This window comes from Xanthobacter oligotrophicus, from assembly GCF_008364685.1.
Lineage (GTDB): Bacteria > Pseudomonadota > Alphaproteobacteria > Rhizobiales > Xanthobacteraceae > Xanthobacter > Xanthobacter oligotrophicus.
In genome coordinates this window covers 55,675-166,894 of the sequence record NZ_VTTL01000004.1, presented here as the reverse complement: position 1 = coordinate 166,894, position 111,220 = coordinate 55,675, and the positions used below count along the sequence as shown (strand labels likewise).

At 69.0% G+C, this 111,220-nt stretch carries 110 protein-coding genes and 1 other RNA gene (1 of these 111 cut by a window edge); 61 read left to right on the top strand and 50 right to left on the bottom strand.

Annotated features, from left to right (window positions below; all coding sequences use genetic code 11):
• The first annotated feature begins 84 nt into the window (after positions 1-84).
• The 6 genes from FZ033_RS07775 to FZ033_RS07750 all read left to right on the top strand — a co-directional run bounded on the left by FZ033_RS07775 (position 85) and on the right by FZ033_RS07750 (position 4,802).
• The gene (locus FZ033_RS07775; RefSeq protein ID WP_149575586.1) at positions 85-840 is read left to right on the top strand and encodes a LamB/YcsF family protein; all 756 of its coding nucleotides are present in this window, start codon (positions 85-87) and stop codon (positions 838-840) included.
• On the top strand, positions 824-1,579 hold the full coding sequence (locus FZ033_RS07770; RefSeq protein ID WP_149575585.1) for a 5-oxoprolinase subunit B family protein: 756 nt from the start codon (positions 824-826) through the stop codon (positions 1,577-1,579). The genes FZ033_RS07775 and FZ033_RS07770 overlap by 17 nt, the downstream gene beginning before the upstream one ends.
• Positions 1,576-2,610, top strand: a complete 1,035-nt coding sequence (locus FZ033_RS07765; protein ID WP_149575584.1) for a 5-oxoprolinase subunit C family protein — start codon at positions 1,576-1,578, stop codon at positions 2,608-2,610. The genes FZ033_RS07770 and FZ033_RS07765 overlap by 4 nt, the downstream gene beginning before the upstream one ends.
• 218 nt (positions 2,611-2,828) lie before the next feature.
• Positions 2,829-3,584 carry an alpha/beta hydrolase gene (locus FZ033_RS07760; RefSeq protein ID WP_149575583.1) on the top strand — a complete coding sequence of 252 codons (756 nt, stop codon included), beginning with the start codon at positions 2,829-2,831 and terminating at the stop codon, positions 3,582-3,584.
• A 21-nt stretch (positions 3,585-3,605) separates the two neighbouring features.
• On the top strand, positions 3,606-4,217 hold the full coding sequence (locus FZ033_RS07755; protein WP_149575582.1) for a cysteine dioxygenase family protein: 612 nt from the start codon (positions 3,606-3,608) through the stop codon (positions 4,215-4,217).
• A gap of 87 nt (positions 4,218-4,304) precedes the next feature.
• Positions 4,305-4,802 carry a YybH family protein gene (locus tag FZ033_RS07750; RefSeq protein WP_149575581.1) on the top strand — a complete coding sequence of 166 codons (498 nt, stop codon included), beginning with the start codon at positions 4,305-4,307 and terminating at the stop codon, positions 4,800-4,802.
• A 112-nt stretch (positions 4,803-4,914) separates the two neighbouring features.
• On the opposite strand, the gene FZ033_RS07745 is transcribed toward FZ033_RS07750, so the two are convergent.
• The 5 genes from FZ033_RS07745 to FZ033_RS07725 all read right to left on the bottom strand — a co-directional run bounded on the left by FZ033_RS07745 (position 4,915) and on the right by FZ033_RS07725 (position 9,220).
• Positions 4,915-5,052: a hypothetical protein gene (locus FZ033_RS07745; protein ID WP_210247869.1), complete on the bottom strand. Its 138-nt coding sequence runs from the start codon at positions 5,050-5,052 to the stop codon at positions 4,915-4,917.
• Between the two features lie 40 nt (positions 5,053-5,092).
• Entirely contained in the window at positions 5,093-5,386 is a 294-nt protein-coding gene (locus FZ033_RS07740) for a BrnT family toxin (protein ID WP_149575579.1), read from the bottom strand.
• A 119-nt stretch (positions 5,387-5,505) separates the two neighbouring features.
• Positions 5,506-6,525: a ketol-acid reductoisomerase gene (gene ilvC / locus FZ033_RS07735; protein ID WP_138399247.1), complete on the bottom strand. Its 1,020-nt coding sequence runs from the start codon at positions 6,523-6,525 to the stop codon at positions 5,506-5,508.
• Between the two features lie 167 nt (positions 6,526-6,692).
• Positions 6,693-7,208: an acetolactate synthase small subunit gene (gene ilvN / locus FZ033_RS07730; RefSeq protein ID WP_149575578.1), complete on the bottom strand. Its 516-nt coding sequence runs from the start codon at positions 7,206-7,208 to the stop codon at positions 6,693-6,695.
• A gap of 251 nt (positions 7,209-7,459) precedes the next feature.
• Positions 7,460-9,220 carry an acetolactate synthase 3 large subunit gene (locus FZ033_RS07725; RefSeq protein WP_149575577.1) on the bottom strand — a complete coding sequence of 587 codons (1,761 nt, stop codon included), beginning with the start codon at positions 9,218-9,220 and terminating at the stop codon, positions 7,460-7,462.
• Positions 9,221-9,692: 472 nt separating this feature from the next.
• Here FZ033_RS07725 and FZ033_RS07720 point away from each other — a divergent pair, with 472 nt between their 5' ends.
• From FZ033_RS07720 to lpxK, 7 genes are all read left to right on the top strand, one after another.
• Positions 9,693-10,181, top strand: a complete 489-nt coding sequence (locus FZ033_RS07720; RefSeq protein ID WP_149575576.1) for a hypothetical protein — start codon at positions 9,693-9,695, stop codon at positions 10,179-10,181.
• Between the two features lie 37 nt (positions 10,182-10,218).
• Positions 10,219-11,163, top strand: coding sequence for a 4-hydroxybenzoate octaprenyltransferase (gene ubiA / locus FZ033_RS07715; protein ID WP_149575575.1), 945 nt, complete (start codon positions 10,219-10,221; stop codon positions 11,161-11,163).
• Positions 11,164-11,338: 175 nt separating this feature from the next.
• A complete protein-coding gene (locus FZ033_RS07710) occupies positions 11,339-12,175 on the top strand; it encodes a 3'(2'),5'-bisphosphate nucleotidase CysQ (protein ID WP_149575574.1) in 837 nt (278 codons plus the stop codon).
• Positions 12,176-12,187: 12 nt separating this feature from the next.
• Positions 12,188-12,433: a DUF4170 domain-containing protein gene (locus FZ033_RS07705; RefSeq protein WP_149575573.1), complete on the top strand. Its 246-nt coding sequence runs from the start codon at positions 12,188-12,190 to the stop codon at positions 12,431-12,433.
• A 163-nt stretch (positions 12,434-12,596) separates the two neighbouring features.
• Complete coding sequence (locus tag FZ033_RS07700) at positions 12,597-13,310, top strand: lysophospholipid acyltransferase family protein (RefSeq protein ID WP_149575572.1); 714 nt, start codon at positions 12,597-12,599, stop codon at positions 13,308-13,310.
• Complete coding sequence (locus FZ033_RS07695; protein ID WP_149575571.1) at positions 13,307-14,602, top strand: 3-deoxy-D-manno-octulosonic acid transferase; 1,296 nt, start codon at positions 13,307-13,309, stop codon at positions 14,600-14,602. The genes FZ033_RS07700 and FZ033_RS07695 overlap by 4 nt, the downstream gene beginning before the upstream one ends.
• Before the next feature lie 2 nt (positions 14,603-14,604).
• Positions 14,605-15,636 carry a tetraacyldisaccharide 4'-kinase gene (gene lpxK, locus FZ033_RS07690; RefSeq protein WP_149575570.1) on the top strand — a complete coding sequence of 344 codons (1,032 nt, stop codon included), beginning with the start codon at positions 14,605-14,607 and terminating at the stop codon, positions 15,634-15,636.
• A gap of 10 nt (positions 15,637-15,646) precedes the next feature.
• Here lpxK and FZ033_RS07685 read toward each other — a convergent pair whose 3' ends face one another.
• On the bottom strand, positions 15,647-16,018 hold the full coding sequence (locus FZ033_RS07685) for a DUF423 domain-containing protein (RefSeq protein ID WP_149575569.1): 372 nt from the start codon (positions 16,016-16,018) through the stop codon (positions 15,647-15,649).
• Positions 16,019-16,458: 440 nt separating this feature from the next.
• Here FZ033_RS07685 and acs point away from each other — a divergent pair, with 440 nt between their 5' ends.
• Positions 16,459-18,414 carry an acetate--CoA ligase gene (gene acs, locus FZ033_RS07680; RefSeq protein ID WP_149575568.1) on the top strand — a complete coding sequence of 652 codons (1,956 nt, stop codon included), beginning with the start codon at positions 16,459-16,461 and terminating at the stop codon, positions 18,412-18,414.
• A 363-nt stretch (positions 18,415-18,777) separates the two neighbouring features.
• On the opposite strand, the gene FZ033_RS07675 is transcribed toward acs, so the two are convergent.
• The 3 genes from FZ033_RS07675 to FZ033_RS07665 all read right to left on the bottom strand — a co-directional run bounded on the left by FZ033_RS07675 (position 18,778) and on the right by FZ033_RS07665 (position 20,060).
• Positions 18,778-19,050, bottom strand: a complete 273-nt coding sequence (locus tag FZ033_RS07675) for a hypothetical protein (RefSeq protein WP_149575567.1) — start codon at positions 19,048-19,050, stop codon at positions 18,778-18,780.
• 105 nt (positions 19,051-19,155) lie between these two features.
• Positions 19,156-19,545 (bottom strand): TIGR02301 family protein, encoded by a 390-nt coding sequence (locus tag FZ033_RS07670; protein ID WP_232847377.1) that lies wholly within the window; start codon positions 19,543-19,545, stop codon positions 19,156-19,158.
• 47 nt (positions 19,546-19,592) lie between these two features.
• The gene (locus FZ033_RS07665; protein ID WP_149575565.1) at positions 19,593-20,060 is read right to left on the bottom strand and encodes an NUDIX hydrolase; all 468 of its coding nucleotides are present in this window, start codon (positions 20,058-20,060) and stop codon (positions 19,593-19,595) included.
• Positions 20,061-20,312: 252 nt separating this feature from the next.
• Between FZ033_RS07665 and FZ033_RS07660 the strand changes: the two genes are divergently transcribed.
• The 3 genes from FZ033_RS07660 (at position 20,313) to FZ033_RS07650 (ending at position 22,847) form a co-directional block, all read left to right on the top strand.
• Positions 20,313-20,876 carry an HD domain-containing protein gene (locus FZ033_RS07660; RefSeq protein ID WP_149575800.1) on the top strand — a complete coding sequence of 188 codons (564 nt, stop codon included), beginning with the start codon at positions 20,313-20,315 and terminating at the stop codon, positions 20,874-20,876.
• Positions 20,873-21,379: a tyrosine phosphatase family protein gene (locus tag FZ033_RS07655; protein WP_149575564.1), complete on the top strand. Its 507-nt coding sequence runs from the start codon at positions 20,873-20,875 to the stop codon at positions 21,377-21,379. The genes FZ033_RS07660 and FZ033_RS07655 overlap by 4 nt, the downstream gene beginning before the upstream one ends.
• Positions 21,380-21,677: 298 nt before the next feature.
• Positions 21,678-22,847 carry an MFS transporter gene (locus FZ033_RS07650; protein WP_149575563.1) on the top strand — a complete coding sequence of 390 codons (1,170 nt, stop codon included), beginning with the start codon at positions 21,678-21,680 and terminating at the stop codon, positions 22,845-22,847.
• A gap of 103 nt (positions 22,848-22,950) precedes the next feature.
• Here FZ033_RS07650 and FZ033_RS07645 read toward each other — a convergent pair whose 3' ends face one another.
• The gene (locus tag FZ033_RS07645) at positions 22,951-23,877 is read right to left on the bottom strand and encodes a methyltransferase domain-containing protein (protein WP_149575562.1); all 927 of its coding nucleotides are present in this window, start codon (positions 23,875-23,877) and stop codon (positions 22,951-22,953) included.
• 65 nt (positions 23,878-23,942) lie between these two features.
• Here FZ033_RS07645 and FZ033_RS07640 point away from each other — a divergent pair, with 65 nt between their 5' ends.
• Together FZ033_RS07640 and FZ033_RS07635 are read left to right on the top strand one after the other, a co-directional pair.
• Positions 23,943-24,989 (top strand): ligase-associated DNA damage response exonuclease, encoded by a 1,047-nt coding sequence (locus FZ033_RS07640; RefSeq protein WP_149575561.1) that lies wholly within the window; start codon positions 23,943-23,945, stop codon positions 24,987-24,989.
• Positions 24,986-26,614 (top strand): cisplatin damage response ATP-dependent DNA ligase, encoded by a 1,629-nt coding sequence (locus tag FZ033_RS07635; RefSeq protein ID WP_149575560.1) that lies wholly within the window; start codon positions 24,986-24,988, stop codon positions 26,612-26,614. The genes FZ033_RS07640 and FZ033_RS07635 overlap by 4 nt, the downstream gene beginning before the upstream one ends.
• A gap of 24 nt (positions 26,615-26,638) precedes the next feature.
• Here the strand turns inward: FZ033_RS07635 and FZ033_RS07630 are convergent, their stop codons facing one another.
• The gene (locus FZ033_RS07630) at positions 26,639-27,316 is read right to left on the bottom strand and encodes a S24 family peptidase (protein ID WP_149575559.1); all 678 of its coding nucleotides are present in this window, start codon (positions 27,314-27,316) and stop codon (positions 26,639-26,641) included.
• A gap of 159 nt (positions 27,317-27,475) precedes the next feature.
• Between FZ033_RS07630 and FZ033_RS07625 the strand changes: the two genes are divergently transcribed.
• Positions 27,476-27,838, top strand: coding sequence for a DUF952 domain-containing protein (locus tag FZ033_RS07625; RefSeq protein WP_149575558.1), 363 nt, complete (start codon positions 27,476-27,478; stop codon positions 27,836-27,838).
• Here FZ033_RS07625 and FZ033_RS07620 read toward each other — a convergent pair whose 3' ends face one another.
• Together FZ033_RS07620 and FZ033_RS07615 are read right to left on the bottom strand one after the other, a co-directional pair.
• Complete coding sequence (locus FZ033_RS07620; RefSeq protein ID WP_149575557.1) at positions 27,839-29,164, bottom strand: MATE family efflux transporter; 1,326 nt, start codon at positions 29,162-29,164, stop codon at positions 27,839-27,841.
• A 6-nt stretch (positions 29,165-29,170) separates the two neighbouring features.
• Positions 29,171-29,440, bottom strand: a complete 270-nt coding sequence (locus FZ033_RS07615; protein ID WP_149575556.1) for a DUF6460 domain-containing protein — start codon at positions 29,438-29,440, stop codon at positions 29,171-29,173.
• A gap of 191 nt (positions 29,441-29,631) precedes the next feature.
• Here FZ033_RS07615 and FZ033_RS07610 point away from each other — a divergent pair, with 191 nt between their 5' ends.
• Positions 29,632-30,201: a LysE family translocator gene (locus FZ033_RS07610; protein ID WP_232847376.1), complete on the top strand. Its 570-nt coding sequence runs from the start codon at positions 29,632-29,634 to the stop codon at positions 30,199-30,201.
• 38 nt (positions 30,202-30,239) lie between these two features.
• Here the strand turns inward: FZ033_RS07610 and FZ033_RS07605 are convergent, their stop codons facing one another.
• Entirely contained in the window at positions 30,240-31,145 is a 906-nt protein-coding gene (locus FZ033_RS07605) for an alpha/beta fold hydrolase (RefSeq protein ID WP_149575554.1), read from the bottom strand.
• 365 nt (positions 31,146-31,510) lie between these two features.
• Here FZ033_RS07605 and ffh point away from each other — a divergent pair, with 365 nt between their 5' ends.
• From ffh to FZ033_RS07590, 3 genes are all read left to right on the top strand, one after another.
• Positions 31,511-33,049 (top strand): signal recognition particle protein, encoded by a 1,539-nt coding sequence (gene ffh, locus FZ033_RS07600; protein ID WP_149575553.1) that lies wholly within the window; start codon positions 31,511-31,513, stop codon positions 33,047-33,049.
• 125 nt (positions 33,050-33,174) lie between these two features.
• Positions 33,175-33,540, top strand: coding sequence for a 30S ribosomal protein S16 (gene rpsP, locus FZ033_RS07595; RefSeq protein WP_149575552.1), 366 nt, complete (start codon positions 33,175-33,177; stop codon positions 33,538-33,540).
• A 300-nt stretch (positions 33,541-33,840) separates the two neighbouring features.
• Entirely contained in the window at positions 33,841-35,337 is a 1,497-nt protein-coding gene (locus FZ033_RS07590; RefSeq protein ID WP_149575551.1) for a leucyl aminopeptidase, read from the top strand.
• A gap of 371 nt (positions 35,338-35,708) precedes the next feature.
• Here FZ033_RS07590 and FZ033_RS07585 read toward each other — a convergent pair whose 3' ends face one another.
• A complete protein-coding gene (locus FZ033_RS07585) occupies positions 35,709-35,966 on the bottom strand; it encodes a hypothetical protein (protein ID WP_149575550.1) in 258 nt (85 codons plus the stop codon).
• Between the two features lie 112 nt (positions 35,967-36,078).
• Here FZ033_RS07585 and FZ033_RS07580 point away from each other — a divergent pair, with 112 nt between their 5' ends.
• Entirely contained in the window at positions 36,079-36,540 is a 462-nt protein-coding gene (locus FZ033_RS07580) for a DNA polymerase III subunit chi (protein ID WP_149575549.1), read from the top strand.
• A gap of 73 nt (positions 36,541-36,613) precedes the next feature.
• On the opposite strand, the gene FZ033_RS07575 is transcribed toward FZ033_RS07580, so the two are convergent.
• Together FZ033_RS07575 and FZ033_RS07570 are read right to left on the bottom strand one after the other, a co-directional pair.
• Entirely contained in the window at positions 36,614-37,060 is a 447-nt protein-coding gene (locus FZ033_RS07575; RefSeq protein ID WP_149575548.1) for a phage holin family protein, read from the bottom strand.
• On the bottom strand, positions 37,057-37,350 hold the full coding sequence (locus FZ033_RS07570) for a hypothetical protein (RefSeq protein ID WP_149575547.1): 294 nt from the start codon (positions 37,348-37,350) through the stop codon (positions 37,057-37,059). The genes FZ033_RS07575 and FZ033_RS07570 overlap by 4 nt, the downstream gene beginning before the upstream one ends.
• Before the next feature lie 102 nt (positions 37,351-37,452).
• Here FZ033_RS07570 and FZ033_RS07565 point away from each other — a divergent pair, with 102 nt between their 5' ends.
• From FZ033_RS07565 to FZ033_RS07550, 4 genes are all read left to right on the top strand, one after another.
• Positions 37,453-38,112 carry a 2-hydroxychromene-2-carboxylate isomerase gene (locus tag FZ033_RS07565; protein ID WP_149575546.1) on the top strand — a complete coding sequence of 220 codons (660 nt, stop codon included), beginning with the start codon at positions 37,453-37,455 and terminating at the stop codon, positions 38,110-38,112.
• A 153-nt stretch (positions 38,113-38,265) separates the two neighbouring features.
• On the top strand, positions 38,266-39,486 hold the full coding sequence (sorA, locus tag FZ033_RS07560; protein ID WP_149575545.1) for a SorA family sulfite dehydrogenase catalytic subunit: 1,221 nt from the start codon (positions 38,266-38,268) through the stop codon (positions 39,484-39,486).
• A gap of 11 nt (positions 39,487-39,497) precedes the next feature.
• Entirely contained in the window at positions 39,498-39,821 is a 324-nt protein-coding gene (gene sorB, locus FZ033_RS07555) for a SorB family sulfite dehydrogenase c-type cytochrome subunit (RefSeq protein WP_149575544.1), read from the top strand.
• 245 nt (positions 39,822-40,066) lie between these two features.
• Positions 40,067-40,564 carry a hypothetical protein gene (locus FZ033_RS07550; RefSeq protein ID WP_149575543.1) on the top strand — a complete coding sequence of 166 codons (498 nt, stop codon included), beginning with the start codon at positions 40,067-40,069 and terminating at the stop codon, positions 40,562-40,564.
• Positions 40,565-40,571: 7 nt separating this feature from the next.
• Here FZ033_RS07550 and FZ033_RS07545 read toward each other — a convergent pair whose 3' ends face one another.
• Positions 40,572-41,528: an alpha/beta hydrolase gene (locus FZ033_RS07545; RefSeq protein ID WP_149575542.1), complete on the bottom strand. Its 957-nt coding sequence runs from the start codon at positions 41,526-41,528 to the stop codon at positions 40,572-40,574.
• 178 nt (positions 41,529-41,706) lie between these two features.
• Between FZ033_RS07545 and FZ033_RS07540 the strand changes: the two genes are divergently transcribed.
• The 3 genes from FZ033_RS07540 (at position 41,707) to FZ033_RS07530 (ending at position 44,457) form a co-directional block, all read left to right on the top strand.
• Entirely contained in the window at positions 41,707-42,180 is a 474-nt protein-coding gene (locus tag FZ033_RS07540; RefSeq protein ID WP_149575541.1) for a secondary thiamine-phosphate synthase enzyme YjbQ, read from the top strand.
• A 106-nt stretch (positions 42,181-42,286) separates the two neighbouring features.
• Positions 42,287-42,961 (top strand): response regulator, encoded by a 675-nt coding sequence (locus FZ033_RS07535; RefSeq protein WP_149575540.1) that lies wholly within the window; start codon positions 42,287-42,289, stop codon positions 42,959-42,961.
• A gap of 134 nt (positions 42,962-43,095) precedes the next feature.
• A complete protein-coding gene (locus tag FZ033_RS07530; RefSeq protein ID WP_188079370.1) occupies positions 43,096-44,457 on the top strand; it encodes an AmpG family muropeptide MFS transporter in 1,362 nt (453 codons plus the stop codon).
• A gap of 10 nt (positions 44,458-44,467) precedes the next feature.
• On the opposite strand, the gene holA is transcribed toward FZ033_RS07530, so the two are convergent.
• Genes holA through leuS form a run of 3 tightly spaced genes read right to left on the bottom strand, consistent with a single transcriptional unit; the run spans position 44,468 to position 48,797 of the window.
• Complete coding sequence (gene holA, locus FZ033_RS07525) at positions 44,468-45,496, bottom strand: DNA polymerase III subunit delta (RefSeq protein ID WP_149575539.1); 1,029 nt, start codon at positions 45,494-45,496, stop codon at positions 44,468-44,470.
• 3 nt (positions 45,497-45,499) lie between these two features.
• A complete protein-coding gene (gene lptE / locus FZ033_RS07520; protein ID WP_149575538.1) occupies positions 45,500-46,126 on the bottom strand; it encodes an LPS assembly lipoprotein LptE in 627 nt (208 codons plus the stop codon).
• Entirely contained in the window at positions 46,113-48,797 is a 2,685-nt protein-coding gene (gene leuS / locus FZ033_RS07515; protein WP_149575537.1) for a leucine--tRNA ligase, read from the bottom strand. Before leuS ends, lptE begins: the two co-directional genes overlap by 14 nt.
• 222 nt (positions 48,798-49,019) lie before the next feature.
• On the opposite strand from leuS, the gene FZ033_RS07510 reads away from it, so the two are divergent.
• Positions 49,020-50,486, top strand: coding sequence for a sodium:proton antiporter (locus FZ033_RS07510; RefSeq protein ID WP_149575536.1), 1,467 nt, complete (start codon positions 49,020-49,022; stop codon positions 50,484-50,486).
• Between the two features lie 50 nt (positions 50,487-50,536).
• Here the strand turns inward: FZ033_RS07510 and FZ033_RS24270 are convergent, their stop codons facing one another.
• A complete protein-coding gene (locus tag FZ033_RS24270; RefSeq protein WP_269149856.1) occupies positions 50,537-50,953 on the bottom strand; it encodes a L,D-transpeptidase in 417 nt (138 codons plus the stop codon).
• Positions 50,954-51,375: 422 nt separating this feature from the next.
• Between FZ033_RS24270 and FZ033_RS07500 the strand changes: the two genes are divergently transcribed.
• The 4 genes from FZ033_RS07500 (at position 51,376) to FZ033_RS07485 (ending at position 54,882) form a co-directional block, all read left to right on the top strand.
• Entirely contained in the window at positions 51,376-51,942 is a 567-nt protein-coding gene (locus FZ033_RS07500; RefSeq protein WP_149575534.1) for an NnrU family protein, read from the top strand.
• Between the two features lie 33 nt (positions 51,943-51,975).
• Positions 51,976-52,818: a 3-methyl-2-oxobutanoate hydroxymethyltransferase gene (gene panB / locus FZ033_RS07495; protein ID WP_149575533.1), complete on the top strand. Its 843-nt coding sequence runs from the start codon at positions 51,976-51,978 to the stop codon at positions 52,816-52,818.
• The gene (locus tag FZ033_RS07490; RefSeq protein WP_149575532.1) at positions 52,818-53,675 is read left to right on the top strand and encodes a class D beta-lactamase; all 858 of its coding nucleotides are present in this window, start codon (positions 52,818-52,820) and stop codon (positions 53,673-53,675) included. Before panB ends, FZ033_RS07490 begins: the two co-directional genes overlap by 1 nt.
• 61 nt (positions 53,676-53,736) lie before the next feature.
• Positions 53,737-54,882 (top strand): benzoate/H(+) symporter BenE family transporter, encoded by a 1,146-nt coding sequence (locus FZ033_RS07485; RefSeq protein WP_149575531.1) that lies wholly within the window; start codon positions 53,737-53,739, stop codon positions 54,880-54,882.
• Between the two features lie 115 nt (positions 54,883-54,997).
• Here FZ033_RS07485 and FZ033_RS07480 read toward each other — a convergent pair whose 3' ends face one another.
• The 7 genes from FZ033_RS07480 to FZ033_RS07450 form a co-directional block, all read right to left on the bottom strand.
• Positions 54,998-55,990, bottom strand: a complete 993-nt coding sequence (locus tag FZ033_RS07480) for a branched-chain amino acid ABC transporter permease (protein WP_149575530.1) — start codon at positions 55,988-55,990, stop codon at positions 54,998-55,000.
• Positions 55,991-56,000: 10 nt separating this feature from the next.
• Complete coding sequence (locus FZ033_RS07475; protein WP_012113459.1) at positions 56,001-56,882, bottom strand: branched-chain amino acid ABC transporter permease; 882 nt, start codon at positions 56,880-56,882, stop codon at positions 56,001-56,003.
• Positions 56,883-56,947: 65 nt separating this feature from the next.
• Positions 56,948-58,153: an ABC transporter substrate-binding protein gene (locus FZ033_RS07470; RefSeq protein ID WP_149575529.1), complete on the bottom strand. Its 1,206-nt coding sequence runs from the start codon at positions 58,151-58,153 to the stop codon at positions 56,948-56,950.
• Positions 58,154-58,204: 51 nt separating this feature from the next.
• Positions 58,205-58,918, bottom strand: coding sequence for an ABC transporter ATP-binding protein (locus tag FZ033_RS07465; RefSeq protein WP_149575528.1), 714 nt, complete (start codon positions 58,916-58,918; stop codon positions 58,205-58,207).
• A gap of 1 nt (position 58,919) precedes the next feature.
• Entirely contained in the window at positions 58,920-59,693 is a 774-nt protein-coding gene (locus FZ033_RS07460; protein WP_149575527.1) for an ABC transporter ATP-binding protein, read from the bottom strand.
• A 207-nt stretch (positions 59,694-59,900) separates the two neighbouring features.
• Entirely contained in the window at positions 59,901-60,488 is a 588-nt protein-coding gene (locus FZ033_RS07455) for a hypothetical protein (RefSeq protein WP_149575526.1), read from the bottom strand.
• A 115-nt stretch (positions 60,489-60,603) separates the two neighbouring features.
• Entirely contained in the window at positions 60,604-61,275 is a 672-nt protein-coding gene (locus FZ033_RS07450; RefSeq protein WP_149575525.1) for a peroxidase-related enzyme, read from the bottom strand.
• A 204-nt stretch (positions 61,276-61,479) separates the two neighbouring features.
• On the opposite strand from FZ033_RS07450, the gene FZ033_RS07445 reads away from it, so the two are divergent.
• Positions 61,480-66,315 carry an NAD-glutamate dehydrogenase gene (locus FZ033_RS07445; protein ID WP_149575524.1) on the top strand — a complete coding sequence of 1,612 codons (4,836 nt, stop codon included), beginning with the start codon at positions 61,480-61,482 and terminating at the stop codon, positions 66,313-66,315.
• Positions 66,316-66,441: 126 nt separating this feature from the next.
• On the opposite strand, the gene FZ033_RS07440 is transcribed toward FZ033_RS07445, so the two are convergent.
• Positions 66,442-68,262 carry an AI-2E family transporter gene (locus FZ033_RS07440; protein WP_188079369.1) on the bottom strand — a complete coding sequence of 607 codons (1,821 nt, stop codon included), beginning with the start codon at positions 68,260-68,262 and terminating at the stop codon, positions 66,442-66,444.
• 164 nt (positions 68,263-68,426) lie between these two features.
• Here FZ033_RS07440 and FZ033_RS07435 point away from each other — a divergent pair, with 164 nt between their 5' ends.
• The 6 genes from FZ033_RS07435 to FZ033_RS07410 all read left to right on the top strand — a co-directional run bounded on the left by FZ033_RS07435 (position 68,427) and on the right by FZ033_RS07410 (position 75,525).
• Positions 68,427-68,726 carry a hypothetical protein gene (locus tag FZ033_RS07435; protein ID WP_149575522.1) on the top strand — a complete coding sequence of 100 codons (300 nt, stop codon included), beginning with the start codon at positions 68,427-68,429 and terminating at the stop codon, positions 68,724-68,726.
• 98 nt (positions 68,727-68,824) lie between these two features.
• Positions 68,825-70,240 carry an MFS transporter gene (locus tag FZ033_RS07430; protein WP_149575521.1) on the top strand — a complete coding sequence of 472 codons (1,416 nt, stop codon included), beginning with the start codon at positions 68,825-68,827 and terminating at the stop codon, positions 70,238-70,240.
• A complete protein-coding gene (locus FZ033_RS07425; protein WP_149575520.1) occupies positions 70,237-70,590 on the top strand; it encodes a cupin domain-containing protein in 354 nt (117 codons plus the stop codon). The genes FZ033_RS07430 and FZ033_RS07425 overlap by 4 nt, the downstream gene beginning before the upstream one ends.
• A gap of 130 nt (positions 70,591-70,720) precedes the next feature.
• Positions 70,721-73,171, top strand: coding sequence for an ATP-dependent helicase (locus FZ033_RS07420; RefSeq protein ID WP_149575798.1), 2,451 nt, complete (start codon positions 70,721-70,723; stop codon positions 73,169-73,171).
• Positions 73,172-73,327: 156 nt separating this feature from the next.
• A complete protein-coding gene (locus tag FZ033_RS07415) occupies positions 73,328-74,602 on the top strand; it encodes a GGDEF domain-containing protein (RefSeq protein ID WP_149575519.1) in 1,275 nt (424 codons plus the stop codon).
• Positions 74,599-75,525 carry a 50S ribosomal protein L11 methyltransferase gene (locus FZ033_RS07410; protein WP_232847375.1) on the top strand — a complete coding sequence of 309 codons (927 nt, stop codon included), beginning with the start codon at positions 74,599-74,601 and terminating at the stop codon, positions 75,523-75,525. Before FZ033_RS07415 ends, FZ033_RS07410 begins: the two co-directional genes overlap by 4 nt.
• A 214-nt stretch (positions 75,526-75,739) precedes the next feature.
• Here FZ033_RS07410 and FZ033_RS23990 read toward each other — a convergent pair whose 3' ends face one another.
• Positions 75,740-75,913 (bottom strand): hypothetical protein, encoded by a 174-nt coding sequence (locus FZ033_RS23990; RefSeq protein ID WP_188079368.1) that lies wholly within the window; start codon positions 75,911-75,913, stop codon positions 75,740-75,742.
• A 170-nt stretch (positions 75,914-76,083) separates the two neighbouring features.
• Positions 76,084-76,593: a thioesterase family protein gene (locus tag FZ033_RS07405; protein ID WP_012113444.1), complete on the bottom strand. Its 510-nt coding sequence runs from the start codon at positions 76,591-76,593 to the stop codon at positions 76,084-76,086.
• Positions 76,594-76,807: 214 nt separating this feature from the next.
• Here FZ033_RS07405 and FZ033_RS07400 point away from each other — a divergent pair, with 214 nt between their 5' ends.
• Both FZ033_RS07400 and FZ033_RS07395 read left to right on the top strand, forming a co-directional pair.
• Complete coding sequence (locus FZ033_RS07400) at positions 76,808-78,220, top strand: FAD-binding oxidoreductase (RefSeq protein WP_149575518.1); 1,413 nt, start codon at positions 76,808-76,810, stop codon at positions 78,218-78,220.
• A 63-nt stretch (positions 78,221-78,283) separates the two neighbouring features.
• Positions 78,284-82,321, top strand: coding sequence for an AsmA family protein (locus FZ033_RS07395; RefSeq protein ID WP_188079367.1), 4,038 nt, complete (start codon positions 78,284-78,286; stop codon positions 82,319-82,321).
• 124 nt (positions 82,322-82,445) lie between these two features.
• Here FZ033_RS07395 and FZ033_RS07390 read toward each other — a convergent pair whose 3' ends face one another.
• From FZ033_RS07390 to ygfZ, 6 genes are all read right to left on the bottom strand, one after another.
• Positions 82,446-83,012, bottom strand: coding sequence for a dihydrofolate reductase (locus FZ033_RS07390; protein ID WP_232847374.1), 567 nt, complete (start codon positions 83,010-83,012; stop codon positions 82,446-82,448).
• Complete coding sequence (locus FZ033_RS07385; RefSeq protein ID WP_232847373.1) at positions 83,009-84,268, bottom strand: flavin monoamine oxidase family protein; 1,260 nt, start codon at positions 84,266-84,268, stop codon at positions 83,009-83,011. Before FZ033_RS07385 ends, FZ033_RS07390 begins: the two co-directional genes overlap by 4 nt.
• 22 nt (positions 84,269-84,290) lie before the next feature.
• Positions 84,291-84,887, bottom strand: a complete 597-nt coding sequence (locus FZ033_RS07380) for an SspB family protein (protein ID WP_149575515.1) — start codon at positions 84,885-84,887, stop codon at positions 84,291-84,293.
• Between the two features lie 139 nt (positions 84,888-85,026).
• Positions 85,027-85,392: a transfer-messenger RNA gene (ssrA, locus tag FZ033_RS07375) on the bottom strand.
• Positions 85,393-85,541: 149 nt separating this feature from the next.
• Entirely contained in the window at positions 85,542-86,213 is a 672-nt protein-coding gene (locus tag FZ033_RS07370; RefSeq protein ID WP_149575514.1) for a DNA-3-methyladenine glycosylase I, read from the bottom strand.
• Between the two features lie 35 nt (positions 86,214-86,248).
• The gene (gene ygfZ / locus FZ033_RS07365; protein ID WP_149575513.1) at positions 86,249-87,127 is read right to left on the bottom strand and encodes a CAF17-like 4Fe-4S cluster assembly/insertion protein YgfZ; all 879 of its coding nucleotides are present in this window, start codon (positions 87,125-87,127) and stop codon (positions 86,249-86,251) included.
• A gap of 78 nt (positions 87,128-87,205) precedes the next feature.
• Here ygfZ and FZ033_RS07360 point away from each other — a divergent pair, with 78 nt between their 5' ends.
• Positions 87,206-88,546 (top strand): dihydroorotase, encoded by a 1,341-nt coding sequence (locus FZ033_RS07360; RefSeq protein ID WP_149575512.1) that lies wholly within the window; start codon positions 87,206-87,208, stop codon positions 88,544-88,546.
• A gap of 87 nt (positions 88,547-88,633) precedes the next feature.
• Here the strand turns inward: FZ033_RS07360 and FZ033_RS07355 are convergent, their stop codons facing one another.
• Both FZ033_RS07355 and xseA read right to left on the bottom strand, forming a co-directional pair.
• A complete protein-coding gene (locus FZ033_RS07355) occupies positions 88,634-88,855 on the bottom strand; it encodes a DUF2093 domain-containing protein (RefSeq protein ID WP_149575511.1) in 222 nt (73 codons plus the stop codon).
• A gap of 73 nt (positions 88,856-88,928) precedes the next feature.
• The gene (gene xseA / locus FZ033_RS07350) at positions 88,929-90,383 is read right to left on the bottom strand and encodes an exodeoxyribonuclease VII large subunit (protein WP_149575510.1); all 1,455 of its coding nucleotides are present in this window, start codon (positions 90,381-90,383) and stop codon (positions 88,929-88,931) included.
• A gap of 187 nt (positions 90,384-90,570) precedes the next feature.
• Here xseA and purD point away from each other — a divergent pair, with 187 nt between their 5' ends.
• From purD to FZ033_RS07330, 4 genes are all read left to right on the top strand, one after another.
• Positions 90,571-91,854: a phosphoribosylamine--glycine ligase gene (gene purD, locus FZ033_RS07345; protein ID WP_149575509.1), complete on the top strand. Its 1,284-nt coding sequence runs from the start codon at positions 90,571-90,573 to the stop codon at positions 91,852-91,854.
• Positions 91,851-92,288, top strand: coding sequence for an acyl-CoA thioesterase (locus FZ033_RS07340; RefSeq protein WP_149575508.1), 438 nt, complete (start codon positions 91,851-91,853; stop codon positions 92,286-92,288). The genes purD and FZ033_RS07340 overlap by 4 nt, the downstream gene beginning before the upstream one ends.
• Positions 92,289-92,366: 78 nt before the next feature.
• Complete coding sequence (locus FZ033_RS07335; protein WP_012113431.1) at positions 92,367-92,942, top strand: DUF1214 domain-containing protein; 576 nt, start codon at positions 92,367-92,369, stop codon at positions 92,940-92,942.
• 143 nt (positions 92,943-93,085) lie between these two features.
• Positions 93,086-93,619: a DUF1254 domain-containing protein gene (locus FZ033_RS07330; protein WP_012113430.1), complete on the top strand. Its 534-nt coding sequence runs from the start codon at positions 93,086-93,088 to the stop codon at positions 93,617-93,619.
• Between the two features lie 104 nt (positions 93,620-93,723).
• On the opposite strand, the gene FZ033_RS07325 is transcribed toward FZ033_RS07330, so the two are convergent.
• The 4 genes from FZ033_RS07325 to FZ033_RS07310 form a co-directional block, all read right to left on the bottom strand.
• Positions 93,724-93,918, bottom strand: a complete 195-nt coding sequence (locus FZ033_RS07325) for a hypothetical protein (protein WP_149575507.1) — start codon at positions 93,916-93,918, stop codon at positions 93,724-93,726.
• Between the two features lie 136 nt (positions 93,919-94,054).
• Positions 94,055-94,399, bottom strand: a complete 345-nt coding sequence (locus tag FZ033_RS07320; RefSeq protein ID WP_149575506.1) for a DUF1491 family protein — start codon at positions 94,397-94,399, stop codon at positions 94,055-94,057.
• A complete protein-coding gene (locus FZ033_RS24525) occupies positions 94,400-95,119 on the bottom strand; it encodes a peptidoglycan-binding domain-containing protein (RefSeq protein ID WP_149575505.1) in 720 nt (239 codons plus the stop codon). It lies immediately after the preceding gene.
• A complete protein-coding gene (locus FZ033_RS07310) occupies positions 95,116-96,570 on the bottom strand; it encodes a sensor histidine kinase (RefSeq protein ID WP_149575504.1) in 1,455 nt (484 codons plus the stop codon). The genes FZ033_RS24525 and FZ033_RS07310 overlap by 4 nt, the downstream gene beginning before the upstream one ends.
• 259 nt (positions 96,571-96,829) lie before the next feature.
• On the opposite strand from FZ033_RS07310, the gene FZ033_RS07305 reads away from it, so the two are divergent.
• Both FZ033_RS07305 and FZ033_RS07300 read left to right on the top strand, forming a co-directional pair.
• Complete coding sequence (locus tag FZ033_RS07305; protein WP_149575503.1) at positions 96,830-97,282, top strand: DUF5330 domain-containing protein; 453 nt, start codon at positions 96,830-96,832, stop codon at positions 97,280-97,282.
• Positions 97,283-97,415: 133 nt separating this feature from the next.
• The gene (locus FZ033_RS07300; RefSeq protein ID WP_138399321.1) at positions 97,416-97,838 is read left to right on the top strand and encodes a SufE family protein; all 423 of its coding nucleotides are present in this window, start codon (positions 97,416-97,418) and stop codon (positions 97,836-97,838) included.
• Positions 97,839-97,942: 104 nt separating this feature from the next.
• Here the strand turns inward: FZ033_RS07300 and FZ033_RS07295 are convergent, their stop codons facing one another.
• The 6 genes from FZ033_RS07295 to cysD form a co-directional block, all read right to left on the bottom strand.
• Positions 97,943-98,482 (bottom strand): hypothetical protein, encoded by a 540-nt coding sequence (locus FZ033_RS07295; protein WP_149575502.1) that lies wholly within the window; start codon positions 98,480-98,482, stop codon positions 97,943-97,945.
• 184 nt (positions 98,483-98,666) lie between these two features.
• Complete coding sequence (locus FZ033_RS24520) at positions 98,667-98,795, bottom strand: hypothetical protein (protein WP_269149855.1); 129 nt, start codon at positions 98,793-98,795, stop codon at positions 98,667-98,669.
• A gap of 317 nt (positions 98,796-99,112) precedes the next feature.
• The gene (locus tag FZ033_RS07290) at positions 99,113-100,138 is read right to left on the bottom strand and encodes a GntR family transcriptional regulator (protein WP_149575501.1); all 1,026 of its coding nucleotides are present in this window, start codon (positions 100,136-100,138) and stop codon (positions 99,113-99,115) included.
• A 444-nt stretch (positions 100,139-100,582) separates the two neighbouring features.
• Entirely contained in the window at positions 100,583-101,395 is an 813-nt protein-coding gene (locus FZ033_RS07285) for an enoyl-CoA hydratase/isomerase family protein (RefSeq protein WP_188079366.1), read from the bottom strand.
• Positions 101,396-101,564: 169 nt separating this feature from the next.
• A complete protein-coding gene (gene cysC / locus FZ033_RS07280; protein ID WP_232847371.1) occupies positions 101,565-103,508 on the bottom strand; it encodes an adenylyl-sulfate kinase in 1,944 nt (647 codons plus the stop codon).
• A gap of 41 nt (positions 103,509-103,549) precedes the next feature.
• The gene (cysD, locus tag FZ033_RS07275; protein ID WP_149575500.1) at positions 103,550-104,344 is read right to left on the bottom strand and encodes a sulfate adenylyltransferase subunit CysD; all 795 of its coding nucleotides are present in this window, start codon (positions 104,342-104,344) and stop codon (positions 103,550-103,552) included.
• A 322-nt stretch (positions 104,345-104,666) separates the two neighbouring features.
• Here cysD and FZ033_RS07270 point away from each other — a divergent pair, with 322 nt between their 5' ends.
• From FZ033_RS07270 to FZ033_RS07235, 8 genes are all read left to right on the top strand, one after another.
• Positions 104,667-104,981 carry a DUF2849 domain-containing protein gene (locus FZ033_RS07270; RefSeq protein ID WP_149575499.1) on the top strand — a complete coding sequence of 105 codons (315 nt, stop codon included), beginning with the start codon at positions 104,667-104,669 and terminating at the stop codon, positions 104,979-104,981.
• A 40-nt stretch (positions 104,982-105,021) separates the two neighbouring features.
• Positions 105,022-106,677 carry a nitrite/sulfite reductase gene (locus FZ033_RS07265; RefSeq protein WP_149575498.1) on the top strand — a complete coding sequence of 552 codons (1,656 nt, stop codon included), beginning with the start codon at positions 105,022-105,024 and terminating at the stop codon, positions 106,675-106,677.
• A complete protein-coding gene (locus FZ033_RS07260) occupies positions 106,664-107,167 on the top strand; it encodes a DUF934 domain-containing protein (RefSeq protein ID WP_149575497.1) in 504 nt (167 codons plus the stop codon). Before FZ033_RS07265 ends, FZ033_RS07260 begins: the two co-directional genes overlap by 14 nt.
• A gap of 4 nt (positions 107,168-107,171) precedes the next feature.
• Positions 107,172-107,936, top strand: a complete 765-nt coding sequence (locus FZ033_RS07255; protein ID WP_149575496.1) for a phosphoadenylyl-sulfate reductase — start codon at positions 107,172-107,174, stop codon at positions 107,934-107,936.
• Positions 107,937-108,051: 115 nt separating this feature from the next.
• A complete protein-coding gene (locus FZ033_RS07250) occupies positions 108,052-109,068 on the top strand; it encodes a sulfate ABC transporter substrate-binding protein (protein WP_149575495.1) in 1,017 nt (338 codons plus the stop codon).
• Between the two features lie 99 nt (positions 109,069-109,167).
• Complete coding sequence (gene cysT, locus FZ033_RS07245) at positions 109,168-110,022, top strand: sulfate ABC transporter permease subunit CysT (RefSeq protein ID WP_149575494.1); 855 nt, start codon at positions 109,168-109,170, stop codon at positions 110,020-110,022.
• Positions 110,019-110,942 carry a sulfate ABC transporter permease subunit CysW gene (cysW, locus tag FZ033_RS07240; RefSeq protein WP_149575493.1) on the top strand — a complete coding sequence of 308 codons (924 nt, stop codon included), beginning with the start codon at positions 110,019-110,021 and terminating at the stop codon, positions 110,940-110,942. The genes cysT and cysW overlap by 4 nt, the downstream gene beginning before the upstream one ends.
• On the top strand, positions 110,939-111,220 hold the start of the coding sequence (locus FZ033_RS07235; RefSeq protein WP_149575492.1) for a sulfate/molybdate ABC transporter ATP-binding protein. It continues 771 nt past the right edge of the window; only the first 282 of its 1,053 coding nucleotides appear in the window; it begins with the start codon at positions 110,939-110,941; its stop codon lies off the right edge, out of view. Before cysW ends, FZ033_RS07235 begins: the two co-directional genes overlap by 4 nt.

The following is a 111,220-nucleotide window of genomic DNA, read 5'->3' as shown; positions in this document are numbered from 1 at the left end:
GCCCGATGCAAGCCCGGGCCTGACGCCGGGATCGCGGCACGCCATATTCGGTCAGTCTCAAGCCATTCCTGAGGGGACAGCACCATGCAGGTGGACCTCAATTCCGACCTGGGCGAGGGCTTCGGCGCCTACGCCATCACCGACGACGCGGCGCTGCTCGACATCGTCTCCTCGGCGAACCTTGCCTGCGGCCTGCATGCGGGGGACCCCGAGATCATGGCCCGGGTGTTCGCTCTGGCGAAGCAGAAGGGCGTCAGCGTCGGCGCCCATCCCGGCTTTCCCGACCTGTGGGGCTTTGGCCGCCGCCGCATCCCCTTCTCGACGGGAGAGATCGAGCGGCTGGTCGCCTATCAGGTCGGCGCCGCCCAGGGGCTGGCGGCCTATGCGGGCCACCGCGTGTCTTACGTGAAAGCCCACGGCGCCCTCTCCAACATGGCGGAAGAGAGCGCGGAAGTCGCCGCCGCCATCGCCCGCGCGGTGAAGGCGGTGGATGCGCGCCTGCCCATCCTTGCCGGCCCCCTCGGCGCGCAGGCTGAAGCCACCCGCGCGGCGGGGCTCACCCCCATCGCCGAGATCTTCGCCGATCGCGCCTATACGGAGGCCGGCCTGCTGGTGCCGCGCGGCCAGCCCGGCGCGGTCATCACCGATCCGGACGAGGCATCCGCGCGCGTCGTCGCCATGGTGAAGGCCGGCTCCATCATCACCGCATCCGGCACGCCGCTGCCGACCGAGATCGGCTCCATCTGCGTGCACGGCGACAGTGCCCATGCTGTGGAGACCGCCCGGCGCGTGCGGGCGCGGCTCGAAGACGAGGGCATTTCCATTGTCCCCTTCGCCTGAAAGTCCTTCGCCAGAACGTTGTCGCCTGCGCCTGCTGGATGCCGGGGAAACCGCCCTCGTCGCCGAGTTCGGCAACGAGGTGGACCCAGCGATCAGCGACCGTGTGCTTGCCCTCGATGCGGCTGTCACCGCGCGGGCCCTGCCCGGCGTGCGCGAGAGCGTGCCCACCTATCGCTCGCTCATGATCCATTACGACCCGCTGGTGATCGACCGCGCGACGCTGGCCGCCGAGGTGACGGCGCTGGCGCAGGCCGCTCCTGCCGAAGCTCGGCGCGGCGCGCTCTGGACCATCCCCTGCTGCTATGATCCCGAATTCGGCGAGGACATCGCCACCATCGCCGCCACCACCGGCCTCACTCCCGATGAGGTGGTGGCATTGCATTCCGGCGCGCGCTACCGGCTCTACATGTACGGCTTCGCGCCCGGATTCTGCTATCTGGGCGGCCTGCCGGAGGCGTTCGCCAAGGTCTCGCGCCGGCTCAAGCCTCGCCCGCCCCATCCGCCCAACGTGGTGATGATGGCGGGCGGGCTCGCCAGCATCGCCACCGTCTCCATGCCCACCGGCTGGTTCCTCGTCGGCCGCACGCCAGAGCGCATGTTTTCCCTCACCCGCACCCCGACGGTACTGCTGGACGTGGGTGACGAACTCATGTTCGAGCCCATCGACCGCGCCACCTTCGACGCGCTGGAAGCCCGCGCCGCGGCGGGCGAAGTGGTCGCACGGCGGGGGCAGCCATGAGCGCCCCCGCCCTGCGCATCGTCGCCGCCGGTCCCGGCACCACCATCCAGGACAGCGGGCGGCACGGCTACCTGCGCTTCGGCGTCACCGGGGCCGGCCCCATGGACGCCCTCGCCCACGCCACCGCCAACCTCGCCGTGGGCAACACGCCCGGCGCCAGCGCCATCGAGGTGGGGCTCGGCGGCCTGTCGCTCGCGGCGGAAGAGGGGCCGGTGACGCTGGCCATCGCCGGCGCGCCCTTCACCGTGACGCTGGACGGCCAGAAGCTGGAAACCCCGCTGGTGCTGACGCTGGAGTCCGGCGCCGCCCTCTCCCTGCGCGCCGGCGCCACGGGCGCCTGGTGCTATGTGGCGGCGGCGGGGAGCTTTGCCCTTGCGCCGGTGCTGGGCTCCACCGCCACCCACACCCGCTCCGGCCTCGGCGGGCTCGACGGCGGGCCGCTGAAGGCGGGCGACCGCCTGCCCCTGGGCGCGACGGCGGAGCTGGGCCATACCGCCCCCTCCCGCCTCATCGCCCCGTGGCTGGAGCGCTCGCGCGACGTGGTCCGCGTGGTGCTCGGCCCGCAGGACGATTTCTTCGCGCCCGAGGTGGTGGAGCGCTTCCTCACCCAGCCGTGGACCCTTTCTGGCCGCAGCGACCGCATGGGCTACCTGCTGGAGGGCGAGCCGCTGACCCACGCCGGCGGCTTCAACATCGTCTCCGACGGCATCGCCCATGGCGCCATCCAGGTGCCGGGCGAGGGCCTGCCCATCGTGCAGATGGCGGACCGCGCGCCCACCGGCGGCTATCCCAAGATCGCCACCGTCATCGGCGCCGATCTCGGCAGCTTCGCCCAGTTGCGCCCCGGGGCGAGCTTCTGCTTCGCGGCGGTGGATATCGCGGCGGCGGTGGCGGCGCGGCGCGCCCAGGCCGAGGCGCTGGCCCGGCCGGTGGAGCGCGTGCCCCTCATCCGCACCGAGCTGCCGTCCGAGTTCCTGCTGGGGCTCAACCTGGTGGGCGGCGTGGTGAGCGCCAAGGCGCCCATCGCCTGACGCCCATCACCGGCCCATTTCTTGCCAGACCAGTACCGTGAAGCCCCCGCAGCGGGGGCGCGATGGCAAGTGGGGCCGGCCATGGCCTTGGCGACGAAGGCAGATTCGACCCCGCGCGCGGCCTGCCCGCTCGCGTGCGGAACCCGACATGGGTGTGACAACGGCCGCCCGGCTCTCCTCCGGCGCGCCTTGCGCCGGTCCTGCACGGGCGCGCGCGGATGACCACGCACGTCTCCCCCGCTCCCACCTCGGACGCCGAACTGCCCATCGTCGCGGGACCGAAGATCGCCGCCCTGTCCTGCGGCAAGCCGGCGTGGCTCGTGGTGCTGCTGCACGAGGAGGGCGCCGACGGGCAGAAGGTGATCGACCTCGCCCTCAACTGGGCACCCGAAATGCCCAAGGCCGACTTCCTCGCCGCCGAAGCCCCCTTCCCCGCCCCCGGCGGCGGCCGGCGCTGGTTCCCTTCGGACGACATGACGCCGGAAGCCATCTCGGAAGGCCTCGCCACCGCCGGGCCGTGGCTCGACGCCTTCCTCGACCGCATGCTGGCCGAGCGCCGGCTGCCGGACAACCACCTCGCTCTCGTGGGCTTCTCCCAGGGGGCCATGCTGGCGCTCCATGTGGGGCTGCGCCGCGCCGCATCCCCCGCCCTCGTCATCGGCTTCTGCGGCGCGCTGCCCGAGGCGGATGATCTCTCCGGCGAGATCCGCGCCCGGCCGCCGGTGCTGCTGATCCATGGCGAGGAGGACGCGGTGGTTCCCTTCGACCAGATGGTCGCCACCCGCGAGCGGCTGAAGGCGCTGGGCGTGCCGGCGAAGAGCATGCGCCGGCCGGGCCTCGGCCATGCCATCGACGACGACGGCATCCTCGCCGCCGGCACGGTGCTGGCCGCCACGCTAGTGAAGCCGCCCGCCGCAAAGACCGACCATGACCACGACGACCATGATCATGATGACCACGATCACGACCACTGAAGCCGCCGCGAGGATCCGCCCGTGACCGAACCCGTTCCGCCCGCCCTCAAGCGCTTCATCTGGGACATCCAGTCCATGGTGGAGCTGGCGGACGATCCCCGCGAGATCCTGATGATCGGCGCCGACCTCATGGGCCGCCTCGTCGCCACCGACGACTGGCTGCCGGGCGTGTTCGCCACGGCCGGGGAGGCGCCGTTCCGCCAGTACCAGCTTTATGCGGACGGCATGGAGCGCTTCAGCGTGGTTGCCACCGTTCTGTCGGGCGGCGCCGACCTGCCCCTGTGCCAGGAGCCGTTCTGGGAGATTCTCGGCGTGCTACGCGGCAGCATCCACCGCCAGCGCTTCGCCCTGCCCGACGGCGCCGCCCCCGAGCCCCGCGCACCGGTGAAGGCCTTGCCCGCCGGAGCGGTGGAGACCTTCTCCCCCAAGGGCGGCGACGGCCTGAAGATCGCCAATGCCTCGGAAGTAGGGGTGGCCATCGCCATCCAGGTCTATGGCGGGGAAATCGGCGGCCTCGCCCGCCGCGCCATCACGACGGACGGCGGCGCCTCGACCTTCACCAGCCTCTACGCCAACCCGCCCGAGGCGCCGGCCTACGACATCCTCACCATCCAGACCCAGATCGTGGATTGAGGCTGGCAGCGGCCGCGCTATCCTCGCCGCGACCTTGAGCCGGACGGGCGCGCGCCCACCGGGGATAAGGCCAGCTTGGAGAACCCCATGACGCGCCGCGCTGCCCTGCCTCTCGCTTCGGTGGCGCTTGCCGTGGTCCTGGCGCTGCCGGCTTCGCTCCGGCTCGCAGGAGCCGGCGAAGCTGCCCAGACGTCCGACCAGGCCGCGATCCGCGCCCGCCTCACGGGCTGGGCCGAGGCCTTCAATGCGGGGGACGCCGCCCGTGTCTGCGACCTCTTCGCCGACGACCTGCAGTCGGACGTGGAAACCGCCCCGGTGGGCGACAAGGCTTCGGTCTGCGGCCGCCTGAAGGCGGCGCTGGCAAAGCCGGACCGCAGGCTCACCTACACGGTGGCAATCCACGACATCCTGGTTTCAGGCGACATGGCCGCCGTGCGCCTCACCTGGACCTCCACGCTGAGCGCGGCGGGCAAAAGCACGCCAGACAAGAGCGAAAGCTGGGCGGAGCAGGGGCTGGACGTCTTCCGCCGCGATCCGGACGGCGTCTGGCGCATCGTCCGCTACATGGCGTATGGGACGCGGTAAGGCTGGAAAGCCAGGTGGGAGATCTGGGTGCGGGAGACTCTTGGCGAGAGGCCCGCCGCAAGGCAAGGCGGCCGTCGCCACGCACCCGCCAGGTGCGCAATGGCGCGCAAACCTATTCGGCTGCTTCCTTCGGCGGCTTGCGCCGGCTTTTCGCGGGGATGACGAGATCGAACTCGGCGAGTTCCTCGTCGGTGGGAAGCGAGGTGTCCGGATCTGCCTTTGCCGCCTCGATAATCTCAGCGTCAGACATGGCGTCCACCTTCGACCAGTCGAAGGTGCGCAAGAGACGTTCAGCTTCCTCGAGTTGCTTTTTCGTAGGCACGCCGTTCACTCCGATGCGCTGCCCGGACGGAGATGATGCGTCGTCTCGTGCCACGCCAGATATAGACGCAGTATAGCACGCGATCGGCCACTTCTGCCATGGCTTCCACGCGGGCCTCGCCGGCGACCTGCTTCGGAGAGAGACGTTCAAAGCGCGGCCGGCCATCAAAAATGACCGCCGCAAAGAAGAGCGGCAAACCGTGCTTCAAACGGTTCGCCGCATCCTTGTCATCGTGCCATTCGAGGTCGTCGGTCTCGCCCATCTCCGCCTCCGGGAAGCGCCTATGTCTTCGCGATCATGAGAGGGTTCAAAGCGCGTCAACCGACCCCTTGGGAGAAATTTACGGGGAGGCGACCGCCTCCCCGTAACCGACAAACAACCTCAGTTCTTGGTCTTGTCCACGAGAGCCTTGGCCTTGATCCAGGGCATCATGGCGCGCAGCTTCTCGCCCACTTCCTCGATGGGGTGGGCGTTGGCGCGGGCGCGGGTGGCCTTGAAGGAGGCCTGGTTCACCTTGTTCTCCAGCATCCAGTCGCGGGTGAATTTGCCGGTCTGGATGTCGGTGAGCACGCGCTTCATCTCCGCCTTGGTCTCGGGGGTGATGATGCGGGGGCCGGTGACGTATTCGCCATACTCGGCGGTGTTGGAGATGGAATAGTTCATGTTGGCGATGCCGCCCTCGTAGATGAGGTCGACGATGAGCTTCACCTCGTGGAGGCACTCGAAATAGGCCATCTCCGGGGCGTAGCCGGCTTCCACCAGGGTCTCGAAGCCGGCGCGGATCAGCTCCACGAGGCCGCCGCAGAGCACCACCTGCTCGCCGAACAGGTCGGTCTCGCACTCTTCCTTGAAGGTGGTCTCGATGACGCCGGCGCGGCCGCCACCGATGGCGGAAGCATAGGACAGGCCGAGGTCATGGGCATTGCCCGAGGCATCCTGGGCGATGGCGATGAGGGTCGGCACGCCGCCGCCGCGCTGGTATTCGGAGCGCACGGTGTGGCCGGGGCCCTTGGGGGCCACCATCAGCACGTCGAGGTCGGGGCGGGGCTCGATGAGGTTGAAGTGTACGTTGAGGCCGTGGGCGAACAGCAGCGCCGCGCCGTGCTTCATGTTGTCGGCGAGGCTCTCGCGATAGATGTCGCCCTGCAGCTCGTCGGGGGTGAGCATCATCACCACGTCGGCCCACTTGGCGGCGTCGGCGGGGCTCATCACCTTGAAGCCCTCGGCCTCGGCCTTCTTGGCGGTGGCGGAGCCGGGACGCAGGGCGACCACGACATCCTTCACGCCCGAGTCGCGCATGTTGAGCGCATGGGCATGGCCCTGGCTGCCATAGCCGACGACGGCGACCTTCTTGCCCTTGATCAGGTTCAGGTCGGCATCGCGATCGTAGTAAACGCGCATCGTTTTCTCCTTATGGGCGTTGTCTTGAATGTCGGTTTGATCCGCGCCGGGCGTCCCTTTGCACCGGATTGCGGGAAATGGGAACAGCCGTTCGCGCCGGAGGGCGGCTTTCCCGCCCTGCCCCGGCGCGAGGCGCTGCCTCAAATGATGAACGGGAACATCCTGTCCTACATGGCCTCCGGCCCGCGGGAGATGGCGACCACACCGGTGCGCGCCACTTCCACGAGGCCCAGCGGCTCCATGAGCCAGGCGAACTGGTCGATCTTGTCGGACTTGCCGGTGATCTCGAACACGAAGCTCTCGCGGGTGGCGTCGATGACGCGGGCGCGGAACGCCTCGGCAAGGCGCAGCGCCTCGCCGCGGGCCTCGCCGAGGCCGCGCACCTTCACCATGGCCAATTCCCGCTCCAGCGCGGTGCCCTCGACGGTGAGGTCGCGCACCTTGTGCACCGGCACCAGCCGGTCGAGCTGGTTCTTGATCTGCTCGATCACCATGGGGGTGCCGGTGGTGACGAGGGTGATGCGCGACAGCCGCCCCTCGTGGCTCACCTCGGACACGGTTAGGCTGTCGATATTATAGCCGCGGCCGGAGAACAGGCCGATGACGCGCGCAAGCACGCCCGGCTCGTTGTCGACGAGGACGGAGAGGGTGTGGCGCTCGATGGTCTCGGGGGGATGGGACATGGCGGGGCTCTGAAGGAAAGGTGTCGGCGGGATCCCTTCCCCCGCAAGCGGGAGAGGGTCAGGAGAGGGGGCTGTCAGCGGCCGGGACGGATGCAACCGGGTCGGCGGGGAGGACGGAGAGGCAAGGCACGGTGCCGAGCCACTTGCTGAAGCGGACAGGGCCTGCCCCCTCCCCAGCCCTCCCCCGCGCAAGCGGAAGAGGGGGTAAGGGCGGCGCGTGTCAGCGCATTCCGCCCCGGCCGCCTCGTGCCTCACACCAGCATCTTGCCCTCGTCGGTGATGGCCTCGTCGAGGTCGATGGCCATGTCGCCGAGGATCATCTCGTTGTGGGCGCGGCCCGACGGGATCATGGGGAAGCAGTTCTCCTGCTGGTCCACGATGCAGTCGAAGATCACCGGGCGCTTCACGTTGATCATCTCCTGGATCGCCGCGTCGAGGTCGCCGGGCTTCTCGCAGCGGATGCCCACGCCGCCGTAGGCGTCGGCCAGCTTCACGAAGTCGGGCAGCGCTTCCGAGTAGGAGTGCGAATAGCGCCCGCCGTGCAGCAGTTCCTGCCACTGGCGCACCATGCCCATGTAGCGGTTGTTGAGGATGAAGATCTTCACCGGCAGGTCGAACTGCACCGCCGTGGACATCTCCTGCATGTTCATGAGGATGGAGGCCTCGCCCGCGATGTCGATGCACAGCGCGCCGGGGTGGGCCTTCTGCGCGCCGATGGCGGCGGGCAGGCCGTAGCCCATGGTGCCGAGGCCGCCGGAGGTCATCCAGCGGTTCGGCTCCTCGAAGCGGAAGAACTGCGCCGCCCACATCTGGTGCTGGCCCACTTCCGTGGAGATGTAGACGTCCTTGTCCTTGGTGGCCGCATACAGGCGCTCGATGGCGAACTGCGGCTTGATGATCTCGTCCGACGGGCGATAGGCGAGGCAGTTGCGCGCGCGCCAGCGCTCGATCTGCGTCCACCAGGCGGCCATCGCCGGCTGGTCGATCTTCAGGGACCGGGCGTTCCAGGCCTCGACCATGTCGGCGAGCACGCGGGTGCAATCGCCGATGATGGGCAGGTCCACCTTCACGTTCTTGTTGATGGAGGACGGGTCGATGTCGATATGGATCTTCTTCGAGCCAGGCGCGAAGGCGTCGAGGCGGCCGGTGATGCGGTCGTCGAAGCGCGCGCCGATGCAGACCATCACGTCGCAATCGTGCATGGCCATGTTGGCTTCATAGGTGCCGTGCATGCCCAGCATGCCCAGCCACTGCCGGTTCGCCGCCGGGAAAGCGCCGAGGCCCATCAGCGTCGAGGTGACCGGCACGCCGGTGAGGCGCGCCAGCTCGCGCAAAAGGCGGCTCGCCTCCGGCCCGGAATTGATGACGCCGCCGCCGGTGTAGAAGATGGGCTTCTTCGCGCCCGCGATCATCTCCACCGCGGCGGAGATCTGCGCGTCCTCGGCCTTCAGCTTGGGGCGGTAGGTCTTGTGCTGGATGTTCTCGCGGCCGATGTAGGTGCCGGTGGCGAACTGCACGTCCTTGGGGATATCGACGACAACCGGGCCGGGCCGGCCGTTCTGCGCCACGTAGAAGGCCTCGTGCAGCACGCGCGCGAGGTCGTTCACGTCGCGCACCAGGTAATTGTGCTTGGTGCAGGGCCGGGTGATGCCCACCGTGTCGCATTCCTGGAACGCGTCATTGCCGATGAGGTGGGTCGCCACCTGCCCGGTGATGCAGACCAGCGGAATCGAATCCATCAACGCGTCGGTGAGGCCGGTGACCGCATTGGTGGCGCCGGGGCCGGAGGTGACCAGCACCACGCCGACCTTGCCGGAGGAGCGGGCATAGCCCTCCGCCGCATGGACCGCGGCCTGCTCGTGGCGCACCAGGATGTGCTCGATGGCGTTCTGCTGGAACAGCGCGTCATAGATCGGCAGCACCGCCCCGCCCGGATAGCCGAAGAAGTGCTCGACCCCCTGGTCGGCGAAGGCGCGCATCACCATTTCGGCGCCGGTCATCTGGATGCTCATGGTCTGCAACTCCATCAGGGGCGCCTTCGGCCCCGCCGGGCTCAAGCCGGCAAATCCTGCATCAACGCCGGCCTCGCCGGCATCTCGGTCACGAATGGCGGCCGGTGCCGGACGCCGAAGCCCTTCAGGGCCGAGGCCCTTCAGAAACGACGAAGGGGCCCGAAGGCCCCTCGTCACGCGCCACCTCGTCTGCCGCAGCCCTCAGGCTGGACAAAAAGTGGCGCGCCACCCTACGAGAAGAATAACGATCTTGCGCATGTGGGCGCTGTCCCTTTCAAAAGTTGCGCGAAGCTACCCATGCGCAGGCCGCACGTCAAGCGCTGCCACAGGACTTCCGACGCCGGATCGCAAAATTCCGTTAGGGAACGAATGATAGGCTCTCTTCGCCGTCCGCCCCGATATTGCCCCATCTTTGGGCTGTGTATATCACCACAAGGTTCCGCAGGGGTGGAATGAGGAGGGGCTCGGCCTCATGAAGAAACTGACGCTCGCATTCGCCACGTCGGCCATATTGGTCGGGACCGCGCTGTCGACAGGCGCCGCCCTGGCGGATTGCCAGAGCGATGTCGCCTCCGTGCGCTCGGAGCTGGAGGAGAAGGGCAAGGCCCTGCAGGCCGCCATCAAGAAGAAGGCCGACCCGCAGACCCTGTGCCCACTGTTCCGCGCCTACACCGCCTCCGAGGCCAAGTGGGTGAAGTTCCTGGGCGACAACAAGGACTGGTGCCAGATCCCGCCCCAGGCCATCGACAATGCCGCCGAAGGCGCCAAGAAGTCGGTGGGCATCCGCAACAAGATCTGCGAAGCCGCCGCCAACGGTGGCGCCGCCCCCGGCGGCGGTGCCGCCAAGCCGCCGCCGCAGGGCTCCATGTCGAGCGCGCTCGGCATCACCACCGGCTACAGCCTCGGCTCGCAGAAGAGCGGCGGCGTGTTCGACACGCTGAACGGCAACGCGCTGAAGTGAGGTTGCCGGATTGCGTTCCAGTTCCAACGAAGGGGCGATGACCCCTCCCGTCGCCGATGCCGTGAGTGGTAACTGGGTAGATCGTTTCGCGCCCCTGCGCGTGCGTCCCTACCTTCGGCTCGCCCGTCTCGACCGGCCCATCGGCTCCTGGCTGCTGCTGCTGCCGTGCTGGTGGTCCACCACGCTCGCCGCCATCGCCGACGACGCCCCCTATCCCGATCCCCGGCTGCTGGTGCTGTTCGCCATCGGCGCGGTGGCCATGCGCGGCGCCGGCTGCACCTGGAACGACATCCTCGACCGCAAGATCGACCGGCAGGTGGCCCGCACCCGCAACCGCCCCGTCGCCTCGGGCGCCGTGAGCGTGCCGGCGGCGTTCGCCTTCCTGGCGGCGCAGGCCTTAGTCGGCCTCGCGGTGCTGCTGTCCCTGCCCCATTTCGCCATCGTCACCGGCCTGGCGTCCCTGGGCGTGGTGGCTGTTTACCCGCTGATGAAGCGCGTCACCTCGGTGCCGCAGCTCATCCTGGGCATCGCCTTTTCGTGGGGCGCGCTCATGGGCTGGGCCAGCGTGATGCGCACCATCGCCGACCCGGCCCTGCTGCTGTTCGCCGGCTGCGTGCTGTGGGTGTTCGCCTACGACACCATCTATGCCCACCAGGACAAGGAGGACGACGCCATCGTGGGCGTGCGCTCCACCGCCCTGCTGTTCGGCCGCAGCACCGCACTCGTGGTCGCGCTTTGCTATACCCTGGTTGTGGTCCTGTTCGGCATCGCCCTCCTCTCGGTGCCCTCCGGCCCGTTCGCGGTGATGGGCCTGATCGGCTTTGCCCTGCATCTGGCCGGGCAGGTGCGCCGGCTCGACATCGACGACGGCGCCCGCTGCCTCGCGGTGTTCAAGTCCAACCGCGACGCCGGCCTGATCCTGTTCGCGGGCCTTGCCCTCGACACGCTCGTGCCCAACACCCTCGCGCCGCTCCTGCCCTAGTGGTTCGAGCGAAGTGGGCACCGGTTCGCGTGAAGAAAACGCGCAAACTCAATAATCCAGGGCGTTCGCCGTGCGCCTGTGCGAGCGGCAAGCGCTCTCGGCGGGGCGCGGCATTGACGCAGTGCAGCACAAGTCTTCTTGCCTCGGGACGCCGACGCCCCTATGTGGCAGGCCCATGAGCGTCGAGCCGACGAGCGGCCCCGACGGGCCTGACCCCGCCCCCCTGGCGCGCCAGCTCACCGAGACGGTGACGGCGGCGGGAGAGATCGCGCTCGCCATGTTCCAGGCCGGCGTGAAATCCTGGACCAAGGGCAACGATTCCCCCGTCACCGAGGCGGACATGGCGGTGGACGCCTTCCTCCACCGCCACCTCACCGCGCTGGATGCCGGCATCGGCTGGCTTTCCGAGGAATCCGCAGACGGCCCGGCGCGCCTCGGCACCCGCCGGCTGTGGGTGGTGGATCCCATCGACGGCACCCGCGGCTTCATGGCCGGCGGCCACGACTGGGCGGTCTCGGTGGCGCTGGTGGAAGAGGGCCGGCCGGTCCTCGCCGCCCTGTTCGCACCCGCGACCGGGGAGCTGTTCACCGCCGAGGCCGGCCGCGGCGCCCTGCTCAACGGCGCCCCCCTCAAGGTGGCGCCGCGCCACACCCTCGACGGCGCCAGGGTGGCCGGCCCCCCCGCCGACCTCGACGCCCTCGCCCGCCGCGCGCCGGTGGAGCGCCTGCCGCGCGTGCGCTCGCTGGCGCTGCGCCTCGCCCGCGTCGCCACCGGCGAGATCGATGTCGCCTTCGCCGCCGGCAACAGCAATGACTGGGACCTGGCCGCCGCCGACCTCATCGTGCACGAGGCCCACGGCCTCCTGACCACCCGCGACGGCACCCCGCTCACCTACAACGCGCCAGAGCCGCGCCACCCCGCGCTGCTCTGCGCCGGCCCCGCGCTTCACGCCGCCCTGGTGGAGCGTGCGCCGCAGCCCCCGTTTTTCAACGCCACTTTAGATCAGCGCTAGTTGGGACAAGCCATGACTGACACGCAGAAACAGTTGCCGCACCTCGTTTTCGGCGGTGAGCTCACCACCCTCGACGGCTCCGAGTTCAAGGATCTGTCCAAGCTCGACATCGTCGGCATCTTCCCCGACTATGCCAGCGCGGCCGCCGCCTGGAAGGCGAAGGCGCAGCAGACGGTGGACAACGCCCTGATGCGCTATTTCGTCGTGCACCTGCACCGCCTGCTCGATCCGCAGACCGGCAAGGTCCAGGGCAGCTGACGCATCTTCATGCCCGCCCCTGAGGGACGGGCGCCATGAGGGGGAAGCGGTCGGGCCACGCAGGCCCGGCCTGTTCTTTCGTCTCCAAGATCGAATAAGAAGGGGCGTCGGCTGGACCCGCGAGAAGCGGCCGGCCGCGCAGCCCGGAGCAAAAGACCAAAAGATGTGGCGGCGACTGAGGACAAACCACGCCTTCAAGGTGGCGGCGGGCACGACGTTCGCGTCCTATTTCAAGCTCGTGGCGCGCACCACGCGGTTCGTGATCGAGCCGCCGGACATCTTCGAGACCATCGACGAGCGCATGCCGGTGATCATCACCTTCTGGCATGGGCAGCATTTTCTCACGCCCTTCGCCATGAAGCCCCACCACAAGGCGAAGGTGCTCATCTCCCGCCACGCGGATGCGGAGATCAACGCCATCGCCGCCGAGAAGCTCGGGGTGGGCACCATCCGCGGCTCGGGGGCCACCTCCCGCAACGATTTCCACCGCAAGGGCGCGGTTTCCGCGACCTATGAGATGCTCGACACCCTGGAGCAGGGCATCAACGTGGCCATGACCGCCGACGTGCCGAAGATCGCCCGCCGGGCGGGTCTGGGCGTCGTGACCATTGCGCGGTATTCCGGACGCCCTATCATCCCGCTCGCCATGGCCACCCGCAACCGCATCACCCTGAAGAGCTGGGACCGCGCCAGCCTCAACCTGCCGTTCGGCCGGGGCGCCGCGGTGGTGGGCGAGCCCATCTTCGTGCCGCGCGACGCCGACGAGGCGACCATGAAGGCCGCCCGCGACCTGGTGCAGGCCCGGCTTGAAGCCGTCACCGCCCGCGCCGAGGCCCTCGTCCTCGAAACATTGGCCGCCGGAGCAGGCGCCGTATGAAGGGTCGCGCCCTGCCCTTGACCCTGCGCCTCTACCGGGGCGCGAGCGCCGCGGCCTCGCTTCTCGCGCCGGCCTGGCTCTCCTACCGGGTCCGCAAGGGCAAGGAAGACCCGACCCGCCTCGCCGAGCGGCGCGGGCACCCCAGCGCCGAGCGCCCGGACGGGCCGCTGGTGTGGGTGCACGGGGCCAGCGTCGGCGAGGTGATCTCGGTGCTGCCGCTGATCGAGCGGCTCGACGCACGCGGCTTCAAGGTGCTGTTGACCTCCGGCACCCTCACCTCCAGCCGGGTGGCCGCGACCCGCGCCCCGCCCGGGGTGATCCACCAGTTCGTGCCCCTGGACGCACGCGGCTTCATCGCCCGCTTCCTCGACTATTGGGCGCCCGACCTCGTTCTGCTGGCCGAATCGGAGCTGTGGCCCAACCTCATCGCGGAGCTGGGCCGGCGCGGCACCCCGGTGGTGCTGGTGAACGGCCGGCTGTCCGAGCGCTCGGCCAAGCGCTGGGCACGCCTGCCCAAGAGCGCCCGCGCCCTGCTCTCGCGCATCGACCTGTGCCTCGCCCAGAGCGAGGAGGATGCGGAGCGCTACCGCTCGCTGGGGACCCCGCGGGTCGAAATCTGCGGCAATCTCAAGTTCGACGTGCCTCCGCCCGGCGTCGATCCGGCAGAGCTGAAGCGCTTCGGCCTCGCCGTGGGCAAGCGCCCGGTGCTGCTGGCCGCCTCCACCCACGAGGGGGAGGAAGGCGCGATCATCGAGGCTCATCGCATCATCACCTCCCGGATTCCCGACCTGCTCACCATCATCGCCCCGCGCCATCCCGAGCGCGGCACCGAGGTGGCGGAGCTGGCCGAGGCCGCCGGCCTTGCCCCGCGCCAGCGCGGCTTCGACGAATGGCCCGACGCGGACACCGGCATCTATGTGGCCGACACCATCGGCGAGCTGGGCCTGTTCTACCGCCTCGCGCAGGTGGCCTTCATGGGCGGCTCGCTGGTGGAGCACGGCGGGCAGAACCCCATCGAGCCGGCCAAGCTCGGCACGGTGGTACTCCACGGCCCCCATGTGTGGAATTTCGCCGCCGTCTATGACGCCCTCGACACCAACGAGGGCGCGGCGGAAGTGGCCGACGCCATGGGCATCGCCCGCGCCGCCTATGCCCTGATGCAGGATAGCCAGCTCCAGGGCCACATGGCCGACGCCGCCTTCGCCACCGTCACCGGACTGGGTGGCGCGCTGGATCGCACGCTCTCGGCCATCGAACCCTATCTGATCCAGATCCGCCTCGAGGCCCGCTGAGGATGCGCGCGCCCGCCTTCTGGTGGCGCCGCCCGGGTCTTGCCTCCACCCTGCTCTCCCCCATCGGCGCCGTGGTGGGCGCCATCGCGCTGGCCCGCATGGGCAATGCCGGCGGGCGGGTGGAGGCCCCGGTGCTGTGCATCGGCAATCCTACCGTGGGCGGCGCCGGCAAAACGCCCACCGCCATCGCCCTGCTCCGGCGCCTCACCGCCCGTGGCGCGGCGCCCTTCGCCCTGCTGCGGGGCCATGGCGGCTCGGCGCGGATGCCGCTGCGGGTGGATCCGGCGATCCACGGCGCGGATGCGGTGGGTGATGAGGCCCTCCTGCTGGCCCGCCACGCGCCCACCATCGTCGCCGGCGGCGCGCGCCGGGCCGGCGCCGAGATGGCGGTGGCCGCTGGGGCGAGCCACGTCGTCATGGACGACGGCTTCCAGAATCCTTCCCTGCACAAGGATGTGTCGCTTCTGGTGGTGGATGGAATGGTGGGCGTCGGCAATGGCTGCGTGACCCCCGCCGGCCCGCTGCGGGCGCCGCTCCTGCCCCAACTGGCCCGCGCCGACGCAGTGCTGGTGGTGGGCGACGGCGGCGCGGGGGACGAGGTGGCGGCTGAGGCCGCCCAGGCGGGATGCACCGTGCTGCGCGGCCGGCTGGTGCCCGATCCGGCGGCGGTGGCCGCGTTGCGCGGAGTGCCGCTCATCGCCTTCGCCGGCATCGGCCGGCCGGAGAAATTCTTCGCGACGCTGGAAGGGGAAGGGCTGGCAATCCGTGCCCGGCACGCCTTCGCCGACCACCATCCGTTCCGCCCCGCCGAAATCGCCCGCCTTGCCGAAACCGCACGGGCGCACGGCGCGCTTCTGGTGACGACAGAAAAGGACAGGATCCGCCTTACCGGGCCAGCCTTCGCCGGGACGGAGTTCGCGGGTGTCCTCGACGCCATCGCCACCCTGCCGGTCGCCCTCGCCCTCGACGATCCCCATGGGCTCGACGCCCTTGTGGACCTCGCCGAAGCCCGCTTTCAGGCGCGCCGCACCTAGAAGGCGGGAATCAGGCGCGGCGTGCCACGAGCGCGGAGGCCCCGACCGTCAGCCAGCCAAGGATCATCAGCGAACCGCCGAAAGGTGCGCTGCCGCCCAGAAGCTTGACATCCATCAAGGCCCTCAACGCCAGATCGCCGGAAAACAGCAGGGCACCGAGCGCGATGGCGCTCGCGCCCAATTGCAGCACCACGCGGCCGCGCCCCAGCAAAAGGCTGAGGGCGCAAAGCCCCACCAGGGCCGCGGCGTGGAACAGGAGGAAGTGGGCGGCCGTCTCCAGGTTCGCCACGCCGCCCAAATGGGCCGCAGCGGCAGCGGACGCAACGCCCGCGGCCCCCATGAGGCCGGCAAGGACGAGAAGACTACGAGTCCAGGGGGTCATGAAGCGAAGTCCGGTAGGGGAAGGGGACGGCGAAGTCTCGCCGCAGGGCTTGGTATCTCGCACGTGCGACGGTTCAGCTCCTCTATAGGGCGGCGGCCGGGGCGGCGAAATGCCGGGATGCTGCGGCATCTGCGAACAGTTTCGGGAGAGTGCGGGGCAGCATTTTCGACGGGGTCCGCTGTAATCAGGTTGTAGCGGACCGAAGGGCGATTGCGTCCGCAAGCGCGTGGAAACACAACGCCTTGCCCGATCGGCTTGCGATGCAGGTCGGCCGGCGCGGGCTTTTGCGGAGGCGACGAAGGGCTATGCACCCAAAGTCGGCCTCGCCACCGCCTTGTGGAGCTTCCTGCGTCTCCCCATAATCCGGCCCAACCAAGGCGGAACAATCCGCCGCAAACGAAGGATCGCGGGAAACGCGCCCGCGCGAGGGAGGCAAGAGCATGTCCGACAAGATCTACGACGTTCCCTCCGAATGGGCCCAGAAGGCCTATGTGGACGATGCGCACTATCAGTCCATGTACGCCGCCTCGGTGAACGACCCGGATGCCTTCTGGGGCGAGCACGGCAAGCGCATCGACTGGTTCACGCCCTACACCAAGGTGAAGAACACCTCGTTCGATCCCGGCCACGTCTCCATCAAGTGGTTCGAGGACGGCATCACCAACGTCGCCTACAATTGCGTGGACCGCCACGTCGAGACCCGCGGCGACCAGGTGGCCATCATCTGGGAAGGCGACAGCCCGGACGAGAGCCGCAACATCACCTATCGCGAACTCTCCAGCGAGGTGAACAAGCTCGCCAACGTGCTGCGCAACCGCGGCGTGGAGAAGGGCGACCGCGTCACCATCTACCTCCCGATGATCCCCGAGGCGGCCTTCGCCATGCTCGCCTGCGCCCGGCTCGGCGCGGTGCATTCCATCGTCTTCGGTGGCTTCTCGCCGGACAGCCTCGCCGGCCGCGTGGCCGACTGCGGCTCCAAGTGCATCATCACCGCGGACGAAGGCCTGCGCGGCGGCCGCAAGGTGCCGCTGAAAGCCAATGTGGACGCGGCCATCGCCCAGATCGACGGCGGCGTGGACCATGTGATCGTGGTGCGCCGCACCGGCGGCAAGGTGGACATGCTGCCCGGCCGCGACGTCTATTACGACGAAGCGACCGCCATGGTCACCGATGAGTGCCCGGCTGCGCATGTGCACGCGGAAGATCCGCTGTTCATCCTCTACACCTCCGGCTCCACCGGCAAGCCGAAGGGCGTGCTGCACACCACCGGCGGCTATCTCGTCTATGCGTCCATGACGCATCAATACATTTTCGACTACCACCCCGGCGACATCTACTGGTGCACCGCCGACGTGGGCTGGGTGACCGGCCATTCCTACATCGTCTATGGCCCGCTCGCGAACGGCGCCACCACGCTGATGTTCGAGGGCATCCCCAACTACCCCAGCGTCTCGCGCTTCTGGGACGTGATCGACAAGCACCAGGTCAACATCTTCTACACCGCCCCCACCGCCATCCGCTCGCTGATGCAGGCGGGCGAGGAGCCGGTGAAGCGCACCTCGCGCTCGTCCCTGCGCCTGCTCGGCTCGGTGGGCGAGCCCATCAATCCGGAAGCCTGGGAGTGGTATTACCGCGTGGTGGGCGAGGAGCGCTGCCCCATCGTGGACACCTGGTGGCAGACCGAGACCGGCGGCATCCTCATCACCCCCCTGCCCGGCGCCACCAAGCTGAAGCCCGGCTCCGCCACCCGACCCTTCTTCGGCGTGCTGCCCGAGGTGGTGGACGCGGAAGGCAAGGTGCTTGAGGGCGCCTGCGAGGGCAACCTCGTGATCGCCGACAGCTGGCCGGGCCAGATGCGCACGGTCTACGGCGACCATGAGCGCTTCGAGCAGACCTACTTCTCCACCTATCCCGGCAAGTACTTCACCGGCGACGGCTGCCGCCGCGATGCGGATGGCTTCTACTGGATCACCGGCCGCGTGGACGACGTGATCAACGTTTCCGGCCACCGCATGGGTACGGCGGAGGTGGAAAGCGCCCTCGTCGCCCATCCCAAGGTCTCGGAAGCCGCCGTGGTGGGCTTCCCCCACGACATCAAGGGCCAGGGCATCTACGCCTATGTCACCCTGATGGACGGCCAGGAACCCACCGAGGAACTGCGCAAGGAACTGGTGAACTGGGTGCGCCGCGAGATCGGCCCCATCGCCTCCCCGGACCTGATCCAGTTCGCGCCGGGCCTGCCCAAGACCCGCTCGGGCAAGATCATGCGCCGCATCCTGCGCAAGATCGCCGAGGACCAGTTCGAGAGCCTGGGCGACACCTCGACCCTCGCCGATCCCGGCGTGGTGGAGGACCTCATCCACAACCGCCAGAACAAGCGCGACGCGGCGGCCTGAGCCGCAGCATCCGTGAAAACGAGACCGGCGCCCCTCGGGGCGCCGGTTTTGTTTTGGGCGATGGCTGGTGCGGCGAGTGTGGCAGGTGGACCAGCGAGTTGCGCAGGTACGTGCTCGGAAACGGCGCCCTCCGGCTCGTTCAACAACCACCGTCATGGCCGGCCGTGTGCCGGCCATCCACGCGGGGCGGCTGGGACGGATTTTCGCGCTCTTGCACCAGCGGTCCGGAATGGATGCCCGGAACCTGCTTGATTGCGAGTTCCGTTCACAGAGGCGGGAGTCGGCAACAGCCGACTTCCGGGACAAGCCCGGGCATGACGCTCCGGGCCTTGTCTCAGTCGTATCGAATATCGAAAGGCGCCCTCAGTGGGTCAGGCCGGCGATGGTGTATTCGCCCGCCGCCACGCGTTCGGCGACGCGGGCCATGTATTCGGCGCTCGCGGTCTCGCCATAGGTGGCGACAAGGCTGCGGAGGGCGGTGAACAGCGCCGCCTGCACCAGGCAGTCTTCGTCCAGCCCCTCGCGCACGGCTTCCACCCACGCATCGTTCAGATAGGTGAGCGCGGCGTGGCGGTCGTCCGCGGCCATGTCAGCGATCTCGGGAAGGGCGATGGCTGGGGTGGGCAAGGTCGACACGGCAAGGCCTCCGCGCCGCGAAAATCATGCGGCGCTCCGCACTCTCTAGCATGCCGCGCGCGGGCGTTCAGGCCAGTTCTGACCAAAAGGTTAACGCCGGAATTCTTAATTTCCGCCGTAGCGCACCACGATGTCGTGGGCGAGGCGCGAGCCCTCGTCGAGCTGGCGCTCCACCGCCACCCGCGCCGCCGGCGTGCAGGCGCGGTAGACCTCCGCATAGCTGGAATAGCCGCGGTTGAAGCTCGATATGATCTTCATCCGGCGCGCATCCGAGGGCTGCTCGGTATCGATGAGCGCCTGCATCTCGGTGCGCCAGCGCTGCCCCTCGGAGGTCACGCCGCACAGCGGACGCAGGTAATGCAGCGCGCCGAGGATCTCGGCGAGCCGCATGAGGTCCGAATCATAAGGCGGCGCGGCACCTTCCGTCGGGCCCGCGGCGAACGCGGGGGAGGAGAGCGCGAGCGCGCCGGCGGTGAGAAGAACGAGAATGCGCATGACCTTGCCGTTTCCGCGCCCACTCCTGCGGCGCGGCGCCCTTGCGGTCAAGGCTCGATCACCAGAAGGGCCGCCTGCGCGACCACCTCGGCCAGCCCCTCGGTGGTGGGCAGGGCGGCCACCTCATTGGGGCGGAACCAGCCCACCTCGGCGGCCTCCGCGCCCGTCTGCGGCTCGCCGGCGCGCCAGCGGGCGGCATGGGCGATCACCACGAAATGAGCGGCAAGCTCGCCTTCCTTGTCGCGGATGATGATGTCGCGCGCTGCGGCGAGCCCGACGATGTCGGCGCTGACGCCCACCTCCTCCATCACTTCGCGCACCGCGGCCTGCGCCAGGGTCTCGCCCGGCTCCACCCGGCCGCCGGGCAGGCTCCACAGGCCGGCGCCGGGGTTGGCGGCGCGGCGGGCGAGCAGCACCAGTGGGCCGCGAAACACGGCGGCGCTGGCCGCCAGCGTCGGGCGCACGGTTGGGCGCGGCGCGGCGGCGGGGGTCTGCGGCGAAAGGGTCTCGGTCATGGCAAAGCTCGTACTGGGAAGGCTCAGGCTGAAAGGCTCGGCCCGCCCGTGACGGGCGGCTTGTCGTGGGTGGGCGGGAGCTTACCCTTCCCGTCAACCTGGAGCACGCGATTCGTGACGGCCGAGACGAAGGACCCCTCCCCCCCGCCCAAGGAGACGCCGCAGGCCCCGCCCGAGGCGCTGCCGACGACCCCGCAGGCCCCTGCCCCCGCCCGCCGGAAAAAGCCGGCCCCGGCGCGGGCGTGGCAGCGCATGCTGTCCGGGCGGCGGCTCGATCTGCTCGATCCCTCCCCCCTCGACGTGGAGATCGAGGACATCGCCCACGGCCTTGCCCGTGTCGCCCGCTGGAACGGGCAGACTTCCGGCGCCAACATCTTTTCGGTGGCGCAGCATTCGCTGCTGGTGGAGCGCCTGTCGCGCCGCTCCCACCCGGACCTCGACCCGCGCTGGCGGCTGTGCGTGCTGCTGCACGACGCCCCCGAATATGTGATCGGCGACATGATCTCGCCGTTCAAGGCGGTGCTGGGGGGCGACTACAAGGCGGTGGAGGCCCGGCTCCTGGCCGCCATCTCGATCCGCTTCGGCCTGCCGACGGTCTGGCCGGCACCGCTGGTCAAGATCGTGAAGGCATCGGACCATGCCGCCGCCTATTTCGAGGCGACGCGCCTTGCCGGTTTCGCCGTCGAGGAGGCCAAGGCCTTCTTCGGCCGCCCGGCCCGCCTCGACGCTGCGGCGGAAAAGGACTATCTCACCCCATGGGAGGCAGAGACCGCAAAAACGCGGTTTCTGAAACGGTTCGAGGAGCTGAAGCCATGATCCATGTCTGCTCCCTCGCCAAGCTGCACGATACGGTCGAGACCACGGGCGCGCGGCACGTCATCACGCTCATCAACGGGAACACGGTTCTGACCCGTCCGAGCAATGTGGACCCCACCAACCATCTCTTCCTCGGCATCAACGACATCGTCGAGGAGATCGAGGGCATGGTGGCGCCGGACGAGACGCACATGCACGAGCTGTTCGAGTTCGTGCATGCCTGGCCGCGCGAGGCGCCCTTGGTGATCCATTGCTATGCCGGCATCTCGCGCTCCACCGCGGCGGCCTATGCCACCCTGTGCGCCTTGCTGCCGGACCGCGACGAGATGGAGCTGGCCCAGCGCCTGCGCCACGCCTCGCCCACGGCGACGCCCAATCCGCGCATCGTGGCGCTGGCCGATACGGTGCTGAAGCGGGACGGGCGGATGGTGGCCGCCATCCACGCCATCGGCCGTGGCGCCGACGCCTTCGAGGGTGAGCCCTTCAGCCTGCCGGTGCGCTGAGGCCGGACGGTCCGGCTGCACACTGCGGGATCGGCCCGCCGAAGCGGGAAGGTGCGGTCGCGAGCCCGGCACCAGTGCCTTTGCGTCATGGGCACCCGCAGCGAATGATAGGCGGCTGTCGCGACAGCGTGATCCGCGAAAGCGGCGCGGGGCAATCGCGCTGCGGCGCAGCATGCTCTAGGATCGTGCGCACATCGATCCCGGCCGGCCTCGCAAGCCGGGACCGCCCAGCCCCGCTTCCGACCCTGCCCGCCCGGCGCACCGCCCCTGCTGCGGCCCGCGCGGCCGGAGACTGCCCATGACCTCATCTTCCGCCAGCGCCGAAGGCGCCGGCTTCGGACGCATCTTCGCCATGGCCGCCGCCGCGGGCGTGGCGGTGGCCAACATCTATTACAACCAGCCCATGCTGGCTGTGATGGAGCGCGACCTGCCCGGTCCCCTCACCCCGCTGGTGCCCACGGTGACGCAGATCGGCTATGCCGCCGGCCTGTTCCTGCTGGTGCCGCTCGGTGATGTGGTGGAGCGGCGGCGCCTCATCGTGATCCAATTCGTGGCGGTGGCGGCGGCGCTGGCCTTCTCCGCGCTGGCGCAGGGGCCGCTGGCGTTGCTCGCCGCCTCGCTGCTCGTGGGCCTCGGCTCCACGGTGGCGCAGCAGATCGTACCGCTGGCGGCCCACCTCGCGGCACCGGAAAAGCGCGGCGCCACGGTGGGCATGGTGCTGTCGGGCATCCTCGCCGGCATCCTGCTCAGCCGCACCCTGTCGGGCTTCGTCGCCGCCCATGCCGGCTGGCGCGACATGTTCTGGCTGGGCGTGCCCATGGCGCTCCTCGCCGGAGGCCTGATGGCGCTGACCCTGCCCCGCAGCATGCCCGAGACCAGCCTGTCCTACGGCCGCCTCCTGGGATCGCTGGGCGCCCTGTGGCGCGAGTTTCCCACCCTGCGCCGGGCCGCCGTCACCCAGGCGCTGATCTTCGCCGCCTTCATCGCCTTCTGGACCATCCTGGCCTTCCGGCTGGAAGGACCGCCCTTCCACCTCGGCGCGCAGGCGGCGGGGCTGTTCGGCATTCTCGGCCTCGTGGGCATCTTCGCCGCGCCCCTGTCCGGGCGCTTCGCCGACCGCAGGGGACCCGGCAGCGTGGTGATCTGGGGCGCCGGCCTCGCCTTGGTCGCCTGGCTCATCTTCTTCGCTTGGCCCGGCATCGCCGGCATGGTGGTGGGCGTCATCGTGCTCGACTTCGCCATGCAGGGCGCGCTGGTGGCCAACCAGCACATCGTGTTCGCGCTGCGGCCCGCCGCCCGCGCGCGGCTCAACACCATCCTCATCGGCACCATGTTCGTGGGCGGGGCCTTGGGCTCGGCGGCGGCGACGCTCGCCTGGGGCTTCGGCGGCTGGCCGGCGGTGTGCACGGCGGGACTTGCCTGCGGTGCTCTTGCTCTCGCCATCCAGGCGCTGGGCCGCAGGGGCTGACTATACCATCGACCCCGGTCTTCGACCGGTGCCGAGTGGGTTCGCTCAAGCGCCGCGTGGGCTTGACCAAAGGCCCATGAGCCAAGCTCACCGGCCTTTGGTGCTACCCCAGCACGCAGACGAGGCCGGGCACCGCCACGCCCTTTTCCGCGCGGGTGGACGCGGCCTCCAGCAGCACCACGCCGAGCCCCGCCGTCTCCGCCAGCGCGCGGACATGATCTGCGGAATGGGCATAGCGCAGGGTATCGCGCAGGATCACGCCTTCGCCGTCATGGGTCTCCAGCGTGAAGGCGAAGAGGCCCTCGGGCCTCAGTGCCCGCCGCGCCGCGTGAAGGATGGGCGCAAGGTCCGCCACGTAGCACAGGGCATCGGCGGCGAGGATAAGGTCGAGGCCGGCCTCCGGCACGGCCTCCAGCGCCGCGCCCATCTCGCCGGCCTCAAGCCGGGCATAGAGACCCAGCGCTGCCGCCTTCTCCAGCATGGCGGGGGACAGGTCCACCCCGGAAAGCTGCTCCACCACCGTCGCGAACAGGACCCCGGCGAGCCCGGTTCCGCAGCCCAGATCCAGCCCCTCGGCGAAGGCGAGGGTGCGGCCCCGCGCTGCCGCCCCCCGCGCCACCGCCTCGAACAGCAGCTCCGGCCCGCGATAGGCGAGCTTGTCGCGCAGGGCGGTGTCGAAGCGGTCGGCATATTGATCGAACAAGGTGCGCACATAGGCCGCCGACATGGCCCCCGCCGCCGGCGCCACGCCGAGCCGGGCCAGATGCAGCCCCGCCCCCAGCGCGTCGTCGGGATCGAGCGCGCGCACCCGCTCGAAAGCCTCGGCCGCACCATCACGGTCGGAGAGCGCGGCGCGCGCCTCCCCCAGCAGGAACCAGGCGGCGGCGAAATGGGGGGCGTCCGCCACCGTCTCGGCCAGCAGCTCGGCGCAGGCGCCCGCATCGCCCTCGGCGAGGAAGGCGCGGGCCCAGTCGAGCCGCCGGTCGAGCACGGGATCGCCGGACAGGAGGGTGAAGGCGGAATGAGCCACTGGAACCAAACCTCGCGAAACCGCATTGCGCTTCCCATATAGGTGGCAAGCCGCTTCATAAAGACATGCGCCCGGAAGACCTGCTCTGCCCCTCGCCCAAGGGCCTTTATTCCCCCGCCGGCGACTTCTACGTGGACCCGACGCGCGCCGTGCCGCGGGCGCTGATCACCCACGGCCATTCGGACCATGCCCGCGCCGGCCACGCTTATGTGCTCGCCACCCGGGAGACGCTGGACCTCATGGCCATCCGCTACGGCGAAGGCTTCGCCGGCGCGTCCCAGGCGCTGGCCTATGGCGAGGCGGTGGTCATCAACGGCGTGCGCGTGAGCCTGCATCCCGCCGGCCACGTGCTCGGCTCGGCCCAGGTCCGGCTGGAGAAGGACGGGCTCGTGATCGTGGTGTCCGGCGACTACAAGGACGCCGCCGACCCCACCTGCGCCCCGTTCGAGCCGGTGCGCTGCCAGGTCTTCGTCAGCGAGGCGACCTTTGGCCTGCCGGTCTTCCGCCATCCCCCGGCAGCGGCCGAAACCGAGAAGCTGCTCGCCTCGGTGCGCATCTTCCCGGAGCGCACCCATATCGTCGGCGCCTATTCGCTGGGCAAGGCGCAGCGCATGATGGCGCTGATGCGCGCCGCCGGCCACGACGCGCCGATCTATGTGCACGGGGCGCTCACCGCCATCACCGACTATTACGAGGCTCATGGCATGGCCTTGGGCGACATCCGCCCGGTGAAGGGCACGGACAAGGCCGCCTTCGCGGGCGCTGTGGTGATCGCCCCGCCCTCGGCCATGACCGACATCTGGGCGCGGCGCTTCGCCGATCCCATCACCTGCTTTGCCTCCGGCTGGATGCGGGTGCGCGCCCGGGCCCGGCAGCGCGGCGTGGAGCTGCCGCTGGTGGTGTCCGACCATGCGGACTGGGACGGCCTCTGCGCCTCCATCCAGGCCACGGGCTGCGAGGAGCTGTGGGTGACCCACGGCGCCGAGGATGCGCTGGTCCACTGGGCCCAGACCCGGCAATTGCGCGCCCGCCCGCTCCACATGGTGGGCTATGGCGAAGAGGACGAGGAGGCGGCTCCCGCTGACGGCGCCGCGCCGGGGGCTGAGCCATGAACCGCTTCGCCGCCTTGCTCGACCGCATGTCCTATGAAGCCGGGCGCAACGCCAAGATCCGGCTGATGGCGGACTATTTCCGCACCACGCCGGACCCGGAGCGCGGCTTTGCGTTTGCGGCGCTCACCGGCGCGCTCTCCTTCGCCAATGCCAAGCCCGGCGTGGTGCGCGCGCTCATCATGGAGCGGGCCGACCCGGTGCTGTTCGAGATGTCCTACGATTATGTGGGCGACCTCTCGGAAACCGTCGCCCTCATGTGGCCGAAGCTGGAGGACGCCCCCGCCCACGCGCCGCTCCTGTCCGAGATCGTCCACGGCCTCTCCACCCTCTCCCGCTCCACCCTGCCCCGCCGCCTGGCCGACTGGCTCGACGGGCTGGACGAGACCGGCCGCTGGGCGCTGCTGAAGCTCATCACCGGCGCCATGCGGGTGGGCGCCTCCGCCCGCCTCGCCAAGACTGCGGTGGCAAGCCTTGGAAGCGTCACGCCGGACGAGGTGGAGCTGGTCTGGCCCGGCCTCGCGCCGCCCTATGAAGCGCTGTTCGCCTGGGTGGAGGGCCATGGGCTGCGGCCTGAGACCTCCAACCCCGCCCCGTTCCGCCCGGTGATGCTGGCCCACGCCATCGAGGAAGCCAATTTCGCCGACCTCGCTCCCGGCGACTTCAGCGCCGAATGGAAGTGGGACGGCATCCGCGTGCAGGCGGTGGCCGGCACCGGGCCGGACGGGGTGCGGGCGGTGCGGCTTTATTCCCGCACCGGTGAGGACATCTCCGAGGCCTTCCCCGACCTTGCCGATTCCATCGCCTTCGACGGCGCCATGGACGGGGAATTGCTGATCGTCCGCGCGGGGCGGGTGGAGCCGTTCAACGTGCTCCAGCAGCGGCTCAACCGCAAAACCGTCACGGTGAAGATGCTGGCGGAATTTCCCGCCCACATCCGCGCCTATGACCTGCTGGTGGAGGGCGGCGAGGACCTGCGCGCCCTGCCCTTCGCCGCCCGCCGGGCGCGGCTGGAGGCGCTGGTGGGGAAGCTGTCGTCGCCCCGCATCGACCTCTCCCCGCTGGTGCCGTTTGCCGGCTGGGATGACCTCACCCGTGCCCGCGCAGACCCTGCCTCTGCCGGCGCCGGGCCGGACGCCGGGGCGGTGGAAGGGGTGATGATCAAGCGTGCCGACAGCCCCTATCTGCCCGGCCGCCCCAAGGGGCCGTGGTGGAAATGGAAGCGCGATCCGCACACGGTGGACGCCGTGCTCATGTATGCCCAGCGCGGCCACGGCAAGCGCTCGTCCTTCTATTCGGACTACACTTTCGGGGTGTGGACGCAGGGCGAGGAGGGCGATGTGCTGGTGCCCGTGGGCAAGGCCTATTTCGGCTTCACCGACGAGGAGCTGAAGCTGATCGACGCCTTCGTGCGGCGCGCCACCATCAACCGCTTCGGCCCGGTGCGGGAGGTGGTGCACGAGAAGGACGAGGGGCTGGTGCTGGAAGTGGCCTTCGAGGGCCTCGCCCGCTCCACCCGCCACCGCTCCGGCATCGCCATGCGCTTCCCCCGCATCGCCCGCCTGCGATGGGACAAGCCGCCGGGCGAGGCCGACCGGCTGGAGACGCTGGAGGCGCTGCTGCGGTAGGCGTTGCTGCTGAAAGCGCTCTCCCTACTGGCTCGCCCAGATGATGCGCGCCATCCACTCCAGCTGGTCCAGCGGGATCTGCCGGTCCTCGTGGGCGGGGTTGAGGGAGCGCAGCTCCACGTGGCGGGTGGTTCTGCGCACCAGCTCCTTGGCCAGGACCTCGCCCTCGCGGGTCTTCACCACCACCCGGTCGCCGCGCCGCACCGGCGTGCCCGGCGAGACCACCACGATGTCGCCGTTGCGATAGACCGGCTGCATGGAATCCCCCGCAATCTCCAGCGCGTAGGCGTGCCGGTCCTCCACTTCGGGAAAGGCGATCTCGTCCCAGCCCGTGCCGACGGGAAAGCCGGCATCGTCGAAGAAGCCGCCCGAGCCCGCCTGGGCGAAGCCGATCTGCGGGATGGCGTGGATGGGACCCGTCAGCGGCTGGCTTTCCTCGGCGAAGCCGTGGGTCCCGCCATGGCGCTCATCGGCCGGCACCATCATGGCGAAGAACAACTCGGCGCTGGTGCCGGTGGCCGACAGGGCCTTGGCGATGCTCTCCGTGGAGGGCCAGCGCAGGCGGCCGTCGGTGGTGATGCGCTTGGAGCGGTTGAACGTGGTGGGGTCGAGCCCGGACCGCCGCGCCAGCCCCGACGTGGACAGCCCATGCTGTTCCGCGAGCTGGTCGATGGCACGCCAGACCTGGCCGTGAGTGAGCATCGAGCTTCCGTGTCCTGCTGCTTGAGTCCGGACAATAAGAATTTGTTCCCTGTTTGTACAGGACTTCTGTCCTGATGCAACCCTGAGACGCATAAGGTTGCCGTTTTGTTCGATCCCGCGTAAGGGAGCCGCTGAAGATCCCCGTCGCGGAGTTGCCCCGTGCCTGACACCTCCCCCACCCCTGCCATCATCTTCAAGATCTGCCCCGCCCCCCTGTGGGCGCAGGCGGAGGCCGAGGGCGTATTCTCCGGCGCGCCGGTGGACTACGCGGACGGCTATATCCATTTCTCTACCGCCGCGCAGGCGCGGGAAACGGCAGCGCGGCATTTCAAGGGCGCCGGCGACCTCAAGCTCGTCGCGGTGGCGGCCGAGCCGCTGGGCGCGGCCCTGCGCTGGGAGCCCTCGCGCGGCGGCGCCCTCTTCCCCCACCTCTACGGCCCCCTGCCGCTTGGCGCCGTGCTGTGGGTGAAGGACCTGCCGCTGGGGCCAGACGGCGCCCACGTCTTCCCGGACATGGCCTGATCACGCCCCGAAGGTGCGGCGCTCCAGCGCCGGCAGGCGCAGCGCCTGGAACGCCCCGCGGGCGATGAGGAAGGCGAGGAAGGCGAGCCATAGGCCGTGATTGCCGAGCCCCCGCAGCCCCCACCAGGCGGCGAGATAGACCGCGAGGGCACACAGCATCAGGTTACGCATGTCGCGCGACCACAGGGCGCCGATATAGACCCCATCGAAGGCATAGGCGGCAACGCCCGCCACCGGCAGCAGCGCGGCATAGATGAGGAAATCGCGCGCCGCCGCGCGCACCTCTTCGCTCGTGGTCATGGCATCCACGATGGCCGGGCCGATGGCGAGATACAGCGCGCAGGCCACCAGCGCGAACACCAGCCCCCAGATGAGGCACAGCCGCACCCCGGTGGAGAAATCCGCCCGCCGGCGCCCGCCCACCGCCGCGCCGCAGATCTGCTCGGCGGCGGTGGCGAAGCCGTCGAGGAAATAGGCGGCCACCATCACCATGTTCTGGAGCACGGCGTTGGCGGCCAGCGTCACATCCCCCGCCCGCGCGCCCTGCGCGGCGAAGAAGGAGAAGGCGAACATCAGCGCCGCCGTGCGGATCATGATGTCGCGATTGAGCAGGAACGATTCGGCGAGCCGCGCCCGGTTGAACAGTACCCCGCGCGGCAGGGCCACCGCGCCGCCCAGCATCCTCAGGCACAACAGCAGCCCCGCCGCGGTGCCGGCGATCTCCGCCATCAGCGTGCCGGCGGCCGCGCCCGTGACACCCCAGCCGCCGCCGAGCACGAGGCCGGCGGTGAGCACCATGTTGAGCAGGTTCATGCCCACCTGCAGCGCCAGCGCCCGGCCGGTGCGCCCGAGGCCCACCAGCCAGCCCAGCACCACGTAGTTGGCCAGGGTGAAGGGCGCGGCGAAGATGCGCACGGCATAATAGGCGCGCACCGCCGCGTTCACCTCCTCGCTCGCGCCGGCAAGGCCAAGGGCGGCGTAGGCGATGGGCGCCTGAAGGGCGATGAGCACCAGACCCAGCGCCCCGGCCAGCAGCAAGGCGCGGGCGAGCACGGCGCGCTCTTCCACGCCGTCGCGCCGGCCCACGGCCTGGGCGGCGAGGCCCACCGTGCCCATGCGCAGGAAGCCGAACACCCAGAACAGCATGTCGAAGATGACGGCGGCGAGCGCCACGCCGCCCAGCAGCGCCGCATCGCCCAGCCGCCCCACCACCGCTGCGTCCACGATGCCCAGCAGCGGCGTGGTCAGGTGCGCCACCGTCATGGGCAGCGCTATGGCGAGCACCCGCCGATGCGTGACCCGGCCGTCAGCCGCGGCGAGGGTCATGGGGGATCAGCCCCGGCCGAGGACGCGCAAAATGAGCCAGAGCGGGATGACCACCACGGCGCCGAGCAGGAAATAGCGCCACAGCCGCTCCACAGCCTCGAAGCTGAAGTTGAACAGGCTGCGCACCAGCCGTTCCAGGCTGGTGAGGATGTTCATGGGGTCGATGCCCAGCGCCGCGAGGATGACGCCCACCACCACCGAGAGGATGACGAGGCGCACCAGCACCCAGGCGGGCGACCCGCCGAAGAAACGGGTGATCTCGTTGGTCTCGGGCATGGGGTCCTCCTGTCGGAAGGCAGGTCTAGCACAGCTTCGCGCGCGCCGGGAATGCGGCCGCTCAGAGCGCGATCCGATCGGATCGGCGCGTGCGCTCCGGGAAATCCCCATGTGACACCAGCTTCCGTTGGCCGCCGGCGGGGCGCCCTCTAAAGTCCGCCTCGCCCATGGCGGCCGAACGGATGACACGCGTGCCCACAGCCGAGTTTCTCTTCGCCATCTGGGGCCTTCTGCTCACGCCCGGCCCCACCAACACGCTGCTGGCCCTGTCCGGCGCGTCGGCGGGCTTGCGCCGGTCCACGCGGCTGATGCCGGCGGAGCTTGCCGCCTACCTCCTCGTGGTAACGCCGCTGGCGCTGTTCGGGGCCGACCTCCTCGCTCGGCAGCCGCTCGCGGCCAGCGCGGTGAAGCTCGCGGCGGCGGGCTGGGTCGCCTTCCTCGCCGTGAAGCTCTGGCGGGTGGAAGCGGGCCGCGCCCAGGTGGAGGCCATCACCCCGCGCCGGGTGTTCGTGACGACGCTGCTCAATCCCAAGGGGCTGATCATCGGCCTCACGCTCCTGCCCCATGGGGCCGCGCCGGTCTTCCTGCTGCATCTCGGCCTGTTTGCCGCCTCGGTCCTGATGGTGGCGGCGATCTGGGCCGGCGCCGGCGGGATGATGAAGCGCGACACCGCCGAGCCGCCCCTCGTCTATCGACGCGCCGCCGCCTGCTGGCTCGCTCTCCTCGCCGCCGCGCTGGTCGGCGCCGCGCTGCGGGCCTGAGGGATCGCGCGGAAGGTCCGCGTTGCTGCGCCGGCAGATCATCCGGCGGCGAGGAAGGCCTTGACCAGCGCGACGGTCGCGGCCGGGTTCTCCTCCATGATCCAGTGCCCGCTGCCGGGGACGACGGCGCCCTGAACGTCCGTGGCGGCGAATTTCATCACCTCCGCCATGGTCAGGCCGAACGACATTTCGCCGCCCAGCGCCAGCACCGGCACAGTGAGCTTGCCGGCGGCGAGGAAGGCCTTGTTGTCGATCGCATCCTGGTCGAAGGCGGCAAACTGGGCGAAGCCGGCCCGCATGGCGCCCGGCAAGGCATAGAGCGCGGCGTAGTGCGCCCGTGCCGCCTCGCCGAAATGGCTGGGATGGGCGGAGAATTCGTTCCAGAAGCGGTCGAGGTAGATGCGTTCGCGCCCCGCCACCAGCCGCTCCATGTCCGGGCCACCGAAGCGGAAATGCCAGAGCAGCGGATTCTTGAGGATCTCCTCCCACGGCCCCACACCCGGCAACGGCGCGTCGATGAGGACAAACCGTGTCACCCGGTCGCGATGGAGGGCGGCGAAGGCGAAGCCCACCATGTTGCCGATGTCGTGGGTGACGAGGGCGGCCTTCTCGATGCCCAGCGCATCCAGCACGCCGGCGACATCGCCGGCCTGGGTCTTCTTGTCGAAGCCGCCATCCGGCTTTGCCGAAAGCCCCATGCCCCTCAGGTCCGGCACAACCACGGTATGGTCCGGCGCCAGCGCGGCAGCCATCGCGCCCCACATGTCGCCGGTTTCGCCATAGCCGTGCAGCAGGACGACCACCGGCCCGCTGCCGCCGAAGCGGACATGGATGGTCGTGCCGTTGGTTGCGATCTCCCGCGTGCGGAAATCCGCAGGGAAGGGAATGACCTGCGCAGGCGCGGCGCCGGTGGCGGCTGTGTCAGAGGTGGCGGTGTCAGGCATGGGACTTCCTCCGTCGCAGCAACCTCGAAGCGCGTGCGCGTCCGGAGGAGTATGGCCTCATACGGCCGCGGGCAGTAGTGTGGCGTGGCTGGTTTCCGCTCGCCGCAAACGGAACCCGCAACGAAGGCGATGATCGGGAATCCGGATCCGGAATTTGCCTCTCCGGCGCAAAGGTGCTAACCACCCGCACTTCACGAGGACGGCCATGCCGATCCCGCCGACCGGACCTTGAGTCCGGAGGTCACCGCCCGACAGCGCGTTGCGCCCTCGGGCGCGATCTGCGTTGTCTTGAGGCGTAGCCGTCTCGACACGTGCGCGGGGCCGGCACCGGCCCGTCTTATGTGAAACCCAAACCACGGACGGCCATGTTCGATACCCTTTCCGACCGCCTCGGCGGCATACTCGACAAGCTGAAGCGGCGCGGCGCCCTCACCGAGGCCGACGTGGGCGAGGCCATGCGCGAGGTGCGCCGGGCGCTGATCGAGGCGGACGTGGCCCTCGACGTGGTGCGCTCCTTCACCGACCGGGTGAAGAACCGCGCCGTGGGCGTGGAGGTCATCAAGTCGGTAACCCCCGGCCAGATGGTGGTCAAGATCGTCCATGACGAGCTGGTCGCCACCCTGGGCTCCGACGCCGACCCCATCGACCTCAACGCCCCCGCCCCCGTCCCCATCCTGATGGTCGGCCTGCAGGGCTCGGGCAAGACCACCTCCACGGCCAAGATCGCCAAGCGCCTCACCGAACGCGGCAAGCGCAAGGTGCTGATGGCGTCCCTAGACACCCGCCGCCCCGCCGCCATGGAGCAGCTCGCCACCCTCGGCAAGCAGGTGGACGTGGCCACCCTGCCCATCGTCGCCGGCCAGAGCGCGGTGCAGATCGCCAAGCGCGCCATCGAGGCGGCGAAGCTCGGCGGCTACGACGTGGTCATGCTCGACACCGCCGGCCGCGTGACGCTGGACGAGGCCCTCATGGCCGAGGTGGCCGAGGTGAAGGCCGCCACCAGCCCGCACGAAGTGCTGCTGGTGGCCGACAGCCTCACCGGCCAGGACGCGGTGAACACCGCCAAGGCCTTCGACGGCCGGGTCGGCCTTACCGGCATCGTGCTCACCCGCGCCGACGGCGACGGCCGCGGCGGCGCGGCGCTGTCCATGCGCGCGGTCACCGGCAAGCCCATCAAGCTGCTCGGCACCGGCGAGAAGATGGACGCCCTGGAGGATTTCGATCCCCATCGCGTGGCCGGCCGCATCCTCGGCATGGGCGACGTGGTCGCCTTGGTGGAGAAGGCCGCCGAGGCCATCGACATCGAGAAGGCGAAGGTCACCGCCGAGCGCATGCGCAAGGGCACCTTCGACCTTGACGACCTGCGCAGCCAGCTGGAGCAGATGGCGAAGATGGGTGGCTTAGGCGGCCTCATGGGCATGCTGCCCGGCGTCGCCAAGATGAAGAACCAGATCGCCTCCGCCAATCTCGACGACAAGGTGTTCAAGCGGCAGGTGGCCATCATCAATTCGATGACGCCGAAGGAGCGCCGCGCCCCCAAGCTCCTCGACGCCTCGCGCAAGCGCCGCATTGCGGCCGGCTCGGGCACCAAGGTGGAGGAAATCAACCGCCTCCTGAAGATGCATCGCCAGATGGCCGACGTGATGAAGTCCCTCGGCGGCGCCGCCGGCAAGCGCGGTCCCCTGGCGGGCCTTGCTGGCATGATGGGCTTCGGCGGCGGCGGGCCTTCGCCCGAGATGCTCAAGGACATGGCCGACAAGATGGGCGCCGGCGGTCCCGGCGGCGCGGGCGGACTGCCGCCCAACTTCCCCGGCCTGCCGGGGGGCCTGCCCTCCAAGTTCCCCGGCGGCCTGCCGGGCCTGCCGAAAGGCCTTCCTGGACTGGGAGGCTCGAAGAAGAAGTAACGCGGATTCCAACTCTCCATCATGGCCGGGCTCGGATGCCCGGCACAGGCCGGGTCTGACGACCCCGACCAGCACGATCACCTAATCGCACGATCACCTAATCGAACGACCAAAGGAAGAAACTCATGTCCCTGAAGATCCGTCTCGCCCGCGGCGGCGCCAAGAAGCGCCCCTACTACCGCATCGTCATCGCCGACGCCCGCTCGCCCCGCGACGGCCGCTTCATCGAGAAGATCGGCACCTTCAACCCGCTGCTGGCCAAGGATGCCGAGAACCGCGTGGTGCTCGACCTCGACAAGGCCAAGGCCTGGCTCGAGAAGGGTGCCCAGCCCACCGACCGCGTCGCCCGCTTCCTGGACGCCGCCGGCCTGCTGAAGCGCGATGCCAAGAACAACCCCAAGAAGGGCGAGCCCGGCGAGAAGGCCAAGGAGCGCGCCAAGGAGCGGGCCGAGAAGGCCGCCGCCGGCACCGAGGACGCCGCCGCCGAGTGAGGCCCACGGCCTCGTCTCTGACGGTTCAAAGGGGGGCGCCCGGCGCCCCCCTTTTCTTTTGCGCGGGAGGCTTGTGCGCCGAGGGGGGTGCGCCGAATGACGGCTTCCCTTCGGTCCGCGGCCGAAATCGCGGCGCCGGGTGCCGCTGCGCCCTTTCCATCCTCCGCCAACATCCCATCTAGACGGGAGCCTCGAAGCTCGGGCGCGGCGGCATGGGCGGTTCCACCCGCGCGCCAGCCGGTCTAGAGAAAGAGGCGACAGACCGATTCCTTGAAAAGCCTTTCCTGCCCGGAGCGTCGCATGTCCGAATCCGTCACCCTCTCGTTCGCACGGCTCACCGCCGCCCCCAAGGGCGTGCTGATCGTGCTGACCGACGAGACCCTCGCCTTCGGCGCGCAGACGCAGAAGCTGCTGAAGGGCGCCGATGCCGCCATCACCCGCGCCTTCGACGCCGAGCGCTACAAGGGCAAGGCCTGGAGCACCATCGACCTGCTCGCCCCCGCCGGCCTCGATGCGCCGCGCCTGGTGGTGATCTCCGTGGGCAAGGCCGGGGAGCTGAAGCCCTCCGATTTCCTCAAGCTCGGCGGCGTGGCGGCGGGCAAGATCCCCTCCTCCGCCCGCGAGGCGACCGTGGTGCTCGATCTGCCGGGCGCCAAGATCGGCCCCGAGTCGGCGTCCGAAGTGGCCCTCGGCATCCGCCTGCGCACCTACAGCTTCGACCGCTACAAGACCAAGAAGAAGGACGACACCGAGCGCGGCGCCCTCGCCGTGACCCTGCTGGTATCCGATGAGGCCGGCACCAAGCGCGCCGTCACCGCCGCCGATGCGGTGGGCGACGGCGTGCTGTTCGCCCGCGACCTGGTGAACGAGCCCGCCAACGTGCTCGACCCGCCCGAGTTCGCCCGCCGCGCCGAGGAGCACCTGTCGTCCGTGGGCGTCGAGATCGAGGTGCTGGACGACGCCGGCCTCGCCCGCGCCGGCATGCACGCCTTGCTTGGCGTCGGCCAGGGCTCCATCAAGGAGAGCCGCGTCGTCATCATGCGCTGGAACGGCGGGCCGGCCGGCGAGCCGCCCGTGGCGTTCATCGGCAAGGGCGTGACCTTCGACACCGGCGGCATCTCCATCAAGCCAGCCGCCGGCATGGAGGACATGAAGGGCGACATGGGCGGCGCCGCCTGCGTCACCGGCCTGCTCTATGCCCTCGCCGCCCGCAAGGCGAAGGTGAATGCGGTGGGCCTCATCGGCCTGGTGGAGAACATGCCCGATGGCGCTGCCCAGCGCCCCGGCGACATCGTCACCTCCCTGTCGGGCCAGACCATCGAGATCATCAACACCGATGCCGAGGGCCGGCTCGTGCTCTCCGACGTGCTCTGGTACGCCAAGGAGCAGTTCAAGCCCAAGTTCATGATCGACCTTGCCACCCTCACCGGCGCCATCCTGGTGGCGTTGGGGTCGGAATATGCCGGCCTGTTCTCCAACGACGACGCCTTGAGCGAGCGCCTCACCAAGTCCGGTCAGGAGACCGGGGAGCGGGTGTGGCGCATGCCGCTGGGCCCGGAATACGACAAGCTGGTGGATTCCAAGTTCGCCGACATGAAGAACACCGGCGGCCGCCATGCCGGCTCCATCACCGCCGCCCAGTTCCTCCAGCGCTTCGTGGACAAGACCCCCTGGGCGCACCTGGACATCGCCGGCACCGCCATGTCGTCGCCCGCCTCCGACATCAACAAGAGCTGGGGCTCGGGCTGGGGCGTGCGCCTGCTCAACCAGCTGGTGAAGGATCACTACGAGGGGTGAGGCGGCACGCCTCTCTTGTCGTCAAGCCTCTCCCACCGTCGCCCTCCGGCTTGACCGGAGGGCCCATCTCCCGGCAAGCGCAGGCGCCGAAGAGTTGGGACAAGCGGCGCCATGGATCCTCCGGTCAAGCCGGAGGATGACGGGGGGAGGCAGAACGCGGTGCGGCGACTTATTCCGCCGGACCGGCGTGCGGGGGATGCTTCGGCTCGGTCAGGCGCATGGCGGCGTAGCCCATAGCGATCACCACCACGGGCAGCACCACATATGCATAGAGCGGCCGATCATATCAGTCGTCCAAGCACGCTTCTCGCCATGACAGGCCCGCGTGCTTTCAGCTCGCTGGTGAAACGCCGTTGCACGAGATAAATGACCTATTGCGATGGCCTCGACCACGGCGCATCGCCGAGACTGATTTTCGTTCCATGGGAGACACAGTGAAATCCAGTCACTGTCTCTGTTGATTGCCTTTCGACACGACGCTCGAATTCCACTACGTCAATTTTCACGCGCTCCCAAAACACCTGCTCGCATTTATCCGTTTCCAAAAGCCCTGGAAAAAAGGCGCTTAAAAGTCTCAAAATAAAAATGAGGGGCTTTACTTTCGTAAAAATTTTTGCGATAATGTTCATAGAAAAATTCCTCGCTTTGTTGGCGCAAAACGAGGGGAGTATTGATGTAGAAGGCGCCCGAGGTCAAGAGGTTTCTTGGATCTTGGAGAGACGCCCTATATCGTAATCATCCATGACCGAAATCCTCTTCTACCACCTCGAACGCCGCCCGCTGGAGCAGGTGCTGCCGACGCTTCTGGAGAAGTCGCTGGAGCGCGGCTGGCGGTGCGTGGTGCAGTGCGGGTCGGCGGAGCGGCGCGATGCGCTCGATGCGCATCTGTGGACCTACAGCGAGGCCTCGTTCCTGCCCCACGGCACCGAGGCCCAGCCGGTGCCGGAGCGCCAGCCGGTGCTCATCTCCACCACCGAGGCCAACCCCAACGGCGCGCAGGTCCGCTTCCTGGTGGATGCCGTGCCGCTGGCCGATTCCACGCCCTATCTGCGCGTGGTGCATCTGTTTGACGGGCGCGACGATGAGCAGGTGGCCGCCGCCCGCGAGCGCTGGCGCGAGGCCAAGGCCGCCGCCACCGCGCAGGGCCACGACCTCACCTATTGGCAGCAGGACGAGAACGGCCGCTGGGTGCGCAAGGCGTGAACCCGAGCCCGCGCGGCGCTTGAGCGAAAACACGGCGTGAACCACCCCCGCGCGGCGTTTGAGCGAAACCCGCTCACGCCTTCGGGCGGCGGAAGGCCCTCAGCAGGAAGGTGAGCACCGGCACCACCAGCCCCGGCACCGCCGCGAAGGAGGCGAACTGGGACAGGCTGGACGAGGTGGCCTTCATCTCCGCCTGCACCGCGTCCATGGCGGCCTGGTTCACCTGGTTGGCGAGGCCGAGTTCCCGCGAGGGCTTCAGCGTCGCGCCCACCACCGCCACGATGAGGGCCAGCACCAGCCCCCCGGCGCCGACCACAACGGCCGCCCAGATCGCCCCCAGCGAGGCTTCCAGCGCGAGGAACAGCGCCACGCCGAGCATCACCACGCCGAAGCTCGCCACCAGCGCCGCGAAGGCGAACAGGCCCACCCGCGCCGCCACGTGGCGCAGGTGGATCTCGGCGATGATGGTGTTGGTGCGCAGCAGGATCTTGAGGTTCCGCGCCAGCTGATCGACATTCATCCCGCATTCCTTCCCGTGCGCACGATCGTCACCGGCCGCAGCAGCGCGCCGACCACCACTCCGGCCAGGAACGACACCGCCATCCAGGCCAGGGGATTGAGCCGCACCGCGCGCCGCGCGCGCCTTGATCCCGCATCCATGGCGGCATCAGGGGCCGCCGCGTCCGTCTCCATGGCCGCCTTCAGGGCAGCGCCCGAAAGCTCGCTCTGGAGCCCCATCAATTCCGTATGCCGCTCTTCGCCCAATGATGCCTCCCGGATCACCATGTGGGCCGCCTGAGAGGGGACCACCGGCGTTTCCCTGTCAAGCTGACCTGCGTGTACAACTGTCCGCGGCGGCGATTGATCCGTGCCGCCGGATCCTGCATCCAGAGCCCCCGGACCCGCCCTCCCATGACCGCGCCAAACCCGACCGCCCCAGACCACACGCCCCATCGCCAAATCGATTATTTCTTCTCCTGCGTCAGCCCGTGGAGCTTCCTTGGCCACGCGCCATTCATGGCGGTGGCGCGACGGCACCACGCCGCCGTCGCCTTCCATCCGGTGGAGCTGGGGCCTGTATTCGCGCAGACCGGCGGCCTGCCGCTGGCCAAAAGGGCGCCGGAGCGCCAGCGCTACCGGCTGGTGGAACTCCAGCGCTGGCGGGCCAAGCTCGGGGTGGACCTTCATCTGGCGCCGGCCTTCTGGCCCTTCGACGGCGCGCTGGCGGACCAGACCATCATCGCCGCCCTTCAGGCCGGCCTGCCGGTGGATGACCTCGTCGCCCGCATCTGTTCGGGCGTCTGGCAACGGCAGGAAAATCTCGCCCTGCCGGAGGTCATCGCCGGCCTCGCCGACGCCGTGGGCCTGCCCGGCGACAGCCTCGTCGCGGCGGCCCAGGGCGAGGCGGCGAAAGCGGCCTATCTGGACAACCGGGAGAAGGCCATGGCGGCGGACGTGTTCGGCGCCCCGTCCTATGTGCTCGACGGCGAGGTGTTCTGGGGCCAGGACCGCATCGAACTCCTGGATGAAGCCCTCGCCAGCAAGCGTCCGCCGTTCCGGCCGACGGCGTGAGAGTCCATCCGGCGAATCGGGGGCAGGATCAGGGCAAACCATGAGGCGCGAAAAGAATGCGCTCATTCCGGCCAAGCTTCAGGTTAACTCGGATAGAGTGGAATCAGACAAGGTCCGAAATCAACCGGGCCGCTGTGGATGGGAGGGTGTTCAATGGTCACGAGACGGCAGGCATTGAGGTCAGTCGGCGGCATGGTCTTGGGATACGGGGCCTCCCTCGCGGCCGGCTCCCGGCTCGCGGCCGCCGCTGCGGAGAGCATCACCCTTCCCTTCGCCAACGGCGAGCGGCCGCTTGTGACCTATCCCGGCAAGCGGGCGCTGATCGGCCTGACATCGCGTCCGCCGCAGCTGGAAACCCCGTTTTCGGTGTTCAACGAGGGCATACTGACGCCGAACGACGCGTTTTTCGTGCGCTATCATCTGGCCGACATCCCGCTGGAGATCGACCCGGCAGCCTTCCGCCTGGAGGTGAAGGGCAAGGTCTCGACGCCGCTTTCGCTTTCGCTCGACGAGCTGAAGACCAAGTTCGATCCGGTCGAGTATGTCGCCGTGCATCAATGCTCCGGCAACAGCCGGGGCTTTTTCGAGCCGCGTGTGGGTGGCGGGCAGGCCGGCAACGGCTTGATGGGCAATGCCCGGTGGAAGGGCGTGACCCTGAAATCCGTGCTGGAAAAGGCCGGCATCGCCAGCGGGGCGGTGGAAGTCTATTTCACCGGGCTCGACAATCCCGTCATCCCGGAGACGCCGCGTTTCGCCAAGTCGCTGAAGCTTGATCATGCGCTCGATGGCGAGGTCATGCTGGCCTACCAGATGAACGGTGAGGACCTGCCCTGGCTGAACGGCTTCCCGCTGCGCCTCGTGGTCCCCGGCTATTTCGGCACCTACTGGGTCAAGCACCTCAACCACATCGCCGTTCTCGACAAGCCGCTCGACAATTTCTGGATGAGCACGGCATATCGCATCCCCGACAATGACTGCGCCTGCGTGCCTGCGGGCGGCAAGCCCGAGAAAACCGTGCCCATCGGCCGCTTCGCCGTCCGCTCGTTTCTCACCAACGTTCTCGATGGCGCAACGGTGGCGGCGGGCAAGCCGGTGGCATTGCGCGGGATCGCCTTCGACGGCGGCTCGGGGATCGCTCGCGTGGAGGTCTCGGCCGATGGCGGCAAGTCCTTCACGCCTGCCGCGCTCGGCGCGGATCTTGGCAAATACTCGTTCCGCGAATGGACCGCCAACGTGACACTGCCCGCCGGCCGGCACACGCTCAAGGTGCGGGCCACCAACGCGCTCGGCCAGACCCAGCCCATGGAGGCCCGATGGAACCCATCCGGCTACATGCGCAGCGTCGTCGAGACCACCAACGTCGTGGCCGGGTGAGGGACAGAGCGATGATCAAGCATCTCAAATCCCTCGCCATGGCGGTCGCGATCGCCGGTACCTTCGCGGGGCCTCTCGCCGGCTTGGTAGTGGCCAAACCCTTGACCTACGAGCTTCCGGAAGAGACCGCAGTGTTCAAGCCGGGACCTGGGATCGAGTCCGCACAAAACAATTGCGCCGCCTGCCATTCGGCGGACTACGTCACCACCCAGCCGCCGCACATGGGGCGGCCGTTCTGGGAGGCTGAAGTCCACAAGATGATCTCGGCCTACCATGCCCCGATCGACGATACCGACGCCAAGGCGATCATCGATTACCTGGCAGCGACCTACTAGGGCGTCTTCGAGCGAAATGGACCGCAGCCTGATCGGCGAAAGCTTCCATATCTGAAGTTTAGAGCCTGACCTACCAACCCGATTGCGGTGCAATACGGTCGGTGGGTCAAGGCGGGCCACGGGATCGAGGCTGGTCCCTATGCCTTGAGGCATCCCGTAAAGGTCCGGCCGCCCCTTCCGGACCGGATCGGAGCGCTTATGTTTCGCCAAAGGCGGCCGCGCGCCGCCCCTCACGGGAGGCGATGATGACCCGTTCCACCGCTGATCTGCGCCTCGTCGCCCTGTGCGCCCTTGTTTTCTCGCCGCTGGCGGCAACGCCAGCCATGGCGCAGGGCGCGCCCCAAGGAACAGCCCAAGCGGCACCGTCCGCTGAGACCTCCGCGCCGCGCTTCGCGTTCGCCCCGGTGGAGGGCGGCGCGCTGAAGCTCGACCGGGAGACGGGCCGGGTGTCGCTGTGCGCCAAGCGGCCCTCGGGCTTCACCTGCGAGGCGGTGCCCGACACCCGCGATGCCTATGAGGCCGAAATCGCCCGGCTCAAGGCCGAGGTGGATACCCTGCGCCGCGCCGCCGCGGTCGCGCCACAGCCTTTGCCGCCCCAGCCGGGAGCGCCGGTGCCGCCGCCGGGCGCAGCACCCAACGCCACCGACCTCGACCAGGCCTTCGCCTATGCGGAACGCTTCTACCGGCGCCTGAAAGGCCTGATCGACGAGTTGCGCGCCCCGAGCGACGAGGAGCGCCTCTGACTAGCGTTCAGAACTCGCTCAGGTAGGTGCACATGCGCTTCAGGCCCTGATCGGCAAGGGTGCCGGGAAAGCCGATGAAGACGTGGCAGCCGCCGGGATAGACATCGAGCGCCGCCGCGTTGCCAGCCGCGAGCCAGGCGTTGGCCATGAACAGGGTATCGTCGAGCAACGCGTCGCGCGTGCCCACCATGAACAGTGCCTTCGGCAGGCCCTTCAGGTTGCCGAGCAACGGGGAGACGTCCGCCTCTTCCGCCTTGCCCTCCAGCCGAAGATAATTGTTCACGAAGAAGGTGATGTCCTTCGTGTTCAGCACCAGCGGCTCGTCGCCCCAGTTGCGCGCGGAGGGGGTGAGGCGCAGGTCGAAGCAGCCCGCCGTCAGCACCGCCGCCGAGAAGGGCGAGAGCTGGTGGTTGTCGCGCAGCCGCACCAGGGTCGCCACCGCGAGCGTCGCCCCGCCCGATTCGCCGCCGATGGCGAAGCGCTCGGTGCCGAAGCGCGCGCCGCCTTCCTTTACCAGCCACAGCGCCGCCGCCTCGCAATCGTCGGGGCCGGCGGGATAGGGCTCCTCAGGGGCGAGGGCGTAGTCCACCGAGACCACGGCAAGCCCGCACTGGCCGGCGATGCGATCCAGCATCCCCTCGTTCTCCCGCGCCGAGCCGACGGTCCAGCCGCCGCCGTGGATGTGGAGGTAGACACCCTTGGGCGCCTCATCCGGCAGGTAGATGCGCACCGGAATATCCCCGCGCGGGCCGGGAATGGTCTCCTGCCGCGCCCGCGCGCTTTCAGGCGCCAGCGGGAAGACGCCCTTGCCGGAAAGCCGCGCGGCGCGGATCTCCGGCAGCGGCACCGCCCAGCGGTCGGGAATGGTCTTCATGATCTTGACGATGGCGTCGTTGACCATGCGGGTATCGGGCGCGACGGACGCCGGCGAGAACACGGCGGCATCGAGAACCAGCTTCGACATCGGCGACAGTCCTTGGCAGCGGCGGCCAGCCGGCCGCGCTCGCGAGAGAGACGGGGAGATGGCAAAACTGGTACGAGCCGGAACCGCTCCACGCAAGACGCCGATACCAGAAACGCCGCCGATACCAGAAACCACGCCGGCCGGATCGTCCCCGCCGGCGCCCCGCAGGAGACCCGCCATGGCCCGCACCACCCGCTCCGCCCCGACCCTGAGCGATGCCGTGCGCCACGCCGAGTCCCGCCTGCAGGTGACGACGCCCGGCGAGGGCTTCACCGACATCACCGCCGAGGCGGCGGCCTTCCTCGGCGACATCGCGGCCGGCGCGGGGGTGCTGACGGTGTTCTGCCGCCACACCTCGGCCTCCCTCACCATCCAGGAGAATGCGGACCCGGACGTGCGCACGGACCTCCTCAGCGCCCTGAACAGCCTCGCGCCCCGCGATTTCGGCTGGGTCCACGACACCGAGGGTCCGGACGACATGCCGGCCCATGTGCGCACCCTTCTGAGCGACACCAGCCTGTCCATTCCGGTGAGCCAGGGCCGCATGGCGCTCGGCACATGGCAGGGCCTTTACCTGATCGAGCATCGCAACCGGCCCCAGCGCCGCGAGGTGGTGCTGGCATTCACCGGAACAATCGGCCATATGGCGTGATCGGCTTGTCACCGCTCCGCCACGGATTGATGATCGGGCGAGCCGATTCGCGGCGGGCACCGCCCTCCCGCGGAGACAAGAAGGGCGGAGCCGCCGGGAGGGAGCATTGGGAGAAGCCGCCGGGAGCAGCCTGCGCCTCGTTATCGCCGACGACCACCCCCTGTTCCGCGGCGCCCTGCGCGAGGCGGTGCTCGGACGTCATGCCGATGCCACCATCGAGGAGGTGGGCACCTTCGACGATCTGACCGCGCTCCTGGAACGCGACCGCGATTTCGACCTGATCCTGCTCGACCTCACCATGCCGGGGGCGCGCGGCTTTTCCGGCCTCATCTATCTGCGCGCCCAATATACCAGCCTGCCGGTGGTGGTGGTATCGGGGAACGAAGAGTCCGCGGTGATCCGCCGCTGCATCGACCTCGGCGCCTCGGGCTTCATTCCCAAGACCATGAGCGTCGCCGACATGCGCGATGCGGTGGCGAGCGTGCTCGGGGGCGAGGCCTTCGTGCCGTCGGACATCAGCCTCGCCGCCCGCGCCGACGCGGAGACGGACGCCATCATCGCCCGCCTCGCCACCCTGACGCCCCAGCAGGTGCGGGTGCTGATGATGTTGTCCGAAGGCCGGCTCAACAAGCAGATCGCCTATGAGCTGAGCGTCTCGGAGGCGACGGTGAAGGCCCATGTCTCCGCCATCCTGCAGAAGCTGGGCGTGGAAAGCCGCACCCAGGCCGTGATCGCAGTGTCCAAGGTGGAAGCCGGGCTCTGGAGCCAGTCCCAGGCCTGAGGGCCATGGCCTGACGGCGTCCGTCGCCCCGGTAGGGACCTTTTCACCGGTCACGGTCTAAAGCACGTCGGGACAGGTCTGGCGCACGGGCCTCCCGACCGCGCCCGCCCACCGGCAACGGCCGAAGGATCCATATGACCGAGCAAACCCTCAGCCCGTCCGGCGGCACCGCGCCGCAGCGCCGCTCCCTGAAGGAGGCGTTCGCGCTCTACACCCAGCGCGACGTGCTGAGCGTCAGCCTGCTCGGCTTCTCCTCGGGCCTGCCACTGGCGCTCACCGGCGGCACCCTCGCCTTGTGGATGAAGGACGTGGGGGTGACGCTCACCACCATCGGCCTGTTCAGTCTGGTGGGCCTGCCCTACACCCTGAAATTTCTCTGGGCGCCGGTGCTCGATGCGGTCGACGTGCCGCTGCTGTCGCGGCTGCTGGGCCGGCGGCGCGGTTGGCTGCTGGCCTGCCAGATCGTGCTCATTGCCGCTATTGCCGCGCTCGCGGTGCAGGACCCTGTGGTTTCCCCCTTCGCGGTGGCCGCTTGCGCGCTGGCAGTGGCCATCGCCTCCGCCACCCAGGACATCGCGGTGGACGCCTTCCGCGTGGAGCGGCTGGATAGCTCCAGCGAGCAGGCCGCCGGCATGGCCGGCTACGTTACGGGATACCGCTTGGCCATGCTCGTGACGGGTGCCGGTGTCATCGCCCTGGTGGCCTATCTTGAGGAAGCGCACGGCCTGCCGCGGGGCACCAGTTGGTTCTGGGGCTACGCGCTGGCGGGGGCGTGCGTCGCCATCGGCGTCATCGCCACCCTGTTCGCCCGCGAGCCAAAGGCACCGGAACGCAAGGTGGGAGAGGGCACCGGACACCGGCTCATCGCCACCACGGTGGGGGCGTTCCGCGACTTCCTCACCCGCGACCAGGCGGTGATGATCCTGCTGTTCGTCATGCTGTTCAAATTCTGCGATGCCTTCGCCGGCGTGCTCACCGGGCCGTTCGTGCTGGACATCGGCTTCAGCAAGGCCACCTACGTGGAAATCGTGAAGGTGGTGGGCTTCGGCGGCACCATCGTCGGCGGCTTCGTCGGAGCCTACCTTGCCCGCGCCTATCCGCTCGTCACCTGCCTGTGGATCTCCGGCGTGCTGCAGATGACGTCGAACCTCGGCTTCACCCTGCAGGCCTATGCCGGGCCGAACGCGAGCGTGCTCACGGGCGTGATCCTGGTGGAGAACTTCACCAGCGCCATCGGCACCGTGATCTTCGTCGCCTACCTCTCCGCCCTGTGCGGGGCGCGCGAGCACACGGCGACCCAATATGCGCTGCTCACCGCGCTCACCGCCGTGGGCCGGACCCTGCTCGGCTCCTCCAGCGGCGCCATCGCCGAGGCATCGGGCTGGCCGCTGTTCTTCGCCCTCACGGCGGTGGCGGGGCTGCCGGGCCTTGTCGCCCTGGGCTGGCTGCAGGCGAAGGGCCACTTCCGCGCGCTGAGGCCCGACGACGCCGGCTAAGCCTCTCTCGTTACCGCCGTCCCCGCCCGGCCTGCTGGGCCACCTGGAGCACCACCCGCTCGCAGATGGCGGGCGCAAGCGGAGCGTTGCGGCGAGCGGCGAGCACGGCGTCGTCCACCGCCAGCAGAGCCTTCAGGCAGCGATCCGGATCGAGCGCCCGCAACGCTTTCTCCATCTTCGCCTTGCGCGAGAAATGCACCGGCGGGCGGGCCGATCCCACCACCTGGTCGGGGCTCGCCCCGCCGGCCACGGCGAGCGTCATGGGATGCAGGGCGGTGAGCGCGCGCAGCAGGCTGCCGAGCACCGCGTCGGGCCGGGTCGCCGCGCCCATGGCCTTGGCGAGGGCGGCCAGAGCCTCCCGCGTCTCCCCGGCCAGCGCCGAGTCCACCACGTCGTCGAGGGCCAGCGCCGAGGCATCACCCACGATGGTGCGCACATCCTCAAGGCTCACCCGCTGCTGCCCCAGGGCATAGAGGATGAGCTTGGCGATCTCCCCGCGGGAGGCGAGGCGATCGCCGCCGATGAGGGAAACCAGGAGGTCCCGCGCGTCGCGGTCGATGGCAAGGCCCGCCTCGGCCATCATGGAATCCACGAGACGGGAAAGATCGCGGTCGCTGTCGGCATAGCAGGCGATGGCGAGGGCGTTGGGGGCGTTCTCGCACAGGGCGCGCAAGGGGGCGCCCTTCTTCAGGTCGCCGGCCTCCACCACCACCAGCGCGTCGCAGCGGCCGGCGAGCACCGGCTCGAGCGCCGGCACGATGTTGCGGCTGCCGGCGCGCACCCACACCACCCGCTCGCCGCCGAACAGGCCGATGGTGGAGGTCTCGTCGATCAGCCGGCGGGGGTCGGAGGAGATGTCGTCGCCTTCGAGGCGCACCAGGGCAAACGGATCGTGCGCATCGGGCACGGCCCGGCGCACGAGGCCCTGGGCCCGCTCATGCACGAGGCCGGTATCGGGCCCGAAGATGAGGACGACGCTCTTGCCCGGGTCGCGCCGGGCGAGCGCCGTCTCGGCGTCGCCAGGCCGCACCGCGACCACGGCTCAGCTCGCCGAGCCGGGGGCGCTGGGATTGCGGATGAAAAAGGCGCCAAGCTGGGCCTTGATCTGGTCGGCGACGCTGCGCGCGGCGCGCTTCTCGGCGTCCATGGTGGCGCTGTAATTGGCGAAGCGCTGGTCGCTGGTGTCGATGGTGGCGGTACCGGAGGCCGCGCCCGTGGTCACGATCGCCGCCTTCTTCGGATCGTCGGCCGCCTTCACCAGGCGCCAGTTGGCGGTGACGCGGATGACCTGGTTCTCGGGCAGGCCCGAGGACGAGTTCACGATGGCCGTGGACGCGGAGGTATCCACCGCGACGATGAGCTGGAGCGGCGCACCCTTCGGGTTCCCCGACCCGCCGGTGAGGGCGAAGATGAGGTCGTTGCGCAGGTCATTGCCGAGCCGGCCCCGGATCTCGATGACATCCACGTCCCGGAACTTGTCCATGAGGGCGGGGCCGCCCACGGTCGAGTTTTCCGCATAGAGCGGCTGGAAGCAGCCAGCCAGCGCGCCGGCGAGCGCGCACACCAGCGCCAGCCGCGCCGCGAGCGGTGCACGGGCAAGCTGACCCACCCGGGAAGCGGGGCGGGACTTAGGGCGGGACACTTGGGACGAGGGATCAAGCAACGACATTCACGATCCTCTGCGGCACCACGATGATACGCTTTGGCGCGCGGCCGTCGAGTGCCCGCTGCACGCTTTCCAGCTTCAGCACCAGGGCTTCCACTTCCGCCGCCGTCGCCTCGCGCGGCACGACGATATCATCGCGCTTCTTGCCATTGATCTGGATCGGAAGTGTGACCGTGTCCTGACGCAGCAGGTCGGCCTCCACCTTCGGCCAGGGGGCCTGCGCCACCAGCGTGCTTTCGCCGAGGGCAACCCAGCACTCCTCCGCCAGGTGCGGCACCATGGGTGCCACCACTGAAGCGAGCATTTCCGCCGCCTCGCGCAGGGCGAAGGCGAGGTCCGACGGGACCTCCTTCTCCGCCCGGGCCGCGGCAATGGCGCTGCCGAAAGCGTTGGCGAATTCGTGCACGTGGGCCACCGCCACGTTGAAGCGCAGGCGTTCGATATCCTCGGCCACCGTCGCCACAAGGCCGTGGGCGGCCCGGCGCAGGCCGAGGGCGGTGGGCAAGAAGGCATCCGGGCGCGGGGAACCTGCGGGCGCGCCCAGCTCCACCGCCTCATTCACCAGCCGCCAGACCCGCTGCACGAAGCGCCATGCGCCCTCGATGCCGCCCTGCGTCCACTCGCTGTCGCGCTCGGGTGGGGTGTCGGAGAGCATGAACCAGCGGGCACAATCCACACCGTAGGTATCCGCCACCACCTCGGGGGCAACCACGTTGCGCTTGGACTTGGACATCTTCTCCGGCGGGGAGACGGTGACATCCGAACCGTCGGCGATCTTGATGGCCTTGCCGTTGCCGAGGAGCTTCACCTCCTCCGGGAACAGCCACTTGCCGGCGGTATCCTTATAGGTCTCGTGGACGATCATACCTTGGGTGAACAGTCCGGCGAACGGCTCGTCCAGGTCCACGCGCCCGCATTTCTTCAGCGCCCGGGTGAAGAAGCGCGAATAGAGCAGGTGCAGGATCGCGTGCTCGATGCCGCCGATATACTGGTCCACCGGCAGCCAGTGGGCCACCGCGTCCTTGTCCAGCGGCACCTGCGGATTGTCCGAGGCATAGCGCAGGAAATACCAGGACGAATCCACGAAGGTGTCCATGGTGTCGGTTTCGCGCCGGGCCGGCTTGCCGCACTTGGGGCACGGCACGTCGCGCCACGCCTTGGCGCGATCCAGCGGATTGCCGGGACGGTCGAAGGTGACATCGTCGGGCAGCGCCACCGGGAGCTGCTCGCGGGGCACGCCCACCGGTCCGCAGGCGTCGCAATGGATGACCGGGATGGGGCAGCCCCAATAGCGCTGGCGCGAGATGCCCCAGTCGCGCAGGCGGAAATTCACCCGCCGCGTGCCCTGCGGCTCGTCGCCGACGCGGAAGCGCTCCAGCCGGCGGGCCACGGCTTCCTTGGCGTCGGGCACGCTCATGCCGTCCAGGAATCCGGAGTTGAACAGGGTGCCGTCGCCGTCATAGGCCACGTCGTCCACCGCGAAGGCGCCGGGATCGGTCTCCGCCGGCAGCACCACGGGGGTGACGGAAAGGCCGTACTTGCGGGCGAAGTCGAGATCGCGCTGGTCGTGGGCCGGGCAGCCGAAAATGGCGCCGGTGCCGTAGTCCATCAGCACGAAATTGGCCACGTAGACCGGCACGGTGCGCTTGTCGTCCAGCGGGTGGACGACCTCGAGGCCGGTCGGGTAACCCATCTTCTCCTGGGTCTCGATCTCCTCGGCCGAGGTGCCGCCGCGCTTGCACTCGGCGATGAAGGCCGCGAGCGCCGCATCCTTGAGCGCCAGATGCTGGGCCAGCGGATGGTCGGGAGAGAGCGCCAGGAAGGAAGCGCCGAACAGGGTATCGGGACGGGTGGTGTAGACCTTCACCGCCTTCGCCGCCGCCGGCAGGGTGCCGGCCGAAACCGCGGCCCTGGTGAACTCGAACAGCACCTCCATGCCTTCCGAGCGGCCAATCCAGTTGCGCTGCATGAGGCGCACCTTCTCGGGCCAGCGGTCGAGCGTATCGAGGGCGTCCAGCAGTTCCTGGGCGAAATCGGTGATGCGCAGGAACCACTGCGACAGCTTGCGCCGCTCCACGATGGCCCCCGAGCGCCAGCCGCGCCCGTCGATGACCTGCTCGTTGGCGAGCACGGTGTTGTCCACCGGGTCCCAATTGACCTCGCTCTCCTTGCGATAGGCGAGGCCGTTGTCGAGGAAATCCAGGAAGATGCGCTGCTGCTCCGCGTAATAGGACGGGTCGCAGGTAGCGATCTCACGGTTCCAGTCCAGCGAGAGGCCGAGCAGCTGCAGCTGCTCGCGCATGGAGGCGATGTTCTCGTAGGTCCAGCTCTTGGGGTGGATGCCGCGCTCGATGGCGGCATTCTCCGCCGGCAGGCCGAAGGCGTCCCAGCCCATGGGATGGAGCACGTTGAAGCCCTGCATGCGCTTGTAGCGCGCGAGCACGTCGCCCATCACATAATTGCGGCCGTGGCCGATGTGGATGCGCCCCGACGGATAGGGAAACATCTCCATGACGAAGAATTTCGGGCGCGGGTCGTCGTTTCGCGTGCGGAAGATGCCGCGCTCGGCCCAGGTCTTCTGCCACCTCGGCTCGGCTTCGCGGGCATTGTAGCGGTCGAGGCTACGGTCTTGCGCACGCTCGGGGGCGCGCTCCGTCGTACGATCTTGGGTCATGGATCCGTCAAGGGTAAAATCGGGCGGGACTAGGACAGAAACAGGCCGTCCGGTCAACCTTTCTCCCGGTCGCGGCGGGTGGCGGCGGCGACCCTGGAGCCCCGCGCGGGGCGCGCCATGGTGCACTGCGGGCCGCAGGCCGGGGGAACGTTGCCAAGCTCCACCTTGCCACCGGCGTGTGCTTCGTCCATCAAACCCGGGTGGGTAATCTGGGGGGTGGCGATGGCAGCGCAGCGTCGCGGGATGAAGTTTGGTCTCGGGTCCGCGGCCGCTTTTGCCCTGCCCTTCCTCGCACTCCTCCTGGCCGCGGCCTCGCCTGCCCTTGCGGCGCAGGGCCTGCCGGTGCTCGACGGGGCGCGGCTGTCCCCGCTCTGGGCCATCCCGTTTGCCGGCATGCTGCTGTCCATCGCGCTGCTGCCGCTGCTGGCGAGCCATTTCTGGCATCACCATTACGGCAAGGTGGCCCTGTTCTGGGGCCTCGCCTTCGTCGTGCCCTTCGCCGCCGTCTATGGCCCGTCGGCCACGGGGCACGAGGTGGTGCACACCGCGCTCCTTGAATACATCCCCTTCATTATCCTGCTGTTCGCTCTGTTCACGGTGTCCGGCGGCGTGCTGGTGACCGGGAACATCAAGGGCACGCCGGCGGTCAACACGCTCATCCTCGCCATCGGCACCCTGATCGCGAGCCTCATCGGCACCACCGGCGCCTCCATGGTGCTGATCCGGCCGCTGCTGCGCGCCAATGACGACCGGCGGCACAATGTGCACACCGTGGTCTTCTTCATCTTCCTGGTGTCCAACATCGGCGGCTCGCTTACGCCGCTGGGCGACCCGCCCTTGTTCCTGGGCTTCCTGAAGGGCGTGAACTTCTTCTGGACCACCACCCACCTGCTGCACGACACGGCGGTGATCGCGGCGATCCTGCTCGTCGCCTTCTACCTGCTCGACCGCTACTTCTACGCGAAGGAGGACGCCGCCGTGAAACGGCCCGATCCGACCCCGCCGACGGAAGGGATCGGGCTGCGCGGAGTGCAGAACCTGCCGCTGCTGGTGGGCATCATCGGCGCCATCCTGCTCAGCGCCCTGTGGAAGCCCGGCGTCACCTTCAACATCTACGGCACCCCCGTGGAGCTGCAGTGGATCGCGCGCGATGTGCTGCTGGTGGTCCTGGCCCTGGTCTCCCTCGCCATCACCCCCGCCATCGTGCGCGAGCGCAACGGCTTCGACTGGGAGCCGATCCGGGAGGTGGCGAAGCTGTTTGCCGCCATCTTCCTCACCATCATACCAGTTATCGCCATTCTCAAGGCCGGCTCGCGGGGCGCCTTCTCCCCGCTGGTGGAACTGGTGACAGGGGCGGACGGGCAGCCGGTGAACGTGTGGTACTTCTGGCTGACGGGGGCGCTCTCGGCGTTCCTCGACAATGCGCCCACCTATCTCGTCTTCTTCAATCTCGCCGGCGGCGACCCGCACCAGCTCATGGGACCGCTGGCGGTGACGCTGGAGGCGATCTCGGCGGGCGCGGTGTTCATGGGCGCCATGACCTATATCGGCAATGCGCCGAACTTCATGGTGCTCTCCATCGCCCGCCACCGCGGCGTGAAGATGCCGAGCTTCTTCGGCTACATGGTCTGGTCCATCGTCTTCCTGGTGCCGTGCTTCGCGCTTCTGACGGTGCTGTACTACATCTGAGGCGCAGGGCCGGCCGGGGCGCCCCACCCAGAACGCCCCGCAGGCGCGCTTCAGCGGGTGATCACGATCCGCGTGTTGCCCGGGCCATAGCTCTGGACCAGGGAATAGAGCGTGGCCGCATTCCCCGGATGCAGGCGGATGCAGCCGTGGGAGGCCGGTCCCCCCAGCTGGTTCACCGCATAGCTGCCGTGGATGGCGAAGCCCCCGCTGTAGAAGATCGAATAGGGCATGGGCGAGTTGTAATACTTGCGCGAATAATACTCGCGGTAGAGCCGCTGTGGCCGGTAGACGCCGGTAGGCGTCACGTAGCCCCGTCGCGCGGTGGAGACCAGCCAGGAATAGCGCGGCACGCCGTTCACGGAGACCGTCATGCGCTGGGACGACAGGTCCACCCGCGCCACCACCGCCGCCGCCTCGGCCCGGACGAGGATGCCCGACAGCAGAAGCAGGGCCAGTGCCACCGGCACCGCCCGCCATCCGCCTGCGGCCGAAGGTTTCGCCAAAGGTTTCACGGCCGATGGCTTCACAGCAGATCTTGCCGCCGCACGGAAGCCGGCCCACAACCCAGCCATCGCCGTATCCTTCCTCCCCTTCGGGAAATCATACTGCCACGCCAAGGCTGCAACGCAAGGCTGCACCCAAATCTGCGCCCAGGGCGAACGCCATCCATGCGGCCGCCAACAGATACCGCCGCGCCGCCGGTCGGGGCGCGAGCCGGAGCGGACTTCACGGAATCGCGATGCTGCTCTAGACCCTTGTTCCGTCGCATTTTCTTCACGCGGATCGAGGCCCACTCCGCGCGAAAATGTTCTATTGTCCGCGCGCCGGTTCGAAGCGCCGGCGAGCCGTAGAGGGCTGTCAGCCGGGCGCCGGCGAAGGAGATCAATCCATGGTGATGATGCTGTTCGGCCTTGTGGTTTTCCTCGGCATCCATGTGGTGGGGAGCCTCAGGGGTCTTCGGGCCAAGCTCATCGCCCAGGTGGGGGAGGCCGGCTACAAGGGCTTCTTCTCCCTGCTCGCCATCAGCGGCCTGTTGCTCACCGCCTACGGATTTGCCCTGTGGCGGGCCTCCGGCGCGCCGGACCTGTGGGATCCGCCCCTGGGGATGATGCATCTCACCAAGCTGCTGATGGTGTTCGCCTGCATCGCGCTGGTGGCTTCCAAGGTGCCGAGCCACATCAAGGCCTGGCTCAAGCACCCCATGCTGGTGGGGGTGAAGATCTGGGCCCTCGCCCATCTCCTCGCCAATGGCGATGTCGCCTCCATCGTGCTGTTCGGCTCGGTGCTGGCCTGGGCGGTGTATGATCGCATCGCGGTCAAGCGGCGCGGCGATCCGCTGCCGGTGGCGCCCAACAATTATGCCGGCGACGCGCTCGTCGTGGGCGGGGGGCTGGTGCTCTATGCCGCGCTCGCCTACCTATTCCATCCCTATGTGATCGGCGTGCCCGTCATGTGAGGCCGCCTGCGCCAGAAACGTAAGAGGAACGCCATGTCCAGTCAGGCCGACGCCCGCCGCATCACGGCGCCGCAGATCCAGGCGCGCAAGGGAGGCGAGCCCATCGTCTCCCTCACCTCCTACCACGCCCACACGGCGCGCCTGCTCGACCGCCATGTGGACGTGATCCTGGTGGGCGACAGCCTTGGCATGGTGATGCACGGCATGGAAACCACCGTGCCGGTCACCGTGGAGATGATGATCGTCCACGGCCGCGCCGTGGTGCGCGGCACCAAGCGCGCCCTCATCGTGGTGGACCTGCCCTTCGGCAGCTACGAGGCGAGCCACACGGAAGCCTTCCACACCGCCGCCCGCGTGCTGAAGGAGACCGGCGCCGGCGCGGTAAAGCTGGAAGGCGGGCGCCGCATGGCCGAGACCGTGCGCTTCCTGGTGGATCGCGGCGTGCCGGTGATGGGCCATGTGGGCCTCACCCCCCAGGCCATCAACACGCTCGGCTCGTTCAAGGCCCGCGGCCGGGACGACGCGGAAGCCTCCATCATCCTCGACGACGCCCGCGCCATCGCCGAGGCCGGAGCCTTCTCCATCGTGCTCGAGGCCATCGCCGAGCCGCTGGCCCGCCGCATCACCCAGGAGGTGGCGCCCCCCACCATCGGCATCGGCGGCTCGCCCGCCTGCGACGGCCAGATCCTGGTGCTGGAGGACATGCTGGGCCTCGGCGACCGGGTGCCCAAGTTCGTGAAGAAATACGCCAATCTCGGCCCCGACATCGAGAAGGCGGTGGCGAGCTATGCGGACGAGGTGCGCGCCCGCACTTTCCCGGCCGCCGAGCACACCTACGCCCCGCGCCTCGTCGAGAAGCCGGCGAAAGCCTCCTGATGGCTGCGCGCCGGACCGGGGGCGCGCACCGCACGCGCCCCCCGCTGACTCGCGCCGCGTTCGGCCTTCTCCTCACCCTCGCCGCCGCGGTGCTCGCCGCGCCGGCGCAGGCGGCGGAAGACTGCTTCCTCGCCACCGATCTCGAAAGCGGGCGGGTGCTGGCGAAGCAGGGCCTGTGCGCCACCCGCCATCCGCCCAATTCCACCTTCAAGATCGCCCTCGCCCTGATGGGCTATGATGCCGGTCTGCTGAAAAGCGAGACCCAGCCGGTGTTCGAGCCGCCCGAGGGCGCGGATCTCTCCCGGCCGCAGACGCGCGGGCCGCAGACGCCGCGCTCCTGGATGGTGAATTCCGTGGTCTGGTATTCTCAGGTCCTCGCCCGCGAGCTGGGGGCGGAGCGCATGGGCGGCTATCTGAAGGGCTTCGCCTACGGCAACGAGAACATGGGCGGCCTGAAGGGCGAGGAGGAGCCGCTGGCCCGCTTCTGGCTCTCCTCGTCCCTGCGCATCTCCCCGCGGGAACAGATCGATTTCCTGCGTCGCATGCTGAAGGGCACTTTGCCCATCTCCGCCGAGGCGGTCGGCGCCACCGAGCGGCTCATGGCCATCGAGGAGCAGCCGGCGGGCTGGCTGGTGTTCGGCAAGACCGGCACCGGCAACGGCCGCCATGCCGACGGCAGCCTCGACCGGGCGCGACCGTTCGGCTGGTTCGTGGGCTTTGCCCGCAAGGGCGCGCACACGGTGGTGTTCGTGCGCTTCACCAGTCTCGACATGACCGCCCCCGAGCCCCTCGGCCCACTGGCGCGGCGGCAGGCCATCGCCATCCTCGCCCCGGTGCTGGCGGCGCAGGCGCCCTGATCGGGCGGCTTTCCCTCCCATTCCCGCTCCCGCCCTGCCCCATTCAGCCAAGGACAGACCCGTGCGCGTCTCCATCATCGTTTCCGCCTTCGTCGCGGCGCTCGTGGGATTCGGCGGAACACTCGCCATTGTCCTCGCCGCCGCCGCGGCGGTGGGAGCGAACCCTGCCGAAACCTCCTCCTGGGTCGCCGCCATCTGCCTGGCCATCGCGGCGACCTCGGCCTTTCTCTCCATCCGCTACCGCATGCCCATCATCGCTGCCTGGTCCACGCCGGGGGCGGCCCTCATAGCCGGCTTCGGATCGGGGATCGGCATGGCTTCGGCCACCGGTGCCTTCCTGGTCGCCGGCCTGCTGGTGGTGCTGTGCGCGGCCATCAAGCCCCTCGGCACTCTGGTCGCGCGCATTCCGGTGGCGGTGGCCGCCGCCATGCTGGCCGGCGTCCTAGTCCGATTCGTCATGGCTCTGGCCGAACATGCGGCGGCATCCCCGGCTTTGGTGCTGCCGGTGATCGCGGCGTTCTTCATCGTGCGGGTTCTGTCGCCCAACTGGGCGGTGCCGGCGGCGCTGGTGGTGGGCGGCGCCGGGGCCGTCCTGCTCGGCCGGGTGGGACCCATGCCGGAGTTCGAACTCTCGGCCCTGGTGTGGACCACGCCGCGCTTCGAGACCCCGGTGCTGGTGGGGCTCGGCCTGCCCCTGTTCCTCGTCACCATGGCGTCGCAGAACCTGCCCGGCTTCGCGGTGCTGCGCGCGTGCGGCTACGTGCCCCCGGTGCGGCCCATCCTCGCCGTGACCGGCCTTGCCTCCATGGCGAGCGCGCCCTTCGGGGCCCACGCCTCCAACCTGGCTGCCATCGCCGCCGCCCTGTGCACCGGGCCCGATACCCATCCCGATCCGAGGCAGCGCTGGCTGGCGGGGCCGGTCTATGCCGGCTTCTATGTGCTGCTGGCGGCGGCCGGCGCCTCGCTGGTGGGGGTGTTCGCGGCCCTGCCGCCGGCCCTCATCGCCACCATCGCCGGCCTCGCCTTGCTCCCCGCTCTCACCGGCGCGCTCACGGCGGCGCTGAACGAGGACAAGCACCGGGTCGCGGCCGTCGCCACCTTCGCCACCACCGCCTCCGGGGTCACGGCCCTGGGCCTCGGGGCGCCGGTTTGGGGGCTGGCGGCGGGCCTCCTCATCGTCGGCCTCGACCGGCTCCGGCGGATCTGAAGCGCCGGGATTGAGGCGGCCCACTGAAACAAAAATCCCGCGGGCGACACCGGTCGCCCGCGGGATTTTGGGTGCGTCTCAGGCCTTGTCGGCCGGCTTTCTCAGCCCGCCTCTATCAGCCGGCTTTCTTGGCCTTGAACTGCTGGATGATGGCGATGACTTCGCCGACGAAGCCACGACGGAACAGGGAGACGGCGAGCACGAAGATGACGCCCTGGATCACCAGCACCCATTCGCCGAGACCGGCCAGGTAGTTCTGCATGGTCACGATCACCGCCGCGCCCACGATGGGGCCGAGGATGGTGCCCATGCCGCCCACCAGCGTCATCAGGATCACCTCGCCCGACATCTGCCAGGCGACGTCGGTGAGCGAGGCGAGCTGGAACACCAGCACCTTGGTGGCCCCCGCAAGGCCGGCCAGCGCCGCCGAGAGCACGAAGGCGAGCAGCTTGTACTGGTTTACCCGGTAGCCCAGCGAGATGGCGCGCGGCTCGTTCTCGCGGATGGCTTTCAGCACCTGCCCGAACGGCGAGTGGATCGCCCGGTAGATGACCAGGAAGCCGAACACGAAGATGGCCAGCACCAGGTAGTAGAGGTTGATGTCCTTCGACAGGTCGATGAGGCCGAACAGCGCCCCGCGCGGCACCGCCTGAAGGCCGTCCTCGCCGCCGGTGAAGCGGGCCTGGAGGCAGAAGAAGAAGAACATCTGCGCCAGCGCCAGCGTCACCATGGCGAAATAGATGCCCTGCCGGCGGATGGCGAGCAGGCCGGAGATGAAGCCCAGCGCGGCGGCAAAGGCGACGCCGGCGATGATGCCCAGCTCGGGGGTAAAGCCCATCACCTTGATGGTGTGGGCGCACACATAGGCCGACCCGCCGAAGAACATGGCGTGGCCGAAGGACAGCAGGCCCGTGTAGCCCAGGAGCAGGTTGAAGGCGCACGCGAACAGCGCGAAGCACATCACCTTCATGAGGAACACGGGATAGACGCCGAACGGCGCCGCCAGCAGCACCGCGATGGCGAGGATGCCGAAGATGGTGCCGACGCTGGCGCCGGAGCCGGAGGCCGCGGGCGCGCCGGCGGGATGGGCGGGGGTGGACGTGCTCATTGCGCCGCGCTCACTTGGCTGTGCCGAACAGGCCGGCGGGCTTCACCATGAGCACGATGGCCATGATGACGAAAATCACCGTGGAGGAGGCCTCCGGGTAGAACACCTTGGTGAGGCCCTCGACGATGCCGAGGCCGAAGCCGGTGACGATGGCGCCCATGATCGAGCCCATGCCGCCGATCACCACCACCGCGAACACCACGATGATGAGGTTGGAGCCCATGGTGGGGCTCACCTGGTAGGCCGGGGCCGCCAGCACACCGGCCAGCGCGGCAAGGCCCACGCCGAAGCCGTAGGTGAGCGTGATCATGCGCGGCACGTCGATGCCGAAGGCCTGCACCAGGTCCGGCCGCTCGGTGGCGGCGCGCAGGTAGGAGCCGAGCTTGGTGCGCTCGATCACGTACCAGGTGGCGATGCAGACCACGAGGGAGGCCACCACCACGAAGGCGCGGTAGTTAGGCAGGAACATGAAGCCGAGGTTGGTGCCGCCCGGCAGGGGATTGTTGTAGGGCAGGCCCGAGGAGCCGTACTGCCGGCGGAACAGGCCCTCGAGGATGAGGGCGAGGCCGAAGGTGAGCAGTAGCCCGTAGAGATGATCGAGGTGGTAGAGCCGTTTGAGCAATGTGCGCTCGATCACCATGCCGATGATGGCCACGATGATGGGCGACAGCACCAGCGCGCCCCAGAACGGGATGCCGGCATAGTTGAGCAGCATCCACGCCCCGAACGCGCCCATCATGTATTGCGCGCCGTGGGTGAAGTTGATCACGTTCAAAAGGCCGAAGATCACCGCGAGCCCAAGGCTCAGCATGGCGTAGAACGCGCCGTTGATCAGGCCGAGCAGCAATTGCCCGAAAAGGGCCTGCGGGGGAATGCCGAGAAGCTCGAACATCGAAGATCCGTCTCGTCAGGAGGACGCGGGCCGGCCCTTAAGGCCGACCCACCTGAATTGGAGCATCAGCCCTTCTTGACGAGGGGGCACTCGCTGTCGGCGAGGGGGCGGAACGCCTCGTTCGCCGGGATCGTGGCCTTCAGGGTGTAGTAGTCCCACGGTCCCTTGGACTCGGAGGGCTTCTTCACCTCGTAGAGGTACATGGGATGGATGTGGCGGCCATCGGCCCGCACCTCGCCCTTGCCGAACAGCGGGTCGTCGGTGGGGATCTTCTTCATCTCGGCCACCACGGCGGCGCCGTCCTTGGCCGACTTCAGGGCTTCCACCGCCTTCAGGTAGTGGGTGACGCCGGAATAGACGCCGGCCTGCACCATGGTGGGACGACGCCCGCCGTTGGCCGCGGCGAAGGCGTCGGCGAACTTGCGGTTGGCGTCGGTCTGGTCCCAGTACCAGGCGGCGGTCAGGTTCAGTCCCTGGGCGGTCTTGAGACCGAGGGAATGCACGTCGGTGAGGAAGATGAGCAGGCCGGCCAGCTTCTGGCCGCCATCCACGATGCCGTATTCGGCCGCCTGCTTGATGGAGTTGATGGTGTCGCCGCCGGCATTGGCGAGGCCCACGATCTTCGCCTTGGAGCTCTGCGCCTGCAGCAGGAAGGACGAGAAATCGGCGTTGTTGAGCGGCACGCGGACCTGGCCCAGCACCTTGCCGCCGTTGGCCTTCACCACTTCCGAGGTGTCGCGCTCCAGGGCATGGCCGAAGGCATAGTCGGCGGTGAGGAAGAACCAGGTGTCGCCACCGGTCTTCACGATCGCCTTGCCGGTGCCGTTGGCCAGCGCCCAGGTGTCGTAGGTCCAGTGCACTGTATTGGGCGTGCAGGCCTTGCCGGTGAGGTCGGACGACGCCGCGCCGGAATTGATGAAGACCTTGTTCTTTTCCTTGGTGACGCCGCTCACCGCCAGGGCGACGCCGGAATTGGGCGTGTCGAAGATGGCGTCCACGCCGTCCACGTCATACCACTGGCGGGCGACCGAGGTGCCCACGTCGGCCTTGTTCTGGTGGTCGGCGAAGATCACCTCCACCTTGAGGCCCTTGGCGGCGGCGCCGAAGTCTTCCACCGCCTTCTTGGCGGCCCACACCGAGCCCTGGCCGCCGAGATCGGCATAAAGGCCCGACTGGTCGTTGAGCACGCCGATCTTCACCGGAACCTGGGCGTAAGCGGCGCCGGCGCCCATGAGGCTGCTGGCCGCCAGGAAAATGGCTGCAAGACGCATGTGTTTCCTCCCACCGGCTGAGAGCCGGATTTCTCTGTCAGGAACCCGGCTTCAGACGCCGAGGAACGCTTCGAGACGCGCCGCGTTTTCCGCGATCTTGTCGTTGGGGACCATGTCCACCACCCGGCCGTGTTCCACCACGTAGTGGCGATCGGCAACCGTGGAGGCGAAGTGGAAATTCTGCTCCACCAGCAGCACCGTGAACCCCTTCTTCTTGAGGTCCCGGATGATCTGGCCGATGTGCTGGACGATCACCGGGGCAAGGCCCTCGCTGGGTTCGTCCAGAAGCAGCAGCTTGGCGCCGGTGCGCAGGATGCGGGCGATGGCCAGCATCTGCTGCTCGCCGCCCGACAGCTTGGTGCCCTGGCTGTTGCGCCGCTCTTCCAGGCGCGGGAACAGCTCGTGGACCTCGTCCACGGTCAGCCCGCCGGGCAGCACCACGGGGGGCAAAAGCAGGTTCTCGCGCACCGAGAGCGAGGCGAAGATGCCGCGCTCCTCGGGGCAGATGGCGATGCCGAGGCGGGCGATCTTGTTGGGCGCCAGCCCAACCGTTTCAGTGCCCTGGTAGCGGATGGAGCCGGCGCGCTTGCGCAGCAGGCCCATGATGGCCCTCATGGTGGTGGTCTTGCCGGCGCCGTTGCGGCCCAGAAGCGTCACCACCTCGCCGGGGTGGACCTCGAAGTTCATGCCGTGCAGCACATGGCTCTCGCCATAGTGGCCGTGCAGATCCTTCACCTCGAGGAGCGGAGTTCCAGTCGCGGCCATCTCAGTGCGCCCCATGCCCGGTGCCCATGTAGGCCTCGACGACCTGCGGATTCTTCGACACCTCGGCGTAGGGCCCCTCGGTGAGGATCTCGCCGCGGGCGAGCACGGTGATCATGTCGGAGAGGTCGGACACCACCGAGAGATTGTGCTCCACCATCAGGATGGTGCGCCCCTCGGAGACCCGCTTGATGAGGTCCGACGTGCGGGCGATGTCCTCGCGGCCCATGCCGGAGGTGGGCTCGTCGAGCAGCAGCATCTCCGGCTCCAGCGCCAGGGTGGTGGCGATCTCCAACGCCCGCTTGCGGCCGTAGGGAAGTTCTACCGCAAGATGCTTGGCGTAGGAGGTCAGGTCCACGTCGGCCAAAAGCCCCATGGCGCGGTCGTTCAGCGCGTCCAGCGAGGTCTCCGACTTCCAGAAATGGAAGGAGTTGCCGATGGGACGCTGCAGCGCGATGCGCACGTTCTCCAGCACGGTGAGGTGCGGGAAGGTGGCGGAGATCTGGAACGAGCGCACCATGCCCAGCCTGGCCACATCCGCCGGCGGCGTGCGCGTGATGTCCTTCCCGTTCAGGCGGATGGTGCCGCGGGTCGGTTCCAGAAACTTGGTGATCAGGTTGAAGCAGGTGGTCTTCCCCGCGCCATTCGGCCCGATGAGGGCGTGAATGGTGTGCCGGCGGATCCTGAGGTCAACGTTCTTGACCGCAGCAAATCCTTTGAATTCCTTGGTAAGACCAGACGCTTCAACGATGTAGGGCACGTCTGAGACGGTGTCCATGATCGTAAGGTGCCCTCGCTATTGCGGCCGATGGAGACAGCGAGCGTTCCCCTGGCCAATTTCCTCCGGATCGGCACCTTTTGCGGTGCACTTCATCTTGCGGCGCAAACTAGCACGTTGCGCCATGGGAGCGTCAATAGACTGCTATGGCGACGTTTGTCTATCTCGATCTTACCCTGCGTATGTGCAGCGCCGCGTGACGACTGCTTAATCCACGGGCGTGATCAGGAGATCGAGCCGCGCGCCCTCCGCGCCCGACGCCTGGAGCCGCACGTCGCCGCCCGGAATCCTGAAGCGCAGGCTCTTGCGCAGGCCCGGACAGGCGTGCACGCCGGTGAAAGCAATGGGCGTCAGCGGCCGGCCGTCGACCACCACGTCGATCCAGGCATTTACCGAAACCGTGACCTGCCACACCCGCTCGGGCGCCGGCACCTTCAGGTCCACCACCCCGGCGAAGGCTCCCTCCTCTCCCTTGCGCGGCGGGATGGGGAGATTCGCTCCCGCCTGCGGCACGAGGATGAAGCGCAAAGCGCTGTCGAGCGGCAGAATCAGCGTGTCGCCGTTTCTCAACGGACGCAGACCGGGCGCCGAGAGCCGCGCGCGATCGGCCGCCAACGGCCAGGCAGCGCGGTCGCAATCCTGCGCCGGTGCGGCCGGCTGCGCCCTGCCCGGTCCGCCGGCCGCCGCCAGAAATCCGGCCGCCAGGAGCAGCGGGAGGACCAGCGAGATGACTGCCTCGGCGGCTCCCGGCCGCCTGCCGCGCACCGAATTTGCCAGGGATGCCGTGGCCGCCACCCGTCCTCAGATGTATTTCATGAGATATATCTCTCCACGAAATACAACTTCGGTGCGCGGGCCGCCAGCCGGCGCACCGGAGCGTTGCCGACAGCGGCAGGACGGGCGCGGCCCCTCACTCAGGCAGGGTGCGGGCCTGGGCGTGGTAGGCCTCGTTGGGGCGCATGTCGGTGGCCGAGGCGATTCGGTTGGACATGTTGAAGAAGCCCACCACCGCCGACACGTCCCAGATGTCCCGCTCGGAAAGGCCGACGCGGCGCAGGGCCTCGCGGTCCTCCTCCTCCACTTCATTGGGGCGCTCCGTGAGCTTGGCGGCGAAGTCGAGCATGGCGCGGCGGCGCGGATCGAGCCGGGCGGCGCGATAATTCATCACCAATTGCTCGCCCAGGATGGGATCGCCGGACAGCTGGCGCACCGCGGCGCCATGGGCAGTGAGGCAGTAGTAACAGCGGTTCACGGCGGACACGACCACCGCGATCATCTCCCGCTCCAGCTTGGAGAGGCCGGATGGCGCGAGCATGAGGTCGTTATACATGGCGGCGAAGACCGAAAGCTTCGCCATGTCGAACGCATACGCCTGGAGCACGTTCGGAACGAATCCGATCTTCTCCAGGCATTTGTCGAAATACGCCCGGTTGGCAGCATCAAGCTCCGCCGGTGGCAGCGGAAGCGCGATGGCCGGCAGGTCGTCCCGCTGCCGCTCCGGAGCGGGGACGGAGGCGGGCTTTGCGACGACCTTGGCGGCCGGCGACTTCAGCGGCCCGGCCTTTGTCGCCGCCTTTTTCATGGGCGCCTTTTTTGCAGGCATGCCCTTAATTTCAGCGGTCCCGCTTTTGCCCTTTTCGGCGCCCACGCCTGCCCTCACCTTCTTTGCCATCGCGTCGCCTCGTCATTCGCGCGTTGCCAGCCCGGTACACAACTCGGGTCCAGAATTCACCGGTTACCGGTTTCATCGTAGACGGACCCGGCCGATGCTCCACAGGGGAAAGCCATGAACATCATGGGATTTCAAGCCGGCGCGATCAATTGGGGGGATCCCATCAGCCTGGCGGAGTTGAAGGCGCAGATCGCGGCGCAGGCCCCATCCCTGCCCGCTGGCTTCGTCGACACCTTCCTCGCCGCCACGGCGCTCGAAGATCTCCTTCCCCTCACGCCGTCCTGCGTCGCCCTGCTGCTGACCGAGGCGTGGTCCCATGTCTCGAGCCGGCCCCGGGGGCAGTCCTCCGTGCGCATTTTCAATCCCGAGCTTCATGGCGGGCCGGTCACCGTCATCGAGGCGGTGAACGACGACATGGCGTTCCTCTACACTTCGGTGGCCGGCGAAGTCATCGAGCGCGGGCTGGAGCTGAAGCTCGCCGCCCACCCCATCCTCCATGTGGAGCGCGACGCGGAGGGCGGCGTCACCGGGCTGGAGGTTTCCTCCCGAACGAGCGAGCGGTCCGAAGAGAACCGTGAGAGCCTGATCCACATCCACGTCCCGGCGATCGGCGAGGCGGAGCGGGCGCAGCTGAAAGCCGTCCTCGAGGAGACCCTCGCGGACGTGCGGGCCGTGAACGACGACTTCACGGCCATGCGCAAGCAGGTCCGCAGCCTCAGCAAGGGCTATCGCCGCGAGAAGCGCCCCTACGACCCCGAGGCCCAGGAAGAGGCGGCGGACGTGCTGGAATGGCTGACCGAGAACAACTTCGTCTTCCTCGGCCTCAGGCACTACGAACTCATCGCGGACGGCAGCCTCAGGGCCGAGCCAAACAGCGGCCTCGGCATCCTGCGCGATCCGGACGTGCACGAGCTGCGTCTCGGCGACCAGCCGGTGGTGACAACGCCGGAGATCCGCGCCTTCCTCGAAGCCTCCTCCCCGCTGCTGTTCACCAAGGCCAGCCTGCGCTCGCGCGTCCACCGGCGGGACATGATGGACTATGTGGGCATCAAGGCCCATGACGACGATGGCAGCGTGGTGGGCGAGGTGCGCCTCATCGGCCTGTTCACCGCCACCGCCTACACCCAGCCGGTGCGTGAGATCCCCTATCTCAGGCTCAAGGCCGCATCAGTGGTGAAGGAGACCGGCCTCGAACCCGGAAGCCATTCGGCCCACGCCCTCCAGACCCTGCTCGAGACCTATCCGCGCGACGACCTGTTCCAGATCGGCACGGAAACCCTGCTGGTCCACGCCCGCGAGATCCTCTCCCTCTACGACCGTCCACGCCTCAAGGTGATGGCACGCGCGGACCGGTTCGACCGCTTCGTCTCGGTCCTCGTCTTCCTGCCCCGCGAGCGATTCGACGCGGAAGTGCGGGACAAGACGGGCGCCATCCTCGCCCGGACCTTCGGAGGAAAGGTGGCATCGGTCGATCAGGACTTCGTCACCGGCATCCCGCTCATCCGCGTCCACTACATCATCGATCGCGACGACGGCCGCATTCCGGAGGTGGACCGCGTCGCGCTGGAACGGGAAGTGGCCGATGCCATGCTCTCCTGGGGCGACCGGCTCGGCTCCGCTATTTCCGCCTTGCCCGGCATCGACTGGGAGATGGCGGCGCGCCTGAAGCACCGCTACGCTTTCGCGTTCGGCCCCGGCTACGAGGCGGCATACGACGTCGCGACCGCACTCGCCGACATCGACCGGCTGGAGCGCCTGACACCCGCGCGCCCCGTCGCCCTCGACTTCTACCGCCGGCCGGGCGACGACGAGCGGCGCATCTCCCTGCGCCTGCTCTCCTTCGGCGCGCCACTGCCCCTCTCCACCCGCGTGCCCATGCTGGAGAACATGGGCCTTCGCGCGATCAACGAGCGCTCCTACCGCATCGAGCCCGCGAGCGAGGCGGCGCGCAGCTGGCTTCACGACATGACACTGGAGCGCGCCGATGGCGGTTCCATCTCCATGGCGGGCGCCGACGAACGACTGGAGGACTGCCTCAACGCCGTGCTGCGTGGCGAGGCGGAAGACGACGGCTATAACGGCCTGGTGCTCGATGCCGCCCTCTCCCATCGCGAGGCGGCGCTCGTGCGTACGCTGGGGCGCTATCTGCGGCAGGCGGGCATCCCGTTCTCGCAGGACTACATCTGGCAGACGCTGAACACGCACGGCACCCTGGCCCGCGCCATCGTTGCCCTGTTCCATGCGCGCTTCGACCCGACCCTCGATTCGTCGCCCGAGGCGCGCGCTGCCCGCGAGGCGCCCCTGCGCGCCGCCATCGACGACGAACTCGCCGAGGTGTCGAGCCTCGACCAGGACCGCATCCTGCGGCGCTTCGTGAACCTCGTGGACGCAGCCATCCGCACCACCTTCTACCAAAGCGATGCCGAGGGCCGGCCCAAGGAGGCCATCGCCATCAAGTTCGAGAGCGCGAAGGTGGAGGGCCTCGCCCTGCCCCGCCCGCTGTATGAGGTGTTCGTCTATTCGCCGCGCGTGGAAGGCGTGCACCTGCGCTTCGGCAAGGTGGCGCGCGGCGGCCTCAGGTGGTCCGACCGGCCGCAGGATTTCCGCACCGAGGTCCTCGGCCTCGTGAAAGCGCAGCAGGTGAAGAATGCGGTGATCGTGCCGGTGGGCGCCAAGGGCGGCTTCGTGCCCAAGCGCCTTCCAGCCGGCGGCAGCCGCGAGGCGGTGATGGCCGAGGGCACCGCCGCCTACCAGATCTTCGTCTCCAGCCTGCTCGACCTGACCGACAACCTGAAGGGCGGGCAGGTGGTGCACCCCGCCGACACGGTGCGCCTCGACGGCGACGACCCCTATCTCGTGGTGGCGGCCGACAAGGGCACGGCCACCTTCTCCGACACCGCCAACGCCATCTCGGCGCGCCACGGTTTCTGGCTGGACGACGCCTTCGCTTCCGGCGGCTCGGTGGGCTACGACCACAAGGCCATGGGCATCACCGCCCGCGGCGCCTGGGAAGCGGTGAAGCGCCACTTCCGCGAGATGGACATCGACATCCAGGTGACCCCGGTCACCGTGGCCGGCGTCGGCGACATGTCCGGCGACGTGTTCGGCAACGGCATGCTGTTGTCCCGCGCGCTCAAGCTGGTGGCGGCCTTCGACCACCGCCACATCTTCATCGATCCCACGCCGGACCCGGCCTCCTCCTTCGCCGAGCGCCAGCGCCTGTTCAACCTGCCCCGTTCCTCCTGGGCCGACTATGACGCGTCGCTCATCTCCAAGGGCGGCGGCGTGTTCCCGCGCAGCGCCAAGAGCATCGACCTCTCCGACGAAGTGCAGGCCCTGCTGCGCTTCCCGAAGGCCCATGCCACGCCGGCCGAACTCATCACCGCCATCCTGAAGGCGCAGGTGGACCTCTTGTTCTTCGGCGGCATCGGCACCTATGTGCGCGCCTCCGGCGAGACCGACGCGCAGGTGGGCGACCGCGCCAACGACGCGGTGCGCATCGCCGCCGCCGACCTCGGCGCCAAGGTGGTGGGCGAGGGCGCGAACCTCGGCATGACCCAGCGCTCGCGCATCGAGGCGGCGCGCCGGGGCGTGAAGCTCAACACCGACGCCATCGACAATTCGGCCGGCGTGAACACCTCCGACGTGGAGGTGAACATCAAGATCGCCCTCGCCTTGCCGCTGGAGCGGGGCGACCTGACCGCACCCGACCGGGCCGCCCTGCTGAAGCAGATGACCGACGAGGTCGGCACCCTGGTGCTGCGCAACAACTACCTCCAGACCCTCGCGCTCTCCCTGGCCGAGCACAAGGGCGCCGACGACCTCGCCTTCCAGCAGCGCCTCATGCAGATGCTGGAGGCGCGCGGCGAACTGGACCGGGCGGTGGAATTCCTGCCGTCCGACGCCGAGATCGCCGACCGGCGCTCGCGCGGGGAGCACCTTACCCGCCCCGAGCTGGCGGTGCTCTTGGCCTATGCCAAGCTGTCTCTGGACCAGGACCTCGTCGCCTCCAACGTGCCGGACGACGCCTATCTCTCCGGGGAGCTGGTGAATTACTTCCCGCGCGAGATCAAGGAAGGCTATCCCCACGCCATCGAGACCCACCGGCTGCACCGGGAGATCATCGCCACCGGCCTGTCCAATGCCATCGTGAACCAGGGCGGGCCCTCGTGCCTCGCCCGGATCGCCGACCAGACCGGCGCCGACGCCCCCGCCATCGCGCGCGCCTTCGCCGCCGTGCGCGACAGCTACCATGTGCCGGAGCTGAACGCCGCCATCGACGCCCTCGACACCAAGGTGCCGGGCGCCGTGCAGCTCGGCCTTTACGCCGCGGTGCAGGACCTGGTGGTGGGGCGCACCATCTGGTTCCTCGGCAACGTCTCCTTCGCCGACGGCATCGCCGGGGTTGTGGAGCGCTATCGCACCGGGATCGCGGCGGTGGCAGCCGTGCTGGAAGCGAGCCTTCCCGAAGCCTGGCGCCGCGAACGCGAGGCACGCATGGCCGACCTCATCGGCCACAACGTGCCGGAAGACCTCGCCCGCAAGATCGCCTTCATGCCGGGACTGGCGGCGGCCTCCGACATCGCCCTCATCGCCGAGACCACCGGCAAGTCCATCCCCAGCGCCGCCAGCACCTTCTTCGCGGCGGGGCGGACCTTCGCCATCGACGACCTGTTCATGCAGGCCCGCAGCATCCTGGCGCCGGACTACTACGACCGTCTCGCCCTCGACCGGTCTCTGGCACAACTGGAGACCTTCATGCGCCGCATCACCGAGCTGATGCTGGTGGACGACGTGGCGGGAGAAGCCGCGGTCAACGCCTTCATCAGCGCCCGCCACGAGGAGGTGGAGCGCATGCGCCGCACCGTGCGCGAGATCGCGGCCTCCGGCCTCAGCCTCTCCAAGCTGACGCTGGCCGCGAGCCTGCTCTCGGACCTGGTGCGAAGCTGAGCTGCACCCTCTCGGCCCCGATCAGGGACCGGGGCACTGACATGCAACCTGCGGCCTCGGTTCCCGACCGGGGCCGCAGGTTTTTGTCCGGGTGCCGACCGCGCCCGAGGACGTGTGTGAGCCGGATCAGGCCGCGCCGGCCCGAAGGGGAGCCGGTGCGGCAGCGGGAACAGCAGAGGCAGAGGGCGCAGGCAGCGCCTCCACCGCCTCCACCGCCGCCGCGATGGAGGTGACGACGGCATCCTCGCCTTCGAGCCGTTCCGTCTGCCCCTCCTCGGTGCCCCAGTCGGCGACGATCACCCGCCGGCCCGGCGCATCGCGCTTCAGGCGGCGGATGGTGTAGCGCCGGTGCGCGGGCGTGGCCGGTGACAGATAGGACAGGACCAGCAGGTTCACCTCCTCCCCCACGGGCCGGCCGAGCCCGCCCCGCGAGCGCGTCTCGCACCGCAAGCCGGATTGGCGCAGCCGGTGGGCGAACAGCAGCGCCGCCGCCTCGTCCAGCGCGGAGCGGGCCGACAGGATGAGGACGTGAGGGGTGCCCTCGGCCGGCGGACCCACCAGGTCGTCCGAATCGGGCAGGTAGTCGAGAAGCTCGGCGAGGGTTTCCTTCAGGCGGGTCTGGCGGGCCTCATCCAGCACGCCACGGGCGGCATCGCGCTGGGCAAGGCGCAATGCCGGCAGCGCCACGCCGTCGGCATAATCTCCGAACGAGTTCTGCTTCAGGTGCTCCTCGGCGGCGGCTGCCGCCTCCAGCGGATCGCCCGCGAGCAGGCGCTGGTACAGCAGTTCGCTCGCCGACAGGGGCGGCTGGTCGCCCAGCGCCACGTCGAGGAATTCAAGGCTCTCCACATGCCGGCCCAGCACCACCAGGCAGAGCGTGAGCGGGGTGGAGAGCAGCAGCCCCACCGGCCCCCACAGCCAGGTCCAGAAGGTGGCCGCCGCGATCACCGCCACCGGCGACAGGCCGGTGGAGCGGCCGTAGAGCAAAGGCTCGATCACATGGCCCACCACCGGCTCCACCACCAGGAACAGGGCCGCGGTGGACAGCACCATGCTCCAGCCCGGATCCACCGCCAGCGCGAGGCCGATGGGCAACGCCGCCGCAATGGCCGCGCCGATATAGGGCACGAAGCGCAGCACCGCCGCCGCCAGCCCCCACAGGAAGGGGCTGGGCACGCCGATGACCCACAGGCCGAGGCCGATGACCGCGCCGAAGGACGCATTGAGCGCCACCTGGGCCAGGAAGAACCGCGACAGCCGGCTCCCCGCATCGTCGAGGGCGGCCGTGGTGCGCTGGAGATCGTGCGCCCCCGCGAGCCGTACGAAGCGGTTTCGCAGGTCCTCGCGCTGGAGCAGGATGAACAGCACAAAGATGAAGACGATGCCGAAGGTTGCGAGCGGATGCAGCAGCGGCGCCATCACCGCAGAGAGGGTGCCCAGTGTGCCCGCCGGCGGCTCGTGAACCTCCACCAGCACCGGCCGCCCGTCGGCTGCGCCCGCCGCCAGCCCCTGCCCGGCCTGCGGCGCATCGATCTCGCGACTGAGGTCCTGGAACAGGTCCATGGTTCGCTCGAAGGTGCCGGAGCCGCCAGCAGCATCCTTCAGCGATTTGATCTTGTCCCGCATGTTCATGCGGTATTGGGGCAACTCGGCCACAAGGTCGGTGACCTGCAGGGCCATCATCCCGCCGAGCGCCATGAGGCCGAGGAAGGTGACCAGCACCACCGCCACCACCGCGGCCGTGCGCGGGATGCGGATGCGGCGCAGCACCATGATCACCGGCGCCAGCACGAAGGCGAGCAGGATCGCCACCGCGATGGGCACGAATACGTCGCGCCCCAGATACAGCACGGTGACGATGGCGATGGCGGCGAAGAAGGTGACGAGGCGATCCTGCCCGCGTCCGAGCACGGGCATCTTGAAGGAGGAGTCACCCGAACCCAGCATCGCCAATTCCTTCTTGCCCCGCGCGCAGGACCGCGCAGGGGCATAACGCTCGGGCACGGCTTTGCGATCCACGGTGACGCCGCCACCGCGCCACCGCAGCTTCCCTCGGCGGAACGCCGCGACGGCAACGGGCGTTCGCATCTACGACCGCAGGAGACAAGGCCATGTTCATCTATCGCGTCACGCTGCGCGGAGACCCCGAAGGCGAACTGCACGTGCGCGACAAGCGTCCGCCCAAGGCCATGGGCCGGGACCTGGTGAAGGACGGCTACCTCGTGACCGAAGCGGTGAGCGTGCGCGCCGCCTCATCCGCCTTCGACGACCCCGCCGGCAACACAGTGAAAGAGGATTTCTTCTCCGCCACGCCCATCGGCGCCGCGGTGCTGGTCAAGGATGCGGTGGCCGCGCTGGTAGAGCACCTGGTGCCCAAGGGCGCCGAGCCCATGCCGGACCTGCCGGAGTGAGCGCCACCGGATTGACGACCTGACGCGACGGGTCGCCGCTCTTGCACGGCGGCGCGTCCTGTGCGCCCTTGGGTGGACCTGACCCGTCCGGATCCGGCATGCCCGAAACCTCCCCTTCCCCGCCTGTTCGTTCCCTCCCCGTCCCGCGCCGGGCCATCGTCGGCTGGATCCTGTTCGATCCCGCCTGCCAGCCCTATTTCACCCTCATCACCACCTTCATCTTCGCGCCCTATTTCGCCTCGGCCGTAGCGGCGACACCGGCGCAGGGGCAGGCGCTCTGGGGCTTCGCCACCGGCGCGGCGGGGCTTGTCATCGCCGTCTGCTCGCCGGTGCTCGGGGCGGTGGCGGATGCCGCTGGCCGGCGCAAGCCGTGGATCTTCGCCTTCGGGCTGCTGATGATGGCGGGCGCGGCGCTGCTGTGGTTCGCCGAGCCAGGGAACACGGCGCGCATTCCCCTCGTGCTCGCCGCCTTCGCCATGGGCACCATCGGGGTGGAGTTCGCCACCGTCTTCAACAATGCCATCATGCCGGCCCTGGTGCCCAAGGAACGGCTGGGACGGCTGTCGGGCGCCGGCTGGGCGGCGGGCTATTTCGGCGGGCTGGTGGCGCTGGCGCTGATGCTCGCTTTCTTCGCCACCCAGCCCGATACGGGCCTCACCCTCCTCGGCCGCCCGCCGGCCTTCGGGCTCGACGCGGCGGCGCGGGAGGGTGACCGCTTCAGCGGGCCGCTGACGGCGCTGTGGTATGCCGTGCTGGTCATTCCCATGTTCCTGTTCGTGCCCGACGCGCCCCGCGCCATGCCCATGGGCGAGGCCATCCGCACCGGGCTCGGCGAGATCCGCCGCCTAATCCCGCGCCTGAAGAGACGCCCGGTGCTGGCGCGCTTCCTCCTCGCCAACATGGTCTATACGGACGCGCTGGTGGCCTTGTTCGCGTTCGGCGGCATCTATGCGGCGGGCACCTTCGGCTGGGGCTCCATCGAGATCGGCATCTTCGGCATCCTGCTCACCCTCACCGGCACCGCGGGGGCGCTGGCCGGCGGCTGGCTCGACGACGCGCTGGGGCCGCGCGCGGTGATTTTCGGTGCGCTGCTGGTGCTGCTGTTTGCCTGTGTCGGCCTGCTCTCGCTCGATCGCGGCGCGATTTTGTTCGGCCTCGTGCCCACCGCGCCGGCCAGCGGGCTCTTCGGCTCGCTGCCGGAGAAGATCTATGTGGGGCTCGGCCTCCTCATCGGCGCCGTGGCGGGCCCGCTGCAGGCGGCGAGCCGCACCCTGCTGGTTCGGCTTGCGCCGGCCGAGAACATGGCGGAATGCTTCGGCCTGTTCGCCCTTTCGGGCAAGATCACCTCGTTCGCCGCGCCCACCTGCGTGGCGCTGGTGACGGCGGCCACCGGCAGCCAGAAGGCAGGGGTGGCCGTGCTCGTCGCCTTCTTCGCCCTCGGCGCCGTGCTGGTGCGAGGGCGGACGGGGGCACATGATGCCGACGCGATACAGGATTTGAGGAGGCCGTCATGACCATCCGCTCCATCCGCTTCGATCCCAAGCCACCTGTGGAGGCCGCGTCCGCCACCACCGTGCACGAGTGGTATCAGGACCGCACCGGCGCCTTCTCCGCCGGCTTCTGGGCCTCGCACCCGTCCGAGATCGCCGTGAGCTATGAGGAAGACGAATTCTGCGTCCTCATAGAGGGCAAGGTGGAACTCACCGACGCCTCCGGCCACACCGAGACCTATGAGGCCGGCGCCTCCTTCCTCATTCCCTCCGGCTTCACCGGAACCTGGAAGAGCGTGACGGCGGTGCGCAAATTCTACGTAGTGCACCTGCCGAAGGTGGCCGCCGGGCAGACGGCGGCAGACGCGTCCTGAAACGCTGAAATGCCCCCGAAGTGACCGCCCGCCAAAGGGCTGCACGGCCCGCCCTCGCAATCGCCGTCATTGAGTGCCATTTTGTTCTCAACAGAGAATCAGGCCTTGCGAGAGTTTGCCCGTGACCCAGTTGACCGATCCGCGCCGGCTTCCGCCTGAGCCGGCGCCCGAGCGTCCCGCCCCCCGCGCGGGCGGCATCGCCGCGCGGGCCACCGCCATCGCCGCCGCCCCTGCTCCGGATTATCTCAACGGCCTCAATCCCGAGCAGCGCGAAGCCGTGGAGACGCTGGACGGCCCGCTTCTGGTGCTCGCCGGCGCCGGCACCGGCAAGACGCGGGTGCTCACCGCCCGCGTCGCCCACATCCTGTCGCAGGGCCGCGCCTATCCCTCGCAGATCCTGGTGGTGACCTTCACCAACAAGGCCGCGCGGGAGATGAAGGACCGCATCCACGCCATGGTGGGTGACCAGGTGGAGGGCATGCCGTGGCTCGGCACCTTCCACTCCATCGGCGTGCGCATCCTGCGGCGCCATCACGAGCTGGTGGGGCTGAAATCCGGCTTCACCATCCTCGACACCGACGACCAGATCCGTCTGCTCAAGCAATTGCTCACCGCCGAGAACATCGACGAGAAGCGCTGGCCGGCGCGGCTCCTGGCCTCCACCATCGACAGCTGGAAGAACCGCGGCCTGTCGCCGAAGGACGTGCCGCCCGGCGAAGGCGCGGTCTTCGCCAATGGCCGGGGCGGCACCCTCTACGCCGCCTATCAGGCACGGCTGAAGGCGCTGAACGCGGTGGATTTCGGCGACCTGCTGCTGGAGGGCATCCGCCTGTTCCGGGAAAACCCGGACGTGCTCGCCGAATACCACAAGCGCTTCAAATACCTGCTGGTGGACGAGTATCAGGACACCAACGTGGCCCAATATCTGTGGCTGCGCCTGCTCGCCCAGGGCTCGAAGAACGTGTGCTGCGTGGGCGACGACGACCAGTCCATCTATGGCTGGCGCGGGGCCGAGGTGGACAACATCCTGCGCTTCGAGAGCGATTTTCCCGGCGCCAAGGTGATCCGGCTGGAGCGCAACTACCGCTCCACCGGCCACATCCTCGCCTCCGCCGCCCATCTCATCGCCCACAACGAGGGCCGGCTCGGCAAGACCCTGTTCTCGGAAGGCGAGGACGGCGAGCAGGTCACCGTCACCGGCGCCTGGGATTCAGGCGAGGAAGCCCGCGCCGTCGGCGAGGAGATCGAGGCGCTGCAACGCGCCGGGCATCGCCTGTCCGAGATCGCAATCCTGGTGCGCGCCTCGTTCCAGATGCGCGAGTTCGAGGATCGTTTCGTCACGCTGGGCCTGCCCTATCGCGTCATCGGCGGCCCGCGCTTCTACGAGCGGGCGGAAATCCGCGATGCTTTGGCCTATCTGCGCTGCGTGAACTCGTCCGCCGACGACCTCGCCTTCGAGCGCATCGTCAACGTGCCCAAGCGCGGCATCGGCGATGCCACGGTCAAGCAGATCCACGATGTGGCCCGCGCCGTCGGCCTGCCGCTGCAGGAAGCCGCCCGCATCCTGACCGAGAGCGAGGAGCTGAAGCCCAAGGTGCGCGCCACCATGCGCGGCCTCGTGGACGCTTTCGGCCGCTGGCGCGAGCAGGCGCGGGTTCTGTCCCACACCGAGCTGGCCGAGATCGTGCTCGACGAGAGCGGCTACACCGAAATGTGGCAGAAGGACCGCTCAGCAGAGGCGGCCGGGCGGCTGGAGAATCTCAAGGAGCTGGTACGCTCCATGGAGCCGTTCGAGAACCTCTCCGGCTTCCTCGAGCACATCTCCCTCGTCATGGACACCGACAACGGCGCCGGCGAGGACGCGGTGCAGATCATGACCCTGCATTCCGCCAAGGGGCTGGAATTCGACACCGTCTTCCTGCCCGGCTGGGAGGAAGGCCTGTTTCCCCACCAGCGCGCGCTGGACGAGCAGGGCAAGGCGGGGCTCGAGGAAGAACGCCGCCTCGCCTATGTGGGCATCACCCGGGCGCGGGCCTCGGCGCGGATCTTCGTCGCCTCCAACCGGCGCATCCACGGCATGTGGAATTCCACGGTTCCCTCCCGCTTCCTCGACGAACTGCCCGACGCCCATGTGCGGGTGGAGGAAAGCCGCGGCGGCGCCGGCTGGGGTGGATCGAGCTATGGCGGCGGCAATTACGGGCAGAGCCGCTTCGACCGGGCAGAACCGTTTTCCGCCTCCTCCTATTCCACCCCCGGCTGGCAGCGGGCGCAGGCCAACCGAGGCCGCACCGACCAGGGCGGCTTCTCAAGTACTTCTTCGGGCTCCTCCCGCAGCGGTTTCTCCGAACGGGGCGGGCGCTATGATGCGGGCGGCTCCGCCCGGCGGGGACCCATGGTGATCGAGGGCACGCTGGTGGCCACCTCCGCCGGCCCGGCATCGGCCTTCCGCACCGGCGAGCGGGTGTTCCACATCAAGTTCGGCTATGGCGAGGTGACCGGCATCGACGGCAACAAGCTGACGGTGCAGTTCGACAAGGCCGGCGAGAAGCGGGTGCTGGAGACCTTCGTCGACAAGGTGTGACGCCACAGGCCAGGCATCGGGGGGCCGGGCGCCGCCCACCGGGCTTGCGTGAAGCTTGCGGTTGCCGCCCCGGCTGGGCGCATCTCCTGTTTTCTTCCGCCCGCCGCCTGCTAGGATCCCGGCCCGCCTGCAATTCTGCCGGCGCAGCGAACCATCATGGCCGGCTTCAACGTCTTCCTGCTTCTCGTCGAGATGGCGGTGTATTTCACCGCCATGCTGGCCCTGTTTCGCCTGCGCGAGACGCTGGGGCTGGGCGTGTTCTTCTGCGCCCTGGGCAGCTTCCATTTCATGGAGACGTATCTGGCGGCCGCCTATTTTGTACAGCTGCCCTTGGGCATCTCCCTGTCGCCGGGATCGGTGGTGCTGTTCTCCGGCAAGCTCGCGCTGATCCTGCTCATCTACATCCGCGAGGATGCCCTCGTCGCCCGCCAGCCCATCTATGGGCTGTTCATCGGCAACATCCTGCTGATCGGCCTCGTCACCCTGCTGCGCCAGCACGATGCGGTGGCCGCCCCCGGCGTGCCGGCGGACCTGTCCTTCATGGATGCCATGGGCATGCTGATGATGTGGGGCACGCTGCTGCTCTTCATCGATGCCATCGCCATGATCCTGATCTACGAGCGCATCGCGCGGCCGCTGCGGCGCATGCCGATCCTCGCCATCTGGGTCACGCTGGCACTGGTTCTCACCTTCGACCAGATGGCGTTCTTCGGTGTCCTGTCCCTTGCCATGGGGGTGCCGCTCACGGCGGGGATCGGCGGCTGGCTGGGCAAGGTCGCCGCGGCGGGGCTCTATGCCGCCATGCTCGGCCAATACCTCGCCCGCTTCGAATTGGCCGGCAACACGCCGCGCCGGACCATCGCCGACGTGTTCCACACCCTCACCTACCGCCAGCGCTACGAGGACCTGAAGCAGGAATCCCGCCGCGACCCGCTCACCCATGTGCTCCATCGCGGCCAGCTGGAGCCGCTGGGCCGTGACCTGCTGGCCGTGGCGCGCACCACCGGGCGGCCGGTGAGCCTGCTGCTCATCGACGTGGACGACTTCAAGGACGTGAACGACCAGTGCGGGCACCCCACCGGCGACGAGGTGCTGCGCCGCCTCGCCCGCTGCCTCACCGAGAGCCTGCGACAGGCGGATCACGTGGTGCGCTATGGCGGCGACGAGTTCGCCGTCTTCGCCCCGGGCGTGGGCAATGCGGGGGCCTTGTCGCTCGCCGCCCAGCTGGGCCGGCGCGTCGGCGCCATGACGCTGCCCCCGGGGGTCGCCCGGCAGACCCTTTCCATCGGCATCGCCAGCGCGCCCGATGACGGCAGCACCTTGACGGAGCTGCTGGATGCGGCCGACAAGCGGCTCTACGCGGCGAAGGCGGCCGGGCGCAACCGCGCAGCGGGCGGGCCCGAAGCCGACGCCCTCAAGATGAACGGATGATTGCGCCCCCCATGCTCGAAGGCCTCCCCCCCAACGACGCCACCCATGTGATGCGGGTGGAAGCGCCGCGCGTCGCCGCCCAGCGCATCTCCGACATGATTTCCGAGACGTTCGACCCCGCCGAGGTGGCGGTGGCCAATTTCGAGCGCACGGACAATGACTGGGTGGTGGAAGTCTACGCCGGCGCGGCCTTTGACCCCGAGCGGCTGCTGGAGATGGTGGAGATCGCCGCCGGACCGGAGATCGCCAAGGGCGTCACCTTCGGCGACGTGGAGGAGAAGGACTGGGTGGCCGCGAGCCTCGAAGGCCTCGCGCCGGTGCGCGTGGGCACCTTCGTGGTCCATGGCGGCCATGATCGCGGGCGGGTGGGGCCGAACCTCATCGGCATCGAGATCGAGGCGGCGCTCGCCTTCGGCACCGGTCACCACGGCACCACCCAGGGCTGCCTCCACGCCATCACCGATGCCGCGCGCCGCGGGGCCCCGCGGCGGGTGCTGGATGTTGGAACGGGCACCGGCGTGCTCGCCATCGCGGCGGACCGGCTGTTTCACACCCACGTGGTGGGCAGCGACATCGACACCATCGCCGTCCGCACCGCCCGCGCCAACGCGAAGGCCAACAAGGCGCCGGGCGTGCAGATGATCCACGCGGCGGGGGCCGGGGCGCGCGCGCTCCACGTGGACGGTCCCTACGACCTGATCCTCGCCAACATCCTGCTGCCGCCGCTGAAGCGGCTGGCGCGGCCGCTGCGCCGGCTGATGGCGCCAGGCGGGCGCATCGTGCTGTCGGGATTGTTGTCGGCGCAGGTGCCGGCGGCGCTCGCGGCCTATCGCGCCCAGGGGCTTCGCCTTGTGTCGCAGCGGCACATCGAAGGCTGGGCGACGCTCACCCTCGCGGCGGACGCGGGGCGTCCCCTGCGCTGAAGACGGGAGTGCCCCAAGCCGAATCCGCCCGCGCCGAGCAGGTGCGAGCGGTCAATCGGGCAAGGGAACAGGCTTGGGGAACAAGCTTGGAGGACAAGCGTAAGAGCCGGCCGGTGGCCGGCGCATGTGCCGCCCGGATTGCATCGCAACCGGGGCGGCAAATCGGTCCCCTCACGTTCAACAGCGGATCGGCGCGCGATCCGGTCGAAACGCCTCAGGCGACGGGATCGCGCCCGTGGATCTGGACGTAGCGCGCGTATTCACGCTCGGCCTGCTCCATGCGAGCCGCCACGACGGCCTCAAGGAAGCGGGCGAAGAAGCCCTTCTTGGCAGAAGAGGCAACCTTGGAAGTGCGGACGAACTTGTCAGTATAGGTGACGGCGCTCATAGAGGCCTCCTGCAAATGGGCTCTGTTGCCCTTTTGCAGTGCAATATATCCCCCGACGCAGCGCAGCAGAACTCCTCAACCGGCATGCCTGCCCTGCGCCAAGCGCAAGGAAAGAGATTTGCCTGGGAAGGCGACCAGCCGACCCCGGCACGGAGCCGGGGCCGCCGCGCTCAGTAGCGCGCCGGCATGGTCACCTGGCGACCGAGACCCTCGGGCGGCGGCAGGGCCGCATGGGCGGCGCGCATGGTGGCGATGCGCTCCAGCACGTCATCGGGGAACGGCGCCACGTGGCGAGTGCGCAGGTCCACGTGCAGCACCATCTGCTCGGTCGTGGCGGAAACCCAGCCTTCCGAGGCATGATGGAGCGTCTGGAACAGGTGCAGGCGCTTCTCGTCATAATCTACGAGGCGGAGCGTGACGCGCACGGGCGAGTGGGGCGCCAGTTCCTTCAGGTAGCGGATATGGCTTTCCGCGGTGAAGAAGGAAGCGCCGCGCTTGGCGGCATAGGTCGGGCCGAGGCCCAGAAGGCAAAGCGCCTCGTCCACGGCCCGATCGAAAATGAGGGTGTAGTAGGCCACGTTCAGATGACCATTATAATCGATCCATTCCCCCTCCACCTTCATGGCGGAAGACACGAACGGAGCGAAAAACACGGGCTCAAAGTCGATCCGGTCAAGCATGGCCGCCTCGCTTCATCTGCATTAATGTGCCGCTGATGAACACACTGTGACGCGAGAAAAGGCATTCGTCACGCCCCAAAACGGCGCGAAAACCGAATCACAAAAGTCACTGTCAAGTTCAATGTGGCTCAGAACGAGCTATTTCTGGGGATGACTCCAAGGCCCCTGTCCGTCCCCCGGGCGGCAGGTGCGAGGCAAAGTTAAGGAATCGTAAATGGTTGTTGCAGCCGCGAAATCCGAGCTCACGCTTCTGGAGAGAAGCTTTGCCGTCATCGAACGCCTGAAGGCCGAGCTTGATCACAAGGTCGTGACCGGCCTCGCCGTCCGGGAACAACACGCTAACGTTACCACCTACCTGCCCAATGAGCCGCCAGATGCGGTGGTTTTCGCCGAATGCACAGAAGATGTGCAGGCCGTGGTCCGGGCCTGCGCGGATTACGAGGTGCCGGTGATCGCGTGGGGTGCGGGCACCTCGCTGGAAGGCCATGTGAACGCGCCCTATGGCGGCATCTGCGTGGATCTCTCTCGCATGAACCGCATCCTCGCCGTGAACACGGAAGACCTCGACTGCGTGGTCGAGCCCGGCGTCACCCGCAAGCGGCTGAACGAGGAGCTCCGCGACCAGGGCCTGTTCTTCCCCATCGATCCGGGCGCCGACGCCTCCATCGGCGGCATGGCCTCCACCCGCTGCTCCGGCACCAATGCGGTGCGCTACGGCACCATGAAGGACAATGTCCTGTCCCTGAAGGTGGTGACCCCCACCGGCGAGGTCATCACCACCGCCACCCGCGCCCGCAAGTCCTCCGCCGGCTACGACCTCACCCGCCTCTATGTGGGCGCCGAGGGCACGCTGGGCATCATTGTCGAGATCACGCTGCGCCTGTTCGGCATTCCGGAGGCGGTCTCCGCCGCCGTCTGCCCCTTCCCCAGCGTGGAGGCAGCCTGCAACACGGTCATCGCCACCATCCAGAGCGGCATCCCGGTGGCGCGCATCGAGTTGCTGGACGAGGTGCAGGTGAAGGCCTCCAACGCCTACGCCAAGCTCGCGCTCGCGGAGACGCCCACCCTGTTCCTGGAATTCCACGGTACCGAAACCAGCGTCCACGAGCAGGCCGACCGCTTCGGCGAGCTGGCGGCCGAGTTCGGCGGCGGCCCCTCGGTGTTCGCGGTGAAGCCCGAGGAACGCTCCAAGCTCTGGCAGGCCCGGCACGACGCCTATTGGTCCGTGCTGCCGCTGCGGCCGGGCGCCAAGGCGGTGGCCACCGACGTGTGCGTGCCCATCTCGCGGCTCGCCGAATGCGTCATGGAGACCAAGCGCGACATTGAGGAGATGGGCCTCATCGCTCCCATCGTCGGCCATGTGGGCGACGGCAACTTCCACACCACCTTGATGGTGGACGTGGACGACCCCGAGGATTTCGCCAAGGCCAAGCTCTATATGAAGCGGCTGGTGGAACGGGCGCTCGCCATGGGCGGCACCTCCACCGGCGAGCACGGCATCGGCCAGGGCAAAATGAAATACATGCTGCCCGAGCACGGCGAGGAGGCGCTGGAGGTCATGCGCTCCATCAAGCGCGCCATGGATCCTAAAAACATCATGAATCCGGGCAAGATCGTCGCGATCTGATCGCATTCCCTGCGCATAGGGAACAGGTTCCCCATATGAGGGGGACCTTTGGGGGAGACACGCGTGCAGGGGATACTGATCAGCCTCGCCACGGCGGTGATCCTGGCCATCGGCGGGGCGTTCGCAGCCCCGTTCGTGGTGGACTGGAACGCCTGGCGCGGAACGTTCGAAACGCAGATCAGCCAGGCGCTCGGCGTTCCGGTGGTCATCCGCGGTCCCATCGACGCCGAGATCCTGCCCGCCCCCCGCATCCTGCTGCGCGATGTCACCCTCGGCGACGTGGTTTCCACCGGCGGCACGGTGAAGGCGCTCAAGGCCGAACTCTCCCTCGGCGCCCTGCTGCGCGGCGATGTGGAGGCCACCGGCGTCAGCCTCGACCGGCCGCAGATCCGCCTCGTTATCGACAGCGCCGGGCGGCTCGCCCTGCCCACCGGCGCCCAGCGTCCCGCCGCCCTCTCCATCGCCCGGTTCGAGGTGAAGGACGGCACCCTCGACATCCTCGACCGCGCCTCCGACCACACCCAGACCCTGGAAGGCCTCAACCTGAAGGGCGAGGCGCGCTCGCTCGCCGGCCCCTTCCGCCTCGACGGCGAGGTGGAGGCCCAGGGCGCGCGCTTCGCCATCCGCTCCACCCTCGGCAAGATCGGCGATGACGGCACGGGGCGCCTGCGCCTGGTGCTCGACGGCCGCAACCGGCCCTATGCTTTGGACCTCGACGGCGGCCTTGCGTTCGCCGGCGCCAAGCCGCGATTCGAAGGCCGGGCCACCCTCTCGCGCCACGGCGGCGAGGGGCTGGAGGCCTGGCAGCTCTCCGGCACGCTGAAGGCCAGCCCCGACGCCGTGCTCGCCGACAGTCTGGACCTCGCCCTGGGCGGGGCGCAGACGCCGGCGCAGCTCTCCGGCTCCGCCCGCGTCGCCCTCGGGCGGGCAGTGGGCCTCGACGCCGTGCTCAATGCCCGCAGCCTCGACCTCGACGCCCTGCGCGCCGCCACCGACGGCGTGCCGAACGCGGCAAAGGACAAGCCTCCGGCGGACCAGAATCCCGCCGCCGCCTTGGCGCGCTTCCTCGCCGGCGTGGCGGCCCTGCCGGCACCGGACATCGCCTCCCGCGTCGGCCTGTCGGTGGAGCAGCTGATGCTCGGCGGCACGCTGGTGCGTGACGTGCGCGCCGATATTTCCGGCTCCGCCGCCGGCTGGCGGGTGGACAATGCCGAGGCGCAGTTGCCCGGCAAGGCGGCGCTGCGCATCTCCGGCAAGCCCACGCGCGGGCCCGGCGGCGGCGGATTCGACGGCACCGTGACCTTCTCGGCGGACGACCCCGCCATCTTCCTGCGCTGGGCGGCGCCCACCGCCCCGCGCGACTATGTGGCGGCGGCGAAAGGCCCGGTGCGCATCACCGGCAAGGTCAATGCCGGGCCGACGCGGATCGCCGTGGACGGGCTCGACGCCACCTTCGCGGCAAGCCGGGTGCGCGGCTCGGCGGTGGCGGCGTTCGATGCCGGCGCCCCGCCCAAGCTCAATCTCAAGCTGTCCCTCGACGGCTTCGACCTCGACCCGCTGGTGGCCGCGCTCCAGACCGCCGCTGCCGCCGTGGGCGGCGGTGCCGACGGCGCGCTGACGCTGGACGGGCGCAACCTGATCCTCTCCGGCCTGCCCCTGCGCGGCCTCACCCTCGATGCGGCGGCCACCGGCGGCAACTGGCGGCTGTCGCGCATCGTCATGGACGACCTCGCCGGCATCCGCCTCGAAGGCGCCGGGCGCATGGAGAATTTCTCCACCACGCCGCGCGGCGAATTCAACTTCGCCCTCTCCGGCGCCAAGGCGGACGGACTTGTCCCCCTCGCCCGCCTCGTGGCCGGCGAGCAGACGGCGCAGGTGCTCGCCACCCTCCAGCCCATCGCCGCCCCGGTGAAGCTTGCCAGCACCGTGGTGTGGGGCGAGGCCGGCGGACGCAACATCACGGTGACCGGCACGCTGGGGCAGATTTCAGGCGACGTGACCTTCGCCCGCAACAATGCCGGCGTGCCCCTGCGCATCGCGCTCAAGGCCGATGCGGCGGACGGGGCGCGGGCGCTCGCGGCCTTCGGCGTGGAGGGCCTCGCCCCGCGCCTCGGCCCGGCCCACGCGGAACTCTCCGTCTCCCCCCTCACCCAGGACGAGGCGCAGGTGCGCGGCCGCCTCACCCTCGCCGACATGACCGCCCAGGCGGAAGGCACCGCGCGCCTTGCCGGCGGCGCCATCGAGCCCAGCCTCGCCGTGCGGCTCGACGGCGGCGACCTCGGCCGCGTGCTGCCCCAGGCTTCGGCTGCGGTGGAAGGGCCGGTGCCATCGGCCCTCGCCTTCACCCTCGCCCGCACCGGTGGGATCTGGCGGCTCGACACCATCACCGGCTCGCTCGCTGCGGCACCGGTTTCGGGAAACATCGAGTTCGAGCCCGGCCCGGTGCCGCGCATCGGCGGCAAGCTGGCGTTCGAGAGCCTCTCTCTGCCGCGCATCCTCGGCATGTTCGCTGCCCGCACCGGCTCGGAGCCTGCGGGCGCCGGCGCCTGGAGCGCGGCCCGGCTGCTGCCGGCGGCGGTCTCGGGCTACGGCCTCAATCTGGAACTGACCGCTGCCCGCCTTGCGGTCATGGGTCCCTATGTTCTCGGCAACGGCCGCCTCGTGCTCGGCAGCGACGGCGCCGACCTCGACCTGCGCGACATGGCCGGCAGCCTCGGCGGCGGGCGCGCGGCGGCCAGCCTGCGCCTGCGCCGGCAGGGCGACGGCGTGCAGGCCGACGGACGACTGGTGCTGGAGCAGGTGGATGCGGCGGCGCTGCTGGCGCCCACCGGCGCGCGCGCCGCGCCCAAGGGCAAGGTCAACCTGCTGGTGGACCTCGGCGGATCCGGCCGCAGCGTGCTGGCCGTGGTGCAGAACCTCTCCGGCCAGGGCACGCTGGGGGTGCGCGACCTCGTCATTGATGGCGCCAGCCCGGCCGGCCTCGATCAGGCGCTGGCGGAAGCCGCCAGCCTTTCGCCGCCGCCCGACGAGCGGCGCGCAGCGCAGATGCTCGACCGCACCCTTGCCAAGGGGCCGCTGCGCATCGGCTTCGTCGAGACCACGCTGGGTGTGGTGAACGGCGTTGCCCGCCTCTCCCCGGCCCGCGCCACCGCCGACGGCGTGCGCGTGGGCTTCAACGGCAGTTTTGATGTGGCCCGCCTTGCCATGGACACCACCGTGGACCTGGAAGCGCCCGAAGGCGCGGGCGGCGCGCCGGGCGGCAGCATCGTGTGGCGCGGCCCGGTGACGGGTCCCGAACGGCGGGTGAGCGCCCCGGCCCTCACCAGCGTGATCGCCATGCGCGCCATCGAGCGCGAGACGCGCCGCCTGGAGGAGCGCCAGGGCCGCACCACGCCCGAGGCCTCGCCCGTGGCATCTCCCGCTGTGCCTCCCGTTGTGGCGCCCTTGGCCCAGCCCGTGGCGGCACCGGCCTCGATCCCCGCCCCCGCCGCCATTGCGCCTGTCGCACCGCCGGTGCAGCCGCAGCCCGTTCAGGCCCAACCCGCGCCTGTGGCTCCTGCTGCGGTGAAACCCGCAGTGCCGGCCCAGACGAGCGCCCCGCCGCCAGCTCCGCGACCGGCAACACCAGCCCCCGTCGCAACGGCACCCGCGGCCCAGGCGTCTCCTGCGCAGCCATCGACTTCGCCTGCGCCGACGCAGCAAGCCGTGCCGCCCGCGCCCGCACAGGCAGCCGCGCCCCAGCCCACACCGATGCCCCAGCCGGCGCCGTTTCCTCAGGCCATCGAGCGGCGGGAGGCGGCACCGGTCGGCTTCGGCGCGCCCACCGCATCGGGCGCCGCCGGCACCGCAACGCCAGCCGAGTCGCAGGCTCAACCGAGTTCGTCACGCCCGGATGCGCGGCCGGAGGCCCGCGCTACGCCGGAAGCCCCCGCCGAGCGCCACGCGCCCGTGGTGCGCCAGCCCGCGCCGCGCCGGACCGAGCGGGCACAGCCCGAGCCGCCTCCACGCGTGTTCACCCCGCTGCCGCCGGAGACCACCTTGCCGCCCACCCGCGGCTTCGGCGACCTGCCGCGCCCGCCCGGCCTCGTGGGTGCGCAGTAAGCGCGCCGACAGTCGCAGGTCTTGGCCGCAAGTGTCTTGGCCGCAAGTCTTGGCCGGAGGCGTCCGAACACCGCCGGCCAAGCCCGCACATTCCTTCAGCGTCGGTCGGAAACGAAGGCCGGCTTCAGGCGCCGGCGCGCACCAGCGTCACAGCGGTGAAAGCGGCTTCGTCCTTCTCGCCCTGAATGGGCCCGTCCCGTTCGATCTCGCGCCATTGGGCCTCATCGAACGCGGGGAAGAAGACATCGCCCCCGGGCGCCGCATGCACGTGCGTGAGATGCAGCGTGCGGGCCATGGGCAGCGTGTCGTGGAACAGGCGCGCGCCGCCGATGACCATGATCTCGTCCGCGCCCATGGCGTCCGCCGCCTCATCGGCGAGGCGCAGCCCTTCCTCGAGGCTCGCCCCCTTCAGCACCCCGTCCGGCACCGTGAAGACGGGATCGGTGCTGATCACCACGGACGTGCGCCCCGGCAGCGGACGGCCGATGGATTCATAAGTCCGCCGGCCCATCAGCAGCGGCTTGCCCCAGGTGAGCGCACGGAACCGCTTGAGGTCCGAGGGCAGGCGCCACGGCAGGCCGCCGTCGGCACCGATCACCCCGTTCTGCGACACCGCGACCACGAGGGCCAAGGGATGGCGGGGCGGATGGCGAAGCGTATGGCCGGGCGTCATCGGGGCGATCTCCATCATCGGGCGCTTTTCAGGGCGGCGAGGGCCGCGTCGGCGGCGGCAAGGCCGCTGAGATGGGCGCCGTGGCAGGTGGAGAAGGCCTCCCGCCCCAAGGCTTCCCCGGCAAAGAAGATCCGCTCGTCCAAGGGCTCGTGCAGCCGCGCGCGCAGGGCGGCGCGGCCCGGCAGGGCGCACGAGTAGGCTCCGCCGACATAGGGCATGTCGGCCCAGCGGGTGACACGGCTGCGCTTCACCTTTGTCTTGAGGCCCGCGCCGAAGGCGGCGCCCAGCACATCGAGCGCGAAGGCGACGAGCGCCCCCTCCCCTTCCGCCGCGATGGCCTGCGCCTCCGGCCCCGCCACATGGACCAGCGCCGCCGGCGCCCCGCCGGGCTTCAGCAGGACGGAGGCCCCGGCGCGTGCGGGATGGTCAAGGTCGATGGCGTCGAGGGCGGTGCGCTCGGGCACGCCGAACACATCGTCCTCGAACAGCAGCGCCACCTTCTCGGCAAAGCCCAGCGGCAGCGCTTCGAACGCCTCGGCCAGATCCGGCGGCAGCGCGGGCGCAAAAGCGAGGCGGCCAGAGGCGATCACCGCCGTGGACACGGCAACGATCACCGTGCGGCAGGTGAGGGTGCCCTGCGCCGTCTCCAACTTCAAGCGCGGGCCGGAATGGTCGATCCGGGTTACCGGGCAGTCGAGCGTCACCGGCAGCAGGCCAGCCGCCGCCAGCACCAGGGCGCCATAGCCGTCGAGCACCGGCCAGTTGTCGTCGGTGTCGTGATAGAATGCGAAATCCACGCAGGAGATGGCGTCCGGCCCCGCCGCCGACATGAGTTCCAGCCAATGGCGCGCCAGCGGCCCGAAGGCACCCGCCGGCCCCGCAGCCTCGGAGGCCGGAATGTCCCTGCCCGCATGCCCGGCGGCGATGATGGCCTCGAATACCTGATCCACCTCCACGTCCGCCTGCGCCCTTTCCTCAGGGCTGGCGAAACGGGTGCCGAGGTGCAGCCGGCGCGGGTGCGGATTGTTTGCGCCCACCCGGAAGCCCAGTTTGGCGGCGAGGTCCGTGAAAGGGTTGGCCCGCGCGTCGTGGAGCCAGTGGCAGCCGAGGTCGAACGGCACGCCGAGGGTGGTGGTGTCGGTGGCGGCCCGCCCGCCGGGGGTGGAGGCAGCCTCAAGAATGCGGAAAGGAATGCCGGCCTGGCGCAGGCGTGTGCCGGCGGCGAGGCCGGCAGCTCCGGCCCCGATCACCACCACATCGGTATCGGCGGTCACCAATGCCGTCCCGAAGGGCCGGCTACTTCTTGTTGCGGAAAACGTCGAGCTGCACCACCTGGGCGCCGCTCGCGGGCCGCTCGCCGGCGTCCGGACCCGCGTCCTGGCCGGTTGCGGCAGTTTGGCTCGCTGCGGTGGGCACGGCGCTCGCGAGCACCGGCTCGGAGGCGGCGCCCCGTGCGGGCTTGAGCGGCGCAGGTGCGTTGGCGGAGCGTGGCGCCTCGAACGGCGTCTCGTCGCTCTCCTCGGCCTCGCTCTCGTTCGCGGCCAGCTCGAACTGGAGGCCGAACTTCACGGACGGGTCGAAGAAGCCCTTCAACGCGGAGAACGGCACCAGCAGCCGCTCGGGAATGCCGCCAAACGACAGGCCCACCTCGAAGGTGGTGTCGGTGACGATGAGATCCCAGAACTGGTGCTGGAGGACGATAGTCATCTCCTCCGGATACTTCTCCAGCATGCGCGGGGAGAGGCGGACGCCCGGCGCGCGGGTGTCGAAGGAGATGTAGAAATGGTGCTCGCCCGGCAGGCCTGTCTTGGCCACATCCAGGAGCACGCGGCGCACCACGGAGCGCAAGGCCTCCTGGGCGAGAAGATCGTAGCGGATATGATCGACCGACATGAGCCCGCAGCACTTCCCCGTCCGGCCCGGTGATCCAGAAGGCTCCGGGCACCTTCCGGGGGGCCATACGGGAGCGCCGTATCCGGAGGGTCTGGCTATGGAGCTTCCAACCTTCCCTCGTCCGGCCGGATGGAAGGGAAGTGGAGGCTTCTGTTGCCAGGTGCCTCCGAACCCCGCCTAGCCAGTGCTACCCGGTAGGACTTTGATTTCGATCGTCAAACCGCTCACGCGGCCAGAGCAACCGGAGCATAGTTGTCATTCGCAACTATCAGTTCGGCCCGATGACGGCGGAACCATGCCGAGCGAAAGTATGCCCTTTACACCCTCGTCGATCCTATTTCGCCCCCGCCGGAGCCCGCCTCCCCGCGAGGGGAAGTTGGGCTTTGGTGGAGGCGCCGGGTACCGCCCCCGGGTCCGAAAGGCTTATTCCGACACCCATTTATCGCCGTATCCGACTTGCGTCGGCAGAATGAATATAGGCGCCACCCGCCGGCGATGAAAGGGGCGCGCACCACAAAGTCCGCCGCCATCCCCGACCCTTTGTCGCGGAACCTTGTACCGACCCCGGTCTTCGACCGGCACCGGGCGGATTCGCTCAGGCGCCGCGCGGGCTTGGACCCTCCGCCGATGAGTGAAGCTCATCGGCGGAGGGTCTTACGGCTTGGCGCAATGACAGCCGGCCAAGTGGTCGTCCACCAGCCCGCAGGCCTGCATGGCGGCATAGACGATGGTCGGGCCGACGAACTTGAAGCCTAGTCCCTTCAGCCGCTTGGACAGGGCAATGGACTGCGCCGTCTGCGCCGGCACGTCGGCAATGCGGGAGGGCCGGTTCACCCGCGTCTCGCCGTCCACCGCCTCCCACATCAGATCGGAAAAGGCGATGCCCTTTTCCTGAAGGTCGAGATAGGCGCGGGCGGAGGCCACCGCGCCCTCCACCTTGGCCCGGTTGCGCACGATGCCGGCGTCGGCCATGAGGGCCTCGACCTTGGCGGCGTCATAGCGGGCCATCTTTTCCGGCTCGAAGCCATCGAAGGCGCGGCGGAAATTCTCGCGTTTCCGCAGGATGGTGATCCAGGAGAGTCCGGCCTGGAAGCCGTCCAGCAGCAGCTTCTCGAACAGGGCGCGGCTGTCGCGCTCGGGCACGCCCCATTCGTCGTCGTGATAGGCCATGTAAAACGGGTCGGTGCCGCACCAGAAGCAGCGCGCGCGCCCGTCCCCGTGCCGGAGCAGCGGCGCGCGCTCGGCCTTCACCGCCGGCTCGGTCTCCTTTGCGCTTGCAGCCTCGGGCACACTCTTTTTCGCGTTTCCCGCCTTCGGCCCTGTCATCGCCCCTCCCGCCTCCGGCTCTGCAATCGCCCCTCTCAGCTTCCCTTGAACTTCCGGTCCAGCTCGCTCACCTTCTTTTCCCATTCCATGGAAAAGACGGCCCAGTCGGGGCGGCGCAACTCCACCGGAACCTCCCCGGCGAGAAGCGGCACGCCGTCGGTCTTGGCATCGTTGGCGCGATCAAGGCGCACCGTGGCGATGCCGCGCCCGTCCGTCACCGACAACACCTGCCCGACGCTCTTGTCGCCGGCCGTGATCTCCTGCCCGGTGGCAAGCGGGGTGTCGAACAGCACTTCCACCAGCCGGTTGCGGGGGGTGGAGCGGTGCTCCATGCGGCTCACCACCTCCTGGCCCACATAGCAGCCCTTCTTGAAGTCCACCCCGCCCAGCTGGTCCATGTCGGCCTCGTGGGGGAAGGTGTCGCCATAGGCGAAATCCGGCCCGCCCTTGGGGATGCCGAGGGCGATGCGGTGCGCCTCATAGGGCACAGGATCGGACGACAGGGCTTGCGCCGCTACCAGCGGCAGCACCAGCCGCTGGCCCAGGGCGGCAAGGCGCGGGTCGGGATAGAGCGCGCCCTCGGGCACCTCCCCCGCATCGCCGAACACGGCGGCGACGGCGAAATCGTCCGCCTTCTCGAAGGTCACCTTGGCCCGCAGGCGATGGAAGGTGAGGCGCTTCAGCAGGTCCTCGGCCCGCTCGGCGGGAACGTCGAACAGGAAGGCATCCTCGCCTTCGCTGTAGAAGAGGAAGTCGGAGATGATCTTGCCCTGCGGGGTCAAAAGCGCGCCGTAGCGCGAGTCGCCCTTCGCCATGGTCTGCACGTTGCAGGTGATCACGCCATGGAGAAACTTGGAGGCTTCGGGGCCGGTGGCACGAATGAGCACACGATCGGTCAAATAAACGACGGGCATGGGGGCCGTCCTTGTCAGAAAAATAAAAACCAGATTTAAGGCCGCTTGCCTGTCCCCATCAAGAGCGAGCTTCCTCCCATGCCCGTGACTTTCGATCTGCTGCTCAAGGGCGGCGCGGTCGCGACCCCCGCCGGCATTGCCGTTGCGGACATCGGAGTGACAGGCGGACGCATCCGCGCCATCGGCGCGCTGGGCGCCGCAAGCGCGGGCGAAGTGGTGGACGCCACCGGCCTGCACATCCTGCCCGGCGTTATCGACACCCAGGTGCATTTCCGCGAACCGGGGCTGGAGCAGAAGGAAGACCTGGAGACCGGGTCCCTTGCCGCCGTAATGGGCGGGGTGACGGGCGTGTTCGAGATGCCCAACACCATTCCCCAGACCACGTCCGCCTCGGCTCTGGAAGACAAGATCGCGCGGGCTACCGCCCGCATGCATTGCGACTTCGCCTTCTATGTGGGCGGCACCCACGACAACGTGAAGGACCTGCCCGAGTTGGAGCGCCTGCCGGGGGCGGCGGGCGTGAAGGTGTTCATCGGCTCGTCCACCGGCTCGCTGCTCGTGGCGGACGATGACGGGGTGCGGAACATCCTGAAAGTGATCCGCCGCCGCGCCGCCTTCCACTGCGAGGACGAGCCGCGCCTTCAGGAGCGCAAGGGCCTGCGCGTTCCCGGCGATGCTTCCTCCCACCCGGTGTGGCGCGACGAGATCGCGGCGCTGACCGCCACCCGGCGCCTGGTGAACCTCGCCCGGGAGACCGGGGCACGGGTGCATGTGCTGCATGTGACCTCGGCGGAGGAGATGGATTTTCTCGCCGACGCCCGCGACGTGGCCTCGGTGGAGGTGACGCCCCACCACCTCACCCTGGCGGCGCCCGACTGCTATGACCGGCTCGGCACGCTGGTGCAGATGAACCCGCCGGTGCGCGACGGCCGCCATCGCGATGCCTTGTGGGCGGCGCTCCAGAGCGGCGTGGTGGACGTGCTCGGCTCCGATCACGCCCCCCACACCCTGGAGGAGAAGGCCAAGCCCTATCCCGAAAGCCCCTCGGGCATGACCGGGGTGCAGACCCTGGTGCCGCTGATGCTGGACCACGTGGCCGCCGGGCGCCTGACGCTGGAGCGCTTCGTGGACCTCTCCAGCTCCGGCCCGGCCCGGCTGTTCGGCATCGCCCGCAAGGGGCGCATCGTGGTGGGCTATGACGCCGACTTCACCGTGGTGGACCTGAAGCGCCGCGCCACCATCACGGTGGACTGGATCGCCTCCCGGTCCAAGTGGACGCCCTATGACGGCAAGGAGGTGACCGGCTGGCCCGTGGGCACTTTCGTGCGCGGCCGCAAGGTGATGTGGGAGGGCGAGCTTACCGGCCCCGCCTCCGGCGCGCCCATTAGCTTCCTGGAAACGCTTCAGCCGCAGGGTTGAGAGCAGGCTGGTCCTCAAGCTGTTCCAACGAAAGAGGGCGCGCCACCGGCGCGCCCTTTCTTTTCGATGGCAGCACTTCCGGGAGCGTCAGCCCGCCGGACGCTCCTTCACGCGGGTCAGCACCGCCTCGGGGCCGGCATAGGCCTCCTGGAGGTCCACGCTCCAATAGCGCAGCTCATCCAGCGGAATGGCCTGCCCGGTGACGGCGCAGCGCACGAAGCTGCCCGGCCGCAGGATGCGGAACTCACCGTCGAGGTAGCGGACCTCCGCCTCGCCATGGGGCTCGGGGAAGCGTTCGAATCTGTTCATCACCGCCGTCATCGTCCTGAAAGAAGAATTTCCAGCATAGCCATTCGGTCCGCGGCGCGAAAGAGGCGCCGGCTCACGGATCGAACAGAGTCGGCCCCTCGACCTTCGGCGGCTTCTTAGATCTGGCCGGGCGCGACCGCGCGGGCGCCGGAGGCGTTGCAGCCGGCGCCGCATCCCCCGTCACCGCCGCCACATGCCCGTCGGCGAACTGAAGGTCCAATGCCGTCCCCGGCCCAAGGCCAGCGGCGAAGTGCACCGGCTGGCCCTGCGCGTCGCGCACCAGCGCGAACCCGCGGCTCAGTACCCCCTTGAAGGACAAGGCATCCAGCAGTTGGCCCGCCGATTTCAGCCGCGCCGTCCGCTGCTCGCGCGCCACTGTGAAGGCGCGCTTCAGCCGGCCCTCCAACGTCTCCAGCCGGTCGCCGGCGCGCTCCAGGCGCAGCTTCAGCGCCTCCGGCGACAGCCGGGCGCGCGCGGCCACGAGGCGCAGGCGGTGGGCCGCAGCATTGGCCTTGAGGGCGCGCGGCAGGCGCTCGCTCGCGGCATCGAGCCTTTGCCGGGGCACGGAAAGCAGGTTCTCCGCGCTGGGCAGGAGGCGGGACAAGCCACGCAGGTCCGCCCGCCGCCGTTCCAGAAGCCGCACCGGCGCGGCGGCGAGGCGCCCGCCGAGGTCTTCCACCGCCGCGATCAGCTCGGAGCGCACCGGCACCACCATCTCGGCGGCGGCGGTGGGGGTAGGCGCGCGCACGTCGGCGGCGAAATCGATGAGGGTCACGTCGGTCTCGTGGCCCACGGCCGCGATCAGCGGGATGGCGCTTTCCGCCGCCGCCCGCACCACCTCCTCGTCGGAGAAGCCCAGAAGGTCCTCCAAAGCGCCGCCGCCCCGCGCTACCACGATCACGTCCGGGCGCGGGATGGTGCCGCCCACCGGCAAGGCGTTGAAGCCGCGAATGGCCGCCGCCACCTCCGCCGCCGAGGTCTCGCCCTGCACCCGCACCGGCCACACCAGCACCCGGCGCGGAAAACGGTCGGCGAGGCGGTGGAGAATGTCGCGGATCACCGCCCCGGTGGGCGACGTGACCACCCCGATCACCTGCGGCAGGAACGGCAGCGCGACCTTGCGCGCCGGATCGAACAGGCCCTCGGCCGCGAGGCGGCGCTTGCGCTCCTCCAGCATGGCCATGATGGCACCGGCGCCGGCGAACTCCAGCGCCTCGATGACGATCTGATAGCCGGACTTGCCCGGATAGGTGGTGAGGCGGCCGATGGCCACCACCTCCAGCCCCTCCTCGGGCTTCAGGCGCAGGCGCTGGAAGGTGCCCTTCCAGATCACCGCGTCCAGCCGTGCCCCGGCATCCTTCAGGCTGAAATAAGCGTGGCCCGAGCCGTGAGGCCCGCGATAGCCGGAGATTTCGCCGCGCACCCGCACGTGGCCATAGGCGTCCTCAACCGTGCGCCGGAGCGCTGCGGAGAGCTCGGAAACGCTCCATTCTGGCGCGTTGGCGCGGGGTTCGGCGACATCCACCATCGAATCGCAGTCGGCTGTTGGTCAAGGAATAAGCATAGCGGGAAAGCCCCCCATGCGGCGAGCGCAGAGCCGTGCCTCTTGTTTGCGCGGCTCCGAGCCGATAGGCGATTGTGACAAGAGACTCATCGCAAGAGACGTTGGCAGAAACGTCCGAGCGAGACATGGGGCAACGCACAGGGGAGGCCGCATGAACATCCTGCTGCTCGGATCGGGAGGGCGCGAGCACGCCCTCGCCTGGAAGCTGGCGCAGAGCCCAAGTATCGGCCAGTTCTACGCCATACCGGGCAATCCCGGCATCGCCGAGCACGCAGAGCTGATCGAGGGCATACCCCTCTCGGCCCACGACACCATCGTGAAATGGTGCCAGGACCACGGCATCGGCTTCGTGGTGGTGGGCCCGGAGGCCCCGCTGGTGGCGGGGCTGGTGGACCGGCTCGAGGCGGTGGGCATCCCCGCCTTCGGTCCCACGGCTGCGGCCGCCCGGCTGGAGGGCTCCAAGCTTTTCACCAAGGAATTGTGCAAGGCCAATTCCATACCCACCGCCGCCTTCGGCCGCTTCACCTCCGCCGCCGAGGGCGCCGCCTATGTGCGCCAGCAGGGCGCCCCCATCGTGGTGAAGGCCGACGGCCTCATGGCCGGCAAGGGCGTCGTGGTCGCCCTCTCCGAGGAAGAAGCGGTGGACGCGGTGGAGCAGGTGTTCGCCGGCGGCGGCACCGAGGTGCTCATCGAGGAGTTCATGGAGGGCGAGGAGGCCAGCCTGTTCGCTTTGGTGGACGGCGAGACGGTGGTGCTCTTCGGCAGTGCGCAGGACCACAAGCGCGCGTTCGACGGCGACCTCGGCCCCAATACCGGCGGCATGGGCGCCTATTCGCCCGCCCCGGTGCTGACGCCCGAGCTGGAGCGCCGGGCGCTGGAGGAAATCCTCATCCCCACCGCCCGCGCCATGGTGGCGGCCGGCGCGCCCTATCGCGGCGTGCTCTATGCCGGGCTGATGCTGACGGCCGATGGCCCGAAGCTGGTGGAATACAATTGCCGCTTCGGCGATCCCGAATGCCAGGTGCTGATGCCCCGCTTTACGGGGGATCTGGTCCAGGTGCTGCACGCCACCGCCACTGGTCACCTTGCCGAGGTGACGCCGGAATGGTCGCAGGATGCGGCCATGACTGTGGTCTATGCCTCGCGCGGCTATCCCGGCCCGCATCAGGTGGGCAGCCCCATCGGCGGGCTCGATGCGGCGGCGGAGTTGGACGGCGTGCTGGTGTTCCAGGCGGGCACACGGCGCAAGGGGGTCGGGCTGGTCTCCAACGGCGGACGCGTGCTGAACGTCACCGCCACCGGCGCCACCCTCGGCGAAGCCCGCGACCGGGCCTATGCGGGCATCGCCCGCATCGAATGGCCGGACGGCTTCTACCGCAGCGACATCGGCTGGCGCGCGCTGGGCAAAGCGACACCCGGCAAGGTTGCCCGATGACCGCCCGCGAGAAGCCGCCCCTGCCTGTGCTGGACGATTTCCCGGTCAAGGCGAGCGACACCATCCGCTATGGCGACACCGACAAGCTCGGCCATGTGAACAACGCCGTCTTCTCCACCTTCCTGGAGACCGGCCGCACCCGGCTGCTGCTCGATGCCCCCCACAAGGTGGCACCCGAAGGGGCCGGTTTCGTCATCGCCCGCCTGGTCCTGGACTACCGCGCCGAGATGCACTGGCCGGGACAGGTGGAGATCGGCACCGGCGTCCTCTCGGTGGGCCGAAGCTCGGTCTCCATCAAGCAGGCGCTGTTCCAGAACGGCGTATGCACCGCCACCGCCGAAACCGTGGTGGTGCTTTTCGACACCACCCACCGCCGCCCCCTGCCCCTGCCGGACGCCAGCCGGGCCGTGCTGGAAGGCTATCTGGTGCGATAGGGGGAGGCCCTTGCGTCCGCCGCTTTGCGCCGGCCGGCATTGTGCTCTAGATAGGGGGCCGACAGCCCCGGATGTGCCGTGCGCCTTCTGCCTCTTGCCTTCACGCTTCTCGTCGCCACCATTCTCGGGCTCGGCGTCACCTGGTTTTCCGTCACCCACTCGCGCGGGCTCGACGTGGTGCGCGCCGGCGCATGGCAGGGCTGGCCCCGCGCCGGCACGGCCAAGGCGGACCCCTACGCCCGCGCCGCCTTTGCCCGCTCGGGCGAGCTACCGCTGGAACTGGCCGACGGCCTGCTCTTCCTTGCCGCCACTGATGATGCCGGCAGGCCCATCGACGGGCGCTGCGAGACGCGCATCGTCGGGGTGCTGCCCCAGGCCCGGCTGTGGACGCTGACCCTCATGGACCAGGACGGCCACCTCATCGCCAATGATGCCGGCCGCTTCGGCTTCACCAGCGCCGAGGTGGTTTATCGCGACGACGGTGCCATCGACGTGCGCCTCTCCCCGCGCGCCCGCTCGGGCAACTGGCTGCCCACCGGCGCCCGGCCGCGACTGAAGGTGGCGCTCCGCCTCTATGACGCGCCGTTCTCCTTCGCCTCCGGTGCCGCGGACGCGGCCGTCCTGCCCAAGATCACGCAGGAGGCCTGCCTGTGACGACGCTGGACGATCTGCGCGAGGAAGCCTCGACCGTTGCCGCGCGCCTTGCCCGGCGCGCTGGGCGCTTCCTCGGCAGCCTGCCGCGCCCGCATTTCTCCCACCCGCGCCTGTCGCGGCCACGCTTCGGCTCGCCCGGTCAGGTGCTGCTGTTCGTTGCGTTCGCGGTGGTGCTGGGTGCCATCGCCCACATCGTCTCCATCCTCGCAATGCCGGCGCTCGCCGAGCGCAACGCCTATGCCCGGCTCTCCGAGCGGATGGATTCCAACGTGCTCACCCTGCTGCCGGACCCATCGCCCCAGGAACAGGTGCTGCCCATGATGGACCCCGCCTTCGTGTCGGCGGTGTGCCTTTACGATCTGTCGGAAGCGCCGCTGAAGGTGCGGGTGCCGGCGACGGCCGACTACACCTCGGTGTCCTTCTACACGGCGGAGGGCCTCGCCTTCTACGCGCTGAGCGACCAGGCGGCCGGAAAGGTGATCGAGCTCGACCTCATGACCGCGAGCCAGAAGGCGGCTTTGCCGGAAGACGAGGAAATCACGGCCGCGGATCGGCTGGTGATCGAATCCCCCGCGCTGGAGGGCATCGTCGCGGTGCGGGCCTTCGTGCGCGAGCGGGGCACGCGGGCTTTCGTGCGGCGCCAGCTCGAAGCCGCCACATGCACACTCTCCAACTAGGGCGTTTTCCGCTCGCCCCGGCTCACGGCAATCGCTCCAGACTCGTGTATTGACGCGCTTTCTTCACGCAAACCACGGGCCACTTCGCTCGAAAACGCTCTAACTCAGCGGGCGCGCCGGCCGTGGTTGCTGCGGGGCACGGGACCCGGCAGTTGCGCCTCATACCGTTCCACGCGCACCACCGGCAGGATCACGATGTCCGCGCCTGCGGTCCGGACCTCGTCTCCATCCCTCTTGCGGGTGGTGGCGCGGCGCTCAGCCAGCGTCCACGCGTCGGGGAACGCAATGACAGTGCTCATGCTCTTCTCCTCGATCAAGAGCCGTGATCACAACGTCGCTGGCGTTCTTATGGTTTCGTGCACCTGAACGGGAGATTAACCGATCATGGCGGGCGGCCCCGCCTACCTCGCCCCGTTGGCCTTGAGTCCGACTGGCTCAGTCCTTGGCCAGATCCAGGAAATGCCGGCCGGCGCGGTCCTCGATCTCCACCACGAAGATGTCCGGGTCGAACTTCAGCTCCCGTGCGATGCGCGCGTCCGCATCCGCCTCGGGCCGGCCGGGTTCCACCAGAACCGAGAACAGGCGGTCGCCGGGGGCGCCTTCGTCGAAGGCGCTCTGCGGCGCGGGGCCATAGAGCGCGGCCGTCCCGTCGAGGCGCGAGGCCTTGACGAAGATGGCCCCCGCCTCCTCGGCGCCCCGGCGCACCACGGCACCATAGGCGCCTTCCACCTGGGCGCGGCGGAGAAGCGCGGAGACGAAGATTGCGCTCTTGAGCCGCATTCAGTTGACCGTGACGCCGGAGACCGAGGCCAGCTCGCGCACGAGCTTGTCGCTGACCTCGCCGTCGGCGGTCATGTTGCGGTCGCGCTGGAAGCGCTGGATGGCGGAGCGGGTCTCGCCGCCGGGCCGGCCGTCCACCTTCAGCGGACCGTAGCCAAGCTTTGCCAGCGCCTTCTGCACAGCGAGCAGGCGCGGCGAGGCCGGCACGTCGCTCGGCGGACGCACCGCGCCGGTCACATCCGCCCCGGCGCCGACGCTGGCCGGCGGACGGCGTGGCACGGGATCGGCATAGGCTTGCGCGGTCGAGCGGCCGGCCGCAGCCGTGCCGGGCACCAGCGGCACCGGCGTGCCGGTCACGGTGGTACGAATGGACAAATAGCCGAGCGCGCCATCGGTGGCGCCGCCGGTGGAGGCTGCGGGCGAGCCACCGGGACTGTGCGGCGGCAGCGGCACGGTGGTGCGGTTGGTCTTGGAGCGGTCGAGGGCCTGGATGGCCCCGGCCGGGCGGGCCTCCGGCAGCGGAGCGCCGGCAGGCGGCGCCTGCAGCAGCAGGAGGTTGACAAGGAATGCCCCGGCGGCGGTCAGAGCGACGGCGCCGGCCGCCATGTCGAGCCGGCGCAAGCGCCGTTCCTCGTTCGCACGGGCGCTCGCCGCCAACGGGTCCACCGCCGCCGGCGCGTCCTCGCCCAATCCCCCCGCCATGACCGGTTCCAGCTTCATGCCAACCTCTTCGCCCGGGTATCGTCGAGGCGGGCGGGAAACGGCGCCACCACGCCCTCGCCCCGCACCGCCGGCTCAGCCGCAAGCGGCAATGTCACGGTGACGCTGGTGCCCCGCCCCGGCGCGCTCTCCACCCGGAGGTCGCCGCCGTGCAGCTTCACCAGCCCTTTCACCACCGCGATGCCGAGGCCGCTGCCCCGGGCACGCTGGGTGCAGTCGCCGGCCTGGAAGAACGGCTCGCCGAGCCGCGCCACATCCTCCGGCCGCATGCCGGGGCCGGTGTCGCGCACCCGGATGGCGACCGCCTCGCCCTCGCGGCGCACGCTCACCTGAACGCGACCGCCCTCGGGCGTGAATTTCACGGCGTTGGACAAAAGATTGAGCACGATCTGCTTGAACGCCCGCCGGTCGGCACTGATGGCCGGCAGGCGGGGGGCGAACACCGTCTTCACCGCCACGCCCGCGCGTCCGGCATCGATGGCCACCATTTCGGCGCAGCCGGCGACGAGGGCGGCCACGTCCACACCCTCGCGCTCCAGCTCGTAGGCGCCCGCCTCCACCCGCGAGAGATCCAGGATGTCGTTCACCAGACCGAGCAGATGCTGGCCGCTCTCGTGGATGATGCGCGCGTAATCGGCCTTGCGCGCGTCGTCGAGGGGGGCGCCGGTCTGCGTGGCCAGCAGCTCGGAAAAGCCGAGGATGGCGTTGAGCGGGGTGCGCAGCTCATGGCTCATGGCGGCGAGGAAATGGCTCTTGGCGGCATTGGCCTCCTCCGCCTCGGCGCGGGCGCGGGCGGCATCGTCGGCCTTCAGCCGTTCGACGGCAGCCGCCTGCCAGGGCGCCCGCCAGATGATCCGCACCAGGCCGGAGCGCAGGGCCGTGCAGCGCGCCTCCACGGTCATGAAGGCCGGCGCGGTTTCCGCCTTGCCGTCGCAGCGCAGCCGCAGTTCGCAGCGCTGCGCCCTGCCGTGATGCGCCGCCTGCACGGCGGAGAGGAAGGCCGGCCGGTCGGCCACCAGCACGCGCTCGAACAAAGCAAGGCCGGCGAAGGCGGAGGCCGATGCGTCGGCGAATGGCCCCTCCATCGCCTCCACCACCGCCACCTCCCCGCGCAGGCCATGGCGGGTGACGAGGAGGGCATCGTCGGGAATTTCCTCGCTGGCGCGGGTCGCGGCACGGGCCAGCCCGCCGGCCACCGCCGCCAAGGCGGTCGAGACGAGGCCGGTGGCCACCAGCGCGGTGGCATTCAGGAATGCCCCCTGGACCAGGCCCGTCACCTCGGCCAGGAGCACGATGGCACCGCAGCCCAGCGCCAGCACGCCAAGGCCCGTGAGCGTGGCGCCGGTGACCCGCCCGAGCACCGCAAGACGCGGCAGGCTCTCGCCGCCCGCACCCCGCTTGGGGCCGGGACGGGAAACATCCACCGCTTCGCCGATGCCGAGGTGACGCACGCCGCCCCCTGTCAGATGCCCGCACCAGCGGGCCGAATGCTGTGAAAACCTGTGCGCCGGTCTCCCGGCACTGCGGAGAACACCCTGCCACGGCAGGCTTTAAGCGAACGCTAAGCCGGGGCGGCACCGCCTGCTTTCAGCGTTAACGATGTCTTGAAAAGTGCGCCCCTGCGGCACCCCCGCGGGGCCCCGCGGCCCCCCTCCTCTGGTATTCTGCAAAGGCGTCGGCATCAGGCCCGCGCGTTTTGACGAGGGGGCCATGTTCTTTCTGCTGCGCCTCGCCTTCTGGATCGGCCTCGTGCTCCTGCTCCTGCCGCTCGGCCTCAAGGGCACCGACGGCAAGGAGGTGAGCGTGTTCGACGCCTTCGGCGCCGCGCAGGCGCTGGTGGCCGACCTCAAGGGCTTCTGTGAGCGCCAGCCGCAGGCCTGCGCGGTGGGTGGGCAGATGGCGAGCCACCTCGTGGAAAAGGCGCAGGTGGGCGCCAAGTGGTTGCACGATTCCATCGGCTCCGCCCCCTCGGGCGAGGCGCCGCATCCGCCTGCCGGCGTGCCGGGTGCGGGCCAGACGGGCGCGCTCGACCTCTCGCCCCAGGATCTTTTGCCGGTCTGGGGCGGCGGCGAGAATGGCCGCACGGTTCTTCCTCAAGGCGTCCAACCCGCCGCGCCTGCGGCCCCCGCTCAGCCGCCGCTGCCGCCGCGCCGGCCCGCCTGACGCCTGAAATCGCCACGCAGAATCAAAGTGACCGCATTCCTTGCCGGCTGTGTTATGCTGCAGCGCAAGGATCTCTGGGCGCCCCTCCCGTTTTCCGGGCGGGCGCCTCTAAGTGGGACGAGGAATTGGCCTCATGAACGCAGACGACCTCATTGCCGATTTTGAATTCCTGGACAATTGGGAAGACCGCTACCGGCACGTCATCGAGCTGGGCAAGAAGCTGCCGCCCTTCCCCGACGCCGAGCGCAACGAGACCAACAAGGTACAGGGCTGCGCCAGCCAGGTGTGGCTCATCTCCGACCTGAAGCAGACGCCGGCCGGCACCATCATCGAGTTCCAAGGCGATTCCGACGCCCACATCGTGCGCGGCCTGGTAGCGGTGCTGCTCCATCTCGTGTCGGGCCACAGCCCGAAGGAGATCATGGAGACCGACATCCTCGGCGTGTTCCGGCAGATCGGGCTTGAGGGTCACCTGACGCCGCAGCGCTCCAACGGCCTGCGCTCCATGGTGGAACGCATCCGCGGCCACGCCCGCGCGGCGCTCGCCGCCGCCTGAGGTTTCGGCCCCGACCGGTCTGGACCGGTTCCGTCTTACGTTTGCCCATAGGCGCCGGGCTCGTCCCGGCGCCGGATTGCGTTTGAACGAGACTGCGATTGGGATCAGGCGGGGCTGACGGTACCGCGCACCGCGACCTCGGCTGCGGCAAGGCGCCGGTACAGGCTGCGCTGCCGGGCGATGGGCCACCAGTCGTAAAGGAAGATCTCCATGGGTCGCCAAAGCGCGACCCAGCCGAGGATCAGCAGGCCCTCTGCCGCGAACCCCGCCAAGTTCCGCGAGAACGCCCCCTCCCCGATCAGGCCGGCGATACCCAGGCAGACGGCGAGCACCGCGCAGCCGATGGCGAGGGACAGCCGCCCGATGCGGAACAATTCCTTCAATTCACCCGCCACCGCCACCTCGCGATCCACGAAATAGTGTCGCAGCGCCTCGGGCAGGCCCTTGGCCTCGGGCTTGGCGGCTTCCGCTTCAGGCAGGTGCACGACGATGCGCACCGGCGAGCGGCGCGGCATCTCCCGCGCCCAGGCGACGATATACGCCTCGGCCTCGGGGTCGAGATCCCGCTCCCGGAAGGGAAAGGGATCGAGCATGTTGAAGAGTTGCGAGACCCGCTCGACGCGGATCTCGATGTCGGTGTCCATGGGGATTGCCCAATCCGCCCCGCTCGAGAAAAGCCCGATGCTTTTCGACCGAATCGAAGCGAGACAGGATCTAAAGCACCCACCGATCAGATTGCACGGCAATCTGATCGGATTCGGCTCTGAAAGCTCAACCCGTCCCGACTTAAGGAAAGAGAGGATTCCCGATGGCGAACGGCGGTGCGCCTCAGCGGCTGCCGCGGCGCGCCCGCACGCGCACGGGTACCGCCTGCTTCTGCCGCGCCGCAAGCTGGGCGAGGACCATGGTCCCGACAAGAGCTGCGAGGGCGAGAGCGGAACCGGCAATGAGGGACATGGAGATCCTCCTCCAAGACGCTTGCGACCATCGTCGGCAAGCAGACAGAACCTGCGCCGACGAACAGGTTTATCTTAACCCTGTTCGGGCCGCGCGCTACCCGTCTGGATCAACAAATAGGTGCCGCGCCGGTGGCAACGAGGGGCGTCACGGCCATGTGACCACGCCGAAGCTGGCGGCCGAGACAGCGGCATGCGACAGCCTCGCACAAAACCAATTCTGATCAATGGGTTATGAGTTCACCCGGGAATTGAGGCCTCGGGCGGCATTGAAAAAATGCCGCCGTGCGCCGTCGGCGCCGGCCCGGGCGCTCGGCGCTACAAGGGCGACAGGTAGGGCAGCGGCCCCGGCGCCGGGGCCTGCCGCACGCGCTCCAGGCGCTCCATGGCGCGGGCAAAGGAGCCGTCGAGGTGGCTCTTGAGCGCCTCCACCGCCGCTTCAGCATGGCCGGCGGCGAGCCGCTCCGCCACATCCATATGCTCGGCGAGGAACGGCTCCACGCCAGGCGCCCGCGCGGCGGCGTCATAGAGGAAGGTCAGGGCCACCAGCAGCGTCTGGTAGGTGGAGAGGGCATCCATGAGGGTGGCGTTGCCGCAATGGCCGAGGAGGCTGATGTGCAGTTCCTCCTCCAGAGCGCTGAGGCGCCCCCCGTCCACGGCTTCGGGGGCGGCCATGGCATCCGCGAGGTTGCCCCTGAGCGCGGCGAGGGTCGCCGGCGGCAGGCGCGGGGCGGCAAGGCGCAGGGCCGCCGGCTCCAGGATGGCCCGCATCTCGAACAATTCAGCCACGTAAGCGGGCGTGAGAGCCGGCGCATACCAGTGCTGGCGCGCATCCTTGCGAACGACGCCACGCTGGTGAAGCCGCGACAGCGCCTCCCGTGCCACCGTGCGGCTGACGCCGTAGGCGGCGGCGAGGTGATTCTCCACCACGCGGAACGAGCCGAAGGCGCTGCGGGTGACCACCTCGTGCTCCACCTCCTTGTAGATGCGTTCCCAGGTGGATTCGGGGGCGAGGTGGACATCCGCCGCCGGCGCCTGTTCGGTGAAATCCGGGACGGGGCCGATGGGCAGCTCGACGACGAAGCCGTGCCCCTCGGCGCGGCGCACCAGGCCCAATTGCTCCAGCCGGGCAAGGGCTTGGCGCGCCGGAGCGCGGGAAATGCCGAAGCGCTCGGCCACTCGGGATTCGAGCAGGCGCTCGCCGGGCCGCAGCGAACCGGCAACGATCTGTGCCGCCAGAATGTCGAAAGCCCGCTCGTGCAGGCGGGGCGCCACCCCGCTGGTCCGCGCCGCCTCCCGGCCGGGCTCAGCCGCTTTACCGGCAGCAGGGATCAGATGTCCCATCGCGTCCTCACCGTCCCTGTTGCCCACCGCATTGCGGAAAGGGTGCCGGAGCGGGAGCTAAATGCCAAGCTCAACAAAGGCTTGTGCCTGGCGCGGGATGCCGCACCCAAGACGCTGGAGCCATGCTCGCCAGCGGCCAGAGCGCCGCGCCGCAGGCGTTCAAGCCGCACACGACGCCAAATGGCAGTGCTGATCAGCCGAAAATGACGGCGGCGGCAATGACGCCGTAGGCCAGAAGGAAGAGGAAGCTGTCCCGAAGGACGCGCCCGCGTGCTATGGTCATAATTCACTTCCTATTATGTCCAGTCATTTTATATGGAAAGTGAATATCGTCAATAAACATTTTTATTATGTGTATTTGGATTTAAGCCATCCCCTCCCCGCCGACGAAAGCCGGCGGGCGGCGCAAGGCTTGCGGCAAACCTTGAGGATCGTGCGGCCGGGCTACCGCCCCTCGAAGCGGGGCGCGCGCTTTTCCACGAAGGCGGCGGCGCCCTCGGCGAAATCATGGGTTCCGGAGCTGGCGATGAAGGCATCGCGCTCGGCGTTCAGCTGGTCCGACAGGCTGTGGTTGAAGGAGGCGCGCAGCAGGTGCTTGATGCGGCCATAGGCCAGCGTCGGCCCGGCGGCGAGGCGCTTCGCCAACGCCTGTGTCTCGGCTTCGAGATCGGCCACCGGCACCACCTTGTTCACCAGCCCCAGCCGCAGCGCCTCCGCCGCGTCCACCGTGTCTGACAGCAGCGCGATCTCCATGGCCTTGCGCAGCCCCACCACCCGCGGCAGCGAGAAGGTGGACGACCCGTCCGGCGAGGTGCCGATGCGGGTGTAGGCCAAGGTCATCTTGATGTCGTCGGCGGCGATGGCGAGGTCGGCAGCCAGCGCCACCGAGACGCCGGCCCCCGCCACCGCGCCGTGGAGGCACGCGATCACCGGCGCCGGCATGGCGGCGAGCGAGACGATGGCATGGTGAAACGGATCGATGATGGCGCTCACCACCTTCGGCGCGTCGCGGCCGGCCGCGTGGAAGCGGCCCACGTCGCCGCCGGCCATGAAGGCCCGCCCTTCCCCCGAAAGCACCACCACCCGGACGCTCTCGTCCTTCGCCACCTGGTCCACCGCCGCCTTGAAGGCCAGCACCGCCGCCTCGTTGATGGCGTTCAGCACCTGGGGGCGGTTGAAGCGGATGCGGGCGATGCCCTCGGCGATGTCGAGGCGGATGGGGTGTTCGTCGGCGGCGGCGCTAGTGGGGGCGCTCATTGGGGGCGTTCCTCGGGCGTTTATCGGCTCGGCCGCTCGCGGGATGCGGCGGCGGCCTCATGGATTGGGACCGCCAAGCTGCCAAAGCCGGAGCATCGCCACAAGGCGGCCGGGCCGAGAGTTTTTTCAGGCCCGGCGCCGACGCACCCTGCCGCGCTCGCCCCCACCCTCAGATCGGCGAATCGGTATCCGGCGGGAACAGCACGCCGGCCTCTTCCAGATAGGCCTCCAACGCCGCCAGCGTGACGGCGATGTCTCCGGTGGTGTCCAGCACCAGCTCGGGCGCCTCCGGCTCCTCATAGGGCGCGGAAATGCCGGTGAAGCTGGCGATCTCGCCCTTGCGGGCCTTGGCGTAGTGGCCCTTGGGGTCGCGCCCCTCGCACACTTCCAGCGGGGCGCGGATGAACACCTCGTGGAAGAAGCGCGCGCCCACCTCCCGCGCCTGCTCCCGGTCGGCGCGCGTGGGCGACACCAGAGCGACGATGGCGATGTGGCCGTTGCGGGCAAGGAAGCCGGCCATGTGGGCGACGCGGCGGATGTTCTCCGAGCGCTCCTGCGGCGAGAAGCCGAGGTCGGCGTTGAGCCCGGTGCGCAGGGTATCGCCGTCCAGATAGACCGGCGAGCCGCCGAGGTCGAACAGGCGCCGCTCCAGGGCCCGCGCCACCGTGGACTTGCCGGAGGCCGGCAGCCCCGTGAGCCACAGCACGGCGCCCTGGTGATGGAAGCGTGTGACCCGCTCGGCCGCCGTCACGGCCGAATCCACCGCCACCACGGGGCCACGCTTCGGCGCCTCCAGACGCGCCTCGCGGGCCGCGTGCAGAATGATGCCGCCGCCGCAGATGCGCCGGTCCCGCTCCACCACCACGCGGCCGGTGAAGGCGTTGAGGTGGTAGGGATCGGCCGGCAGGGCCTGGCGCAAGGTAATTTCCACCTCGCCCACATAGTTGCGGCCAAGGCTCGCCTGGCCCTCGGTGACGAGATTGGCGGGATCCACCGCGCTGGTCACCGCCGAGACCACGCCCGGCGCGGCGGCGGTGGAGAGGCGCACCACCACCGGGTCGCCGGCCTTCAGCGGTGCGTCGTCCAGCCAGAACAGGCGCACCTTCAGGCTTTTGGCGGCGCGGGGGCGCTGGTCGCCATGGGCGGCGATGTCGCCTCGGGTGACGAAGATATCCTTGTCGAGGGTGATGCCGGCGGACTGGCCGGCCTCAACGGTGGTCGGCGCCGGGCCGGGCCACGCCTCGATGGACTTTACGCGCGCGGTGGCGCCCGACGGCTCGAAGGCGAGTTCGTCACCCACCGAGAGGCGGCCGCTCTCGATTCGCCCGGCGAGGATGCGCCGCTCGTCGAACTTGTAGACCGCCTGGATGGGGAAGCGCAGCGGCTGGTCGGCCAGGCTCGGCGGCGCGGTGAAGGCGTCCAGCGCCTCCACCACCGTGGGGCCGGAATACCAGGGCAGGCGCGCGGTGCGCTCGGAGATGAAGTCGCCATCGCGGGCCGAAACCGGGATGACGAAGGTGGGGCGCAGGCCGAAGCCGCCGAGATAGGCGCCCACATCTTCCTCGATGGCCGCGAATGCCTCCTGGTCGAAGGCCACGCGATCCATCTTGTTCACCACCACCGTCACCTGCCGCAGGCCGAGCAGGTGCAACAGGAAGGCGTGACGGCGGGTCTGCTCGCGCACGCCCTCGCCCGCATCCACTAGCAGCAGGGCGGCATCCGCCTGGGCGGCGCCGGTGACCATGTTGCGCAGGAATTCCACATGGCCGGGCGCGTCGATGAGCACATAGTCGCGCTTGGCGGTCTTGAAGCGGATCTGGCTGGTGTCCACCGTGATGCCCTGGTCACGCTCGGTCTGCAGCGCGTCGAGCAGGAACGACCACTCGAACGGCATGCCGCGGCGGGCGGAGACTTCCTTCAGCATCTCCAGCTTGCCGTCGGGCAGTGAGCCGGTCTCGTGCAGCAGGCGGCCGACCAGGGTGGACTTCCCATGGTCGACGTGGCCGACGATGACGATGCGCAGAAGCTCACGCTCCTTGGCCGCCGGCGCGGCGGAGGACGTGGCGAGCGGCAGGGCGGACGTTGATGCGGAAGCGGACGTTGACGCGGACATGGCAATGATCTCTTCAAAATCTCGGGAGGCGGCGCGCTGGCTCACAGGTAGCCGGCGGTGCGCAGGCGCTCGAAGGCGTCCTCGGATTCGTGGTCCATGGCACGGCCCGAGCGCTCGGAGGTCCGGGTGACGGCGAGCTCGGCCAGGATCTCGTCCAGGGTGGATGCGTCCGACTCCACCGGGTTGGTGATGTCCTGGTCGCCCAGCGAGCGGTAACGCTTGCCGTCCTTGGAGAAATACAGCGGGATCACCGGAATGCCCTCGCGCTGGGTGTAGGCCCAGATGTCCATCTCGGTCCAATGCAGGATGGGATGGATGCGCACATGGGCGCCGGGGGTCAGGGCAGTGTTGTACTGGTCCCAGAACTCCGGGGGCTGCTCGCGCACGTTCCAGGCGCCGTCGGTGCCGCGCGGGGAGAAGAAACGCTCCTTGGCCCGGGTCGGCTCCTCGTCGCGGCGAATGCCGGCGATGACGCCGTCGAAGCCGTGCTTGGCCAGCGCCAGGCGCAGGCCTTCGGTCTTGCGGGCGGCCGAGCGGGCGGCGGGGGGCAGGGTGGGGTCGGTGCTCTCGATGGGGGGGCAGTCCTCGATGATGAGGTCGAGGTCCCATTCCTTGGCGTACTGGTCGCGGAAGGCGTACATCTCGGGGAACTTGCGGTGGGTATCCACGTGCATGGCCGGGAATGGCAGGCGGCCGAAGAAGGCCTTGCGCGCCAGGTGGATCATCACGTTGGAATCCTTGCCCAGCGACCACAGCATGGCAATCTTGCGCAGCTGGGCGAAGGCCTCGCGGAAGATGAAGATGCTCTGCGCTTCCAGCGCATCGAGACGCGTCATGACGTCATTCCTTCGTGGCACCGCTGAAGGTGCCGGTCTGCCCCGGTCTCGGCCTGCCCGCAGACCGCGGGACACGCCGGGCCGGAGCCCATCCAAACCGAACCGCCCTCCCCTTCCGCCTTGACCGCGCCCGGGCCGGGCGCCACAGACGGCGGGCAACCTTTAAATTCTACCAAACTGGTAGAATTTACATTGACGAGAAGCGGTTATTTTCATATTGCGCATTTTTGATCGGTAATTTAGCTTAAGACACACGTCAACTGGATTATTTAGCGCTCTCCCGCTGTGAGATGGGAAATCGGGCGCGCGGAGCGGCTTTTTCATGACCTCCCCCTTGCAGCGCAAGCTCAAGATCAGCGGACCTACGGTGGTGACCGCCAACCGTCTCGCGGATGGCATTTCCGTGTGGCTCACCGCCACCGGCGGCTGGAGCGAGACCATCGCCCAGGCCGCGGTGGGCACCACCAGCGACGAGGTGCTGCGGCTGCTCGACATCGCCCATGGGGACGAAATCACCGCGGTCGGCGCCTATCCGGCCCCGGCAATTCTGGCGGCCGACGGCACGCCGCAGCCGGCCAACCTGCGCGAGCGCATCCGCGTCACCGGCCCCACCATTTCCCTGCCCGGCGCCGCCTGAGATCCCTCAAGGGACCCCGACGCCCAAGCGAGTAGGCCTCATGTACGTCTATGACGAGTTCGATCGCACGTTCCTTCAGGAGCGCGTCGCCGAGTTCCGCGACCAGGTGGCGCGCCGCCTGTCGGGGGAGCTGAACGAGGAGGAGTTCAAGCCGCTCCGCCTGATGAACGGCGTGTACCTGCAGCTCCACGCCTACATGCTGCGGGTGTGCATTCCCTACGGCACCTTGTCCTCGCAGCAGCTGCGCGCGCTCGGCGCGGTGGCTCGCAAATATGACCGGGGCTACGGCCACTTCACCACGCGCCAGAACATCCAGTTCAACTGGATCAAGCTCAACGAGCTGCCGGACGCCATGGCGGACCTCGCCAAGGTGGGCATCCATGGCCTCCAGACTTCCGGCAACTGCATCCGCAACACCACCACCGACCCCTGGGCCGGCGCGGCGGCGGACGAGGTGGAGGATCCGCGCCTCTATGCGGAGGTGATCCGCCAGTGGTCCACCCTGCACCCGGAATTCACCTACCTGCCGCGCAAGTTCAAGATCGCCATCACGGCGGCCAAGCATGACCGCGCCGCCATCCGCGTGCACGACATCGGCCTGCGCCTCCACAAGCGCGACGGCGAGACCGGCTTCGAGGTGATGGTGGGCGGCGGGCTCGGCCGCTCGCCCTTCATCGGCAAGACCATCAAGGACTTCCTGCCGAAGGAGCACCTGCTCTCCTACCTGGAGGCGGTGCTGCGCACCTATAATCTGGGCGGCCGGCGCGACAACATCTACAAGGCGCGCATCAAGATCCAGGTGCACGAGATGGGCGCCGAGGCCTTCGCCAGGAAGGTGGAGGCCGAATGGGCCGAGATCCGCGACGGCGCCCTGAAACTGGACGAAGCCGCCCTCGACGCCATCCGCGACCGCTTCCAGATCCCGGACCTCGATGCGGTGGACGACCAGCCCGCGGAGCTGGCCCGCGCGCTCGCCACCGACGCCGCCTTCGCCCGCTGGCACGCCAATTCGGTAGCGCCCCACAAGGCGAAGGGCCATGCCATCGTCACGCTCTCGCTGAAGCCCGTGGGCGCCCCGCCCGGCGACGCGACGGCGGACCAGATGGACGCCATCGCCGACCTCGCCGACCAGTATGCCTATGGCGAGATCCGCGTCGCCCACGAGCAGAACCTCACCTTCCCCTACGTGCGGCAGAAGGACCTGCCGGCGCTGTGGGCGAAGCTGAAGGCGATCGGCGTCGCGACCCCCAATGTGGGCCTCCTCACCGACATCATCTCCTGCCCCGGCCTCGACTATTGCTCGCTGGCCAATACCCGCTCCATCCCCATTGCGCAGAAGCTCACCGAGCGCTTCGCCGACGAGGCGCGCATCGCCGACATCGGCCGGCTTCATGTGAACATTTCCGGCTGCATCAATGCCTGCGGCCACCACCATGTGGGCCACATCGGCATTCTGGGCGTGGAGAAGAAGGACGAGGAGTTCTTCCAGATCACGCTGGGCGGCAAGGGCAATTCAAAGGCCCGCATCGGCGAGCTGATCGGCCCCGCCGTTGCGGAAAGCGAGATCGTGGACGTGGTGGAAAGCCTCGTCGATACCTATCTCAACCTGCGGACCTCTCCCGCCGAGACCTTCGTGGCGGCGGTGGAGCGCCTGGGAATCGAGCCTTTCAAGGAGCGCGCCTATGCCCCTCGTTAAGAACGGGGCGCCTGCCGCCGACCTGTTCGTTGCCGTCGCCGACGGCGAGCCGCTGCCCGACGGGCCGGTGATCGTCTCTGCCGCGCGCCTTCTTGCGGACGGCCCGGCGCTCATCACCCGCAATGGCGAGATCGGCGTCGCCTGGCCCAACGACAAGGATGTGGCCGAGCTTCAGCCCTTCCTGTCGCGGCTGTCCCTGATCAGCCTCGCCTTCCCCAAGTTCCGGGACGGGCGCGCCTACAGCCAGGCCCGGCTGTTGCGTGAGCGCTACGGCTACAAGGGCGAGCTGCGTGCCGTGGGCAACGTGCTGCGCGACCAGGTGCTGATGATGGTGCGCGCCGGTTTCGACGCCTTTTCCCTGGAGAAGGCGGCGGACGTGGAAGCATTCGGCAAGGCGGTCGCCACCTATTCCGTCTTCTACCAGCCCACGGGCGACCATCGCCCCACCGTGCGCGACGTCCGCACCGCGCCGGCGGCCACAGGGGGATAGTCCCATGACAGCCAGCCAAAGCGCCAGCCTCCCCTCCACTCCTTTCGACCAGCCTTCGTCCGGCACCCCCTTGGGCGCAGGATCGGGCTTCGACGTGGCGGCACTCGATGCGAAGCTCAGGTCGGCCGCGCCTCTGGAAGTCATCGCGGCGGGGCTTGCCGCCTTTCCCGGCCGCATCGCCGCGGTCTCCTCCTTCGGGACGGAATCGGCGGTGCTGCTGCACATGATCTCGCAGGTGGACAAGGCGACGCCGGTGCTCTTCCTCGACACTGGCCACCTGTTCGAGGAGACGCTGGCCTATCGCGACACCCTCATCGCGCGCCTCGGGCTGACGCAGGTCCTCACCTTCCATCCCGATCCGGTGGCACTCGCCGCGCGCGATCCGGAGAACGGCCTGTGGTCGGATGACCCGGATGCCTGCTGCGGCCTGCGCAAGGTGGAGCCGCTGGCCCGCGCGCTCGGCCCCTATGCCGCCTGGATCAACGGCCGCAAGCGCTACCAGGCATCGACCCGCGCCGACATTCCCTTCGTGGAGGAGGATGGGACGCGGGTGAAGTTCAACCCGCTGGCGGCGCTCGGTCGCGACGACCTGCTCGCCTACATGGATGCTCACGCTCTGCCGCGGCATCCCATGGAACAGTTCGGCTTTCCCTCCATCGGCTGCATGCCCTGCACTTCGCGGGTGAAGCCGGGTGAGGACCCGCGCGCCGGCCGCTGGCGCGGAAAGTCCAAGACCGAATGCGGTATCCATATTGGCGATGGGAAATAATTTAATTCCATCGAATTTGTGATAAAAGGTGTTGACCCTTCGCGAGGCCAGTGCCATCGTTTGTTTTATCGAACAAACGATCCGTTTGACGGATGAACTTCGCTGGAGGTCCTCCATGTCGTCTCGTCGCTCTTTCCTGCGCAGTTCCCTTGGGGCTGTCACGGCGCTGGCCCTGTCGGCCGGCGTGGCTGCCGCCGCCGAAACCACGCTGCTGAACGTGTCCTACGACCCGACCCGCGAGCTCTATGTGGAAGTGAACAAGGCCTTCGCCGCCGAGTGGGCCAAGGCGCATCCGGGCGACACGGTGAACATCCGCCAGTCCCACGGCGGCTCGGGCAAGCAGGCGCGCTCGGTCATCGACGGGCTCGAGGCGGACGTGGTGACGCTGGCGCTGGCCTACGACATCGACGCCATCGCCGAGCGCGGCCAGCTAGCGACCGACTGGCAGAAGCGCCTGCCCGACAACGCCTCGCCCTACACCTCCACCATCGTGTTCCTGGTGCGCAAGGGCAATCCCAAGGGCATCAAGGACTGGGACGACCTGGTTAAGCCCGGCATCAAGGTGGTGACCCCCAATCCCAAGACCTCCGGCGGCGCCCGCTGGAACTATCTCGGCGCCTGGGGCTATGCGCTCAAGAAGAGCGGCGGCGACGAGGCTAAGGCCAAGGAGTTCGTGAAGGCCCTCTTCAAGAACGCCCCGGTCCTCGACACCGGCGCCCGCGGCTCCACCGTCACCTTCGTGGAGCGCGGCATCGGCGACGTGCTGATCGCCTGGGAGAACGAGGCCTACCTCTCGGTCAACGAGCTCGGCCCCGACAAGTTCGACATCATCACCCCCTCCGTCTCCATCCTCGCCGAGCCCCCGGTGGCCGTGGTGGACAAGGTGGTGGACAAGAAAGGCACCCGCGCCGCCGCCGAGGCCTACCTGAAGTTCCTCTACAGGCCCGAGGGCCAGGAGATCGCGGCCAAGAACTACTACCGTCCGCGCAACGAGGCCGTGGCGGCCAAGTTCAAGGACAAGTTCGCGCCCGTGGAGCTGTTCACCATCGATCAGGTGTTCGGCGGCTGGCAGAAGGCGCAGAAGACCCACTTCGCCGATGGCGGCGTGTTCGACCAGATCACCGGCAACTGATCCGTTTCCTGACATCCTCGCGGCCGCCGCCCCCTCCCGGGCGGCGGCCGTTTTCGGGACTTGAGAGACGCGACCTTCGACAGAGTTTATAATTTACCCATGAGCGCCTCTTCGTCCCGCAACGCCTTCCGGCAGCAGAGCGTCATCCCCGGCTTCGGCCTCACCATGGGGCTGACGCTCACTTGGCTTGGCCTCATCGTGCTGCTGCCCCTGTCGGCCCTGTTCATCAAGACCAGCGAACTCACCTTCGACCGCTTCATCGCCATCATCACCGCCGCCCGCACCCTGCATGCCTTGCAGGTGTCGTTCGGGCTGGCGCTGGTGGCGGCGCTGGTGAACGTGGTGTTCGGCGCCATCGTGGTGTGGGTGCTGGTGCGCTACGAATTTCCCTTCAAGAAGGTGGTGGACGCCCTCATCGACATCCCCTTCGCCTTGCCCACCGCCGTGGCAGGCATCGCGCTCACCGCGCTCTATGCCGAGAACGGATGGGTCGGCTCCCTGCTGGCGCCGCTCGGGATCCAGGTTTCGTTCACGCCGCTGGGCATCGTGGTGGCCCTCGTCTTCATCGGCCTGCCGTTCGTGGTGCGCACCGTGCAGCCCGTGCTCGCGGACCTCGACCAGGAACTGGAGGAAGCCGCCGCCAGCCTCGGCGCCACCCGCACCCAGACCCTCGTCAAGGTGGTGCTGCCCTCCATCTGGCCGGCGCTGCTCACGGGCTTCGCCCTCGCCTTCGCGCGGGCGGTGGGCGAATACGGCTCGGTCATCTTCATCGCCGGCAACCTGCCAGGCGTGTCGGAGATCGCGCCGCTGCTCATCGTGATCCGGCTGGAGGAGTTCCGCTATGCGGACGCCACCGCCATAGCCACGGTGATGCTCGTGGCCTCCTTCCTCCTGCTGCTCGTCATCAACCGCCTGCAGCGCTGGGCGGAGCTGCGGGGGAGCCGCAACGCATGAGCACGCTCGGCCACCCCGCCCAGACCACAATCCACGGCGCCAGCGAGGGCCTGCCCTCGGCGCTGGAGCAAGCCCACGCCTATGCTCATCACGGCAGCCGGCCGGTGCGCACCGAACCGCGCGCCGTGCGCATCGCCCTCATCCTGGTGGCGCTGGCCTTTCTCGGGCTGTTCATCGGCCTGCCCCTGGTCAGCGTCTTCTATGAGGCGTTCCGGCGCGGCTGGGCGGCCTATGTGGCCGCCATCATCGAGCCCGATGCCCTCGCCGCCATCCGCCTCACCCTCATCGTCGCGGCGATCTCGGTGACGGCGAACCTGCTGTTCGGGCTGGTCGCCTCCTGGGCCATCGCCAAGTTCGAGTTTCCGGGCAAGAGCCTGCTCATTACCCTCATCGACCTGCCCTTCTCCGTGTCGCCGGTGGTGGCCGGCCTCGTCTTCGTGCTGCTGTTCGGCTCCCAGGGCCTGTTCGCCGCCTATCTGCAGGCGTGGGACATCAAGATCATCTTCGCCCTGCCGGGCATTGTGCTGGCCACCATCTTCGTCACCTTCCCGTTCGTGGCGCGCGAGCTGATCCCGCTGATGCAGGAGCAGGGGACTTCCGAGGAAGAGGCCGCCATCTCGCTCGGGGCGTCGGGCCTCTCCACCTTCTTCCGCGTCACCCTGCCCAACGTGAAATGGGCGCTGCTCTACGGTGTGTTGCTCTCCAACGCCCGCGCCATGGGCGAATTCGGGGCGGTCTCGGTGGTGTCCGGCCATGTGCGCGGGCTGACCAACACCATGCCGCTGCACATCGAGATCCTTTATAACGAGTACCAGTTCGTCGCCTCCTTCGCGGTGGCGTCGCTGCTGGCCCTGCTGGCGCTGGTGACCCTCATCGCCAAGACCATCCTGGAACACCGCCTCGCCGAGGAAGACAGATGACCATCGACGTGGTTGGCGTCACCAAGCGCTTCAAGACCTTCACCGCCCTCGACCATGTGAACCTCACCATCCATTCGGGTGAGCTGGTGGCTCTGCTCGGCCCCTCCGGCTCCGGCAAGACCACGCTCCTGCGCATCATCGCCGGCCTCGAATGGCCGGACACGGGCGAGGTGCGCTTCGACGGAGAGGACGCACTGTCGCGCTCCGTGCGCGAGCGCAACGTGGGCTTCGTGTTCCAGCACTACGCCTTGTTCCGGCATATGAACGTGTTCGAGAAC

Bases quoted from the DNA above. Each gene is read 5' to 3' on its own strand.
- FZ033_RS07775 (WP_149575586.1), top strand. From the start codon at position 85: ATGCAGGTGGACCTCAATTCCGACCTGGGCGAGGGCTTCGGCGCCTAC.
- FZ033_RS07765 (WP_149575584.1), top strand. From the start codon at position 1,576: ATGAGCGCCCCCGCCCTGCGCATCGTCGCCGCCGGTCCCGGCACCACC.
- FZ033_RS07760 (WP_149575583.1), top strand. From the start codon at position 2,829: ATGACCACGCACGTCTCCCCCGCTCCCACCTCGGACGCCGAACTGCCC.
- FZ033_RS07750 (WP_149575581.1), top strand. From the start codon at position 4,305: ATGACGCGCCGCGCTGCCCTGCCTCTCGCTTCGGTGGCGCTTGCCGTG.
- FZ033_RS07745 (WP_210247869.1), bottom strand. From the start codon at position 5,052: ATGTCTGACGCTGAGATTATCGAGGCGGCAAAGGCAGATCCGGACACC.
- FZ033_RS07740 (WP_149575579.1), bottom strand. From the start codon at position 5,386: ATGGGCGAGACCGACGACCTCGAATGGCACGATGACAAGGATGCGGCG.
- ilvC (WP_138399247.1), bottom strand. From the start codon at position 6,525: ATGCGCGTTTACTACGATCGCGATGCCGACCTGAACCTGATCAAGGGC.
- ilvN (WP_149575578.1), bottom strand. From the start codon at position 7,208: ATGTCCCATCCCCCCGAGACCATCGAGCGCCACACCCTCTCCGTCCTC.
- FZ033_RS07725 (WP_149575577.1), bottom strand. From the start codon at position 9,220: ATGAGCATCCAGATGACCGGCGCCGAAATGGTGATGCGCGCCTTCGCC.
- FZ033_RS07720 (WP_149575576.1), top strand. From the start codon at position 9,693: ATGAAGAAACTGACGCTCGCATTCGCCACGTCGGCCATATTGGTCGGG.
- ubiA (WP_149575575.1), top strand. From the start codon at position 10,219: ATGACCCCTCCCGTCGCCGATGCCGTGAGTGGTAACTGGGTAGATCGT.
- FZ033_RS07710 (WP_149575574.1), top strand. From the start codon at position 11,339: ATGAGCGTCGAGCCGACGAGCGGCCCCGACGGGCCTGACCCCGCCCCC.
- FZ033_RS07705 (WP_149575573.1), top strand. From the start codon at position 12,188: ATGACTGACACGCAGAAACAGTTGCCGCACCTCGTTTTCGGCGGTGAG.
- FZ033_RS07700 (WP_149575572.1), top strand. From the start codon at position 12,597: ATGTGGCGGCGACTGAGGACAAACCACGCCTTCAAGGTGGCGGCGGGC.
- FZ033_RS07695 (WP_149575571.1), top strand. From the start codon at position 13,307: ATGAAGGGTCGCGCCCTGCCCTTGACCCTGCGCCTCTACCGGGGCGCG.
- lpxK (WP_149575570.1), top strand. From the start codon at position 14,605: ATGCGCGCGCCCGCCTTCTGGTGGCGCCGCCCGGGTCTTGCCTCCACC.
- FZ033_RS07685 (WP_149575569.1), bottom strand. From the start codon at position 16,018: ATGACCCCCTGGACTCGTAGTCTTCTCGTCCTTGCCGGCCTCATGGGG.
- acs (WP_149575568.1), top strand. From the start codon at position 16,459: ATGTCCGACAAGATCTACGACGTTCCCTCCGAATGGGCCCAGAAGGCC.
- FZ033_RS07670 (WP_232847377.1), bottom strand. From the start codon at position 19,545: ATGCGCATTCTCGTTCTTCTCACCGCCGGCGCGCTCGCGCTCTCCTCC.
- FZ033_RS07665 (WP_149575565.1), bottom strand. From the start codon at position 20,060: ATGACCGAGACCCTTTCGCCGCAGACCCCCGCCGCCGCGCCGCGCCCA.
- FZ033_RS07660 (WP_149575800.1), top strand. From the start codon at position 20,313: ATGCTGTCCGGGCGGCGGCTCGATCTGCTCGATCCCTCCCCCCTCGAC.
- FZ033_RS07655 (WP_149575564.1), top strand. From the start codon at position 20,873: ATGATCCATGTCTGCTCCCTCGCCAAGCTGCACGATACGGTCGAGACC.
- FZ033_RS07650 (WP_149575563.1), top strand. From the start codon at position 21,678: ATGACCTCATCTTCCGCCAGCGCCGAAGGCGCCGGCTTCGGACGCATC.
- FZ033_RS07640 (WP_149575561.1), top strand. From the start codon at position 23,943: ATGCGCCCGGAAGACCTGCTCTGCCCCTCGCCCAAGGGCCTTTATTCC.
- FZ033_RS07635 (WP_149575560.1), top strand. From the start codon at position 24,986: ATGAACCGCTTCGCCGCCTTGCTCGACCGCATGTCCTATGAAGCCGGG.
- FZ033_RS07630 (WP_149575559.1), bottom strand. From the start codon at position 27,316: ATGCTCACTCACGGCCAGGTCTGGCGTGCCATCGACCAGCTCGCGGAA.
- FZ033_RS07620 (WP_149575557.1), bottom strand. From the start codon at position 29,164: ATGACCCTCGCCGCGGCTGACGGCCGGGTCACGCATCGGCGGGTGCTC.
- FZ033_RS07615 (WP_149575556.1), bottom strand. From the start codon at position 29,440: ATGCCCGAGACCAACGAGATCACCCGTTTCTTCGGCGGGTCGCCCGCC.
- FZ033_RS07605 (WP_149575554.1), bottom strand. From the start codon at position 31,145: ATGCCTGACACCGCCACCTCTGACACAGCCGCCACCGGCGCCGCGCCT.
- ffh (WP_149575553.1), top strand. From the start codon at position 31,511: ATGTTCGATACCCTTTCCGACCGCCTCGGCGGCATACTCGACAAGCTG.
- rpsP (WP_149575552.1), top strand. From the start codon at position 33,175: ATGTCCCTGAAGATCCGTCTCGCCCGCGGCGGCGCCAAGAAGCGCCCC.
- FZ033_RS07590 (WP_149575551.1), top strand. From the start codon at position 33,841: ATGTCCGAATCCGTCACCCTCTCGTTCGCACGGCTCACCGCCGCCCCC.
- FZ033_RS07585 (WP_149575550.1), bottom strand. From the start codon at position 35,966: ATGAACATTATCGCAAAAATTTTTACGAAAGTAAAGCCCCTCATTTTT.
- FZ033_RS07580 (WP_149575549.1), top strand. From the start codon at position 36,079: ATGACCGAAATCCTCTTCTACCACCTCGAACGCCGCCCGCTGGAGCAG.
- FZ033_RS07575 (WP_149575548.1), bottom strand. From the start codon at position 37,060: ATGAATGTCGATCAGCTGGCGCGGAACCTCAAGATCCTGCTGCGCACC.
- FZ033_RS07565 (WP_149575546.1), top strand. From the start codon at position 37,453: ATGACCGCGCCAAACCCGACCGCCCCAGACCACACGCCCCATCGCCAA.
- sorA (WP_149575545.1), top strand. From the start codon at position 38,266: ATGGTCACGAGACGGCAGGCATTGAGGTCAGTCGGCGGCATGGTCTTG.
- sorB (WP_149575544.1), top strand. From the start codon at position 39,498: ATGATCAAGCATCTCAAATCCCTCGCCATGGCGGTCGCGATCGCCGGT.
- FZ033_RS07550 (WP_149575543.1), top strand. From the start codon at position 40,067: ATGACCCGTTCCACCGCTGATCTGCGCCTCGTCGCCCTGTGCGCCCTT.
- FZ033_RS07545 (WP_149575542.1), bottom strand. From the start codon at position 41,528: ATGTCGAAGCTGGTTCTCGATGCCGCCGTGTTCTCGCCGGCGTCCGTC.
- FZ033_RS07540 (WP_149575541.1), top strand. From the start codon at position 41,707: ATGGCCCGCACCACCCGCTCCGCCCCGACCCTGAGCGATGCCGTGCGC.
- FZ033_RS07530 (WP_188079370.1), top strand. From the start codon at position 43,096: ATGACCGAGCAAACCCTCAGCCCGTCCGGCGGCACCGCGCCGCAGCGC.
- lptE (WP_149575538.1), bottom strand. From the start codon at position 46,126: ATGTCGTTGCTTGATCCCTCGTCCCAAGTGTCCCGCCCTAAGTCCCGC.
- leuS (WP_149575537.1), bottom strand. From the start codon at position 48,797: ATGACCCAAGATCGTACGACGGAGCGCGCCCCCGAGCGTGCGCAAGAC.
- FZ033_RS07510 (WP_149575536.1), top strand. From the start codon at position 49,020: ATGGCAGCGCAGCGTCGCGGGATGAAGTTTGGTCTCGGGTCCGCGGCC.
- FZ033_RS07500 (WP_149575534.1), top strand. From the start codon at position 51,376: ATGGTGATGATGCTGTTCGGCCTTGTGGTTTTCCTCGGCATCCATGTG.
- panB (WP_149575533.1), top strand. From the start codon at position 51,976: ATGTCCAGTCAGGCCGACGCCCGCCGCATCACGGCGCCGCAGATCCAG.
- FZ033_RS07490 (WP_149575532.1), top strand. From the start codon at position 52,818: ATGGCTGCGCGCCGGACCGGGGGCGCGCACCGCACGCGCCCCCCGCTG.
- FZ033_RS07480 (WP_149575530.1), bottom strand. From the start codon at position 55,990: ATGAGCACGTCCACCCCCGCCCATCCCGCCGGCGCGCCCGCGGCCTCC.
- FZ033_RS07475 (WP_012113459.1), bottom strand. From the start codon at position 56,882: ATGTTCGAGCTTCTCGGCATTCCCCCGCAGGCCCTTTTCGGGCAATTG.
- FZ033_RS07470 (WP_149575529.1), bottom strand. From the start codon at position 58,153: ATGCGTCTTGCAGCCATTTTCCTGGCGGCCAGCAGCCTCATGGGCGCC.
- FZ033_RS07465 (WP_149575528.1), bottom strand. From the start codon at position 58,918: ATGGCCGCGACTGGAACTCCGCTCCTCGAGGTGAAGGATCTGCACGGC.
- FZ033_RS07460 (WP_149575527.1), bottom strand. From the start codon at position 59,693: ATGGACACCGTCTCAGACGTGCCCTACATCGTTGAAGCGTCTGGTCTT.
- FZ033_RS07450 (WP_149575525.1), bottom strand. From the start codon at position 61,275: ATGAAAAAGGCGGCGACAAAGGCCGGGCCGCTGAAGTCGCCGGCCGCC.
- FZ033_RS07445 (WP_149575524.1), top strand. From the start codon at position 61,480: ATGAACATCATGGGATTTCAAGCCGGCGCGATCAATTGGGGGGATCCC.
- FZ033_RS07440 (WP_188079369.1), bottom strand. From the start codon at position 68,262: ATGCTGGGTTCGGGTGACTCCTCCTTCAAGATGCCCGTGCTCGGACGC.
- FZ033_RS07435 (WP_149575522.1), top strand. From the start codon at position 68,427: ATGTTCATCTATCGCGTCACGCTGCGCGGAGACCCCGAAGGCGAACTG.
- FZ033_RS07430 (WP_149575521.1), top strand. From the start codon at position 68,825: ATGCCCGAAACCTCCCCTTCCCCGCCTGTTCGTTCCCTCCCCGTCCCG.
- FZ033_RS07425 (WP_149575520.1), top strand. From the start codon at position 70,237: ATGACCATCCGCTCCATCCGCTTCGATCCCAAGCCACCTGTGGAGGCC.
- FZ033_RS07415 (WP_149575519.1), top strand. From the start codon at position 73,328: ATGGCCGGCTTCAACGTCTTCCTGCTTCTCGTCGAGATGGCGGTGTAT.
- FZ033_RS07410 (WP_232847375.1), top strand. From the start codon at position 74,599: ATGATTGCGCCCCCCATGCTCGAAGGCCTCCCCCCCAACGACGCCACC.
- FZ033_RS23990 (WP_188079368.1), bottom strand. From the start codon at position 75,913: ATGAGCGCCGTCACCTATACTGACAAGTTCGTCCGCACTTCCAAGGTT.
- FZ033_RS07405 (WP_012113444.1), bottom strand. From the start codon at position 76,593: ATGCTTGACCGGATCGACTTTGAGCCCGTGTTTTTCGCTCCGTTCGTG.
- FZ033_RS07400 (WP_149575518.1), top strand. From the start codon at position 76,808: ATGGTTGTTGCAGCCGCGAAATCCGAGCTCACGCTTCTGGAGAGAAGC.
- FZ033_RS07390 (WP_232847374.1), bottom strand. From the start codon at position 83,012: ATGATGGAGATCGCCCCGATGACGCCCGGCCATACGCTTCGCCATCCG.
- FZ033_RS07380 (WP_149575515.1), bottom strand. From the start codon at position 84,887: ATGTCGGTCGATCATATCCGCTACGATCTTCTCGCCCAGGAGGCCTTG.
- FZ033_RS07370 (WP_149575514.1), bottom strand. From the start codon at position 86,213: ATGACAGGGCCGAAGGCGGGAAACGCGAAAAAGAGTGTGCCCGAGGCT.
- ygfZ (WP_149575513.1), bottom strand. From the start codon at position 87,127: ATGCCCGTCGTTTATTTGACCGATCGTGTGCTCATTCGTGCCACCGGC.
- FZ033_RS07360 (WP_149575512.1), top strand. From the start codon at position 87,206: ATGCCCGTGACTTTCGATCTGCTGCTCAAGGGCGGCGCGGTCGCGACC.
- FZ033_RS07355 (WP_149575511.1), bottom strand. From the start codon at position 88,855: ATGAACAGATTCGAACGCTTCCCCGAGCCCCATGGCGAGGCGGAGGTC.
- xseA (WP_149575510.1), bottom strand. From the start codon at position 90,383: ATGGTGGATGTCGCCGAACCCCGCGCCAACGCGCCAGAATGGAGCGTT.
- purD (WP_149575509.1), top strand. From the start codon at position 90,571: ATGAACATCCTGCTGCTCGGATCGGGAGGGCGCGAGCACGCCCTCGCC.
- FZ033_RS07340 (WP_149575508.1), top strand. From the start codon at position 91,851: ATGACCGCCCGCGAGAAGCCGCCCCTGCCTGTGCTGGACGATTTCCCG.
- FZ033_RS07325 (WP_149575507.1), bottom strand. From the start codon at position 93,918: ATGAGCACTGTCATTGCGTTCCCCGACGCGTGGACGCTGGCTGAGCGC.
- FZ033_RS07320 (WP_149575506.1), bottom strand. From the start codon at position 94,399: ATGCGGCTCAAGAGCGCAATCTTCGTCTCCGCGCTTCTCCGCCGCGCC.
- FZ033_RS24525 (WP_149575505.1), bottom strand. From the start codon at position 95,119: ATGAAGCTGGAACCGGTCATGGCGGGGGGATTGGGCGAGGACGCGCCG.
- FZ033_RS07305 (WP_149575503.1), top strand. From the start codon at position 96,830: ATGTTCTTTCTGCTGCGCCTCGCCTTCTGGATCGGCCTCGTGCTCCTG.
- FZ033_RS07300 (WP_138399321.1), top strand. From the start codon at position 97,416: ATGAACGCAGACGACCTCATTGCCGATTTTGAATTCCTGGACAATTGG.
- FZ033_RS07295 (WP_149575502.1), bottom strand. From the start codon at position 98,482: ATGGACACCGACATCGAGATCCGCGTCGAGCGGGTCTCGCAACTCTTC.
- FZ033_RS24520 (WP_269149855.1), bottom strand. From the start codon at position 98,795: ATGTCCCTCATTGCCGGTTCCGCTCTCGCCCTCGCAGCTCTTGTCGGG.
- FZ033_RS07290 (WP_149575501.1), bottom strand. From the start codon at position 100,138: ATGGGACATCTGATCCCTGCTGCCGGTAAAGCGGCTGAGCCCGGCCGG.
- FZ033_RS07285 (WP_188079366.1), bottom strand. From the start codon at position 101,395: ATGAGCGCCCCCACTAGCGCCGCCGCCGACGAACACCCCATCCGCCTC.
- cysC (WP_232847371.1), bottom strand. From the start codon at position 103,508: ATGTCCGCGTCAACGTCCGCTTCCGCATCAACGTCCGCCCTGCCGCTC.
- cysD (WP_149575500.1), bottom strand. From the start codon at position 104,344: ATGACGCGTCTCGATGCGCTGGAAGCGCAGAGCATCTTCATCTTCCGC.
- FZ033_RS07270 (WP_149575499.1), top strand. From the start codon at position 104,667: ATGACCTCCCCCTTGCAGCGCAAGCTCAAGATCAGCGGACCTACGGTG.
- FZ033_RS07265 (WP_149575498.1), top strand. From the start codon at position 105,022: ATGTACGTCTATGACGAGTTCGATCGCACGTTCCTTCAGGAGCGCGTC.
- FZ033_RS07260 (WP_149575497.1), top strand. From the start codon at position 106,664: ATGCCCCTCGTTAAGAACGGGGCGCCTGCCGCCGACCTGTTCGTTGCC.
- FZ033_RS07255 (WP_149575496.1), top strand. From the start codon at position 107,172: ATGACAGCCAGCCAAAGCGCCAGCCTCCCCTCCACTCCTTTCGACCAG.
- FZ033_RS07250 (WP_149575495.1), top strand. From the start codon at position 108,052: ATGTCGTCTCGTCGCTCTTTCCTGCGCAGTTCCCTTGGGGCTGTCACG.
- cysT (WP_149575494.1), top strand. From the start codon at position 109,168: ATGAGCGCCTCTTCGTCCCGCAACGCCTTCCGGCAGCAGAGCGTCATC.
- cysW (WP_149575493.1), top strand. From the start codon at position 110,019: ATGAGCACGCTCGGCCACCCCGCCCAGACCACAATCCACGGCGCCAGC.